Raw genomic sequence first — 115,343 nt, forward strand, 5'->3', positions numbered from 1 at the left:
ACAAACATTCTGCCTGGTACAGTACGGTTACCCTGATACGCCCGTTTTTCCGGGACCGCGATAAGGTTCGCGAGATTCTACAAGCGCTGGGCATGTCGGAAAAACTCTGGATGCCGACCGCTTCGCTCTCCGGAGGCCAACGTCAGCGGGTTGCCATTGCCCGTGCTCTTTATCGTAATGCGCCGGTGTTGCTTGCTGACGAGCCAATTTCCGCACTCGACGGCCCCATGGCTCATCTGGTAATGCAGCTACTCAGGCAACGATTCGCCACAAGTGTGATAGCCCTCCACGATGTCGAAATGGCCCTGAAATACTGCAACCGGATCGTCGGAATCCAGGACGGACAGGTGGCCCTGGATGAAGCCAGTGACCACCTGAAGGCAGCCGACATCATGTCTCTCTACTAGGGAAGCGGCCAGTTACATGCTTTCTTCGCCAACGGTTCGCACCAGCCTGATCTTCCTTGGCATCGCCCTGGTCGGACTGCTGTTTGCTGACATCGCCATTACGGCATCGAATCCCTGGCGGGACCTCGGCAACTTCTTTCTTGGCGTGATCACTCCGAATTTCTTCAGCAGCGAAGGCTTGATGACCGCGCTGCTGAGAACCGTTGCCTTTGCCTTTGTGGGGGTGGCGTTGGGTAGCGTTTGCGGATTTTTACTGTCGCTGGCCTACCACTTGCTGCCTGTCCGGATATTCTGTGCCTTTATCCGGGCCATCCACGAGCTTTTCTGGGCGCTCATTTTTCTTCAGTTTTTTGGATTTCACCCCCTTACCGGGGTGCTGGCGATAGCCATTCCCTACTCAGGGATTTTCGCCAAGGTCTATTCCGAGATCCTGGATGAGGCGGACCCGGAACCCGGGCGTCTGCTGCCGCCGCGCACCGGGGTTATCGCAGCGTTTCTCTACACCCGTATTCCCGAGTGCTGGGTGCAGTTGCGGACCTACACCGCCTACCGCCTGGAATGCGGCCTTCGTTCCAGCGCCATTCTCGGGTTCGTTGGCTTGCCCACGCTCGGCTTCTACCTGGAATCTTCCTTCTCCCAGGGGCTCTACTCCGATGCCGGGGCAATGCTGATCCTGTTTTACGTGTTGATTGCAACGATGCCCCTGTGGGTGAAACCAAAGCTCTTGCCGGTTTATGTTCTCGGTGCTCCATTCTTTCTGGGCGAAGGGCTGCCGATTGTCTGGGGCAATATGGAACGCTTTTTCACTAAGGACATCGTCCCCAGCCCGCTGCGGGATGGCGAGGGGCTGGCAGGCCTGCTGCCCTGGCTGAGCGACCTGATGATTAACGAGGCCCTGCCCGGCATCTGGAATACCCTGGTACTTACCCAGATCGCCCTTGTGGCTACCGGAATACTGACCCTTCTGGCTTTCCCGTTGATCTCCAATCATTTCGGCGGCCCGGTCCGGCGTACCTCCGGACATGTTTTCCTGGTGATTGCGCGTTCCACGCCGGAATACATCCTGGCCTATATTCTCCTGCAGCTCTGGGGACCGTCCATGCTGCCAGCGGTGGTGGCACTGGCGCTTCATAACGGCGGCATCATCGGCCACCTGATTGGCCGGCAGACCAACTCCATACACCTGCGCCCGGACGCGCCCACCGGTTTCAACCGTTACAGCTGGGAACTGGTTCCGCGGGTCTACCGGTCCTTCCTTGCGTTTCTTTTCTACCGGTGGGAAATCATCATGCGGGAAACCGCCATTCTCGGCATTCTTGGTATCTACACGCTGGGCTTCTATGTCGACAGTGCCATCCAGAACATCCGGTTTGATCGGGCCATGATCCTGATCCTGATCACCGCCCTTCTGAACATCGGCATTGATGCCCTGGGCCGTTACATTCGCAGGAAACTGGCCCTGCAGACCATGCCAACCTGCTGATCGGCCTGCTTTTCACGGAATGCCCGCTGCGATCCCTGTCACAGTTCCGTCATTTGAGTCAATTCTGAGCCAGGATATGGCGACAGGTTGGCGGTATTGGTCAGATACATACCGTTACAATGTAATCACCTTTTGCAACATTCCGGGTTCTGGTGACCATGGTTGACGGGTTGATTCTTCTTACTCAGGTGGGGCTGCTGGCGCTGCTTCTTTTACTGGCTTTCCGGATGTCGGCGCTGGTGCGCGCGGAACCCGTTAATTGCACGTCTCCTGTCTATGTCAGTGAGCCCCGCACCGCTGCCCGGGGAAGTTTCGGGCAGCATTCGTCCAGACCTGTTTCAGATCGGGCCCGGCTGATCACCCAGTTGCATATCCTTGCCGGCTTGCAGGAGCGGGATTGCAGGGTGAACGGCTTGGAACTGCCTGCGGCACCGGAAGTGGTGCGGGCGTATGCCGCGGCGTGGTTGTACGGTGCCGGATGCGCACTCAGCGAAAAATCCACCCGCCATTCCGGGGCGCTGGCCCGCGTGGTCGCCCAGATCGCCAGCCGTAAGACCGGCATCCCGCAACAGGAAGCCCTCCAGGCAATAAGCACATTAACCGGAAGCACCGTACTGCTGGCCTGCTTCCGGGCAGGGCTGGAAGGCGCGGAATTCTGGCGGGAAAGTCAGTACGTGCCGCCGGCGTCGAGCCTTTACGAGGCCATTACCGCCAACGCGTTTATCTAGTGGCCTGTCTCGGAGTGGTTTCAAGCACCCAGTCAGTGCCCAGGGCAACCGGTTCTGCGTGGTCCTGTTCGTCTGCCCGGGTACCGGTAATCTCTGGGTGTGTGAACCCGCCATCATCGGTATTGGCCATGCTGTCCACATCCACCGACCGCACCACGTAGGTGACGCCGCCGGCCAGCACTTTCGCCCGGTGGGTCAACCCGAAGACAAAACGGCAATAATCGAGTTTCAGCTGGATCAGATCCTGCTCGGCCTTGCGGATTTTCCTCAGCAGTACCTTCTGAACACTATCTCCGTAATCCATCACGTGCCCCCTGACATTGGCAATTTCGCCATTTTACACAATCCCGACCGCTTGTCAGCCAACCGATTCCCGGTTTGCGGCTCTCAGCGTGACTGGGCCTGAAATACCAGCTTTAGCGGAATATCACCGATCGGCTCCTGGCCCTGCTGCAGATCAATACGCCAGGTCATGGCGGAGTCCATAGTGCAGAAAGGCGCGGTAAAGCGTGCGGAATATTTGTTTTCAATGCGGTTGCCCAGAGGCACCGGATACTCCCCCATGTACATGGATTCGCCTCTCAGAACCGCCAGAAACCGCTCAGGTCGCTGCGGGGTGGTTACTGTGAGCTGGTATTCAATACCCGGCTCACCCTCCCCGGTTAATGTATCCAGAGTCGCCTCCCACTTGCCAGCGGGCGTCGTCCACTGGCAGGGCGCAGCGAGAAGATTGCACTCGGCCATGGGTTGGCCGCTCCCGCTTTGGTTAACGGCATCCCCCAGCATTCGCGGGCCGAAGACCACGGCAGCAATCAAACCCACGATCAATCCCACAACTGCTATTGCGCGTACCATAACCGCACCCTGAATTAACCAGCACGGTATTATGGTGGTTTCTCCTGCCAAGGCAAAGGTTTCTAAACTGGCGCCAGTCATGAGAAAATACGGCGCCTTCAATTGACCCATTCTGACCACAGGACACGCCCGTGCAGCCGGATATTTCCGTTAAGCACCTAAGCAAGGTTTATGATGACGGCTTCCAGGCCCTGAAAGACATCAACCTGGACATCAAGCGTGGCGAGATCTTCGCCCTGCTCGGCCCCAATGGCGCCGGCAAAACCACGCTGATCAGTATCATCTGCGGCATCGTCAACCTCTCTTCCGGCCAAGTACAAGCCGCCGGTTACGACATCGTCAAAGACTACCGCAAGGCCCGGGAAACCATTGGCCTGGTACCCCAGGAGCTGAATACCGATTCCTTCGAGACCGTCTGGAGCGCGGTGTCTTTCAGCCGTGGCCTGTTCGGCAAGCCACCGAAGCCGGCACACATCGAGAAGGTGCTGAAAGACCTGTCCCTGTGGGACAAACGCAACAATCGGATCATGTCCCTCTCGGGCGGCATGAAGCGCCGGGTGATGATTGCCAAGGCCCTGTCCCACGAGCCGCAGATCCTGTTCCTGGATGAGCCCACCGCCGGCGTTGACGTGGAATTGCGCCGGGACATGTGGGAAATGGTCCGCAAGCTCCGGGAAAACGGCGTCACCATCATCCTCACCACCCATTACATCGAAGAGGCCGAGGAAATGGCGGACCGCATCGGTGTGATCCGGGGTGGTGAGATCATCCTGGTGGAAGACAAAGCCCAGCTGATGACCAAACTGGGCAAAAAGGAACTCCGGCTCCAACTGCAGCAGAAGCTGGACAAGATGCCCGGCGAACTCATGCTGGAGCCCGTGGAACTGTCGGACGACGGTTACGAGCTGGTTTACACCTTCGATTCCCAGCAGGAACAAGCCGGCGTGGCCCGGCTGCTTCGCACACTCGGCGACCTTGGTATCGAGTACCGGGATCTGCAAACCCGGGAAAGTTCCCTCGAAGAGATTTTTGTCGGCCTGGTGCATGAATAAGCCCGCCGACCCATTGGAGAAAGGCATGAACCTTTACGGTATCCGCGCAATCTACAATTTTGAAATGGCCCGCATGAAGCGCACGGTGATGCAGAGCGTGCTTTCACCGGTGATCTCCACCTCCCTGTACTTTGTCGTTTTCGGCTCGGCCATTGGCTCACGCATGGGCGACATCAACAACATCGCCTACGGTGCCTATATCATTCCCGGCCTGGTGATGCTGTCCCTGCTGATGCAGAGCATTTCCAACGCCTCCTTCGGCATCTACATGCCCAAGTTCTCCGGCACCATCTATGAGGTGCTCTCGGCGCCGGTGTCCTACGTGGAAGTGGTGCTTGGCTACGTGGGTGCTGCGGCCACCAAGTCAGTCATCCTGGGGCTGATTATTCTGGCAACGGCGAAATTCTTTGTGGATTACGACGTGCTGCACCCCTTCTGGATGGTCTCCTTCCTGGTGCTCACCTCAATCACCTTCAGCCTGTTTGGATTCATCATCGGCATCTGGGCGGACGGGTTCGAGAAACTGCAGATTGTACCCATGATGATCGTAACGCCGCTGGTGTTCCTTGGCGGTACCTTTTACTCCATCGATATGCTGCCGGAAACCTGGCAAACCATCAGCCTGTTCAATCCTGTGGTATACCTGATCAGTGGCTTCCGCTGGGCGTTCTATGGCGTGTCCGACGTCCATGTGGGCATCAGCGTAGGCATGACCCTCGTGTTCCTGACCGCGTGCATGACAGGCATCTGGTGGATTTTCAAAACCGGCTACCGGTTGCGCTCGTGAACCCGGGAATCAGCCTGTTCCGCACGCTGAAGTACTGGGCGATACTTGCAGCCGGTCCCGCAGTGTATGGCTGCTCCCTGGGCGTAGCCGCGCCCCAGGAGGGCCTGCCGGTCATTGATGCTTGCTTTGTCTCAGAGGCAGGCTCCGTGCCCGTCCAACTGGAAGTGGCCAGCACCGCGGAACAGCGGCGAAAAGGATTGATGGGTCGAACCTCCCTGGCGCCCGATGCCGGCATGCTCTTCGAGTACCGGGAACCCAGAGACGCCGGTCACGGCTTCTGGATGTACAACACCCTGATTCCGCTGGACATCGCGTACCTGAACCGGGACGGGGTGATTGGCAGTATCCGCCAGATGGTGCCCTGCGTTTCAGCCAGTGGTTCCAGGTGCCCCAGCTACCCGGCCGGCGTGCCTTTCATCAAGGCAGTGGAGATGAACGCCGGGTTCTTCCGGAAACACCAGCTCCGGCAAGGTGATCGCCTGAACCTGAGAACGGAGAATTGCCCGGCACGTTAGCCGGGCAGGCCTCAGCTGTCCTTCCAGTCCGGCTTGCGTTTGTCCAGGAACGCACAGATACCTTCCTGGGCATCGTTCGCCATCATATTGTCCGCCATCACCTGAGAGGTGTACTCGTAGGCCTCGGCCAGTGGCATTTCCAACTGCCGGTAGAACGCCTCCTTGCCGATCTTCAGGGTATGGCCCGATTTTCCGGCAATGGTGCGGGCCAGCTTGTAGACGGCTTCATCCAAAATCTGCTCATCCACCACCTGGTTCACCAGCCCCAGGCGCTCTGCCTTCGGCGCGCTGATCAGCTCACCGGTCAGCAGCATTTCCATCGCATGCTTGCGCGACACATTCCGCGACAGCGCTACCATCGGCGTTGAACAGAACAGCCCGATATTCACCCCGGGCGTGGCAAACCGCGCGGTATCCGCCGCCACCGCAAGATCACAACTGGCCACCAGCTGACAGCCCGCCGCTGTTGCAACGCCCGCCACCCGGGCAATCACCGGCCGGGGCAGATTCACGATCTGCTGCATTACCTTGCTGCACTGGTTAAACAGTGCCAGCTGAAACTCGTGGCTATCGAACTGTTCCCGGACTTCCCGAAGATCGTGCCCGGCGCAGAACACGTTGCCATGGGCCGCCAGAACCACAACCCGGGTTTCAGAATCCGAGGCGATGGTCTCCAGCTCTTCGGACAATGCCTCCAGCATGGCCATCGAAAGGCTGTTTTTCTTACCGGGCTGGTTCAGCGTGAGTGTGGTAATGCCGTTTTCGCTGTACTTGTGGACCAGCGGTTCCGATTGTTCTGTCATGACTGCTCTCCTGTTCGAGCCCATATACGTGGCAGAGGCGGTCCGGAAGTTGTTCCCAAAATCGTGCGGAGCCAAGCGTACAGGGAAGTATTTACAGCGTATTTTGGGAACAACTTCCGACCGCCTTCTCCGAAGTCCAGGTTCCAGTATTGCCGAGACCGGCTATACTGTCGAAGCGACTTTTGTAGGGTCCACAGTTTTTCGGCTACAGGGTTGTTACAGGCCGCCGCTGCCCATAAAGTCCGTAGAGACGTCAAAAATGCCGACAGGAGCCACTCATGTGGAAATCGATCATTATCAAAGCCATCCTCGCCATTGCTATTATCGGCGGCGGCATCATGGTGATCATCAAGGACGATCCGGCAGTCCCAACCGGAGACATCAATAGGATCCAGCCACTGCCGGAGCAGAACGATCCGTAGACAGTGTTCCGACTGGTTAATTCGTCAACCTGCTGAGCCACTGGTGACTCCTTAGATGCCTTCATGTTCGCGATGTCTTGTCATTCAATAGTGTCTTTCATTGACAGGGGCGTCCACCGACAGAAACCGCACAGTGTTGATGCAAAGCTGATCGAGTGGGTCTGACATGGCCACTCCTTAACTGTGCAAATAGTGTGGCGCGCATCAATGCCCCGTCAGCGCCTGGTCGACGATGGTCTGCGCCTCGCTTAGCAGGGCACGCAGGTGGTCTTCGCCGCGAAAGCTCTCCGCGTAGATTTTGTAAATGTCCTCGGTGCCGGACGGCCGCGCGGCGAACCAGCCGCTGGCGCTGACCACCTTGATGCCGCCGATCGGGGCGTTGTTGCCAGGCGCGCGGTCGAGTATGCGGTCGATCTTCTCGCCGCCCAGTTGCGAGATCCGCACCTGTTGTGGCGAGAGTTTTGACAGCATCGCTTTTTGCGCCGGCGTGGCAGGCGCCTCGACCCGGTCATAGGCAGGTTCGCCGAACTCGCGCGTCAGCTCGCGGTAGATCTCGCCGGGATCGCGGCCCATGCGCGCGGTGATTTCCGCGGCGAGCAAAGCCGGAACGATGCCGTCTTTGTCCGTCGTCCAGACGCTGCCGTCACGACGCAGGAAGGATGCGCCCGCGCTCTCTTCGCCGCCGAAGCCGAGCAACCCGTCAAGCAGGCCATCCACAAACCATTTAAAACCGACCGGCACCTCGTAGAGCTGGCGGCCGAGCTTGGTCGTGACGCGATCAATCATCTGGCTGCTAACCACCGTCTTACCCACCGCCGCATCCTTGCTCCACTCCGGCCGATGCTGGAACAGGTAGAAAATGGAAACTGCCAGGTAATGGTTGGGCGGCAGCAAACCCGCGTTGCGGGTGACGATGCCGTGCCGGTCGTGGTCGGTGTCGCAGGCAAAAGCGATGTCGAAGCGATCCTTGAGGCCGATCAGGCTCTGCATCGCGTAGGCTGATGACGGGTCCATGCGGATCTGGCCGTCCCAGTCAACCGTCATGAAGCGGAAGGTCGGATCGACGGCTTCGTTCACCACCGTCAGATTCAAACCGTAGCGCTCGGCAATCGGTCCCCAGTAGTGAACGCCGGCGCCGCCGAGTGGATCCACGCCCATACTGATGTTCGCGCCGCGGATCGCCTCCATGTCGATCACGTTGCCGAGATCGCTCACGTAAGCGTTGAGGAAGTCGTGGCGGTGGGTGGTGGCGGCGTGCAGCGCCTTCTCCAAAGGCATTCTCTTCACGCCCTGGAGGCCGTTTTTCAGAAATCCGTTGGCTCTGGCTTCGATCCATCCGGTAACGTCCTTATCCGCCGGCCCGCCGTTGGGCGGGTTGTACTTGAAGCCGCCGCTGTCGGGCGGATTGTGCGACGGCGTGATGACAATGCCGTCCGCCAGTCCGCTAGCGCGTCCGCGGTTGTAAGAGAGAATGGCGTGAGAAATCACTGGCGTGGGCGTGTATTCGTCGTTCTCGGCAAGCATGACGTCCACCCCGTTGGCCGCCAGCACCTCGAGCGCGCTGGCGCAGGCGGGCTCGGACAGCGCATGTGTGTCGATACCCAGAAACAGTGGGCCATTGATGCCCTGCTGCACTCGGTAATCGCAAATGGCCTGACTGATGGCGAGCACATGCCCTTCGTTGAAGCTGTTTTCGAACGCGGAACCGCGATGCCCCGAGGTGCCGAACTTAACTCGCTGCTCCGGCACTGAAACATCTGGCACGTCCGAGTAATAGGCCGTAACAAGTTTAGACACATCGACCAGTACCGCTGGCGTGGCCGGCTTGCCTGCAAGGGGACTCGGCTTCATGATCGTCCGCTCCGCGGCAGGACGGTGTGCAGCACGGCGCGTTTTTCCGTCACGTTGATCGGCGGCTCTGCCAGGCGTTGCGCCGGCGCGGCCGAAACTGTGGTCAGCGTCGCGCCGCTCATGTCTGCCTGGCCTTGGTCAGCACTTCGATTTTTGAGGCGACGCGGTCCAGCAGATCGCGCGTGATGTTGTCTAGCAGCCTGTCCACGTCGAGCAGAAACACCACTTCGTTCGTCATTGTCATTTTCTCGCCTTCACCGGTATCGGGTTGTACCAGCTGCCGTCTGCCGCAATAAGCGCATCTGCTGCCTCTGGCCCCCAACTACCGGGTGGATACGCCAGAGCCCGGTGATGCGTGGTCAGAACCGGGTCAACGACCGCCCAGGCAGCCTCGAGACAATCTTCGTGGGCGAATAGCGCCCCATTACCGGCCATGGCGTCTCCCAAAAGCCGCTCATAGGGCGATTCATCTTCCGGCTGCTGATCCTGCAGGAAGAGCTCGTGCTGGTCGCCGGTGAAGTCCTTGCCTGCGCGCTTGATGCGGGCGGCCAGGGCGACGGTGGAGCCCGGGGACAGCCGGAAGCGCAGATAATTGGCCGACCCGGTCGCCGGCAGCGAATCGTCGAACAGCCGCTGCGGCGGCGGCTTCAACTCAACCAGGACCTCGGCCACCGTGGTGGGCAGACTCTTGCCCGCGCGCAGATACCACGGTACTCCCTGCCAGCGCCAGGAATCTATGAACAGCCGCAGAGCGCAGAAGGTCTCGACGTCGGACTCCTTCGCCACACCCGGCTCCTGGCGGTAACCGGCGTACTGGCCGCGCACCAGGTCGTCGGGCGCGAGCGGGCGCATGGCCCGGAACACTTTGTATTTTTCGGCGTGCACCGCGTCAAAACCCTGATAGCCCGGCGGCTCCATGGCCAGCAGTGCGAGGATCTGGAACAGGTGGTTCTGGACGACATCCCGAAGCGTGCCGGCGCTTTCGAAAAATGCGCCGCGCCCCTCCACACCGAAATCCTCGGCCAACGTGATCTGCACGCTGGCCACGTGGTCGCGGTTCCAGATCGGCTCGAGGAAGGAATTGGCGAAGCGGAAATAGAGGATATTCATGATCGCTTCCTTGCCGAGGTAGTGATCGATGCGGAAAATTGCATCTTCCGCAAACACCGAACGCAGCACGTGGTTGAGTGCCCGCGAGGAAGCCAGGTCGCGCCCGAACGGCTTTTCGACGATGACGCGGGCCTGCCCGGCCAGGTCCGCGGCACCGAGCCCCTGGGTGACTGTCTCGAACAAGGAAGGCGGGATAGCCAGGTAGTGCGCCGGTCGCCGGGCCTCGCCCAGCGCTTTCCTGAGTGCCGTGAACGTACCCGGGTCGTTGTAGTCGCCACTGACGTAGTCGAGCAGGGAGAGCAGTCTATCAAGGGCGGGTTTGTCATCGATCTTGCCGGACGCCTCGATGGCATCCCGGGCGCGCTGGCGCAGTTGCGCCGGGCTTAACCTGGAATTGGCGACGCCGACCACCGGGACGTTGAGGGTGCCGCGTTTGGCCATCGCGTAGAGCGCCGGAAAGATCTTCTTGCGGGCAAGATCACCGGTAATGCCGAACAGCACCAGTGCATCCGCCGGCGGTATGTGGTTGTGGCCGATATCCAACTCAGTGCTCCTTTTTCTTTTCATCGTGCCCGCCAAACTGCTTTCGCATCGCAGACAGCACCCGGTTGGCATAGTCGGCATCGCCACGCGAGCCAAAGCGCCCGAACAGCGCCGCGCTGATGACCGGCGCCGGCACGCCCTCGTCGATAGCCGCCAGTGCTGTCCAGCGCCCCTCACCGGAATCCGACACCCGCCCCGAGAAGCCGCGCAGATCGGCATCCTCCACCAGCGCCGCGGCCGTGAGATCGAGCAGCCATGACGCCACCACGCTGCCGCGCCGCCAGACTTCCGCGATCTCGGGCAGGTCCAGCTCGTACTGGTAATACTCGGGGTTGGGCATTGGCGCAGTCTCGGCATCACTATCATGCGCGCGCTTGCCGGCGTTGGCGTTGTGCAGGATGTTCAGGCCCTCGGCGTACGCCGCCATCAGACCGTATTCGATGCCGTTGTGGACCATCTTGACGAAGTGCCCGGCGCCGTGCGGACCGCAGTGCAGGTAGCCCTGTTCGGCGGTGCTGCCGGGCTTGTCCCGGCCAGGGGTGCGTGGCGCCGTGCCCATTCCCGGGGCCAGCGTGGCAAAAACCGGATCGAGGTGCCGGACGATGTCCTGCTCGCCACCAATCATCAGGCAAAAACCACGCTCCAGACCAGCGACGCCGCCACTGGTTCCCACATCCACATAATGCACCTCGTTCTGCTGCAGTTCGGCCGCGCGCCGGATATCGTCGCGGTAATAGGAATTGCCGCCATCGATGACGATGTCGCCCGCTTCGAGCAGCGGCGCCAGCCGTGCCAGCATCTCATCCACGACTGTCGCGGGCACCATCAGCCAGACCGCGCGCGGCGGGGTCATGCGGGCGACAAAATCCTCCAGCGACACCGAGCCGACGGCGCCTTCGTTGGCAAGTGCCTCGACGGCTTCGGGGCTACGGTTGTACACCACACATTCGTGCCCTCCCCGCAGCAGGCGCCGCACCATATTGCTGCCCATACGTCCCAGGCCTATCATTCCGATCTGCATCTTCAATCTCCTTTGTTCGGGTCTCACCCGCAGCGCATCATAATCCGCGGCATTCATTTTCGGCAGTGTCATCACAAACGCGACAATGTCCCACAGCTCCTGGTCGCTTCGGGACGGGCCCCAGGCGGGCATTCCGGTAAACCGGATGCCTTGTTTGGTCGCCCAGAACAGCTCGGCGGCGGTCATATCATTCTCTTCAAAGGTCGGCGCTTGCGGATTCAGGCCGATCGCGAACCAGCACGACCACGGTCCTGGCCGGAACGCGATAATGCATCGACGGCAACGGGCTTTCGGTGCCGGGTTCGAGAAAGTCGGACGGGCTGTCGAGGCTGGTATCGATCAGGCGCCGCCACGTGTTAGCTTCCCCCTCCTGTATCTCAAAGGTCAGTTCCTCCCACCAGGCGTTGATCATCACGTAGAGGTCGTCATCCTGCTGCGAGCCGCCGTACAGGGCAAAGGCGAGGCTGCGGGAATCACCGCCAAGGTCGGGATCCCGGCCAACCCCGTACCACTGGATATCCTCGCGCCAGAACCGGCTCCGCGCCAGCGACGGATGCGCCTTGCGAAACGCGATCATCAACTTGAAAAAACGGAAGATGTCCGGGTTGGCGTCCAGTCGGCGCCAATCGATCCAAGCCGTTTCGTTGTCCTGATTGTAAGGGTTGTTGTTGCCGGCCTGGGTGTGCATGAACTCATCCCCGGCACGGAACATGGGCGTGCCGTTCGACAGCAACAGCAGGCAGCAGAAATTCCTGATCTGTTGTTTGCGCAGTTTCATGACGTCCGGCGGCACGTCCTCATTGCCTTCCCAGCCGCAGTTCCAGCTGTGGTTTTCCGCCATGCCGTCGCTGTTGTCGTGGCCGTTAGCCCAGTTGTGCTTCTGGTTGTAGGCCACGAGGTCGTAAAGGGTGAAGCCGTCGTGCGAGGCGACGTAGTTGACACTCTGGTGGGGATGATAGGCATTCATCCGGTCATCGGGGAACAGATCGTCGCTGCCGTACAGACGACGCATCAGGGCTGGCACCATGCCGGGATCGCCCTTGACGAAGCGACGGAGATCGTCCCGGTATCTGCCGTTCCACTGGCAGGCCATGATGCCCGGGAACGCCCGGCCCAGCTGGTACACTCCGGCGGCGTCCCAGGGCTCGGCAATCAGGCGCAGCTGCGCCAGATCCGGGTCGGAGGCCATGTCGCTGAGCAGCGGCACGTCGTTGGCGTTGACCGAGCCGTCCGCTTTACGGGTAAAGAGGGACGCGAGGTCAAAGCGAAAGCCGTCGACATGCATCTCGTGGGCCCAGTGACGGGCGCTGTCCATGATCATCTTGCGGACGGCGCGGTTCGACGTATTGAGCGTGTTGCCGGTACCGGAAAAATTTTCGTAGGGTGCATCCGGCCGGTCCGCCATCAGATAGTAGGTGCTGTTGTCGATCCCCTTGTAGCTATAGACCGGGCCCATGTGATCGCCCTCGCCCGTATGATTGTAGACCACATCGAGTACCACCTCGATATTCGCCTGGTGCAGCGCCTTGATCATGTCGCGCAGCTCGTTGTGTTGCGCTTTGACCGTGTGGTTGCTGAGATAATCGTGGTGAGGGGAGAAAAAGTTCAGCGGCATGTAGCCCCAGTAGTTGCCGTCGGCGGGGTCGTACTGGAACACCGGCATCAACTCCACCACGGTGACCCCCAGATCCTTCAGGTACGGGATCTTCTCGACCAGGCCCGCATATGTTCCGCGCGCCTCGTCCCTGACGCGGGAGTTGGGGTTTTTGGTGAATCCTCCGACGTGCAGCTCGTAAATGACCGTGTCGGCCTCGTGCCGGGGGCGATGGTCGCCTTGCCAGTCGAAGCCCTCGCTGTCGCCGGCAAGCACGCCCAGCGGTGCCTTGCCGGCGTTCGAGCCAGGCCGGACGGCGGCGAGCCGGTCGAAGGCCGGGGGAAAGAACACCGACTTGGCATAGGGGTCGAGCAGGATCTTGTCGTGATCGAACGTGTGCCACTCGAAGCGGCCATCCGGTCTGGGTCCCCCGACACGATACGCGTAGTAGGCCGCGTCCTTCATTGACGTAAACGGGATACGACAATGCCAGACCCGGCCCGTTTTGTTCTTGAGGAAATCCAACCGGAATTCGAATACCGGATTGACCACATCGCTCTCGGTATAGAGTAACAACGTGACGCTCTCCGCATGTTTGGAGTAAAGCGCGAAGTTGCAGGCGCCCTCTTTTTCTATCCTGGTCGGGCCCAGGGGGAACGGAAGCCCTTCGGTCGCCGCCCACCGGGATGATGCTGTCTCCGGCGATGTCATGTTTCCCCCGATCTCACTTTCAACCCTGCATTACAAATGCGATACGCCACGTACTCAATGAGGGTCCGGCGCGCCAGCGACAATTGCCAGCACTTCTGCACGGTTTCGCCGCCCATTTCATGGTAGCTCTCGCCCGTCTTCGAGTCGAGATTCAGGAGTGGCAGTATGCCGCGCATGGGTTCATCAATGATGATCTTGGAGCGGAGGCCCGGCAAGACGCTTTGCAGGCATCAATCGCTCGAACCATAAAAATATGGTGCCCGGAGCCGGAATCGAACCGGCACAGCCTTGCGGCCGAGAGATTTTAAGTCTCTTGTGTCTACCAATTTCACCATCCGGGCATTCGGAGGGAGGTTTTGAGGGGCAGAATTGTATAAGGCTGCGTAGGGTAACGCAATTCGGATTCTGCCCTTGCTCTCTACTCCGCTGATCAGGCCTCTGCAGGCTTGATGGCCCTGCCCTTGTAGATGTAGCCGGCGATCTTCGGCGCCTTGGGAATATAGAGGTTTTCCAGCTCCAGGATTTCGAAGCCGGCGTGCCGGATCAGGTCGGCGATGTGGCGGTTCAGGTGGCAGCCGCCAGCGAGTTTCTTCCAGCCCGGGGTGATGCGGTGTTGCCATTTTCGGGTGCTGTCGTGGGGTGATTCGCCGTGCTCCAGGAACAGGAGTTCGCCGCCGGGCTTTAGCACCCGCTTCATTTGCTGGAGCGCGGTGTGCCAGTCCGGGATGGTGCACAGGGTAAAGGTGAGCAGAACGGTGTCCACGGAGTGGTCTTCCAGTGGGATTTTCTCTCCGGGCAGGTCCAGCCATTCTACCTTGACTGGAGAGCGGGCGAGATTGGTTTGGGCCTTGCGGCGCATGCCGTCTGAGGGCTCAAGGCCGTACACCATCTCTACCTGGTCGGGGTTATAGAATTCCAGGTTGATGGCGGAGCCCATACCCACTTCCAGCACCCGGCCCTTAGCGTGGGGTACTACCTGGCTGCGCAGTTTCATCACCTGGCCCATGGAACAAGCGCAGTCTATGATGTGTGGCAGTATCCGGTCCTCGTAAAAGCTCATTGGCTTGCCCTTACTTGTTTTATATCAAGGGGTGCGACAATCTGCCCTATCGGCTTTGTCGCCATGTTTAGTAGCATGACAACCATCTGCCGGTAATAACAACATAACAAAATGAGCCAAGGCAGCGGCTGAACGGGTTCGCTGGACCCGTTTATTTTGATGTGAACATTACCGGAGGGTTCCCATGGTACTTGATCCTCTCATCCTGTCGCGAATCCAGTTCGCGTTCGTGGTGTCATTTCACGCCATTTTTCCAGTGTTTACCATCGGCCTGACTTCCTGCATTGCGGTTCTCGAGGGCCTGGCCTGAATGAAGTGCCGGTTGCCATCGTCTTCTGGTCGTTTCGGATTATGATATCGTAATGCACGCTCTGGTGATCCCGGCCAGTCAGGGAGGTTGCTGATTATGGAACTGTCTGATCCGCCCCTTATCCGGGCCTTCATTACCGGCTTCGGCATCATCATTTATGTGCCATGGCAACGAGACCTGGCTGGTGCAGGGTGGTGCCGGCCTACACCGCCTGGACCGACTGGGTATTCCGGCCGCGAGGGCTACCACTAAGTGGCTGAGCCACGGGCTGACGGGGGCGGAGAGACAGCCGCCGCCAACCAGCAAGCCGTGAAGCAGTGGCTTGGGCAACTGGCCCGTGGCAACCGTCTCTGGATCCGGGGTACGGTTGCGGCGGGTGCGGTTGCCGGGCTGGCCACCATTGTCCAGATGTTCCTTCTCGCCCGGATTATTCATCTGGGTGTGACCGATAACGTTCCCGTTGCGGAACTGACTCCCCTCTTTCTTGGCCTGATTCTGGCCATCCTCATTCGCGCTATTGGCCAGGGCTTTCAGACCCGGCTTGCCGCCCGCTGCAGCGAGCAGGTGCGCCGGGATGCCCGGCGGCAGATTCACAAGCACTGGCAAGCCACTGGCCCGGTCGGGTTGGGCCAGTCTTCAGCCGGCACCCTCGCCCGGGAATGGATAGACCATGTTGAGGCCCTGCACGGCTACTTCGCCCGCTTCCTTCCGCAAATGAGCCTTTCGATGATTGTGCCTTTGCTGGTTCTGGCTCTGGTGTTCTGGCTGGATTGGCTGGCAGGGATCTTTCTTGTGCTCTCGGCCCCTTTGATTCCGGTTTTTATGGCCCTGGTGGGGATGGGCGCGGAAAAGCTGAACCAGCAGCATTTCGAGACCATCAGCCGGCTCTCCGGGCAGTTCCTGGACAAGGTTCGCGGGCTGACAACTCTTCAACTGTTTGGCCAGACCACCGGTGCCGCCGAGCTTATTCGCAAGCGGTCGGACTATTACCGGCGTATCACCATGAAAACCTTGCGGATCGCCTTCCTGTCGTCGGCGGTGCTGGAGTTCTTTGCCTCGGTTGCCATCGCGGTAATCGCGATCTATATCGGGTTTGGCCTGCTGGGTTACATCACCTATGGGCCTTCGGGGGAGCTGACGTTATTCTCGGGGCTGCTGATCCTGTTGCTGGCTCCGGAGTTCTTTCAGCCGCTGAGGACCCTCTCCCAGCACTACCATGACCGTGCCGCGGCTATGGGGGCCGGCGCGGAGATTCTTGAGCGCCTGAACAGAAAGGTGGATCGCCATCGGTCGGTTGAACTGGCGGACACAGCCGCCGCAATCGATGTGATTGAGCTGAATTCGGTGTCAAAGGTGTTCCGGGCTGACCATCAGGTTCTGAAGGAACTGTCGCTGACGATCCGGCAGGGCGACGTTATTGCCCTTACCGGTCCCTCCGGTGGCGGGAAATCCACCCTGTTGCACCTGCTGGCCGGCTTTATGGCACCGGACAGCGGTACCATCCAGCTGTTCGGCCAGACTCCCGGCAGTTTCCGGTTTGGCTGGCTGGGACAGAAAGGGTTTCTGGTTCAGGGCACATGGGCGGACAACCTTCGGCTGACCACGCCGGACGCCTCCGATATTGCCATTGCAGCTGCCCTGCGCAATGTTGGCCTGGGCCCCCTGCTGGACAGTCGGAAAGACGGAATTCACAGTACAGTGTCCGAAGACGGTCACGGCCTTTCTGGCGGGCAGGCGCGGCGCCTGAGTCTGGCCCGTATCTTCCTGGCCAATTACGATCTGATCCTGCTGGACGAGCCCACGGCGGGTCTGGACTGCGACAGTGAAGTGTTTGTGCTGGAGGCCCTGCACAAATTGGCGGTGGCTGGCAAAACCCTGATTTTTTCCACCCATCACCAGGCCTTGCTTACACTGGCCAACCGGGTGCTGCTGGTGTCCGGCGGGGAGGTTCGGGATGCGTGAACTGAAACCCTGGCTGGACCTGATCTGCAAACGCCCTGGCCGGCTTGTAATGGGTGGGTTCCTGATTCTGGCAACCCTGCTCTCCGGCATTGCCCTGCTCGCGATTTCCGGCTGGTTTATCACAGAAACGGCGCTGGTGGGACTTCTTCTGGCTGCCGGAGTTGCCGCTACCATCAATCTGTATGTGCCCGGCGGGGCCATCCGGCTCTTTGCGGTGTCCCGCACGGTGTTCCGGTATCTGGAGCGGGTGTACAACCACGATACGGTGTTGCGCTTGCTGACCGACATCCGGGTGGCGCTGTTCCGGGGACTATCTCTCGCGAGCCGGAGCCACAGGAGTGAGCTGACGGGGGCCCAATGGCTGTCAAGACTGACCAGCGATGTCGATTCCCTGGACACCCTGTATCTTCGGCTGATCGCACCAACCGCACTTGCTGCGCTGGTTTCCGTACTGGTCGTGATGCTGGCAGCGGTGCTCTTTGATTTACAGACAGCCATGCTGGTGGGCCTGGTACTGCTGGTGGCGTTCCTGATCGCTACCATCGGCGTTTATCTGCGAACCCGACACCTCTCAGCCGGGCAGAGTGACCGGCAGGAAGCCCTGCGAACCGCCGTGGTTGAACACATCGAGGGTTTTGCGGAGCTGACCGCGGCCGGAAGAACCGGAAAACATGCGGCCGGGTTGATGCGCCAGGCTCATCAGGTAACCTCAGAGCAGGCTAAGGCAGACGCCCGGATTGGCTGGCACCTGGCCGGTGCTCACCTGTTGATCAACCTTTCTGCCGTTTTCGCGCTCTGGGCCGGTTTTGCCCTGTATCAGGCCGGTACATTATCCGGGCCGGTGCTGGTTCTTTTGCCGATTGCCCTGCTCGGACTGGCAGAAGCCTACACCATGCTGCCGGATGCATTCGGCAAGCTGGGGGCGACCGTGGCCTCGGCTACACGCCTGAACCGGGATTGCCGGGCAAGTCAACCGGCTGTTCATTCCGGCGCTGTGGATCTGCCGGCGGATACCGCGCTTCTGGCAGAGAATATCACAGTAAAACATGCGGGTTACGCGCCATTGTTCAAACATTTCGAGCTTGAGGTTCAGGCCGGCGAGCGACTTGGAATCCTTGGCCATTCCGGTAGTGGCAAGTCTTCCCTGGCGGACACCTTCGCCGGGGTGCTGCCAGCACATGGCACATTCGCGTGCCAGGAACGGGTTTATCTGACCCAGAAAACCGTGCTGTTTGAGGATACTCTGAGAGCAAATCTGTTGCTGGGCTCCCCGGCGGCGAGCGATACCGACCTGTGGAGCATTCTGGAGCAGGTGGAGCTGGCGGAGCGGTTCGCTTCGGAACCGGACCAGCTTGATACCTGGCTGGGAAGCGCGGGCAGCCGGCTGTCTGGTGGTGAGGCTCGGCGGGTGGCGCTGGCGCGGGTATTGCTGAACCCTGCCCCGCTGGTGGTTCTGGATGAGCCGTTTACCGGCCTGGATGCTGAGACCCGGGCTCGAATAGCGAAACGGATGGATGGTCTTCTGGACGGGAAAACGGTAATCAGCCTGGCGCACGGGCCGGATGCCCTTCCGGGCACCGACCGCGTGATTTACCTGAGCCGCTAGCGGGTTTCAACCACCTCGAAGGTCAGGCCAGCCTTGCTGGTCAGACGTTCCATCAGTTTGCCGTCCAACAATGACGCCGGGGTCCAGAAACCGCCGGGCTGGTCTGCCGGAATATCAAAAGCCAGGCACATCCCCGCTTCGCCCAGCATCTTGCCGGTGGAACCGTAACCCGGGTCCCGATCGCCGGTCACCTTGGTGATGATGGTCTTGCCATCCTCGGTCCGGCCCACAAAGCGCAGATCGTAGAATCCGGATTTCTGGGCTTCCGGGCTTGGCCCTTCGCCGGGCTGAGGCACGAACTTCTCAACCAGCCAGCGGGTAGGCTTGATGGCAGAGGCGGTAAAGAACGCCGCCAGACCACCGATGATGGCGTAGGCAGCCAGTCGCCCCTTGGTGCCGCGGCCGGTCATCATTGCCTCGTCGTAGGTGAACTCCTTGCCGTATCGGGCATCCTGCAGCGCGTTCGAGCGATGCACCACCCGGGTATTGATGGCTCCCATCACAAACGGCGCCAGCCAGGCGTTAAAGGTTTTGTCGAACTCCGCGCCCTTCAGACTCGGCTGACGGGTTTCGGAGCGGTGCTCCGGCGGGCAGATGGAGAATGGGTTAGCCAGTTCCTTCCGCAGCTTGGGATCCGCCGCTGCTTCCTTCGCCACGTTCATCATGGAGGCCACAGTGCCACCGGAGAACTCGCCTTTGGCCGTCTTCACCCGCATGCGGACATCGCGACAGGGCTCACCAAAGACCTGCTCTGCCTGGTTCTGCAGGAACCAGACACCCATATCGGACGGAATGGAGTCGAAACCGCAACAGTGAACAATGCGGGCGCCGGAGGACCTGGCTTCCTCCTCGTAGCGCTCCACCATTTTACGGATCCACTGCACTTCGCCGGTCAGGTCGCAGTAATCGGTCCCGGTGCGTACGCAGGTCTGCACCAGCGGCTCACCGTACAGAGCGTAGGGGCCGACGGTGGAAATGATGACACGGGTCTGTTCGCACATGGCCTGAAGCGCCGCCTCATCAGAGGCATCGGCCAGAATCACCGGCAGATCTTTCGCGGTGTTACCCAGTTCGGATTTCAGGGTATTCAGTTTGCTCTCGGAGCGCCCGGCAATCGCCCATTTCACCGACTGACCCACTCCGTAGGTGTCGAGCAGGTAACGGGTAAGAATCTGGCCGACAAAACTGGTGGCACCAAACACCACCAGATCATGGGTCGTTTCTGCGGATTTAGTCATTGATCTTCCTTAGTCGAGACTGTTGATTGAATATTCATCGGAGGCCCGATGGCGCTTTTGCAGCCATCAGGCGCATGAACACGGCAACACCCAGGCCCCAGAAGCCGTTGAGAAGAAGCCCGCCCACCCAGGTCTGGGCGGACACATCAAGCCCTTTGAGGGGGAAAACCACCAGCATGGCGACTGCCGTGGGACCAATTGCCCCTACAATGACATGACCCAGCCAGAACCTCACCCCGGCCAGACGGCCAAGAATGAGCCATAACACCATACCCCATAGGCCGCCAAAGAACGCCAGCGATACAACGGCCGGAACACCCAGCGGTGGCACCGGGGACAGGTTGAAAGGTGCCTTGGGCACTACGTTACCAAGCCAGAACAGCGTGAGCAGGCCCTGATGGAACACCAGGGTCGCGAGAAAACCACTTACAAACGCTTTGAACCAAACCATGAGCAATCCTCCGTTAGCATGAATAGTCGACCTTAACTCATTGATTTAGCCTAGTTCACTGCACAACCCTAACCGATATTAGCAGGTTTGAGCGCCGTTCTATTTTCCCCGCCCCACCGGTAAATCCGTCGTCACGGCCAATCGTTTGTCACACTCTATCAGGCACACTGCCCAGGCACACTGCCAGGCAGTGAACAGAACGATTCCCGGAGGTCCGAATTGATCACCTTTCTTACGGTACTGAGCATTCTGCTTGCCCTGTTCAGCGGCTTTGTCTGCTGGCAGGTTCTGGAACAGCGTAAAGTGATCGCCCGAATGATGGAGAATGACAATATCGTGGAGTCAGCGCAGGAACCGGAGCTGGTTATTACGCTGCGGGTGCTGGATCCGATTGCCCTGGCCAAGCGGGAATCCCGCTCAGCCCGCGTGCTTGCGGACAAACTTCCGGTAATGGTTCGTAAAATGGTTTACCAGGAAGTGATGAAAGAGCTTGAAGAAGAGCTGACAGAGCGTGAAATTGATGTGGATATGCAGATCGAGTACCGATAGGAGCGCATTGTTGTGATCACTATAGTTATCGTGTCAGCTCTCCTTCTCCTGGCCTTCGCTGGGCTGTGCTACACGTATTGGCAACTGCTGCTTTGCCGGCGGCAGGCCCGGATCCTCAACTCCCATCGCCTGGCGGCAAACAGCGCCATCCAGAAGAGCAGAATGGACCTTCTTGAGGTTCGGAATCGCGCCAGACTCCTCGAGGATACCGTTTCAAACGGTGCCAGCGCGGTCGAAAAACTGCATAAGGCTATCTCTAATACAACATTTGGCCTGATCGATCTGTTTTCACGGGATGAAGACTTCCGGCAGACCGCGCGCAAGGCGCGGGAAACCCACGATGAGACCAGCCAACAGATTTATCGAACCGTGCGCACCACCAACAAGGCGCTGCACATTCTCGCGGACACCCTGATTATCGGGAAAGCCGAAAAACGTCTTGCCTCCCGCAAGTGTGGAACGACACCGGGTTCAGAAGATAGTCAGTGATTTCAGTCGTTACAACTTCTCGAAACGTTTCAGTATGACATCCACCGTCACATCCAGTGATTCAAGTGCCGCTGCCTTTTCAAGGCCTTCTGAGCTGGCCCGGTAAAGATGCGGGGTCATGGCCAGAAGGTCGGCAATGCTGTCCCGTTCTGGAAGGGTCAGCGGGAAACGTACCACGGTTGAATCCAGCTGCTGGAAACCCTCCGGGGCAAGGGTCTCATTGTCTCCGGGCGGTTTCAGTTCGGGATAAATGATTTCGCGCAGTTCCCGGAGGTGGTCCGCACCGGCATCCACCTGTATCAATTGCCCTCCGGACCTCAGTACCCTGAAAAATTCGCTGTAAACCGGAAACCCGAACAGGCAAAGCACCAGATCCACTGATTCCGGCAATACCGGCAGGTTTGCGTTGCTGCCGACCACCCATCGGGTCTGCTTATCCTGTTTTGCCGCTGCCAGGACCGCCCATTTCGAGATATCGACGCCAATCATGGCAAGGCTTCTGTCGCCAGCGACGCCTGCCAGGTGGCGCAGGTAATAGCCTTCTCCGGAACCGGCATCCAGCACCGAGCCAGTCCCCTCACTCGGAAGCGACTGCAGCGCGAGTTCGCTCACGGCGTCGGCGATTTGTTTGTAGAAGCCGGCATTCAGGAACCGTTGTCTGGCCGCGACCATTTCCTTACTGTCACCCGGGTCCAGGGTGCGTTTCTTCTGAACCGGTAACAGATGCACATAGCCCTGCTTCGCAACATCAAAGCTGTGCCCATTCTCGCACCGCCAGGTCTTTTCGCTGGGGATGAGCGGGCAACCGTCCAGTGGGCAGGCTAATGCATCAAACGGCATAGTGATCATGGTTCGTGTATCCAGTTCAACAGTCGGGGCCGGGTATCATGGCAGGTATTTTGGTCTTACCCAAAGAGAAAGGTACCCTCGGCCCACTGCCATCCCAAGCACTGAAATCTGGGTTTTTCAATCTTTAACTTACAGCAGTCGGACCAGCAAGAGAAAAAACTGATCAAAGGCAATTAGTTGACCTGGCACGTTGATACGACGGATAGTCAAACAGGGTAAGCGTCTTGCGGGCGCAATTCCCGGTACGCCTGCGTGGAGACCTTTCCCAAGCGTGGTGTCAGCCGGCAGGTACGTTTATCCCAGGGGTATTCCGCCTGACGCTTCAGCCATTCAGCGCCTTCGCCCTGTTTCCAGGCTTCCAGATCCAGGTCACGCCAGAACCGGGGATTACGCCCGGCTTGCTGGTCGTGCTCGGCTGTTACCGGATCCAGATGACGGAAGGGCTCCAGCCTTGGCACATCCGGCAGCGGCTGGGATACGTCCATGTACCGCTGAAGCATGTCCCACAGGGCCATGACCTCTTCTTTGCTTGGCTCAATCCGGCTCAGGGAGGTCTGGCTGAACTGCTTACCGGTGTAGCGATGAACAAACATCAGGCGGTAGAAGATGCCGCCATGCTGGACCACACGTTCCACGTAGGCGTCGAACTCTTCAAACGGAGCCGTCAGCTTCTTTCCACCCGGAAGGGCAAAACTCAGCTTGCCCGTCTCTCGGTTGAAGGCGCTTTCGCCTGAATCCAGGCCGCGGTCCAGGAGTTTGCCCAGTAATTTGTCGAATGGTCTCAATAGCAGGGCGAAACCGCCCATGACCCAAGGCATGGTTTTAATGAGGATATAAAATGAAACTGGCATCCAAACGAAAACTGCAAATAGAATCACTAGAACTCGAAGAAAATATGCCGTATCGGTTGTAGTAACTAGCAAATAGTACACTGCGGCAACGCCACCACCGCCAACTAAGGCGGTGCCCCATACAGATGGAATAAGCAGCAGCAAAACCGAAAGGCCAATAAATGCCTTACCATTGAGAAAACGAATTTGACGCTGATCCCACCACCACTCCCCAGATGTAAAGCCATCCGGGTCGCCCTGTTCCTGATGATGGACCGCAGCTACATCTTCACACACCAGGTAATAGGGCTCGATACCGGCGTAATCACCAAATGGCTGAAGGTCCTCACCAAGTCGTTCGCGTTTCTTTGGAGGCTCCGGCAATTCCGGAATCTGATCCGCTCGGAAACTGGTTTTCCCTTGGCTACTTGTGTGGCCATTCTCACTCACACGGCGACCTCTTTCACAATCCAGTAGGGTACTGGCTCATTGTCGAATGGGTTCAAAGCCTGGGGCCGTTTATCGGGCAACACACTGTGACGACTGATATCAAACGCCTCGTAATCATCAAGTACCGGCATAGGAACCCTAAATGGCGCTATTTCGCTCTCAATGCGCGCCTGCAAGACAACCCTCAGGCTGATGGTTCGCCTTTCACCATGACCAAACGCATGGGTTTCGCCACCGGCCAGGTTCCGTTCTATCAGAAAATGCACGGCGTGGTCTTCCGGTACGGGAACCCAAGTCGTCACCTTTCTTAAGGGCGTGTTTCGAGTCAAGTAATATTCATCGACTTGTCCGGCGGGGGTATCCATTACGCCGTGCGTATATTCCAGTTCCTGAACGCCCAGCCTCAAATCCGGCTTCCTGTCTTTGGCTTTACCTTCCGCTGGCTGGCCAAGTTTGAAGCGGCTGACCAAGGGAGAACGCACCGTCACCCTGTAGTCGTCCGGGGACGGGTTGTGGCACGCAAGCATCGCCTGTTCCTTACCGCTCAAGTCACCATACCGTTTGGCGGATACCGTTACCGGGGAAAGCTGGCTGAGCAACTGCGGATAATAGACAGCATCGTCAGCAGGCATTCCCTCGTGGGCCGGACCCAGGCCAAGGGGGCCCTGTTTCAGCACGCGCTCTATCTCACTGTCGGTAGCTATGGCTGCGAACACACTACCACCCAATACAACACCCAACCCAAGCAGTGCCCAGCCCCAACCGGGTACCGCCAGCAATCCGGTCAGTAGTGGCGACGCCAGGAAGACGCTGCCGCCGGCAACAGCCAAACCATGCCCAAGAGCAGCATCCATATCACCACGGCTGAGACTATTTCGATAGTCCCAGGCGCTGATACCTACCATAAAACCCCCGGTCATATAATTGACCAGCCCCATAGCCCGAACAATTGTGCCGGCCCCAACCTTTAAAAGTCGCTTCTGGATAAGGGGGCCAATCATTGGCACGGATTTAATCTCAAAAAGGGGCCTGAGTATGACCTTTGAGACCAGCTTGCTATCCGCCGGAGCGCTTACGACATGAAGCTTCATCAATGCTGTGGAGAGGTCTAAGACAGCCCCAATGAATTTAACAGCTGCAATTCCATATTCTTCAGGCTTTAACTGTCTCCAGGACCAAATCTCTGAAGCGAGATTATACGCCGCCAACCCAACCAACACCCGGGATAACCCCGGCCCATCAGCAAACGCTTTGGCCTTTTTCGCCCAGTCAATTTTCACGGCACTGAATGTCCGGGCTTCCGGGTGATCAACGGGCAGAACAAACACCCAGGTATGAGCCGCGGCCTTGACCAAGGTTTCGCTCCCTTCATCGATCAACCGGCTCGGGCTGGTGGACGCTATCCGTTTACCCGCTGCGTCTGTTCTGTCTGCAAACAGGTAATCATTGCGGCTTGTCAGGGCTTCGCTCTGGCGGTCTGCATCGGTTAGCCCGAAGGAGAGGCCCTTGCCGTGGACCCCCACGATGCTGTAGCGAGTAAGATCAACCTCCCCCCGATGCATTACCCGCAATTCCCCTCCAAGGTTGGGATCCGCGATATCGGCCGATTCTTTGACGGACGTGAACACGCGGTCCAGCTTGATGGCAGCCAGGTCGCCACTCTGGCGTAAACCTTCAACAGCCTTGAGTACAGCAGCGCTCCAGCCTCCCAAGGCTGTTTGAACCATTCCCGCTGCGGTGCCTGCTGCACCGCTGGGGACTGCGGACGAGCCATTGCCCGGATTGGAGTCACCTTCTTCCTGCTTTAGTTGCTGGGCCAACGCGCTGATGGACGAGAGGCCCGCTCCGGTCAGGCTGTCCTCCGTCAGCGTATTTTGATCGCCCGCGAGTTCCTTTAATCGCGCCAGCATGGGAGGAAGCTCACGGTCCGACTTTGCCCCCTCAGCGAGGGCGTCGATGAGCGGGTTCTTACCCAGGCCCTGTTTGAGCAGTCGTGACAAAATGCCCGGAGATTCCAGGCCGTGGGCATTCAGCACGCCGGGGAGTTGTTGTGTCAGGTTCAACAGATCGGCCTGGAGCGCAAACGCTTCGCAGGGCCCCAGCCCGTTGTGGTTGAGGTAATCATTACAGGCGGTGTCGAAGTCGCCGCTGTTGGCCAGTGTTTCCAGCGTCCCCAGATGGACAGAGATTTCCTCGAGCACCTTCTGGCGCTCGGAATGATCGAGAACCTTGTGGAGTTTATTCCGGTCCACTGCGGCTCGCAGGGTCTCAACTTGTTCACTTGGGGCTGACGCTTGTGGATCGAACAGCGCCTGGCGTATCAACGTGGCGGAATGAATCAACGGTCGGTTTTTCAGGGATAGGTCGATGGCATCGAGGTAATACAGGGCCAGGTGCAACTGCGCCAGGGCATGGCGCAGGCGGAACAGCGGGTCGGGAATGGCGACGCACACGATGGCACTGTGCGCCCTGGCTTCGGCCAGGGTATCGTCTGACGGGTCTGCCTTCAGGGTCAGGTCGGAAAGTTCAAAGCGATTCTGCAGAAAAACCGGCACCAGGAAGTCGGTCACGGGTTTGCCCACCGGTGAACGGCGGTCGGCTTTTTGCTGGCGGGCGGGTGTCAGGTCGACCTCGCTGAGGGTGCCCTCGGAACTGACTTCGAATTCCCGCCAGAGTGTCTGCCCCCGGAATACATAGAGGTAACCGGGGCGCAGTGTGGAAACAGCCCGCCCACCAAACACGGTCACGCCGCTGACCTTGATGGGGCGCTTGCGGTGAATTTCGGCCACCGGGCACACGCTCAGCAGGGTATTGCCGAGTTCGCCTTCTGGCTTTTCTTCCAGTGGTGTCCAGTCCTCCAGCACCGGCACGTTGAAGGTGTTCACCCTCCCGGGTTGGGATAGCCATCACCATCCCTGCTGGCTCACCGGTGTCGTTTTCGGCCCTCAGGCGGATTGTTTTTTCCAGTTTTTCAGGTTTGAGAGTGAAAGATTCGCTCATACCGTCTTGCTCTTCCCTGAGGTTGATGTACTTTTCAGCAGGTCCTGCTCACTGTCCCGGCCTCTGACGTCCGCAAGCCGGTCCTGCCCATCCTCCTCGCTGGCCGGGGCCACTTGAGTCGGGTTGCTCTCGGCTTGCCTGGCCCGGCCAGTGAGGGCCGTTGTTGCAGGCGCGGATTCCGGGTCGGCGTTGGCTCGGGTGCTGGTTTGCGCTAACGATCCCTGTGTAACCTTGGTGCCTGCCACCGGCCTTGAGGGTGACTTCCGCGCCCGCTTCGATCACGATTTTCATGCCGGCCTTGTGGTGGATTTCGCTGCCGGCTTCATGGCCGATTCTCGGAAGTGCGATGAACCCGTACTGTCCACCGGCCCAACCCTGGCTGACTCTGAGCCAGGCACTGCTGTGTTCATCATTTTCTGAATAGCGATCCCAGGGGAATCGGACTTTCACCCGGCCGTACTGGTCGCAATGGATTTCTTCGCCTTCCGGGCCGGTTACGATGGCGATCTGGGGGCCGTCCATCAAGGGGCGGTGTGTGACCTGTGGCCGCCAAGTGCGATCCGCGGGGATGGCGTTGAAGGCGTTGTGGTAGGTGGTAGAGCCACTGCCCCCACGGTAAAGTCGGGGCGGTTGCTCTGGCCATTGGCAGTGGCGGCGTCGTTCCTGAGGGCATCCAGGCGGCTCTCGGTGAAGGGCTGGCCGCTGGCGTCCTGTTTGAACCGGCCGGGGTAGTCGTAGTGCTGGTAGTCGTCCCGCTGGGCCGCCAGCCTGCCGGCCTGCTGTTCGTGAATCAGGGCGTAGGCGGGGTTCCTGAAGGTGTAGTCCTTCATGGCCACGGAGGCGGCCCTGATCCGTTCCCGGTAGCTGAACTGGAAGACGGCGCTCTGGCGGGTGCTGCCACCGGCCTTGCTGTTGTACGCCACCGGGTCGAGCCTGGGGGCGTCGCCGTGGTGGTCGGCGATGATCAGGGCGGGAGGCTCGTTTCCTTCTACCTCACCGTGACTATAGCGATAGTGCCAGCCTTCCTCGGCGGCCAGTCGTTCGACAAAGTCCAGGTCGCTTTCCCGGTGCTGGACACAGTACTCCCGTTCCTCGGGGGTGCGCTTGAGGTCAAAGACGGTATCAATGATGCCTCGCTCTTCGAGCAGGGTGTGCACGATGGCATCGGTGCTTTGGGTCTGGAAGATGCGGCTGTTGTGCATCAAGCCCAGGCGCCACAGCGGGGGTTGGACGATGACTTCGTAGCGGGTGCGGCGATGGCCGGAGTCGCTCCGGGCGAATTCGTTGACCACGCCGGTAAAGCGCCGAAGCGGTACACCGTCCTGCCAGACCACCAGTTCCACGGGCTGTTCCAAGACTTCCTCGGCTGAAATGTCCGGGGAGGTACTGGCCAGTTCCAGTTTGCAGTGGCAAAGCCTGGATAGGTGTTCGGTCAGTTCAAAACGGGCGACCACGAACAGGTCTTTGGGGAGTTGGCCAAGGGTGGCCGTGAACTGCAGTCCGGTTGCCTGAGGCATGATTCCATCCTTGATAAACTAAATCCATTTAGTTTCGCAAAGCCAGAAGCCCCGCTTCCTGCGGGTGCCCTGTCGGCTTTATACGGGAGGACAGTAGCAAAACAGAGGTTCTGAGTCCATGGTTCTTTAACAGGATTGCTCGATAATAGAAAAGGCACCCGAAGGTGCCTTTTCTCAAGCTGAACAGAAAGTTAAAGAACTTTCTTCAGCTCTTCTTCAAGTTGCGGAACCGCTTCGAACAGATCCGCTACCAGGCCATAATCGGCTACCTGGAAGATCGGCGCTTCTTCATCCTTGTTGATCGCAACGATCACCTTGGAATCGGACATACCGGCCAGGTGCTGGATGGCACCGGAAATACCAACGGCAACGTACAGCTGCGGGGCGACGATCTTACCGGTCTGGCCAACCTGCATGTCGTTCGGTACGAAACCGGCGTCGACAGCGGCACGGGATGCACCAACGGCGGCGCCCAGCAGATCAGCAACCTGCTCCAGCATCCTGAAGTTGTCGCCGTTCTGCATGCCGCGGCCACCGGAGATAACGATACCGGCACTGGCCAGGTCCGGACGGTCAGATTTGGCTTTCTCTTCGTTTACGAAGGAAGACAGACCAGCGTCCTTGACCACCTCCAGCTGCTCAACGGCGGCGGAGCCACCTTCGGCTGCAACCGGATCGAACGCGGTCGGACGAACAGTGATGACTTTGATGCTGTCGCTGGACTTCACTGTCGCGATCGCATTACCCGCGTAGATCGGACGAACGAAGGTGTCATCAGACTCAACACGCATGATGTCGGATACCTGGGCGACGTCCAGCAGCGCTGCAACGCGCGGCATGAAGTCTTTGCCAGTGGTACCGGCAGCAGCCAGGATGTGGCTGTAGCCCTTGCCCACTTCGGCAACCAGCTCGCCCAGGTTCTCGCCCAGGAAGTGACCATAAGCAGCGTTATCGGCAACCAGTACCTTGTTAACGCCTTCGGCCTTGGCTGCTGCTTCGGCAACGGCGCCACAGTTTTCACCGGCAACCAGTACGTCGATGTCTCCGCCGATGGCCTTGGCAGCCGCTACAACATTCAGGGTAGCCTGCTTCAGGCTGCTGTTGTCATGTTCAGCAATTACAAGGATGCTCATTCAGATCACCTTCGCTTCGTTCTTCAGTTTATCGACCAGCTCGGCAACGTCGGCCACTTTTACACCCGCCTGACGGGAGGCAGGCGCTTCAACCTTCAGAGTGGAAAGACGCGGTGTAATATCGACACCCAGATCGGCCGGGCTCATGGCGTCCAGCGGCTTCTTCTTAGCTTTCATGATGTTCGGCAGGGAAGCGTAACGCGGCTCGTTCAGACGCAGGTCCGTGGTGACAACCGCCGGCAGGTTCAGGGAAAGGGTCATCAGACCACCGTCTACCTCACGGGTTACGTTAACCTTGTCGCCTTCAACAACCACTTCGGATGCAAAGGTGCCCTGCCCCATTCCGGTCAGCGCGGCCAGCATCTGGCCAGTCTGGTTGTTATCGGAATCAATGGACTGCTTGCCGAGAATGACCAGCTTTGGCTCTTCCTTCTCAACAACAGCCTTCAGCAGCTTGGCCGCTTCGAGAGACTGAACCTCCTCGTCCGTTTCGACGTGGATACCACGGTCCGCACCCAGCGCCAGCGCAGTACGGATCTGCTCCTGGCAGGCTTTCGGGCCAATGGAAACCACCACGATTTCACTGGCAACACCCTTCTCTTTCAGGCGAACCGCTTCTTCTACCGCGATCTCGCAGAACGGGTTCATTGCCATCTTGACGTTGGCGAGATCAACACCGGTATTGTCCGGCTTGACGCGCACCTTTACGTTGTAGTCGATTACTCGTTTTACAGCGACCAGAACCTTCATAGATTCCTCGTTCTTCTACGATGGGTTTATGACTTGCAGTCCTCACGTGAAGCCTGCCGAAATTCGATGCGCACTAATAATGGAGGCAACGCTCAGCAGAATCAATAGCCTCAGACGACGCGTCAGGACAGATGTTTCAGCCAGTTTCCCGGTATTGACCGGGAATGGCGATGAGACGATACTAGATTTCGACTCAAAACACACGATGTTTCAGTGTGCTCATACAATGCCAAAGGACAGACCAAATTTCAAACAAACGTTTGTTTGATTCATCAAATACGGTATCCTTTGCTATAAACAAGTCGTTGAATTCGGCTTCTGGCAGTCGTCTATAGGCAGTTTTACCGGTATGATGACGACCCAGAAAAATTCGCCTGCGGGCACATAATATCCATTAAAGATGTTTGAGGAGACCAACGTGGAACGCGAATCGATGGAATTTGATGTTCTGATCGTCGGCGGTGGCCCGGCGGGCCTGTCGGCAGCTTGTCGTGTCATGCAACTGGCACAGGAAGCTGGCGAGGAACTCACCGTATGCGTGGTAGAGAAAGGTTCTGAGATCGGCGCCCACATTCTGGCCGGTACCGTATTCGAGCCCACCGCCCTCAACGAACTCTTCCCGGACTGGAAAGAGAAAGGTGCCCCGCTCAACACGCCGGTTACCCGTGACGACATTTTCCTGCTGAAGAACCAGGAAAACGCCACCAGGATCCCTAATGCGTTTGTGCCCAAAAACATGCACAACCATGGCAACTATATTATCAGCCTGGGCAACCTGTGCCGCTGGCTCGCCGAGCAGGCCGAAGGCCTGGGCGTTGAAGTTTATCCGGGCTTCGCGGCCGCCGAGACCATCATCGAAGACGGCCAGGTAAAAGGCATCATCACCGGTGACATGGGCGTTGCCCGTGACGGTTCCGAGAAAGACGGCTACATGCCGGGCATGGAACTGCGCGCCAAGTACACCCTGTTTACTGAAGGCTGCCGTGGGCACCTGGGCAAACGCCTGATCAACGATTTCAAGCTTGATGAAGGCAAGGATCCGCAGCATTACGGGATCGGCATCAAGGAGCTGTGGGACATTGATCCTGCCAAACACGAGCCGGGCCTGGTTGTACATACCACGGGCTGGCCGCTGAACGAAACCGGTTCCACTGGTGGCTCTTTCCTGTACCACCTGGAAAACGGCCAGGTTTACGTGGGGCTGATCACCGATCTTTCCTACAGCAACCCGCACCTGAGCCCGTTTGAAGAATTCCAGCGCCTGAAGCTGCACCCGGAAGTGAAAAAATACCTGGAAGGCGGCAAGCGTGTCGCCTACGGCGCCCGAGCTATTACCAAAGGCGGTTTCAACTCCCTGCCGAAGATGAGCTTCCCTGGCGGCCTGCTGCTCGGTTGTGATGCTGGCACCCTGAACTTTTCCAAGATCAAGGGCTCCCATACCGCCATGAAGTCCGGTCTGCTTGGCGCAGACGCGGTGTTTGAAGCGCTGAAAGAAGGCAGGAATGGCGAGGAAATCACCAGCTTCCAGAAGCGGTATGAAGACAGCTGGCTTTACAAGGAGCTGTACGCAGAGCGTAACTTCGGCCCGGCCATGCACAAGTTCGGCAACGTGATTGGCGGCGCGATCGCCTTCTTCGAGCAGAACATCCTGCATCGCAGCCTTCCGTTCACTTTCCACGACACCACGCCGGATTACGCCACCATGAAGCCGGCCTCTGAGTGCAAGAAAGTGAGCTATCCGAAGCCGGATAACACCCTGACCTTCGACCGTCTGTCGTCGGTATTCATTTCCAACACCAACCATGAGGAAGATCAGCCGGTTCACCTGAAGCTGACCGATCCGGAGCTTCCGATCCGGGACAACCTGCCAAAATACGACGAGCCCGCGCAGCGCTATTGTCCGGCAGGCGTGTACGAAGTGGTCGAAAAAGACGACGGCAGCGGCAAGCGCTTTCAGATCAACGCCCAGAACTGCGTTCACTGCAAGACCTGTGACATCAAGGACCCGGCCCAGAATATTACCTGGGTGACGCCGGAGGGGGGCGGTGGCCCGAACTATCCGAACATGTGAACCTGGGGTCAGATGAAGGTTTTCATCTGACCCCGTTTTCTCGATCTGCCGGATAGCCGGTGAACTCGGGGTCAGATGAACTTTTCATCTGACCCCTTTTTCGTTCGCTAGCGCTTAAGAAAAGCTTAGTGGGCGTGACCGTGCTCTTGCTCTTCGTCAGTCGCTTCGCGGGCCTCTACCACTTCCACATCGAAGTGCAGAGTCTGTCCGGCGAGCGGATGGTTGGCATCGATGGTAACGGTCTCGTCGCCAACTTCAACTACACGAACAACCTGGGGGCCGCCCGGAGTCTGTGCCTGGAACTGCATGCCCGGCTCGATCGTATCGACACCTTCAAATGCAGAACGCGGAACAGGCTGAACCAGCTCTTCGTTAACTTCGCCGTAGCCTTCAGTAGGTTCTACAGAAACCTTCACCTGATCGCCTGGGTTCTTTTCGTTCAGTGCACTTTCCAGTCCACCGATAATGTTCTGTGCACCTTCCAGATAAGACAGGGGCTCGCGACCTTCTACACGGGAGGAATCAAGCTGCTCTCCCTGATCGTTAGTGAGCGTGTAATGGATGGTGACAACACGAGGTTGGGCCATGTGATCTCCTTGCGTGTCGCAATGACTGTTTAATTGATTTAGGCAATCGAAAGTGATCGTGAACAGCCAGACTGCACAGAGGGACTAACGACCACCGGGCCTCGTTAGAGAGCCAGGCTCGTAACAAGTACGAAAACACAGTTTAACAAGTGACAGAGTGCGTTTTCTACCGTCATTTCTGGGGGCATGGTACGGGTTTTCAACCAACCTGCCCGATTTTGTAGAAAATTCCGTGACTAAACACGCCCAGAACCGGGTGGCCGTCTTCGTTTCGCTCGACCACATGTTCCGCCAGGTCGTAGTAGGCGGCGGTCACCAACCGGGCCTCCACACCGTGCCGCACCGCCACAACCGGTCTTGGCTCCTCTGAGCGGGGATAGGTGCCAACCTCCAGCGGATGCTGCTGCCCGACTTCCAGGGTTTCGCCGACGTTGGTGATCAGAGAAATCACCTGGCAGTCACCCTCACCGGTGACCTGCAGGGAATGTGCGAGCAGCGGCGTGTCCTCCACCTGAATCCGCCATTTTTCCACCGGCGTGACCAGGTAATATTCGCCATCTTCTTCCCTGCGCAGGATGGTTGAGAACAGCCGCACGATGGCCTCACGAGCCAGTGGCTCACCCTTGAAGATCCACTGACCATCCCGGCTGACTCGCAGATCCATGTCGCCCGACAGCTCGGGGTGCCACTGATCAAGGGGCGGATTTCCGGGATTTTTCACGGTTTCCTCTACCTGCTTTGCAAGACTTTCCGGATTCGTGTGCATAACGGTGGCTCCCGGTTCAGTGATTCGGAGTATCAGGGCAGAAACTGTGCTTTCAAGTCTGCGCAGCCGGGCCCCACTACAGGCATGTCGAGCATAACCGCCTGGGAGGTCATGAAGGGTATGCCCCGGCGATGGGCATCCACCAGCAGTGTAGCGAGGCTGCCAACCAGCGGCATGTGGGAAACAATCATCAGTGGTGATTGATCCTGCTCGATCAACGCATCAAGGCATTCCCCGGGATCGTCGTCCGGGGTAATGAACATTTTCTCTTCCACCGGGCAATTGAGGATTTCGGAGACAATCGCGGCGGTTTGCCGGGCCCTTACCAAGGGGCTGCTCCAGATCAGTTTCGGGCGCCAGGGGGATTCGGCGATCCGTGCTGCCACCTCCGCAGCGCCCAGACGGCCCGATTCGGTCAGCTCCCGCTCCTGATCCAGTGTGTGCCAGCCGGCTTCACCGTGGCGCATGATGAGCAATTGCAAAGGCAACCTCCGCTAAGTGGCCGGCTACTGGGTTATGGTGCGGGGTAGTATGAATTCCACGTCGGAATTCTGGACCGACATCATCAGGCTGTTGATGACTGCCTTGATGGATGCAGAGCGATACAGAATCTCATAAAGGCCGCGCACCAGTGGCATATAAATGCCGATTGCCTCAGCCTTTTCTTTCACCAGCTTCAGGGTATAGATACCCTCAGCCACCTGCCCCAGTTCCGCCACGGCGTCATCCAGCTTCTGGCCCTGCCCCACGGCGTAGCCGACCCGGTAGTTCCGGCTTTTGGAGGACGTGCAGGTCACGATCAGGTCACCGACGCCGGCCAGCCCCATGAAGGTCATAGGGTTGGCACCAAGGCTTACGGCGAACCGGCTCATTTCAGCAAGGCCTCGGGTGATCAGCATGGCCTTGGCATTCTCACCCATCTCCAGAGCGGAAGCGAGGCCCGCGACAATGGCATAGATGTTCTTGAGGGCGCCGGCAAGTTCCACGCCGTAAATGTCCACGTTGGCATAGACGCGGAAATACTCGCAGCCCAACAGATCCTGAACGGCCCGGCGTACGTCCGGGTCCTTGGCGGCAATGACGGTGGCGGTGAGGTCGCGGTTCACGATTTCAGCTGCCAGGTTCGGCCCGCTGAGTACGCCGATACGGCAGCGCGGAATCTCTTCCTGGAGAATCTCGCTCATCAGTTTGAAGCCGTGTTCCTCAATGCCCTTGGTCAGGCTGACGACGATCTGGTCATCGCGGAATTTGTCGCAGTTTTCCCGGATAACGGGCCGAAAAGCCTTGCTGGGAATGGCAACCAGCACGATTTCTGCCTTGCTGACGGCGTCGGCAAGGTCGGTGGTTGGCCGAATATCGCCAGTCAGTTCGATTCCCGGCATATACCGGCTGTTGATGCGGCTGCTGCGGATTTCCCTGGCCTGGGCCTCACCACGCATCCAGAAATGAACGCGATGGCCGTTCTCCCCAAGCACTTTGGCCATGGCGGTGCCAAAACTGCCGCCGCCGAGAACCGCTACGTCATGCACCGGCCCTGTTGCCCCATTTTTTTGAGGCGTCGTTTTTTCAGACATAGTTCTTCCGTTTTTTCAGATCAGGTGTGAAACCGGTGTCGCCAGGCGCAGCAGGCGGGTGGCGTTAACCGGGCTCTTCACATTCCAGAGCGCGCACCAGATTCCTGAACTCTTCCCTGTTGCGATTGTTCAGGCCCATCAGCACCTTGTGGGCATCGAGAACCTTATCCCGAACCTGCTGTTCGCTGGCCCTGAGAACAGGAATTTCTTCAAGTTCTTCAATACGGGACGCGGGTTCACGGACAATGATAAAGATCTTGTCGAACCCCATGGATGTGATAATGCGGGTAATGTCAGGATTGGTGGAAATCAGCGTGGGCAGGAAATGACTTTGCTTCTGAGCCGCCATGGCGATCTTGGCCAGCAGACCGAGTGTGGTGCTGTCGATGATCTCCGTTTCGGTGAGATCAATCACCACGGTCTTGAACTGGGGATCCTGAGTGATGGACTCAACCAGATTGTCCAGCGTCGAACACAGGTTCAGCCGGATTTCCCCGATAAACTTCAGGACGTAAATGCCCTGTTTTTCAGCTTGCAGGATCTTGTAACCAGCCATGTTTCACGCTGCCACTATTTCGACGAGGTGTTGTCTGACCCATCCATAGTATCAGTAACCGACACAATAGCGATATCGTCCGGCAACTCTGTGATCTCCTCGAGATTCAGAGCTTCGCTAAGAGCTGCGATAGTGTGACGGCCTCCTGACACGAGTTCAAGTAGTGTCCGTTCCTTTTCATCAAGACTTTTTTCCCGGATAACTTCCAGAATTCCATCCGAAAACAGGGTCAGGTGGAACGGTTTGTCCAATGGCACCTCGTATACTTCCCATTTCGGCGTCTCGAAAAGCCCCACCGGCAGCCCACTTCCCTCCAGGAAAGCGGTTTCACCACCTTCAAAGGAAAGGATAGGCATCGGGAAATGCGCACCTACTGCATACTGTAATCTACGTTCGCTGACAGAAATGATGCCAACAAAGACGGTGACGTGTTTACCGAGACCGGTATCCAGCAATTCCGAGTTAATCCGTTCAAGGAAGCGCTCAGGGAACAGAATGTCGTCACTCGATCCACGGCGGAGGTTGCGTTGCAACCGGTTCGTAAGGTTCTTCAGCAACACGGTAACGAACGCGGAACTGGCTCCGTGGCCGGATACATCGGCAATGTAGACCAGAACCTTGTCGTCGGAAATCCGGAAGTAATCCAGAAAATCACCGCTCAGGTACAGTGACGGTTTGATCAGGTGGTCTATATGCAAGCCACTCATGACCTGCTCACGTTCCGGCAGCATCCGCAACTGAACCTTGCGGCCGGCGCGCTGGTCGGCCCGCAGCTCGGCGATACCGTCACGCAGATCCCGGTTGGCCTCTTCCAGTTCGTGGCGGTAAAGCTGGTTCAGGCGATTGACCCGAACCCGGTCAAACAGTTTGCCGATAACATCGTCCAGCGCTCCCTTGTCGTCGTTGCAGGGCTTCAGAACAAAATCTGCGGCCCCGGCCCGCAGCGCACTGACGACATCAGCGCTGGAGTCACTGGTCGAACAGGCAACGATGGGTGTGAAGGTTTCGGCTTCTTCAAGCCGGTTGGCCAGGTCCCGGATAGCCTCCGGGGACAGGTCTGCAAAGATGACGTCGGGGATGTTATCGTTGAACAGTGCCTTGGCGGCAGCGAGGCCCGGATAGCCGGTAACATAAAAGCCCCTCGCTTCCAGGTAACGGGCAAGATCCGTACGAGCCTTTTCATCGGCGTCAATAATCAGTATGCGCTCGGTGCGCGAAGCCATGGCGACTGCCCTAAACTACCAGCGATAAACGATAAATTGGCTTGAATAAGCCTATTCTGGCACGCCCCTGTGATATAACAAGGCCAGTTTTATGAAATTGGGAGATTCCTGCCAATGAGACGTGCCGTTAATGATCTTCTCGGAGCCTATGACAAGCTGATCATGGATCCGGTTCACGGTGGTATTCCACTTTACCGGCACGAGATCCAGGTTATTGACCATCCGCTGTTCCAGCGGCTGCGGAACATCTGCCAGAACGACATCCTGAGCCTGGTATTCCCCGGCGCCACCCACTCCCGCTTCCTGCACAGTATTGGCGTAATGCATGTGGGAACCCGTATGTTCCGCTCGATGATCGACGCCTACCTTCGGGAGCGCCAGCTGAGCGAGCAGACCGACCTGAGCCTGAGCCAGCTGGACGCCATTGACTACCTGGCGAAAACCATTCGGCTTGGCTGCCTGCTCCACGACAGCGGCCATTCCAGCTTTTCCCACCAGTTCACGCAGGCGCGACAGATCCGGGAGTTGATGTCCCGGCCCGGGCGATTCCGGGATCTCTGGCGGGGAGTGGATTATTCAGCCTACCACCCGGAAGAGCCCGATGAGCTGGAACACGAACATTATTCAGTGCGTGTCGCCCACGACGTTCTTTCTGCGACAGACCTGGAAAGTGCCGGTCTTCATGCCCGGGATGTGATCGGGATTATGGAGACCACGGACGTGAGGCCCAGCGAGACCTTTTGCCGGCACGCCAGAACCTTCTGGGCGTTTATTGCCGGTGAAGACGCCGCGGCAGGCACACCCCTGAGCGATAACATTCCCGGCCTGGTAATGGACCTGTTGTCATCAATCGTTTCCGGCGAGATTGATGCTGACCGGGCCGATTACATGCTGCGGGACGGCTTCCATTCTTCAGTGACTATCGGCGGCTTCAACCTGGATCACCTGTTAAGCAACCTGCGTTTTGGCTGGGATGTGTCTGAACCCTGGCTTGGGTTGGCGATCACCCAGAAAGGGCTGGGGGCGCTTGAGGATTTTGTTTACAGCCGCCACCAGATGTATCGCAAGGTCTACGCCCACAAGACGGCCCTGGGCTTTGACTGGCTCTTACGAGAGGCCATAAACGAGGTATTGGATGATCCGGAGAATTTTCAGTGGGTGGATACCTGTTTAAGCGACATGACCTACTTTGCGGAGCTCACCGACAACTTCTTCTGGGAGGCGTTCCGGAAAGTAGCCCGCAAACACCCGAAAAGTTTCTCCTTCTGCATTGTGAACCGGGTAAAACTGAACCATCTTGATACCCGGGAGGACCTTTCGGCCAGGGGCATTGAGCGGCACAGCGCCTGGCTGGCCGGGGAACTTGCCCTCAACCCTGCCCAGGTGGTGACCTGTTCAATGCGGGCGCGGTTCTCCAACATCCAGGACAATTTCAATGGCATCAAGGTTCTGGTTCGGGAACCCATTCGCCGTACTCGGTCGCTGAAGAAGATCACCGATGTCAGCGCCTTCTTCAGCAAGTTCAGTGACGGCACCATCACCCACTTTTACACCCGCCCGGACGTAACCACCGGCAGCCAGGATTCTTTTACTGAGTAGTGGGCACCGCGTTCATTTCGACGACCAGTCCACAGGCGCTGTCAAACGCGCCCTCAACGCGGCCGCCACTGAGCCAGTCGCCTGCCAGGCCAATATAGTGGTCCGCAAACCAGGGGTGACCCGGCTGCTCTCCGCCCCGGTTATCGGAGACCGACCACGCCTGGTCCTTCCGGGCCAACCTGCCGACCCGAGGGTCTGGAAACCAAACCGCCTTTGCCATGGGCCAAAGCATTCGTTGTCGGCGAATTTTCGAAGATCGCCGCTGTCAGCCCGGCCAGCCCTGAACCAACAATCGCGGTACGGCGAATAACAGGCGAATCAAAGGTTTGATTAAACATGGTTTATGGTGCATCCAATTCCTGTAGTGAGATCGTACAACCCCTCATGAAACAGAATCAGCCACCGGGCTGATCGTGCGATCAAGGTTCCATTTAAGAGAAAGGGCAATCAGGGTATGACCCGAGTGCAGCATTGGCTTACAAACATTCTGAGATGGTTCGATTCCGAGGCAGGTTCGGATCACATCGACACCACGTCCAGATCGTTCAACTTCTTACGTGTTGTTCCGTTCATAGCGCTTCATATGGCCTGCTTGCTGGCCTTTTATGCCGGGGCTAGCGCCTTCGCCATCGGATTTGCGATTGCCTTCTTCCTGGTGCGCATGTTTGCGATTACCGGGTTCTACCACCGTTATTTCGCCCACAAGACCTTTAAAACCAGCCGCCCTGCCCAGTTCGTATTCGCCGTTCTTGGCACCAGTGCCGCCCAGCGCGGGCCGCTCTGGTGGGCCGCTCACCATCGCCATCACCACCAGCATTCCGATGAAGCGCAGGATCTTCACTCCCCCCATCATGGTGGCTTCTGGTGGTCGCACATGGGCTGGTTTACCTGTGACGCAGGATTCGCGACCGATGAACGGCGAATCCGGGACTGGCTGAAGTTTCCTGAGCTCAAGTTGATCAATCGGTTTGACTCCCTGGTGCCCGCCCTGGCCGCTGCCGGTATCTACGTCCTCGGTGAGGCCCTGGCCGCCTGGGCGCCTGGCCTGGGAACCAATGGTCTGCAGCTGTTGGTATGGGGATTCTTTATTTCCACCGTAGCGTTATTCCACGCCACGGTCTCGATCAACTCACTGTCCCATGTCTGGGGCAAGCGCCGGTTCGAGACACCGGACGACAGCCGGAACAACTTCTGGCTGGCTCTGCTCACCCTGGGTGAGGGCTGGCACAACAACCATCACCGTTGGCCCCAGTCTGTGCGCCAGGGATTCCGGTGGTATGAAATCGACATCACATGGTATGGCCTCTGGCTGATGTCAAAGCTGGGCATAATCTGGGAGCTCAACCCGATACCCCAGCATATTCAGGAAGAGACAACCGAGCTGGATAAGATGAGGATGAGAAGGCAATGACAACCGCCTCAAAGATCGAAGTAGGTACGCGTAACTCGGCGGTGCCGGCAACGCTCGACAACTTCCGGGCGCTGTTCAACGAACTCGACAAGGGCGACCTGAACAAACTCGCCCGTGTTTACAGTGAAGAGATTCGGTTTCAGGACCCACTGGGCACGGTTCAAGGGCTCGATGAGCTCACCCGTTATTTCGCCGGGGCCTACGCCAACGTCATCTCCTGTCGCTTCGAGTTTGGTGAAGCCGTTGTCCAGGGTGAGTTTGCAGCGGTTCCGTGGGTGATGTACCTGCGCCACAAGCGCATTCGCAAAGGCCGGGAAGTGCTGGTTCAGGGCATGAGCCACCTGGAAATCCGGGACAACATGGTGTGCTACCACCGCGATTACTTTGACGTAGGAGAAATGCTCTACGAAAACCTGCCGGTGGTTGGCGGGGTTATTCGCTGGATCAAGGACCAGGCAGGATGAGTGACCGACTTCAGGAAACCTCAAATATCTGGATTACTGGCGCCAGCTCCGGCATTGGCGAATCCGTAACCCGGGCCCTGGCCCGCGGTGGGCATCGTTTGGTCATCACCGGCAGACGAAAGGGCGCGCTCGAAGAGCTTGCCTCCGCCGCCCCTGAACGGATCATTACGGCTGCGGCAGACACTACCGGCAAAGAAGATCTCCAGTCGGTGGCCGGCTCTCTTGAGATGCACGGCGACCTGAACATGGTGATCCTCAACGCCGGCACCTGTGAATACCTGGAAATCGGCAATTACAGCAGTGATGTGATCGAGAAGAACATTCACACCAACGTGATTGGCACCGCCCGCTGCCTGGACATCGCCCTGCCCGCTCTGCGCCGCAGCCGGGCAAAGGGAAAGCCGGCCACTCTGGTGATCGTCAGTTCCTCTGCCTGGTGGTTTCCCTTTGGCCGGGCCGAGGGCTATGGCGCGTCCAAGGCAGCCCTTACCTACTTTGCCCGCTCCCTGAGAGCAGACCTGGACGCAGAAGGTATCGATGTGGTGGTGGTTTCGCCAGGCTTCGTGAAAACACCGCTGACCGACCGCAACAATTTCCCGATGCCGTTTCTGGTTTCTGCAGAAGACGCTGCCGAACGAATCGTCAGCGGCCTGGCCCGTGGCCACAATGAAATCGCCTTCCCCAAGCGTTTTACCTGGATGCTGAGAGCACTCAGCGCCCTTCCCCGGCCTCTGGTTGACCGCATGGCGGCCTCCATGGCCCGTAAAAGCAACACCGCACAGGAAAACAATAGATGAGTAGTGAACGTCAGCGAGTTGCTGTCATCGGTGCCGGCGTTTCCGGCCTCACGGCTGCCTGGCTTCTGGCCGAGAAGCACGAGGTTCAGATTTTCGAGGCGGCCGGTTACGCCGGCGGCCACACCAACACGGAACAGATTGAGGCCGGTGGCCGTGCCTGGCCAGTCAATACCGGTTTCATTGTGTTCAATGACTGGACCTACCCGAATTTCATCCGCCTGATGGACCGGCTGGGCATCGCCTCGGAAGTCAGCGATATGAGTTTCAGCGTTGACTGCGGCACGAGCGGCCTGCAGTACAACGGTACCAGCCTGAACACTCTGTTTGCCCAGCGCCGTAACCTGATCAACTTGCCGTTCCTGAAGATGGTGCGGGAGATTCTCCGGTTCAACAAGGAATCCCGGGCAGATCTCCAGTCCGGGAGCATCAGCAATGAGGAAACTCTGGGCGAATACCTGAACAGGAATGGTTACTCACGGTATTTCAGGAATTACTACATTGTGCCCATGGGCGCTGCCATCTGGTCCGCCCCGGAGATTGTGCTGGAGCAGTTCCCGATTCGCTTTTTCCTGCAGTTTTTCAATAACCACGGCATGTTGTCAGTAGACGACCGCCCGACCTGGCGAGTGATTTCCGGGGGCTCAGCCCAGTATGTGACAAAAATGATGGAACGCCTCGGCGACTCAACCCACCTGAACAGCCCGGTAGACAAGGTGGTCCGGGATGAAACCGGCGTGACCGTCTGCGTCGGAGGACAGGAGCACCGCTTCGATCAGGTTATTTTTGGCTGCCATAGCGACCAGGCCCTTGCCATGCTTGTGGACCCGACTGACAAGGAGCTGGATATCCTCGGCGCCATGGGATACCAGAAAAACGATGTTGTGCTTCACACCGACAGCAATGTGTTGCCGGACAACCGGCGCGCCTGGGCGGCCTGGAACTATTTTATTCCTGCCCACAGCACGGAGCCCGTGTCGGTCACCTACAACATGAACGTTCTGCAGAATTTCCACGATGCGCCGGAAACCTTCTGCGTAACCCTGAACCGAAGCCACGATATAGCCCCGGACAAGGTAATCAAGCGCTTCGAGTACGCCCATCCTGTGTTCACACTGGATGCGGTGGCCGCCCAGGAGCGATATGACGAGATCGGTAACCGGAACCGCACTCACTTCTGCGGGGCCTACTGGTTTAACGGCTTCCACGAGGACGGGGTTCGCAGCGCACTCCGGGTAACCCGGGCATTCGGGGTGGAGTTTTGACCGTGAACAGCCAGTGGCTGGAGGGTACTGTCCGGCACAGGCGGAAGTACCCTGTGCACCATGAATTCAGCTACGGCACCGGCATGCTTGCTCTGGACACCGATGAGTGGCGTAGCATCGCCGATGTCAGTCCGCTGTTTTCTCTGGAACATTTTAACTGGATTTCCCTGAAACGGAAGGACTACTTCCGGCCGGAGGCAGGGGACCTGTCGGCGGCTGTACGGGATCATGTGGAACAAGCGACGGGCTGGCGCCCTGAGGGCGAAGTGGAGCTGATTACCCACCCCCGCTATTTCGGCCAGGTGTTCAATCCGGTCAGTTTCTACTTTTGCTACGGTGCCGGAGACCGGTCCGCCGAAGGCGCTGTGCCCAGGGTTATTGTTGCTCAGATTACCAACACACCCTGGCAGGACCGCCATGTCTATTGCCTGGAAACCACGGGTTCAGAACCCAACAAGACAGGCTGGCGCACCGAGCAGTTCGGTTTCAGCAAGCGCTTTCACGTTTCCCCGTTTAATGGCATGAACCAGCACTATGAATGGAGTTTCAGTTTCCGGGGCCCGGAGCTGAGAATCCACATGAATGTTCTGGAACAAGGCCGCAAGCATTTTGATGCCACCCTGGTAGTCCAACGTACCCCTGTCACTCGTAGAAATGTCCACAGAAGTCTTCGGAAATTTCCGGTTGAAGCATTCAAGGTGGTGGCAGGCATCTACTGGCATGCCCTCCGGCTTAAGCTCAAGGGTGCACCTTTCTATACCCACCCGGACAAACTTCCGGCAGGCGATATCGCCCATCGCCGTGGGCATGATGATTCAGGGCTGGACGTGACCAGTGCTGAAACCAACGACAAGACTCGTGGAAGGGTAAACTCATGGAGAACCTGAATACTTCGGTTGAAACCACCTCATCCGGCTCAGCCAGTGTGCCAATGCTTAGTCGGTTTGCGAGAAACCTGGTGATTCAGCAGCTCCGGTTACTGGGGGAAGGTCAACTGACGGTTCGTGAAACCGGATTTGAGGACCTGGTATTTGGTGATGGCAATACCCGCTACCAGCCAGCCGAGCTAGTCGTCCACGATCACAGCACCTGGCGGGACCTGCTGACCGGCGGTAGTGTTGGTGCCGCCGAGGCGTTCGTGGCCGGAGACTGGACCACCCCGGATCTGGTCGCTCTGCTCCGCTTCTTCACCCGTAACGTCGACCGCATGAACCAATTCGAGGACCGTTTCAGCTGGGTAACAAAGCCTGTGCTGAAAGGCCTTCACTGGCTGAACCGTAACACCAGGGAAGGTTCCCGGAAAAACATCAGCGCTCACTATGACCTGGGTAACGAGCTGTTTGAGACCTTCCTGGACCCGACCATGATGTACTCCTCGGCTATCTATCCGAGCGCCGGATCGACTCTGGAAGAAGCCGCGGTGCACAAGCTGGACACCATATGTCGCAAACTGGATCTTCAGCCCGGCGACAAGGTGATGGAAATTGGGACCGGCTGGGGTGGTTTTGCCATTCACGCTGCCAAAAACTACGGTTGCCACGTAACAACCACCACGATTTCAAAGGAACAACTGGAGCTGGCGAAAGAGCGGGTTCAACAGGAAGGTCTGGCAGACAGAATGACTCTGCTGTTTGATGACTACCGTGATCTGGAAGGCCAGTTCGACAAACTGGTGTCCATCGAGATGATCGAGGCAGTCGGCCCCCAGTTTCTGGACAGCTATTTCTCCCGGATAAACGCATTGCTGAAGCCGGATGGTCTGGCGCTGGTCCAGGCTATCAATATGCCAGAGCAGCGTTATCAGCGGGCATTGAAGAATGTGGATTTTATCCAGCGATTCATTTTCCCGGGCAGTTTCATACCGTCCTTCGGTGCCATCCTTGAATCGGTCCGCAAAGAAAGCAATATGGTACTGACACACGCCGAAGATACCGGTTTCCATTACGCCCGCACCTTGCATGACTGGTATGAGCGATTCATCGCCAAACGGGATCAACTGGATGCCATGGGTTACGACCAGGCTTTCCGTCGGCTGTGGCACTTCTACTTCGCGTACTGCGAAGCAGGGTTCAGCGAGCGCGCCATTGGTGTGGCCCAAATGGTGTTCGCAAAGCCGGGCAATAAACGTGAGAACATCCTGAGCCTGTGATTGCGTCAGAAACGGGTCGTAATGTACTGAACTTCCTGCTTTTCCAGGCCGGGTGGTTCGCTTGCGTATTCTATCCCGGTCCTGTGGGAGCCGGTATCGTTGTTCTGTTCCTGATCCTTCATTTTGTACTGGTGAGTCAGAACAGGATCACAGAACTGCAATTCGTTGTACTCGGAACGGTAGCGGGCTCTGTTCTTGATGGCATCTGGTTTCGCACCGGCATCCTGGACGATGGAAGCGGGGCGATTCTGTTAACCCCTCCCTGGCTGGTGGCTATCTGGGCCATTTTCATGACCACGCTGAGCCATTCACTGAACTGGATGAGCCGAAAACCCTGGTTGCCTTTCGTCTTCGCCCCCATCGCCGGGCCGTTTACCTATTGGTCCGCCAGTCAGATCGGGGCGGTGGAATTGCCGGACCTCATACCCTCACTGATAGCCCTCGGTTTTGGCTGGCTGGTCATTTTCCCCCTGCTTCTTTTCGCCCGTAAAACGCTTTACCCGGAGCTGGCCCGATGAAAACGGCCGCCTGGATTGTTTCGTCTGCCCTCCTGATAATAACCACACCGGCAATCGCGAACGATTTCCGGTTTACCGGAGAGGCCACCGCCCCCGACGGCCAGGTGCTCTATCAAGAGCGCCACAGTGTCGATGGCACCTGCCAGGAGGGCGTATTTCGTCCCCAGCAGCACAGTGTGGATTACCACAAACCGGACGGGAACGAGCCTTTCGCCCGGAAAGCCCTTGAATACGATCTCTCCGTCATTCGACCGGCTGTGAACTTCGTTCAGCCAGATTTCAGCGAGGCCATGGAAATTGTCTACCCCCAACCGGATATCCTGGTCATCAACTGGGACACGCCCACCGGCGATTCGAAACGGTTCGAGGTGGAGTATCCGGACAGCACTGTAGTGGATGCCGGGTTCGACAACCTTGTGCGTCAGAACTGGCAAAGCGTGGTGGCTGGTGAGTCAGTCGATTTCCGGTTTCTCGGCCCGACGCGGGGCGAACACTATGGCTTTGTGCTCGAACCGATCAGTAGCGATAAGGTCGACGCTGACCACGTGGTCCAGATACGCCCGACGGGCATGGTTCTGAGATTCCTGGTGGATCCGATTGTGCTCGGTTACAACGATAACGGTGCCCTCACGGATTACCATGGCCTGACCAACATCCGCAAGAATCAGGACAGCAATTATACCGCCCACATCCGTTATTCAGTCGATACCTACCCGGATTGTGAACTGACTCCCTGAAACTGTCGTCCCTGCCAGGGCAGCACCCGGGGGTCAGTGTGCTAAACTCCGGCGGGAACTAACGCCGGAGAGTTTTCGCAATGATGTTCGTGTCTTTCAACGTCAACAGTATCCGTACCCGCCTGCACCAGCTCGACGCTGTGATTGATGCCCTCGCCCCGGACTTTATCGGGCTTCAGGAAACCAAGGTCCAGGACGACGACTTCCCAACAGACGCCATTCGCGAGCTGGGTTACCACGTGCATTTCCACGGCCAGAAAACCCATTACGGCGTTGCCCTGCTCTCAAAGGCGGAGCCGGAGCAGGTTATCAAAGGCTATCCCTGGGACGGGGAAGATTCCCAGCGCCGCCTGATTACCGGCCAGTTTACGGTGAACGGCGAAAAGCTCTCGGTGGTTAACGGCTATTTTCCCCAGGGAGAAAGCCGGGACCACCCGGTGAAGTTCCCGGCAAAGGAAAAGTTTTATGCCGACCTCATGCGGTACCTCGACGACCTCAACAAGGCCGGTGGCCATGTGGTGGTGATGGGTGACATGAACATTTCGCCCACCGACAAGGACATCGGCATCGGCGCCGATAACGCCAAACGGTGGCTCCGCACCGGCAAGTGCTCTTTCCTGCCGGAGGAGCGGGAATGGCTGGGCCAGGTGGAAGCCCGTGGTTATACCGATGTATTCCGCCACCTTCATCCGGAGGAGGCCGACACCTTCAGCTGGTTTGATTACCGCAGCAAGGGCTTTGAGCGGGATCCGAAACGGGGCCTGCGAATTGATCTGATCATGGCCAGCGACAGCCTGCTCCCGAAAGCCCGGGAGGCGGGTGTTTCCTACGGCATTCGCGCCATGGACCGGCCGTCAGACCATTGCCCGGTCTGGGCGAGCTTCGAGCTCTAGGGTCTGGCACGGCGCGATATGAAAAAAATCAAAACCCGCGACCGCATCCTGCAAACCAGCCTGGCGCTGTTTAACAGCGTCGGCGAGCCCAATGTTACGACCTTGCTGATTTCCGACGAAATGGACATCAGCCCGGGCAATCTGTACTACCACTTCAAGAGCAAGGGTGACATCGTCGAGGAACTGTTCGACCAGTACGAGCTGGACATGCTGGATCTGTTGACGGTTCCTGAAGATGCTGATATCTCTCTGGACCAGCAGGGATTCTTTCTGCACCTGCTGTTTGAGACGGTGGCGCGTTACCGGTTTCTTTACCAGGATCTGGTGAATGTGCTGTCCCGGTACGACCAGTTGCGGGTGCGGTTCAAGCGGATTCAGAAGAAGAAAACGTCGGCATTCAGAGCGATCTGCGAAAGCTTCCGTCGGCAAGGCACCCTGATAATTGATCAGGAAGAGCTTGATTCCCTGTGTGAGCAGTTAACGCTAACCGCTTGTTACTGGAGCGCTTTCGATACACTTTCCCACCTGGACGACCGGGAGTCGGTAGACCCCGGCCGGGGCGTTTACCATATGATGCACCTGGTAATTCCCTACCTGGCACCAGCCGACCGGGAAGAAGCCCGGCTGATGAGCCGGGACTATCTTTAAAGACAACCCTTTAAAGACAACCGGCTCTGACGACAGCTGGCGTTATTCTTCCTCGTCGTCTCCGGCCTGATCACGCAGCCGTGCCAGTTCCCTTTCAAGCACTTCGACCCGGCGCGCCAGGGAGTCAATTTCTTCCCGGCGATGGATGCCAAGTCTTCTGAGGGCACCCGACACCCGCTCATCGAACATGTGCTCAAGGCGGTCCCAGGTGCCCGTCGCCCTCTCGCGAACGCCTTCAACCCGGTCTTCAACGGATTTGATCTGCTTTTCAACGACACCCCGGGTTCTGTTCTCGAGTTGCTCGCCTTCCTGAACCAGCCGGTCAAAGAAACGACCGGTATCTTCCTCGGCCTTGGTGTAGGCACCCAGCCCCGCCAACCAGATCTGGCGCGCGGAACCCTTGATTTTTGCGGCCAGTTGCGCATCATTCTCCGGCTTATCGTCGTTCTGTTCAGACATGTAACAACCTCGGGGTGCGGATATTTCTCTTGAAAGCCTATTGTATTACAGCTTGGGCGGGATTTCAGTCGGCCTGAAAACCGCTCAGTGAAAGGGCGCAGTATAAAGACCTATCCGATATGAAAAAATGTTTTCAAACGAAAGTGGCTCTCGCTTGAAGTGTTCAAAATATAGTCAATACTTCCCTATACCGGTGTCCCTGCTGATGCCGGTTTGTCTGGAAGTCTTTCATGGATACTACTCGCACGCCTCTGCCCGGCATACTTTGCCGGGCTTTTTTTTGGTAAAATCGCCTATGGGTATATGCTCACCCCCCACCCATCCCGGAGGCGACCCCCCCCCCATGGATTTCAGAAAGATTGATGACAACATCTCGGTAGCTCCGCAGATTTCCGTTGAAGACGTGGCAGAGGCCGCAAAGCTGGGATTCAGAACCCTGGTAGCCAATCGCCCTGATCAGGAGGAACCCGGGCAACCTTCCATGGCTGATATCGAAGCAGCAGCCCGTGAGCATGGCCTGGCCTGGGTGTTCATGCCGGTGGCGTCCGGAAATATCACCGACGACGATGTAAGCCGGTTCGCGCCAATGATCCAGGACGCTGAAAAACCCGTACTGGCATTCTGCCGTTCCGGGACCCGTTGCACTGTGCTCTGGGCATTGAGTTCGGCCCGAAACACGTCAGCCGACGAAATCGTCACCAAGGCCCGCAACGCCGGTTACGACATTTCCGGTCTGGCACCACGTATGGCTCAGCAGGCCAGAGAGAAAGGCTGACCTTTTCATAACGCAAAACCAACGTTCAGGATCGACCGCATGCAATTCAAAGGTTCAGAGAATTTCAGCCACGCCCAGCCTGACAGGCTGGGCGTGCTGATAACCAACCTGGGTACCCCGGATGCCCCCACGACCTCCGCACTCCGCCGGTACCTCGCTGAATTTCTCTCGGACCCAAGGGTGGTGGAACTGGCCCGGCCATTGTGGTGGCTGATCCTGCACGGAGTTATTCTGCGGATTCGCCCCAGGCGCAGTGCAGAGGCCTACGCCAGTGTCTGGCAGCCAGAGGGCTCACCCCTGCTGCTACACACTGCAAAGCAAGCTGAGGGCATCCGGGAAGCGCTCAAACGCAAATATGGGCCCAACGTGGTGGTTGGTTTTGCCATGCGTTACGGCAACCCCTCCATCTCCCGGGTTCTGGATGAAATGCAGCAGCAGGGGGTGCGGAAACTGCTGGTACTGCCACTCTACCCCCAGTATTCCGCATCGACTTCTGCCTCAACCTTTGATGCCATTGCCAGCGATTTTGCCAGGCGCAGGTGGTTACCGGATCTCCGGTTCGTCTCCCATTACCCGGATTACCCACCCTACATAGAAGCCATGGCGCGGCATATCGAGGCGCACTGGGCCAATCACGGGCGCAATCAGAAGCTGGTGCTCTCCTATCACGGGGTTCCCCTGAAATACCTGACCAAAGGCGACCCTTACCATTGTGAATGCCAGAAAACCTCGCGGCTGTTGGCCAAACGGCTTGGTTTGAGCAAAGAAGATTACCTGACCACCTTCCAGTCCCGGTTTGGCAAGGAAGAGTGGCTAAAGCCCTACACGGACGAGACGCTCAAATCACTGCCTGGCACAGGCGTTAAATCCATCGACGTATTCTGCCCGGGATTCTCATCCGATTGCCTTGAGACCATTGAGGAAATCGATGAGGAGAACCGTGAATACTTTATGGAAGCCGGTGGCGAGGGTTTCAGTTACATAACCGCGTTGAACGCAACGCCGGGCCACATTGAAGCCCTGGTCAAGCTGATTGAGGAGAATCTGCTGGGCTGGCAGGTGCCGGGGAATGAGCCAGAAGCTCTGGCTGCGCGGCAGAAACGGGCGGACGAACAAAAAGAGACGGCCTATCCGGGCCGCGATCTCTGATCGGAGCTTTCAATCGGAGCTTTCAATTGTTCCCGGAGCGGTATCAGCCGCTCCGTACTTCTACCTCGTCCCCTCATCCGAAAGATCCGGCACCGATTGGCAGAAGGTGCACTCCTCCGTATCAACCGCAGCACCGCCAGCTTCAACGTACCGGATCTTGTGGCTGGCCCTGCCCCGATTTGCTGACACAGAAAACTTCCGGTCACGACGATCCGGTGACTCGACTGCGGATTGGTGGGTATTTTGTGAGTCGGTCATAATGAGCCCTCGCGATATCAATACGCTGATGATGAGGGTAACCTGGCATTAAACCAAGTAGGGAAAACCACCGGAAAAGTGAACAGCGATCGGGTGTCTCCGGGAAAGAAGAGAAAGGAAAAATGGCGGTGGGCCAGGGATTCGAACCCCGGGAAGGCTATTAACCTTCGGCGGTTTTCAAGACCGCTGCATTCAGCCACTCTGCCAGCCCACCGTTTCCCATTGCTGCCATTGCGACAGCGGTGAGCATGATACCGGAATTGCCTGTGCTGTCAACGCCCTGCATAAAACCCGTCGCATTTTTCAATATTAACGGTTTTTAATGGAATCCAGGAGCCAGTTTCATGTCGTAAATGATTGAAAGTTACGTATCTGACACTATGATGAGACACAGTATCCAGTCGTTATAAAACGGAGATGACAATGGAAGACAAACGTTTCGGCGTTCAAAACTCTCAGGGAGCCTATTCTGCTCCCCAGACCGAGCGCGCGACCACAGGAATCAGCGCTGACGCGATGAATGTGTTGCGCAACACTTACATGCTTCTGGGCATGACCCTCGCCTTCTCGGCGCTTACCGCTTTCCTGAACATGAACGGAACCCATCCGGGTTTTCTGATCACCATTGTGGGATACATCGGTCTGCTGTTCGCGACCTATAAGCTGAAAAACAGCCCCTGGGGGATCGTGACCACCTTCGCCCTGACCGGCTTCATGGGTTACACCCTTGGTCCGATCATTGGTGCGTTCGTTGCCGCCGGTGCCTCTCAGATCGTTGCTCAAGCGCTGACGCTGACTGCAATCGCCTTTGTAGGTTTGTCCGCTACGGCGATCATTACCAAGAAAGACTTCAGCTTCATGTCCAGCTTCCTGACCGCTGGCGCGTTTGTGCTGATCGGCGCCATGCTGCTGGCCTTCCTGATGGAGAGCTCCGCTCTGCAACTGGCGGTATCCGCAGGCTTCACCATTTTCGCGTCCGTTATGATCCTGTTTGAGACCAGCCAGATCATCAAGGGCGGCGAGCGCAATTACGTCATTGCGACGGTCGGCCTGTACGTTTCAATCTACAACCTGTTCCTCAGCCTGCTGCACCTGCTGTCCGCTTTCAGCGGTGACAACTGATGCCGGGCTGAAATAGCCGATTTTGAAACCCCGGCAGTTGCCGGGGTTTTTGCTTTAGCTACACTGAAAATCCCAGCGTCCATAACCACAAACGAACCGGAATCATGGCCGATACCTCATCTGAAACCTTCACCCTGGTCATTACTGGCGCGCCTTATTCCTCCCAGGCGCCCCAGACGGCTCTGGGTTTCGCCAGGGCTGCCACAGACGCAGGCCACCGCATCGCCCGCGTCTTCCTGTATGGTGACGGCGTGCATCTTGCCTCGGCACTGTGCACCCCCCCCTCTGACGAGACGCACTGGCCGAAGGAATGGGCGAGCTTTCTCGAACACCACGGCATCCCCGGGATAGCCTGCATTGCTTCAGCGTTGCGCCGGGGTCTGGTGAACGAAGCTGAGCGGAAGCGCTACGCGTTGCCCGGCTCCAACCTGCTTCACCCTTTCGAAATCGCCGGCCTTGGCGAATGGGTCGAAGGCCGGAGGACGTCTGCACGAACACTCTATTTCCACGCCGGAGGCTGACCATGAGCACACTGATCATGATTGACCAGGCATCCTATGGCACCTGGAGCGGGCGAGAAGCACTGGATATGGCATTCTCCCTCGCAGCGTTCGACCAGCCGGCATCGCTGCTGTTTACCGGTGCGGGAGTCACCTGGCTGAAGCGGGCACAGGATACGGCCGGCATAGCCCAGAAGTCGGTGGAGAAAAACCTTTCGGCGGCGCCCATATTCGGCATTGAGGCGATCCTTGCAGACCGTTCAGCCTGCCAGAAGTATGGGCTGGATGAGACCTCGCTTATTACCGGCGTGACTCTGGTGGATGCCAACAGAACCCTGCTCGATCAATACGACCACACCGCGTTTGCAGGTTAACCGGACATGAGCTCATTCGATACTCTGCATATTCTGAATAAATCCCCGGAGCACCCAAGGGCAGCGCAGTGCCTTGACTTGCTATCCGAGGGGGATGCCCTGTTGCTGACCGAAAACGGCGTTCTGTTACTCTCTGCGGGGAGTCTGCCGGCTATCGGCAAGGTATTCGCACTTTCGCCGGATGTTTCCGCGCGTGGCGTCGGTAATATGGTTGGTAATGCGACATTGGTGGGGTTTGGCGATATGGTGTCATTGTCGCTTCAGGCCCGACGGGTAATCAGTTGGTAAGCCATGACCAGTAGCACGATGCCGGAACGCAATAACGAAGGATTTCTTGAGGATGCCCACGCCTGGACGGAAGGCGTCGCGACCACGATTGCTGCTGAGGATGACATTCATCTAAGTGAAAATCATTGGGAAATCATCATGTTTCTTCGTTATTTTTACAAAGAACATGAAATATCGCCACCCTCAAACAGGTTGTTCGTGAAGGCCGTGAAGGAGGCCCTTGGAGAGAACAAGGGCAACAGCATCTATCTGATGCAGCTGTTTCCCGGTACACCCGCAAAAACCGCCTGCCGGATTGCCGGGCTGCCCCGGCCTACTAACTGTCTGTAGGGCGCTCGAAGGGCTTGCCGGGGTTTTCCCGCTTATTCCGTTCAAGGTCTGCCGCAGTCCCAAGGAAGCTGCTCAGCCCGTTTTCAAACAGCCCGGAGCCGAATTTCAGAAACTGGCGGGTCGATTCCTTGACGGTGCCGTCCAGGGCACTCTCGGGCAGCGCTCGCAGAGTGTCTGTCACACCCTTTTTCACTCCCCGCGTAACCGCAGGCTCAATTTCCCGGGAGACCTCAATCAGCTCCGAGACTTTCTTGTCCAGGTAGGGACGCACGACAAAACGCCAGAAACCCCAGAGTGTGAGAAGCACGGCGGCAACCGTCACAAAAAACTGAACTGTAAGTGATACCCAGAGAGGCATGGCCTTCCTCCTTGTGCGCCCTCAAAGGAACAGAGCGTACTTTGCCTAGAATGTCATGTATGTGAGGGACAGGAACTGCAGCAGTCCCGCCAGGCCGCCGAACATACCGCCGACGATCATCAGCTGGATTTCCTCCTCCCGGAAAGCCGGGCGAAGAATGTCCTGGAATTCGGAGGGTTTCAGGGCTTTCATCTGGCCTGACAGGACCTCCGCCACGACCGGCGCCCGCTCGCGGTTAAAGGCGGGATCACTGAACACATCATGAGTGGCCAGCACCGCCTTCTGGTTCATGGCCTTTTTCAGTTCCGTGTAACCCGTCATGCCCACGGTTACCTGCGCCGTCAGTTTCATAATGACAGAGTTGTCCAGCAAAGGCCGCAGGTGTTTCTGGATGATGGCCCGGGTTCGGTCGCCATGCTTGCCGTTGATCATGGCATCGGCCACTTTTTCCACGGTCATCAGCTCTTCGGCCACCAGCTTCGCCCAGACATCACTGATCTCGGGTTGGCGACGCAGGAACAGACCCTGGATTTTCCAGAACAGAACCCGCCGGGGGTTTAACGGTGCAAAAATCAGATTGATGGCAATCCAGTTGGTGACAAAGCCAATCACAAAGCCACCGAGCGGCAGCAGCCAGGGCTCCGGATACCTGGACCACACCGGCACCAGAACCGCACCCAGAATACCGCCGATAATGGCGCCCCGGTTGATCACCGACCTGAGTTCAACCGCCCCCGCCTGCCTGAAGATCCGGTTCATCAGGTCCGGATGGGTTGCCAGTTCCCGGCTGAGCAGTGCCTTGAGGTCCACCAGTTCATCCAGGTCGTCGCCGAAATCCTCCACCAGATCCTCAATCCGGGACGGTAACCGCTCCCTCGCCCACTGGTAAATCCGGTTTTTCAGAAATACGGGGAGGTTATCCCAGAGCACCGGCTGGATTTCGTACATGACTTCATCAATATACTCGTCCATCCGGGGCGTGACCTGGGAAATGACCTGCTCGACAATGCGTTGAGGTTCAAGCTTCCGGTAGACGGCGTTCAGGTCGCCAAATTGCTGCAAGGTTCTGTCGAGGCAGATATGAGCCATCTTCTCGGCTTTGCGGGGAATAACGCCCTGCCAGCCGACAATCCCTACGCCTATGAACTGAACGGGGAAAAAAGACATCTGGATGGCAAGCCAGTTGGTGAACCAGCCAACCACAGCCGCCATGAGCGGCAAGGACAGAAGTGCAACGTCGAACAAGTTTGACCCCGGTTTGAGTGTGTAGTCTGGTTAAGCCGGCAATATATCCGTTAACGAACACACACGATAATACCTGTGTGCTGTTTCTGTTTGTGCGACGAATGATGGAGCAACCGAGTTGTCACAACATTGGCCGTGTAGCCTTTGTGAACTCGGTATTGCGGCAGCCTGGAGGCAGGTACCGCAGCCCGGAAGCTACGGTACCTCAAGGTGAGGATCGCGGATCGCTTACTGGTAGTAGGCGTTTTCTGTGTAGGAGTGGTCGGTGACATCCCGCACGGCGGTGATTTCCGGCACCCGCTCCTTCAACGTGGATTCAACCCCCTGTTTCAGGGTCAGGCTGACCGCGGAGCAACCCTGGCAGCCACCGCCAAAGCGAAGAACAGCCACGGACTCATCGACGATTTCCACCAGAGACACCTCGCCGCCGTGGGACGCCAGATTCGGGTTGATCTCGGAGGCCAGAACATAGTTGACGCGATCCGGCAAGGGGGCGTCGTCGTCGATCTTGGGCACCTTGGCATTCGGAGCCTTGATGGTGAGCTGCCCCCCCATCTGGTCTTTTGAATAATCGACGTACGCTTCCTCCAGGAAAGGCACGGAGGTGTGATCCAGGTACAGGGTGAACTTCTCAAGGTCTACCTGCTCGTCCGTTGGCACCACTTCATTGGGCGGGCAGTAGGCCAGACAGGTTTCGGCATTCCTGGTGCCGGGCTGGGTCACGAAGATCCGTACGCCCATGCCTTCCACGTCCTGTTTTTCAATAAGTTGTGCGAGGTAGTCCCGTGCGGGATCTGTCACAGTAACCAAAGCCATGTTTTCAACCCGTTTGAAAGTTTGACTTCATTTTAAGGCAGTTCGCGGGAACATGAAAGACCAAGTAAAATAGTCGGGCTTTACCGGGGTAATGAATTTCCCGTATGCAAGCTCATTTCAGGAAGGTAATTGATAATGGTCATTCGCACTAAGACGGGCTCAGGCATTTTTGCTATGATCCCGCGCTATTGACTTCAATACAGCGCTAATAACGACACCCGGAAGTAATCCTATGACCGATCGCAACACCCGTCTCGACCAGCTCCACAAGGCCCTGCAGGAACGCATTGTGATCCTTGATGGCGGCATGGGGACCATGATCCAGAATCTGAAACTGGACGAGCAGGCCTTCCGGGGCGACCGGTTTGCCGATTTCGAGCGGGAAGTTCAGGGCAACAATGATCTGCTGAACCTTACCCAGCCTGCCCTGCTCCGTAACATTCACGCGGATTACCTGGATGCTGGCGCGGATATCATCGAGACCAACACCTTCAACTCCACACGCCTGTCCCAGGCGGATTACGGCCTGGAGGAAATTGCCAAAGAGCTGAACGTGTCGGCGGCCCGGCTGGCCCGGCAGGTCGCGGATGAATACACCGTGAAGGACCCGGCCAAACCGCGGTTTGTGGCAGGCGCGGTTGGTCCCACGTCCCGAACGGCGTCGATCTCACCGGATGTGAACAACCCGGGATACCGGAATGTCGATTTCCAGACCCTGGTTGATAACTATTACGAGGCGGTAGAAGGTCTTGTTGAAGGCGGTTGTGATCTGATTCTGATCGAGACCATCTTCGATACACTGAACGCCAAGGCCGCGATTTACGCGACCCAGCAATATTTTGAAGACAGCGGCGTCACCCTGCCGATCATGATCTCAGGCACCATTACGGATGCCTCCGGCCGCACACTCTCGGGCCAGACGACCGAAGCTTTCTGGAACTCCGTGGCTCACGCCAGACCGATTTCAGTAGGCCTGAACTGTGCCCTCGGTGCCGACGCCCTGCGCCCCTATGTGGAGGAACTCTCCGCCAAGGCCGAAACCTACGTCAGCGCCCACCCCAACGCCGGTCTTCCGAACGAGTTTGGCGAATACGACCAGACCCCGGAGGAAATGGCCGAGATTATCGAAGGTTTTGCCCGGGACGGTTTCCTGAACATCATTGGCGGCTGCTGCGGCTCCCGCCCGGACCACATCGAAGCCGTCGCCCAGGCTGTTGCCAAGTACCCGCCCCGCAAGATTCCGGAGCGTCCGAAGGCCCTGCGCCTGTCTGGCCTCGAGCCGTTCACCGGCGATGAAAATACTCTGTTCATCAACGTGGGTGAGCGTACCAACGTCACCGGCTCCAAACGTTTCCTGCGACTGATCAAGGAAGAACAGTACGAAGAAGCCCTGAGCGTTGCCCGGGACCAGGTGGAAAATGGCGCCCAGATCATCGACATCAACATGGATGAGGGCATGCTGGAGTCGAAGGAGGTGATGGTTACCTTCCTGAATCTGGTGGCCTCCGAGCCGGATATCTCCCGGGTTCCCATCATGATCGATTCGTCCAAGTGGGATGTCATCGAAGCGGGCCTGCGCTGCATCCAGGGCAAGGCCGTGGTGAACTCCATCAGCCTCAAGGAAGGCGAAGAGGAGTTTATCAGGCGCGCCAGGGACTGTATGCGCTATGGCGCCGCCGTTGTGGTTATGGCGTTCGATGAGCAGGGCCAGGCAGACACCTACGAGCGCAAGACCCAGATCTGCAAACGCTCCTACGATGTTCTGACCGGCATCGGCTTCAACCCGGGCGATATCATTTTCGACCCGAATATCTTTGCCATTGCCACCGGTATCGAGGAACACAACAACTACGCGGTGGACTTTATCAATGCCACCCACTGGATTCGCAAGAACCTGCCCTACGCCTCAATCTCCGGCGGTGTGAGTAACGTGTCCTTCTCGTTCCGGGGCAACGACGTGGTGCGTGAAGCCATTCATTCCGTGTTCCTATACCACGCCATCAAGGCCGGCATGAACATGGGCATCGTGAATCCCGGGCAACTGGTCATTTACGATGAGATCGACCCGGAACTGAAAGAACTGGTGGAAGACGTTGTTCTGAACCGCCGCGATGATGCCACCGACCGCCTGCTTGAAATCGCCGAGCGCTATAAGGGCAAAGGCGGCAAAACCCAGGAAGAGGATCTGGCCTGGCGTGAGTGGCCGGTAGAAAAGCGACTGGAACATGCTCTGGTAAAGGGTATTACCAGCCACATCGTGGATGACACGGAAGCCTGTCGCCAGAGAGCCAGCCATCCCATTGAGGTCATTGAAGGGCCGCTGATGGACGGCATGAACGTGGTCGGTGACCTGTTCGGCGACGGCAAGATGTTCCTGCCCCAGGTGGTCAAAAGCGCCCGGGTCATGAAGCAGGCCGTGGCGCACCTGATACCCTACATCGAGGCCGAAAAAACCGAAGACCAGAAAGCCAAGGGCAGGATCCTGATGGCCACGGTCAAAGGTGATGTCCACGATATCGGCAAGAACATCGTGGGCGTGGTGCTTCAGTGCAACAACTACGAGGTGATCGATCTGGGCGTTATGGTGCCCTGTGACAAGATCCTGGACGCCGCAAAAAAGCATGACGTCGATATTATCGGCCTCAGCGGCCTGATCACACCGTCCCTGGATGAGATGGTCCACGTCGCCCGGGAAATGCAGCGGCTGGATTTCGACATTCCGCTGATGATTGGTGGTGCTACCACGTCCAGGGCCCACACCGCCGTCAAGATCGAGCCCCAGTACAAGAACGATATCGCTCTGTACGTGTCGGACGCCTCCCGCTGTGTGAATGTGGCTTCGCAGCTGCTCAGCAAGACCGCCAAACCAGACCTGGTGGGCGCCGCTCGTACCGAATACGACCAGATCCGCGAACGCCGCAAGAACCGGGGCGACCGCACCAAGCTGGTATCCCTGAAGGAAGCCCGGGATCGCGCGCCGGACATCAGCTTTGAGGGTTACCAGCCGCCAAAACCGGCCTTCACCGGGATCCGGGTGTTTGAGGAATATGATCTTAACGAGCTGATCGATTACATCGACTGGACACCGTTTTTTGTGTCCTGGGATATTTCCGGAAAGTACCCGGCCATATTTGATGACCCGAAGCGTGGCGAGGCTGCGCGGCACCTGTTTGACGACGCCCAGACGATTCTCCACCGGATGATCGATGAAAACCGGGTATCCGCCCGTGGCGCCATCGGTTTCTGGCCGGCGAACCGGCGCGGAGACGACATTGTATTGTACACGGATGAGTCCCGCTCTGAAGAGCTGACCACCCTGCACCATCTTCGCCAGCAAGACGAGAAGGCGCCAGGCAAACCGATGCTGGCCCTTTCCGATTTTGTGGCCCCCGAAGGGTCGGACACCTGTGATTATGTGGGCGGTTTCGCGGTAACCACGGGCGTGGGTGCCGAGGAATTCTCGGTGGAGTTCAAGGACGCCAATGACGATTACAACGCCATCATGGTCAAGGCCCTGGCCGACCGGCTGGCTGAAGCGTTTGCCGAGCGCATGCATGAGCGGGTCCGGAAGGAATTCTGGGGCTACGCCGCCGACGAGCAGCTGGGCAGTGCCGATCTGATCAAGGAGCGGTATCGGGGCATTCGCCCTGCGCCGGGTTATCCCGCCTGCCCGGATCACACTGAGAAGGCCACGCTGTTCAATCTGCTGGATGCCACCAACAAGGCCGGTATCGAACTGACCGAGCACTTTGCCATGTTCCCGGCGGCGGCGGTGTCTGGCTGGTACTTTGCCCATCCGGAATCCAAATACTTTGCGGTCGGGAAAATTGGCGCGGATCAGGTTGAGGACTATGCTGCACGCAAAGGTATTTCCAAGGCTGAAGCGGAACGCTGGCTGGCGCCAAGCCTGGCATACGATCCGGCGGAGTAAGCTTCAGATACGGCTGATAACAGGGGCGGCTTTATGACGGAATCCTCCGGGGCGGAAAACAAGGATCAACAAAAACCAAAGGGACCCGGCGTTCTGAAAGTCATGCAAAGCATTCTGGCCGGCGCTTTCGGGGTTCAGTCCGACAAGCGCCGGGAAGAGGATTTTTCAAGCCACAGCCCCTGGCCCTACATTATTGCCGGCGTGTTATTCACCGCCAGTTTTGTGGTGGGGCTGATTGTGATCGTGAACCTGGTCCTGGCCAGCCAGTAAGGTTATTGGCTGGAGACCCAGACCACCGCAAATGCGACGGCCAGGATGACCAGCAGAACGGCGGCAACGGCATCAGCCTGGCTATCTGAGCGCACGGTCTTCTTCATGTCTTTTCCTCTTTCCGGGTTCAATGTCGCGTTCTTGTTATCAAGGTAACAGCGAAGTGCAACTGCTCCGCTGACGCTTTTAAGTTAAGCAGGAAATTGATATTCGTCCAGTCCGTTGTTCCGCCCGCTTATCGCCTGAATCGATAAACATATTTTGAAATAATCATTTTAAGAATAAAAACCCGCTGTTATCCTTTCCCGCAGATATAAGGCCGTCGGCCCGGATATGACGCTTTCAAGCAGGATCTTCCTACTATGTACGTATACGATGAACACGATCGTCAGTTAGCTGCCGAAAGGGTTGCCCAGTTCCGTGACCAGACCGAGAGGGCCCTGGCCGGCGAACTGGCTGAAGATGAGTTCCTTCCCCTGCGCCTGCAGAATGGCCTGTACATTCAGCGTCTTGCCCCGATGCTCAGGATCTGTGTTCCCTACGGCATGATGCGTTCTGACCAGTTGCGCAGGCTGGCACGCGTCACCCGTGACTATGACAAAGGCTATGCCCATTTCACAACTCGTCAGAACGTGCAGCTGAACTGGCCGGCGCTTGAGGATGTTCCTGACATTCTGGCAGAACTGGCCGAAGTGGAGATGCACGCCAACCAGACCAGCGGTAACTGCATCCGGAACACCACCACGGACCAGTTCTCCGGGGTTCAGTCTGACGAAATTGCAGACCCGAGGCCCTATTGCGAAATCATTCGCCAATGGTCTACTTTCCACCCGGAATTTGCGTTCCTGCCGCGCAAATTCAAGGTTGCTGTGAATGCGTCGGAACAGACAGACCGTGCGGCCATTCAGGTGCACGATATCGGCCTGCAGATGGTCCGCAACGATGCCGGTGAACTGGGCTTCCGGGTTCATGTTGGCGGTGGCCTTGGCCGCACGCCGATGGTCGGGCCGGTGATTCGTGGATTTCTTCCCGAGCTGGATCTGCTCACCTATCTGGAAGCCGTGCTCCGGGTTTATAACCGGTACGGTCGCCGGGATAACAAGTTCAAGGCCCGTATCAAGATTCTGGTCAAGGCACTGACGCCGGAAGGGTTTGCCGAAAAGGTCGAAGCCGAGTGGGCCCACATCAAGGATTCCCCGACGCGCCTGACCCGCGAGGCCATTGAGCGCATCCAGGGCTACTTCACCGAGCCGGATTATGCTGCACTTGAGAATGCCACGGACTTACTGGCTAGCCAGCGTTTCGAGCACAGAGGCTTTGACCAGTGGCTGACTCATAACGTGGACAGCCACAAAAAACCGGGTTATGCCATTGTTAACCTGACCATGAAGAAGACAGGGACGCCTCCGGGTGATGTTACTGACCGGCAACTTGAACAGATCGCGGATCTGGCCGATGAATACAGTTTTGGCGAAATCCGGGTAACCCACCACCAGAACGTGGTACTTGCGGATGTTCGCCAGGATCGGCTGCTGGAACTTTGGCAGGCCATCACGCCCATGGGGTTTGGCACCGCGAACCTGAACACCCTGACGGATGTGATCTGCTGCCCCGGTGGTGATTTCTGCGCCCTGGCCAACGCCAAATCGATCCCCGTAGCCGAAGCCATCCAGCGAAAGTTCGATGATCTCGATTACCTGTACGACCTGGGCAACATTGATCTGAACATCTCCGGCTGTATGAATGCCTGTGGTCACCACCATGTTGGCAATATCGGAGTTCTCGGGGTCGACAAGAAGGGTGAGGAGTTCTATCAGATCAGTCTGGGCGGTTCATCCCACCATGATGCCTCAATTGGCAAGATTCTGGGGCCGTCGTTTGCACGGAACGAGATGCCCGAGGTAATCGCCAAAATCATTGATGTGTTCGTGGATAAGCGCACGGAGGAAGAAACCTTCCTGGACACTTATCGCCGTGTTGGAATTGAGCCTTTCAAGGAGCGGGTTTATGCCTAACGTTATTTCCCGGGATGGCAGCATCCGTCACGACAACTGGGTTGTGGTGCCCCGCCCGGCCGAAGGTGAATCGCTGGATATCCCGGCAGACCAGCCGGCGTTGATTCCGGCCGATCTGTGGCTGGCCGGCCATGAGCATTTTGCTGGCCGCCAGGACATCGGCGTGTGGTTCGACAGCCACGATGAGCCGGAGATTCTGGATGGCCGGGTGAATGAGTTGCCGGTGATTGCGGTGAATTTTCCGAAGTTCAGTGATGGCCGCGGTTACAGTATTGCGCGGTTGCTGCGGGAACGTTTCGGCTATGTGAATGAGCTGCGGGCCATCGGGGATGTGTTGCTGGATCAGCTTCAGTTCATGAAGCGGTGCGGGTTCGATGCTTATGTGCTTCGACCTGACAAGGATATTACCAAGGCGGAGAGGTGTCTGAACTTCTTCAGCTTTGGGTATCAGGCGGCTACCGATACCGACATTCCCCTATTCCGGCGCCGGGCCTCTTAATAGGACTGGGAGTACGAAGAGAGGGAACTTGGTTTCCAAAACACGCTCCTTGCGGCACATCCCTGTGACGCTTGGGCTCCGCACAGTTTTGGAAACCAAGTTCCCTCTCTACTATATCAGCTACTCGACCAGCTACTCGGTTGGTTCCAGGGAATTCTTTTTCCTGGCTTTCCCGGTACCTGCAGGTCGGATCAGGCGAAGCCGTAATCCGACAAACCAGGAAGCCTCTTCCTCAATCTTGCTTCTTACTTCGAGTGATCAAGAACAATCTTCCCGGAAGACTCACCCTTCAAGAACGCCTTCAACGCCCTATCCAGCTCACCTCGCCCGATATCACGGGCCGAAGCTTCAGTCTTCGGGCAGGCCCATTCACCCGCGAACTTCTTCCAGACCGCTTCTTTCTCCGCCAGCGGGATTTCAACCGAATCCACACCCAGCAGGTTGACGCCACGCAGGATGAACGGCAGCACGGTTGTCTGCAGCCCAGGTCCTGCAACGAGGCCGCAGCATGAAACGGAGCCACCGGGCAGGATCTGTTTGAGCAGTTCGGCCAGTGGGCCGCCGCCGACGGTGTCTACCGCGTTGGCGAAGACTGGTTTAACCATGGGTTTCTTTTCTTCGGCCAGGGTTTCGCGGCCCACGACTTCTTTGGCGCCCAGGGCTTTGAGGTCGTCGGCGTGGTCGGCTTTGCCGCTGATGGCGACGACATCGAACCCGAGTTTCGAGAGCAGTTCAACGGCGACGGAACCAACTGCGCCGGAGGCACCGGAAACGGCGACTTTTCCCTGTTCGGGTTTCGCGCCCATGGTCAGGAGTTTCTGAACGCAGAGGCCGGCGGTAAGACCGGCGGTGCCATAGATCATGGCGGTTCTGGCATTCCAGCCGGAAGGCATGGGCACGCACCAGCCAGCGGGTACACGGATATATTCGCCAAAACCGCCATCGGTGTTCATGCCCAGATCGTAACCGGTGACAATAACCGGGCTGCCCGTTGATGGGGTGCCGGTGGCCGACTCCACAACCTCGCCGGCGGCGTCAATGCCGGGGGTGTGAGGGAAGGAACGGGTAACCCCTTTGTTACCGGAAGCCGACAGTGCATCCTTATAATTCAGAGAAGAGTGAGCAACCCGGATGAGTACGTCACCTTCTGGAAGGTCTGAGGTACTGAGGGTTTTTTCTGCCCCGACGTATTCTCCACCCTGTTCTTCAACGCGCCATGCTTTGAATTCGGTGTTGTTTGTCATGATTGTTCCCCGCTTTCTGTAGGCTACTGGATTTTCTGGTTGCGAAACGCGCTCAGTATTTTCCAGACGGTGTGTTCAAGCGCTGTACTGGTGGCCAACCCGAGTTTTTCCGGGAGCGTCCGTTTGCGCTGATAGGCCACTGAGACTACATCTGCCCTGTCGCAGGCTTCAATGAGATATTCGTCGGAGGTCTTGATCTCATCGATCAGTTTCACCTCCAGTGCCCGCTTTCCAAACCAGATATCGCCGTTGGCCACGGCGGTGATATCCAGTTCCGGCCGACGTTCGCTGACATATTCCTTGAACAGAACATGGGTATCTTCAAGATCTTCGAGGAATTTCTGGCGGCCTTTATCGGTGTTCTCACCAAAAATCGTCATGGTCCGCTTGTGCTCGCCAGCTGTCAGAACTTCGAAATCGACATTGTTTTTCTGGAGGAAGCGATGGAAATTGGGAAGCTGGGCAACAACACCGATAGACCCCAGAATGGCAAAGGGTGACGCAACGATTTTGTCTGCAACACAGGCCATCATGTAACCGCCACTGGCCGCGACCTTGTCGACACAGGCGGTCAGGCGGACACCTTTGGTGCGGATACGATCCAGCTGAGCGGCGGCAAGACCGTAGGAGTGAACCAGCCCGCCACCGCTCTCAAGGCGAATGACGACTTCGTCCTTTTCCGGGTCGGCTACGCTCAGTACGGCAGTGATGGCCCTGCGCAGAGGATCAGTGTCGCTGGCTTTGATGTCGCCGTCAAAATCAAGCACGTAGACGCGCCCGCGGCTCTCTTCCTTGGCATCATTCTCCTGCTTTTTCACCTTGGCAGCTTTTTTCTCGGCTTTCTGTTCTTTCTTCCGGGCCTTTTCGAACGCCTTGCGTTCGTGGTCAGACATCAGCCTGGCCTGAATGACCTCCCGCAATTTGCGGTATTTTTCATTGAGTTTCCGGATTTTGAGCTCTCCCTCGCCCTCATGATCGCCCCGGTCCTTCTGGGCTGCCGACATGATGACAGAGATCACGACCAGCGCCGCCACTACCAAGGTTACGATCTTGGCCAAAAACAAACCGTATTCTGTCAGGAACTCCAAAGTGCTTCTCCAACTGAGTGTGCAAAGGCAAGAGTGTAACTTACCGAATTTGCGGTGATAAGGAGAGCAAAAAAATTAAAACAAGCGTTCGATCGACCTTGACAGAACCGACCACTCGCCATAAAGTCGGATTGCGAGGCCGGCTCCACCCAGGCACCCGAAAAGGCTCGTAAAGCCAGGGACATCAAGCCGCCGTCATGACAAGACAAGACAACCATCAAAAAGGGTAAAACAATGTCTGTAGCTCAGGTATTTGAAAAGCTCGAACAGAATTTCAACGCAGACGCAGCGCAGGGCCTGGACCTGGTTTTCCAGTTCGACATCGAAGACGACAAAACCTACCACCTGGTCATCACCGATGGCACCTGCAAGATGCACGAGGGCGCCCATGACGACCCGTCCGTTACCCTGATCATGAACTCCGAAACCCTGCAGGGCATTGTTTCCGGGGAAACTGACGGCATGCAGGCGTTCATGGCCGGCCAGCTGCGCGCCGAGGGCGACATGATGCTGGCAACCAAGCTGGGCGAGCTGTTCAAGATGGGCTGACTGCCCTGACTGAGCAATCAGAAAAACCTGCGTTTTGCGCGGGTTTTTTTATGCCCGGAATCAATTACTGGCCTCAGAACCGGACCGCTGCCCTCGCCTGCTCAAAGCCCTACATCGTCCAGCGACGATTCAGCGAGTTTAAGCAGGTCAAGGTTGTGGTCTTCGCTCTTGCCGATGCTTTCTATGTAGTATTCCAGGGACGTCAGGGCATCCGCCAGTGCCTCCAGCACCTGTTCGGCCGGGGCCTCTTTGGCATCCAGCAGGCGCTCCTGAATTGACGCTGCAACCCGCTCAAGAACACTGGCAGAGGCGGGGTCGTTCACCATTTGTAAACCGCCCCAGATGCTGTGGAGTGTTGCCGGCAGGTTGGCGAGGTGGAGTTTGTCGTAGTCGGATTCAATAAAGGCGGTTATCGCCCGTTTTGCCAGGGTCAGGGCACTGCGGGCTTCATCGGCAACCACGTAAAGGGCTTCCCTCAGATACACGGACTCTTCCCGCTTTCTTTCGCCGCTGGCCAGAGCATCGGTCTCCGAGGTAATACCACGGGTTACAATCTGCATGACTGCGTCTTCGATACCGAGAACCGAGTCGGCAAGGCGATAGAGTTCGTCGTCACCCGGCAGGCGGGATTCTTCTTCCCAGCCACGCAGTTTGCCGGCCTCCTCTCTTGAAACAGCCGCCAGCTTATTCAGATCAAGCATAACCAGGGTGTTGGCCAGGCGCTCCAGCGCGTCCGCAATGGAAGACAGCTCCGCAAGATCTGGCTCAATTCCGCGCTCGATGATGTCCAGTTTGTCTTTAAGCTGGTTCAGTTCATCCTGCAGGGCTTCCGACAGGGATTTGAGCACGTCGGTGCCCGGGCCATACAGGCGACGGGCATGGGCTTCGAGCATGGCATCCGAGTAGTCGGCCGGAGCGAGATGGTAGGCAGAAAGAACCTGGATGACTTCCGGATTGGCGGAACCGCTCCGGTAAAGCAGATAGACCAGATCACGGATCAGCGAATCCGGTGCGTCCTTGGTTGTTGCTATCTTGCCGACATAAACCACTTCCCGGGCGTACTTTTCAATCCGCATGAACATGCGCTTGCGGGCTTTGGTAATCATCATGGCCCGATCAAGCATGGTCTCAGCCACAATACCCACCAGACACCACATCTGGCCCATGGGTGCGCCCCGGCATAGACGGGCGAAACCTCGCGCCGCGCGGCCGATCAGTTTTTTGTTCACCGCATCGTTACGCTCACGGAGCATTCCCAGAAGTGCAACCTGGAAAGTAAGACGCATGCGCCGGGCCAGTATTTCGTACCCGGCCTCGTCACCCTCGAAAGACTGAACGGAAAAACCGGCACAGAAATCCGGCCGCTCCTTGACGTCAACATCAAAAAAACAGGATTCGGGATAGGGTTTTTCCCTGCGGGCTTCCCGGAGATCGTTGATAACCGGCAAAAGAAGTTCGGGATGATCTTCCCGTTGCTGGTGGTAGTACTCCACGTAACGGCGAAGGATAAACAGTGCGCTGTTCAGTGTGGTCAGGAGGATGTTTTTATCATCATTGGCGCCAACGGGTACGTCGTTGGCCATGGTCACCGCTTCCTGGCAAAGCAGGGTGCCGCCCCGCAACTCCACGAGAATGAAAATGCCCCGAAGCTGATTGATGAAATCAACACAATTCTGGAGATCCTCACCCCTTTCGCGGTTTTCCTGAAAGCGTTCAAGGCTGGATTCTGCCTGCTTGATGGTCTGTTCTATTTCACTCTTGACCAGATCAAACGACTGCGATTTCGTCGCGAGAGACGACTGAACCATAAACGCTTCCCGTTAACTTTGCGGAGACTACCGCATCCTCTTTGGTGGACATTGGCCCGGCAATGGCGGACCAGGCCTTTTTGTTGTGAGCCGGTCGAACCCTTTTCCGGCCAAAGAAAGTTCGCAAAAAACTGGCGAACTTATCATTACTTATAACATAAAACTCAAGTAGCTCAAGAAAGGCGGAATGTAACATTTGGTACAGGCTGACCCAGTTCTCATTCCGTGCTCCGGAGTTTGCCCCACACGGTTTCGCCGGCCTGTTTTTCAAGGAGGGACATGAATTCTTTGTGGGCGTTACTTTCCGCTTCGGAAGCCCGGACCACGGGCAGCGGTCCCCTGTCTGACGACAGTCTGCGGATACCGCTGGCACCGCCGCCATTATCCGCGCTGGCATCCAGAGACAGGGCGGTCTGGCCGCCCGTCAGCAGCAAATAGACATCGGCCAGGATCTCGGCGTCCAGCAACGCTCCGTGAAGCTCCCGGTTACTGTTATCAACACCGTAACGCTTGCACAGGGCATCCAGGTTGTTTTTCTGGCCCGGATGCCGTGCCCGGGCAATGGCAAGGGAATCCACAACGCCACAATGATCAGCGGTTTTTCGCACCGGTTTCAGGCGTGCGAATTCGGCATCCATGAAGCCCACATCAAACGCGGCATTATGGATGACCAGCTCGGCCCCCTTGATAAACCCGAAGAACTCGTCGGCAATTTCGGCAAACTTTGGCTTGTCGACAAGAAATTCGTTGGTAATGCCGTGAATGGTGATGGCTTCGGCCTCAACCTCACGCTCCGGATTAATGTATACATGGTAGTTGCGCCCTGTGAGCTGGCGCTCCATTAATTCAACACAGCCAATCTCGATGATCCGGTGGCCTTCTGCCGGGTCGATGCCCGTGGTTTCTGTATCCAGTACAATCTGTCTCATTACCTGTACCCGGTTATCTGCAGTCTGTTCATCGGGGAATCAAGCATTGGCGAGCTCTTCAACCCCGCGGTTGGCGAGCTCGTCCGCCAGTTCGTTGTCAGGAACGCCGGAATGCCCCTTGACCCAGTGCCAGTTAACGGTGTGTCTTGCCACTTCGGCGTCCAGCTCACGCCAGAGATCTTCGTTCTTTACCGGCTTTTTGGCAGACGTTTTCCAGCCGTTGCGCTTCCACCCGGCCATCCATTCAGTGATGCCTTTGCGGACATACTGCGAGTCAGTGAACAGCTCCACCTCACAGGGGCGCTTGAGAGCTGCCAGCCCCCGGATAGCGGCCATAAGCTCCATTCGGTTGTTGGTGGTCCCGGCCTCGCCGCCGTGCAGCGTTTTTCGGCTGTCGCCGTAACGCAATACAACGCCCCAGCCTCCAGGGCCCGGATTGCCCTTACAGGCACCATCGGTGTAAAGGATTACCTTGCCAGCCATTCACTCTCCTGAATCAGTCAATCGATGTGTCATTCCGCTCTGTGCACCGGTGTTCTGTTTCGCCGGCACCCCCTTGAGGCACCGACCGCTCCGGTGCCTGGCAGGCTGATCGCCTTGCTCTGGCGCCAGACAGGTCGCCTGGGAAGCCGGGCATGCACGCGCTTCTTGGCAAGGATACAGTAATAGGCACCCACTGGCAGGAACCTGTTCCCGGATAGCCGATTGTCAATCCGGCTGACGGCCTTCCGGCCACTTCTTTGGAACGGTGATCTGAAAAAACGCGTAACAGATGCCTCAACGTTGAAGCCCAGCAGGCGAAGCCAGTCTTCCATGCGCCCCCGCAGAAGGAAACGACCGCCCCAGGGACCCTCATTGCTCCGGGATATGAGTTTCCGCACACCCCAGAGACTGAGGGGATTGAAACCGATCAGGGCCATGGTGCCCTCCCCCCTGAGCACCCGCGCGGCCTCCCGGATAACCTGGTGAGGATAGGGTGAAAAATCCGCGGTGTGATGCAGCACCACCAGATCCATGGAATCACCGGGAAATGCCAGCTCGTCGGCGTCACAAATGGCAACGCCATCGGGTATCTGAGGATTCCACCGGGGGGTTGTCATGATTCGCTGGGCAAAATCGGTGCCGGTGGCCAGAGGAAGCCGGTGGCTCACGCCAACCTGAAGCTGCCTCGCCCCGGTCAGGTGCTGCAACTCCGCATCGACAAATCGCCGCTGATCGGCGAGCAGCGCCCTTCCCAGGGGGGTCTGGAACCAGCGCTCGAAACTTTCATGCCTGGCCGAAAAATCAACTGCGTCGGAATCACTCACCGTTGCGCCACTCCGTGAAGGCCGAACCCGTGGTTGGGGCCTTGTATTTAATGCTCTATCATATCAGTCACATTCGATAAGCACATGTGGGGCCCTATGCTGACCATCTCCGCGATACCTGCGTTCAGTGACAACTATATCTGGTGTCTGTCTGACACCCCCAATGGCAAAGCCCTGATCGTGGACCCCGGGCAGGCGCAACCGGTTCTGGACCACCTGGCTGAACAGCATCTGACTCTGGACACCATTCTGGTCACCCATCACCATCCGGACCATGTGGGAGGCGTTAAGGAACTCCGATCCGCCTTTCCTGACTGCCGGGTGACCGGTCCGGCGGACTCTCCGTTCCAGGGCAGCACCAACAAGGTGCACCCGGGAGATGAGGTGATCTGGGAAGACATTACCTTCCAGGTCCTCGGTGTTCCGGGCCATACCCTCGATCACATTGCCTACTTTTCCGATGTGGAGGTTGCAGGCCGGCCGGTTCTGTTCTGCGGCGACACCCTGTTTGTATGCGGTTGTGGTCGTTTGTTTGAGGGCTCGCCGGAGCAGATGCGCCAATCCCTGCAGACCCTTCGGGCTTTGCCCGGAAAGACCGCCGTCTATTGCGCTCATGAATACACCCTGGCGAACCTTCGCTTCGCCCGTAGCTGGCTACCCCAGGACGACGCATTGAAAGATTTTGAGGAACAGTGCCGGACGGCGCGGGACGCCGGCAAAGCGACAGTGCCTTCAGTTCTGGCAGATGAAAAGCGCCTCAACCCGTTTCTGCGCTGGGACGATCCTGCGGTGGTCGATGCCGCCCGGTCCTACTGTACCAGGCAGGGGCTGCCGGCCGATTCGGACAACGCCATATTTGCCGCCATCCGACATGGCAAGGACAACTTCTGACGCCGGGGTATACGCGATTAACAAATCCTCTCATCGACGTAACGAGAGGTTTCTTGACCCCTTGAAAAGCGGTCCCATAGAATCGTTGCAACTTTGTGACCGTAAATTATTCAATATGCCGGATTTTCAGACGTGGGACCCGGCTTCAACCTGGAACCGGATGTCTCTTATGTCGGTCAGACAATTGTCGTTTTTGTTTCTCACCGGAGCCCTCGTCAGCGGGTGCAGTATTCTGGATGGACAGGCTCAGGATAATCCCCTGAACTCCGAAAAAGTCACTGTAGCAGCGGGCGACGACGGCCTTAAACAGTCCGTTGTATCCGGAGAGAACCGAGATGCTGCCCGTAATGAGCCGCTGGATGAAGCCATAGCGCCCGAGCTCAAGGCTGCGGCGAGGGATGCCCGTGACAAGCTCGATAATCCTGTCCAGGAATCCCCTGAGGCGGCAGTTGTTGAGAAAGATCTTTGGGCAAAACTCCGTTCCGGGTTTGTCCTGAATCATGACGTGGACAACGAGCGTGTTCGTGACCAACTGAACTGGTATGCGAGTCACCCGGGCTACATCGACCGGGTGGTCGAGCGGGGAAGCCGTTACCTGTATTACATTCTGAACCAGACGGAAAAGCGCGGGCTTCCAGCGGAATACGCCCTTTTACCCGTTGTGGAAAGCGCCTTCGATCCCTTCGCCTACTCCCATGGTCGCGCAGCCGGCCTCTGGCAGTTCATTCCCTCAACCGGGAAACATTTCGGTCTGAGACAGAGCTGGTGGCACGATGAACGGCGCGACGTTGTGGCTGCCACCGATGCGGCTCTTACCTATCTTGAACGGCTGGCAAACCGGTTCGATGGCGACCATACGCTGGCGCTGGCCGCCTATAACAGCGGTGGCGGCACGGTGTCCAGCGCCATGCGCCGTAATCGCAACAGCAACAGACCCACCGATTTCTGGTCACTTCAGTTGCCGCGGGAAACCCGCCACTATGTACCGAAACTGATCGCGCTGGCAAAGATCTTTGACGATCCCGAGGCCTATGGCATTGAACTGCCCGCGCTGAAGGACGAACCCTATTTCGAGATCGTCGAAACCGGATCCCAACTGGATCTTGCGCAGGCGGCGGAAATGGCCGGCGTGGACATTGATGAAATCTACCTGCTCAACCCTTCTTACAACCGCTGGGCAACCACTCCTGAAGGCCCGCACCGTTTGCTGGTGCCGGTTGAAAATGCGGAAACCTTCCGGTCGGCACTGGCGCAGATACCGGCCAAAAACCGGGTTTCCTGGCGCAATTATGTGGTGAAATCCGGCGATAGCCTGAACTCCATCTCCCGCAACTTTTCGACCACACCGTCGGTGCTTCAGCAGGTCAATAACCTGAACAGTGACCTGATCCGGATTGGCCAACGCCTGCTTATTCCCTCTGCCTCCAAGGGCAGTGACGCCTATGTACTCAGTGCTTCCCAGCGCCTTAACCGCAAACAGTCCCGGGAGCGGGACGGCAGCAAGATTCGGTACACTGTTCGCAAGGGCGATACCTTCTGGGACATTGCCCGGGAGCACCGGGTGTCAGTTCGCGAGGTTGCAGCCTGGAACGGCATGGCACCGGGAGACCCCCTGATGCCCGGCAAGGAGCTGGTTATCTGGTCGAAGACCAGCCAACCGACGGTATTGGCAGCCAACAGCGCACGAGGCGAGGCGATGGTTCGGAAGGTGGGCTACCGTGTCCGCAAAGGCGACTCCCTGGCCCGTATTGCCAGCCGTTTTTCCGTGAATGTGCAGGACATCGCAAGCTGGAACGACCTGAAGATGTCACGTTATCTGCAACCCGGACAAAGTCTGGTACTCTACGTTGATATCCGAAACAGTCCCTGACGCGCGAGACTCATGACAAGAACACGGAAAGCCTCAACCCTTACGTCACTCTTTTCCGTACTGGCGTTCGTCGCCATACCCGTTTTCTCCCCGGTTTCTGCCGCTGGAACGGCTGAACCGAAGCATGGCATCGCCATGCACGGCGAGCCGAAATACCCGGCCGGATTCAGCCACTTCGACTATGTGAATGCAAAAGCGCCTAAAGGCGGTACCCTGAAGATGGCCGTGGTTGCCAACGGGTTTGATTCCTTCAACCCCTTCGATATCCGGGGCGTGGCCGCTGCGGGCATCAGCACCTACCTTTACGACACCCTCCTGGAATCCTCCGATGATGAGCCGTTTTCAGCCTATGGCCTGATTGCGGAATCCCTGGAAACACCGGAAGACCGCAGTTACGTGGTGTTCAACCTCCGGGAACAGGCAAGATTTCAGGATGGCGAACCGATCACCGCCAAAGATGTGAAGTTTTCCTTTGAGACCCTTACCACCAAGGGCCACCCCTTTTTCAGAAACTATTACGCGGATGTCAGCAAGGTCACCATTGAAGGCTCCCACCGTGTCCGCTTTGATTTCAGCGGCACCAGTAACCGGGAACTGCCACTGATTCTGGGGCAGATGCCGATACTTCCGGCCCATTACTGGGAAGACCGGGAGTTTGGAGAGAACGGCCTTACTCCGCCGGTTGGCAGTGGCCCTTACCGCATCGGCAGCTTTGAGGCCGGGCGCTCGATCACCTATCAGAGGATGGATAACTACTGGGCCCGGGACCTGGGTGTACGCAAAGGCCGGTTCAACTTCGACCAGATTACCTACGACTACTATACCGACGACACCGTCGCCCTGGAGGGCTTCAAGGCCGGCAGCTTTGACTTCCGCCTCGAGTCCTCCGCCAAGAACTGGGCCACCGCCTATACCGGTGAAAAATTCGAAAACGGCACGATCGTAAAAGAGGCCATTGAGCATCATCGCCCGACCGGCATGCAGGGTTTTGCCTTCAATACCCGCAGAGACGTGTTTTCCGACCCTTTGGTCCGTGAAGCCCTTGCCTATGGATTCGACTTTGAGTGGACCAACAAAAACCTGTTCTTCGGCCAGTACTCCCGCACGGACAGCTATTTCGAAAACAGTGAACTGGCATCGACAGGCCTTCCACAGGGCCGGGAACTGGAAATACTGGAACCTTTCCGGGATCAGCTCGATGACGATGTCTTTACCGAAGAATACACACCACCAGAGACAGACGGTCAGTCTGGCTTGCGGCAGAACCTGAAAACCGCGCTGGAGCTTCTCAGGAAAGCGGGGTATGAAATCCGGGACGGCAAGATGGCACATGGCAAAACCGGAGAACCACTGGCTTTCGAGATCCTGTTGTTCCAGAAAAGCTTTGAACGGGTTGTCCTGCCCTTCAAGAACAATCTTGCCCGCCTTGGTATTGATGTAACTGTTCGCCTGGTGGACAGCAACCAGTACATTCAGCGTCTCCGTGAGTTCGATTACGACATGATCACCCAGGTCTTCGGTCAGTCTGACTCACCGGGTAACGAGCAGCGGGAGTACTGGCATTCCTCAACGGTAGACGCGAAGGGATCCAGGAATTACATGGGCGTGAGTGATCCCGTTGTCGACGAGCTGGTCAATATGGTCATTCAGGCACCAGACCGGGAAGAGCTGGTACATCGTGTAAGGGCCCTTGACCGGGTCCTGCTGAACGGCCATTACGTGATTCCTCACTGGCACCTGACCCGGGACCGGGTGGCCTACTGGAATTTCCTCCAGCGTCCCGCAGAGACCCCGAAAAACGGCGTTGATCTGAACAACTGGTGGGCGAAGCCCTGAGGAATCCGCCGATAAATGGGCATCTACATACTCAGGCGTCTGGCGCTGATCATCCCCACGCTGATCGGGATCATGCTGCTCAATTTTGTCATCGTGCAGGCCGCGCCGGGCGGCCCGATTGAGCAGCTCATTGCGGAAATGGAAGGCCACGGCGGCAGCGCCCTGGCCAGAGCGTCCGGCGGTGGCAGCGGCGGTGAGGTAGCGGACTCCTCCGGCGACAGCCGCAGCTCCCGTGGCATCCCCGATGAGCTTCTGAAAGAAATCGAAGTGATGTACGGCTTCGACAAGCCGGCCCACGAGCGCTTTTTCAAGATGCTTGGAGATTACGCCACTTTCAACTTCGGAGACTCCTTCTTTCGGGAAAGAAGTGTTATCGATCTGATCCTGGACAAAATACCCGTGTCCATATCCCTCGGCCTCTGGTCAACCCTGATTATCTATTTCATTTCCATTCCCCTGGGCATCCGCAAGGCCGTCAGCGACGGCTCCCGGTTCGATGTATGGACCAGCTCGGCCATCGTGGTCGGCTATGCCATTCCGGGTTTCCTGTTCGCCATCCTGCTGATTGTCCTGTTTGCCGGCGGCAGCTATTTCGACTGGTTCCCCCTGCGGGGCCTCACGTCCTCGAATTTCGAGGAGCTGGCCTGGTACCAGAAGGTCGGTGATTACTTCTGGCATCTGGCACTGCCGGTTACGGCTAACGTTATCGGTGGTTTCGCCACGCTGACTTTGCTCACCAAAAACTCCTTCCTTGATGAAATCGGAAAACAGTATGTGGTGACTGCCCGGGCCAAGGGGCTTGGTGAAAAAGAAGTGCTATACGGGCACGTGTTCCGTAACGCCATGCTGATCGTTATCGCCAGCCTGCCCGGTGTGCTTGTTGCCCTGTTCTTCACGGGCTCGCTACTTATCGAAGTCATTTTTTCCCTGGATGGTCTGGGGCTCCTGGGCTTCGAAGCCGCCCTGAACCGGGACTATCCGGTGATTTTCGGTACCCTGTACATATTCACACTGATGGGCCTGATACTGAAACTGATCAGCGACATCACCTACGTACTGGTGGACCCGCGAATCGACTTTGAAAGCCGGGAGGGTGCGTGAGCTTCCGGTCTCTGACACCTGTTCAGCAAAGACGACTGAGAAACTTCCGGAACAACCGACGGGGGTTCTGGTCTCTCTGGCTTTTCCTCGCTCTCTTCGGCCTTTCCCTGGTGGCTGAGCTGATCGCCAACGACTCCCCTCTCATTGTTTCCTACAAGGGAGAGTTCTATTTTCCGGTTGTTGAATCGGTGCCGGAGGAAACGTATGGCGGCTTCCTGCCTACCGAGGCCAATTACCGGGACCCTTTTATTGCCGGCGAGATCAAGGCCAATGGCTGGATGCTCTGGCCACCCATCCGGTTCAGTTACAACACGATCAATTACGATCTTGAGGTCCCCTCACCGGCGCCGCCCAGCGCGGAGAACTGGCTGGGAACCGATGACCAGGGGCGGGATGTCGCTGCCAGGGTAATCTATGGCTTCCGGATTTCTGTGCTCTTTGGTCTGACACTGACCATCGCCAGTTGCATTGTCGGAGTCATTGTCGGCGCCGTTCAGGGCTTTTACGGTGGCAAAATCGACCTGCTGGGTCAGCGCTTTATTGAGATCTGGTCCGGCCTGCCAGTGCTGTATCTGTTAATCATTCTTTCCAGTATTGTTCAGCCAAATTTCTGGTGGCTGCTTGGGATCATGCTGCTTTTCAGCTGGATGGGGCTGGTGGATGTGGTACGTGCAGAGTTCCTGCGGGCCCGTAATTTCGAATATGTGAAGGCTGCCCGGGCCCTGGGGCTGGACAACGGCAAGATCATGTTCCGGCATATCCTGCCCAATGCCATGGTGGCCACCCTCACCTTTTTACCGTTTATCCTGACCGGGGCGATTACCGGTCTGACCTCCCTGGATTTTCTGGGCTTTGGCCTGCCCTCGGGCTCGCCATCCCTCGGCGAACTGATCGCCCAGGGCAAAGCCAATCTCCATGCACCCTGGCTCGGGATTTCCGCGTTCGTGTCCCTGTCACTGATGCTCACCCTGCTGGTGTTTGTCGGCGAAGCCGTTCGTGATGCCTTTGATCCGAGAAAGAGCTGATATGAACCACCTGCTTCAGATTTCCGATCTTTCTATCCGGTTCGATCAGGGCCCGACAGCGGTCGATTCACTGTCACTGGCCATTCATGAAGGCGAAACGCTGGCGCTGGTGGGTGAAAGTGGCTCCGGGAAATCCATCTCGGCGCTCTCGATACTGCGGCTGCTGGATGAGCGGCACGCCAGTTATCCAGGCGGCAAAATCCTGTACCGGGGTGAGAACCTGCTTACTGCTAACGTGAAACGGATTCGCCAGATCCGCGGGCGGGAGATCGGAATGATCTTTCAGGAGCCGATGACTTCCCTGAATCCGCTGCATACGGTGGAAAAGCAGATTGGAGAGGCACTCGAACTCCATAAAGGCATGCGAGGGCCCCGGGCCAGAGAGCGCTCTCTGGAGCTGCTGGAGCTCGTCGGTATCCAGAACCCGGAAAGCAAACTGGGCGCCTACCCGCATCAGTTGTCCGGCGGCCAGAAACAACGGGTGATGATTGCCATGGCCCTGGCCAACGAGCCGGATCTTCTGATTGCGGACGAACCGACGACGGCGCTGGACGTAACCGTGCAAAAACAGGTGCTGGAGCTGCTCCGGGATCTACAGAAAAAGCTGGGCATGGCGATTCTGTTGATTACCCACGATCTGTCCATCGTGCACCGCTACGCGGATCGGGTTGCGGTGATGGAACACGGCAAACTGGTGGAGGAAGCAGATACAATAGACCTGTTTTCGTCCCCCCGGCATGCCTACACCAAAAAGCTTCTGGATGCGGAACCACCAGAAGCGCCGTTGGCATTGGGGCAGAATGCCGAGGCACTGCTTACTGTTGACCAGCTGGACGTTCGCTTTGCTATCCGGAAAACCCTGTTTGGCAAGGTAAAAGAGTCGTTTCATGCCGTACAGAGCGCCGGATTTGAACTGAACCGCGGTGAAACCCTCGGCATTGTCGGTGAAAGCGGCAGTGGCAAAACGACCATTGGTCACGCCCTGCTCAAGCTCACCGCCAGCACCGGCAGCATCCGCCTGGCGGGAGAAGAACTGGCGTTTCTCAACCAGAAAGAGTTCCGCCCCTGGCGCCGCCGGGTTCAGATCGTGTTCCAGGATCCGTTTGGAAGCCTCAGCCCGAGGATGTCGATTGCCGAAATTGTCCGTGAGGGCCTGGAAATTCATGATCGGGAAAACGCCAGTGAACATGACCGGAAAGTGATCCGGGCGCTCACCGATGTTGGCCTGGATCCGGAGGCGCGGCACCGCTACCCCCATGAATTCTCCGGGGGCCAACGCCAGCGGATTGCCATTGCCCGGGCGCTGGTGCTGCAACCGGATCTGATTATTCTCGACGAACCTACCTCGGCCCTGGACCGCACCGTCCAGAAGCAGGTAATTGAGCTGTTGCGGGATATCCAGGCCCGTTATGGTCTAAGCTATATCTTTATCAGCCACGATCTGGCCGTTGTGCGTGCCCTCAGCCATAAACTGCTGGTGCTGCAGCATGGCCGGATTGTTGAATACGGAAACGCGGCCGACATCTTCCGCTCACCCCGCGCGGACTATACTCGCGAGCTGCTGAATGCCGCGTTCTTTTACCAGAACACAACTACGACTATTTGAGCGTTACCCTGGCCAGACCACATCAGGGATAATGCACCAAAATCAGGAACACAGGGAGAACGACCCATGGGAATCCTCAGTGGCAAGAAAGCACTGATCGTTGGCGTAGCCAGCAAACTGTCCATCGCTTACGGCATTGCCGAGGCCTTCGCCCGGGAAGGCGCCGAACTGGCGTTTACCTACCAGAATGAAAAGCTGCAGCCACGGGTTGAAAAATTCGCGGAGCAATGGGGCAGCAAGCTGACCTTCCCCTGCGATGTCGCCAGCGACGACGAAATCGAAAATGTCTTCAGGGAGCTCGGCAAACACTGGGACAACATCGACATCATCGTGCACGCGGTTGGCTATGCCCCGGGCCACGAGCTTGATGGCAACTATGTTGACGTGACCACCCGCGAAGGCTTCCGAATCGCCCACGACATCAGCTCCTACAGTTTTGTCGCCCTGGCCAAGGGCGCCCGCGGCATGATGCATGAAGGCAGCTCCCTGATCACCCTGAGCTACCTGGGGGCTGAAAAGGTTCTGCAGAATTACAACGTCATGGGCCTTGCCAAGGCATCCCTTGAAGCAAACGTTCGCTACATGGCTGCCAGCCTCGGCCGGGATGGCATCCGCGTGAACGGCATTTCCGCGGGCCCGATCAAGACTCTGGCCGCTTCCGGCATCAAGAGCTTCCGGAAAATGCTGGCTGAAAATGCCAGGCGCGCACCGCTTCGTCGCAATGTAACCATTGATGAAGTGGGTAACGCCGCCGCGTTTCTGGGATCGGACATGGCCAGTGGCGTTACCGGCGAGATCATGTACGTCGACGCCGGTTTCAACATCACCGGTATGGGCGAACTGGAAGAATAGGTTTTCCCTCCCCGCTGAATCAGCGAAAGGGCCGGCTTGATGCCGGCTTTTTTCGTCTGACGGATTGTAACCTTGACTGGCTGCACTCTCCCTCAGCCCCGCCGTCAGCCCTCGGACATGGCCCTGGCCACCGCCTCCACCCACTCAATGTATGCGGTTTCGTCGGACTCGATAATCCGCACCCCCACCAAAAAGGCAGACTCGTGGGGCCGGCACCAGACCACTTCCACCATCAACCGGAAGGGCTGGTCGTGATTGCCCAGAAACACCATCGCCGGTAGCAGTGCATCCAGTGAGACCGGCTCGGCAGAAAACAGGCAAAGCCCGCCGGCTGAAATATCGCGAATACCACATACCAGTTCCTTGCCAGCAGGCCCGGCATCTTCCAACGATCCCGGAGGACCGGATTCGAGCGCCAGAATAGCCCGGGCCCGGGCAGTCAGCCGGTAATCCGCCCGGTTATCCTGATCAATACGGGGTTCGTGCTGCGTTCCGAAGCTGTAATCGTTATCTGTCATTGTTGTTATTCCTGCATCAGCGATCAATTTCGGCCTACCCGGATACGGCCAACTACCCTGCTGAGGGTGTCATCGAATTCTGCGGAAGTTCCGAGAACCCGGATCCGCCCCTCAACAATACCCCCTACCAGCTCGTCTTCAATAAACTCGCGCCGGTTGAGTCCCAGCCGGTCTACAAACACCAGTTTTCTGGAGGCGTTGATTCGTACTGCCAGTTTCAGCCTTGCCGGCTCTTCCGAAGCGTCGTCTGGCTGCACGACAATCCAGCCACCCAGTTTGATGCCGTCGACCTGCTTCTCGGCCAGAAGCGTTTTCTCCATTCGGATTCGTTCCTGCCCGGCCTTCTCGTCAGCTATACGCTGCTCTTCCACTGCCTGCCGTTGGCGTTCAAGTTCCGCTTCCCTTGCCGCCTCCAGCTCCCTGCGGCGTTCCTGGGCAGCCTCTTTCTCGCGCCGGAGTTCTTCCGCCCGCACTCTGGCAGCCTCGGCGGCCTGTTCCCGTAGCCGGCGTTGCTTGTTACACACGCGGGCCAACAGCTCCACGGTCTCCGCAAGCACCTTGCCAAAAGTCGTGAGTGTCGGCAGTGTCCGGAGTTGCTGCTTACCCAAAGCCTGCTGGAAGTCACCCCAGGGCTGAAGCCCCAATTTTACGCCGGCACCGTTTGTCCAGAGAATTTCTGCCGATTCGCCCAGAAACGCATAGAAAAAGCGGCGTTGCTCGCCCAAACCTTCACCTTCGACAAACCACTGGCCCTCAAAGGATTCGAATGCTTCTTTCGGCGGCGTTTCGAACCCCAGCCAGGCCGGATCCCATTGAAAGCTGCCGGCCGCCGGAAGGGCATCAACCAGGTCCGGCACCTCACCCCGAAGCCGGGACACCATAACGGCCTCAATGCCGGACAGCGCATCTGCCGGTAAGGGCCTGTTGTGCACCCTGCCCCAGACGTCGAAAATCCGGTCTCCGATTTGCTCCCCCACATGATAGAGCCGGTTCCGGTCTTTATCCGAGAGCGAAGGGTCGCCAATCCAGACCAGCCATTCAAGGAGCTTGCTGGCGTGCCGGAAGGTTTCACCCTCCAGGCCGGAATCCCATACCGACTGTTTCAGCAGGCCCTGCCAGTAATCCAGGATAAACCGGACGATGGACACAGGCACCCGGCGCCCCTGTAATGCGCGCCCGATCAGCGCCCTTGAAACCTGGTCTGCCTTGCGTTGTCTGGCCGCCCCGTGCTCCGTCTCCAGCAGCCGCTGCCTGAGTTTTCCGGCCTGGGCATTTCGTTTGGCCGCATCTTCCTGCCACTGTTGGCAAAAGGCTTCCAGGGATTCCACGCTGCCGGATTCGAAACTTGCCGACACGGCAATTACAAGGGCATCAAGCTGATCAAGCAGAACCTTGCCGGAACGACCTCCGGAATCGTTCCAGCCACGCCACTCCTGCAAACTGTCCAGCCACGCCAGCAGGGTTTCGCTGAATGTTTTTTTACCATCAAGGTTCATTCGCCAGGCGAAGTAAAACCTGAGCCGTGCAATCCTGCGGGCGAGGCCCGGGTGCAAGCCGCTGGTTTTGAGGAAAACATCCATGATGCGATCGGCAACATAGGCAGCGTTGATCTGGCGGGCCGACCACTCCAAGTGTACGGAGCGGATAACCTGGGTAACGCGTTCATCCCGTTGTTCAGACCAGCAGGAGAGCAGCAATGGGCGCCAGTCGCTTATGGCATCCGGTGCAAGCTTTCCGGCAGGGTACGGAAGATCAGGAACCCGGATACCGGCCAGGACGTCGTCTATTTTGCCCGAAACCGCCCGTCGGGAAGGCACATCCTGCGGTCTCTGCCTGTATCGTGACATCCGTTCCCCGTACTTAAGAAGCGTTGAAAAGACCCTGTAAATGACGCAGTATAACCAACTCGCCGGGGTTTACCGCAACATTGCACCGGTGTTATTCGCGTCAATCTGTAACTCTGCCGGCACCGTCGATCGCACATCAGGGTTGCAAGGATCAGAATCGGGGAAACAGAACAACATGTCGGGCAACAAGCTAGAGAATCTGAATGTGGCGAGCCAGGAAACACTGATCACTCCTGAAGCGCTGAAAAAGGAGATGCCACTCTCCGAGAAGGCCGCTGAGACCGTATCCAAGGGTCGCCAGGCTATCTACGACATTATGGACGGCAAAGACCACCGGCTGTTCGTGGTCGTTGGCCCCTGCTCCATTCACGACGTTGAAGCCGCCCGGGATTATGCCACGCGACTGAAGAAACTGGCCGACGAAGTCAGTGACACCCTGCTGATCGTAATGCGCGTCTATTTTGAAAAGCCCCGTACTACCGTTGGCTGGAAAGGCCTGATCAACGATCCGCACCTGAACGACACTTTTGATATTGAGCAGGGGCTGCATATCGGCCGCCGTTTGCTGCTGGACATCAATGAGCTTGGACTGCCGGCGGCCACCGAGGCACTCGATCCGATCTCCCCCCAGTATCTCCAGGACACCATCGCCTGGTCCGCCATCGGCGCACGTACTACGGAATCCCAGACGCACCGGGAAATGAGCAGTGGCCTGTCCATGGCGATCGGCTTCAAGAACGGCACCGATGGCAGCCTCGATGTGGCGGTCAACGCCATGAAGTCTGTCTCACACCCCCACAGTTTCCTGGGCATTGACCAGCAAGGCCAGGTGGCCATCATCCGAACCAGGGGTAATAACTATGGCCACGTTGTTCTGCGTGGCGGTGGCGGCAAGCCCAACTACGATTCCGTCAGTGTGGCCCTGTGCGAGCAGGCACTGGACAAGGCCGGCCTGCGCAAGTCCGTGATGATCGATTGCAGTCACGCCAATTCCAGCAAGGACCCGGCTATCCAGCCGCTGGTTATGCAGGATGTGACCCACCAGATTCTTGAGGGTAACTCCTCAATCCAGAGCCTGATGGTTGAGAGCAACATCAACTGGGGCAACCAGCCTCTTCCCGGCAATCTGGCCGACCTGAAATACGGCGTCTCCGTGACCGACGCCTGTATTGACTGGCCAACCACGGAGAAAGCTGTCCGGGATATGCGCGAGAAGCTGAAGGATGTGCTGCCGAAACGCAAGATCGGCTAGGCGCCATCAGTATCAGAACGGGGAGCCTCAGCTCCCCGTCACACCACCTACCCAGTCCAGCCGGTCCCTTAACGTCACAACCTGGCCGATAATCACCAGGGTCGGCGCCTGAACCGCGTCCGCCTCCACCCTGTCTACAATGTTGCAGAGATTGCCCGTCACCACACGCTGCTCTTTCGTGGTTCCCCTTGATACCAGCGCCACAGGCATGTCTTCAGACATACCATGGTCGATCAGCTGCCGGCAGATGATGGGCAGACCCACCAGACCCATGTAGAACACCAGAGTCTGGTTGTTCTGGACAAAGTCCTTCCAGGGCAGGTCGCAGGTATCGTTCTTGAGGTGGCCGGTAACGAACCGGACCGACTGGGCATGATCCCGATGGGTCAGTGGTATGCCGGCATAGGCGGCGCAGCCGGAGGCCGCGGTAATACCCGGCACTACCTGGAAGCGCACCCCCGCCTCCGCCAGGGTTTCGATCTCTTCCCCACCCCGGCCGAAAATGAACGGATCACCGCCCTTCAGGCGAACCACTTTGCGGCCCTGCCTGGCCAGATCCACCAGACGCTGGTTAATCTGATCCTGGGGCAAGGTGTGGTTGGCCCGTTGCTTCCCGACGTGGATCATCTCTGCCGATTCGGGAATCAAAGCCAGTATTTCCGGTGAGACCAGGCGGTCGTAGAGTACCACCTCCGCCGAGGTGATCAGCCGCCAGGCCTTGAGAGTCAGCAGCTCAGGGTCACCAGGGCCGGCCCCGACAAGGGCCACCTCACCTGCGGATGTGTTCGGATTCGAGGTAACCGGATTAACCCTGTACCGGACCGGTGCAGGGCGTGCACCAACGCCCGTTCCTGGTGCGCTTTCTGGTTGATCACTCATTGGATTTGGTCAATGCCTCCCATGTACGGCTTCAGAACTTCCGGAACCAGAATGCTGCCATCGGCCTGCTGATAGTTCTCCATAACCGCAATAAGGGCACGGCCAACAGCAAGGCCGGAACCGTTCAGGGTATGAACAGGTTCAGGCTTCCCGGTTTCCGGGTTTCGCCAACGTGCATGCATGCGCCGTGCCTGAAAATCGCGGGTGTTGGAACAGGAGGAGATCTCACGGAACTTGTCCTGCCCCGGCAGCCAGACTTCCAGATCATAGGTCTTGGCGGCGGAAAAGCCCATATCGCCGCCACACAGCGCGACGACGCGATAAGGCAGCTCCAGCAACTGAAGCACCTTTTCGGCATGGCCGGTCAGCGTTTCCAGGGCGGCTTCGGAGTCTTCGGGGCGCACCACCTGGACGAGCTCTACCTTATCGAACTGGTGCTGGCGGATCATGCCGCGGGTGTCACGGCCGTAGGAACCGGCTTCGCTGCGGAAGCACGGGGTATGGCAGACCATCTTCAGGGGCAGCTCTTTGGCGTCCAGAATGCTGTCAGACACCAGGTTTGTGGCCGGCACTTCGGCGGTCGGGATCAGGTAAAGTGGATTTTCCCCTTCTGTCTTGAAAAGGTCTTCCTCGAATTTCGGCAGCTGGCCGGTTCCATACAGCGTATCGGCATTCACCAGATAGGGAACGTAGGTCTCCAGATAACCGTGCTCACGGGTGTGCAGATCCAGCATGAACTGGGCCAGAGCACGATGAAGACGGGCCACAGGGCCACGCATCACTGCAAACCGGGAATGGGCAAGACGGGTCGCGGTCTCGAAGTCGAGGCCGTTCAGGCTCTCACCCAGGGCGACGTGGTCTTTGGGCTCGAAATCGAAGTGCTTCGGAGTGCCCCAGGTACGGACCTCAAGGTTATCCTCTTCGCTCTCGCCGGCGGGAACGTCTTCATCCGGAAGATTGGGAATGCCGGCCAGGAAAGCGTTCAGCTCTTCCTGAAGTGCGCGCAGCTCATCTTCCGCCCCGGATTTCTTCGTCTTCAGGTTTTCCACTTCGTCCAGCAACGGCTGGATGTCCTCACCGGCGGCCTTGGCCTTGCCGATCGATCTGGACCGTTTGTTCTGCTCGCTCTGCAGAGTTTCCGTGCGTACCTGCAGGGCACGACGGCGCTCCTCAAGCTGCTCGAAGGTGGCGGTATCGAATTCGAAATTCTTGATGGCCAGCCGACGGGCGATCTCTTCTGTCTGGGTACGGACACGTTTGGGATCGAGCATGATTATCCTGAGTCTTCCGGTTAGCGATGTAATGATTGACTGGCCATTATACCTGCACTGGCGCTGGTGGCTACCGCAGTGAAAGGCTCAGCGGTAGCGTTTACGGGGACTTTCAGTGTTGCGGGAATCAAGCCGCTGGCGTTTCTCGGCCAGCTTGATTTCCAGGCCGCGATTGACAGGCTGATAATACCGGCGCTGATGGATGGCTTCTGGAAGGTAGGACTCCCCGGCTGCAAACCCCTCGGGTTCGTCGTGGGCATACCGGTAGGAATCACCGTGGCCCATGCTTTTCAGAAGCTTGGTGGGTGCGTTCCGAAGGTGAACCGGCACCTCGTAGTCCGGGTCCTGTCTTATGTCTGCCATGCACTGGTTAAAGGCCTTGTAGACGGCATTACTCTTGGGCGCCAGCGCCAGATAGGTAACGGCCTGGGCAAGAGCCAGTTCACCCTCCGGTGAGCCGAGCCTCTCCAGCGCATCCCAGGCTTCCATGCTCAATTGCAAGGCGCGGGGGTCGGCATTGCCGATGTCTTCACTGGCAATACGAACCAGTCGCCGGGCCACATACAGCGGATCACAGCCACCATCCAGCATCCGGCACAGCCAGTACAGTGAGCCATCCGGGTCGGAACCGCGAACCGACTTATGCAGGGCGGAAATCTGATCGTAGAACACATCACCGCCTTTATCGAACCGGCGCAGGCTGGTCTGCATGACCTGCTCAAGCTGATCCGCCGTTATCCGGTCGTTTCCTGCCTCGTCCGGCTCGGCAAGATCGGCAGCCACTTCCAGAATATTCAGCGCACGACGCGCATCTCCGCCGGAGGCTGAAGCCATCAGGGTTAACACGTCGTCTTCGACCATCAGGCGGCCGCCAAACCCCTCCCCGACTACCAGCGCACGTCGCAACAGCCGGAGAATGTCCTCTTCCCCGAGATTCCTGAGTACGTAGACACGTGTGCGCGACAGCAGTGCGCTGTTCAGCTCAAAGGACGGGTTTTCGGTGGTGGCACCCACAAAAATGAAAGTGCCGTCTTCGATGTGCGGCAGGAAGGCATCCTGCTGGCTCTTGTTGAACCGGTGGACCTCGTCCACGAACAACAGAGTGTCCCGCCCCTGGGACTGCTTTCGGTTGCGGGCCCGCTCGACGACAGCGCGAATCTCTTTCACGCCGCTCAGAACGGCTGAAACCGTCTCGAAACTCAGGTCACCGACATTGGCCAGCAATTGGGCAAAGGTGGTTTTACCAACACCGGGAGGCCCCCAGAGGATCATCGAGTGGAGTTGCCCCTGCTCCACCGCACGCCTGAGAGGCTTGCCCTGGCCGACCAGGTGGGCCTGCCCGACATAGTCGTCGAGGGTTGCCGGCCGCATTCTCGCAGCAAGAGGCCGGAAGCCCCCGGCTTCCGTGAACAGGCTGTCCTGCATCAGGCCCCGTCCCGGATAATATCAACGCCCTCCGGGTATTCGAGGGTAAAGGCGCTGGCTTCAACCGGCTCGTTCAGCCTGATCCGGTCAAAGCTCAGAATGCTGATCTGGGACAGGGAGTCCTGCATTCGCATTTCCTGCAACTCCCCCTTGAAAAAGGTCAGCCTCAGGGATATGAACAGGGAATCCGGGCTTCGTGGCTCCAGGGTAAACTCACGGGTATGGTCACCAATCCGGCGGCCGGACACCCGGTAGGTTTCTTCCAGGTTATCCACTTCACCGCTGAGCAGCAGCGCCGGCGTGGATTGCACCCGGTCGTCCAGATTATAAATCGTCACCTGCTCCAGGTCCGGATCGTAGACTTCAACGGTGTCACCGTTGCTCACGATAAATTGGGAAAGTGGCGCACTGGTTTCCCAGTAGAACAGGCCCGGACGCTTGGCTTTCAGGGAACCGCGGGTTTCCTGCACCTTGTTGCCGTTTCCGTTGACCACGATCTGGATAAAATCCGCCTGGTAGGATTCGTAGCTTTCCAGCAGGGAGGCCAGTTCACCGGCCCCGGCGCTGGAATTGGTTTCGCCAGCCACGGCAACACTGGTGAAGACGCCAATAAACGCCAGCGTTAGCAGGCGGTTCAGGAATGACTGTCGCATTACAACTTACTCCTAATCTCTTGGTGGAGGCGGAGCCAGAACTTCGCGGGCGCCATTGTGGCCCGCGGCGCTCACCACGCCCGATGCTTCCATGGCATCAACCAGGTTTGCAGCCCGGTTGTACCCGATCTTGAACTTCCGCTGCACGGACGAAATCGAGACACGGCGACCTTCGGTGACGAAGGCAACTGCCTCGTCAAACAGGGCGTCTCCCTCGCTGTCGCCGCCTTCGGACAGGTTCGGCACGCCCGGCAGGCTCTCACCCTCGGCACCGCTCAGCACATCGTCCACGTACACTGGTTCGCCCCGGGCCTTCCAGGCACTGACCACACGATGAACCTCGTCATCATCCACAAACGCCCCGTGCACCCTGACCGGCAACCCAGAGCCCGGAGGCAGGTAAAGCATGTCACCGTGGCCCAGCAGCTGTTCAGCGCCGCCCTGATCCAGCACGGTCCGGGAATCGATCTTGGACGAGACCTGGAAGGACATCCGGGTTGGAATATTGGCCTTGATCAGACCTGTGATCACGTCAACGGACGGGCGCTGTGTCGCCAGAATAAGGTGAATACCGGCCGCCCTTGCCTTTTGCGCAATCCGGGCAATCAGCTCCTCAACCTTTTTGCCAACGATCATCATCATGTCGGCAAATTCGTCGATCACCACCACAATGAACGGCAGCGTTTCGAGTTCCGGCCGTTCCTGCTCATCATTGGCAAGGTATTCGTCCGGCTTCCAGAACGGATCCAGCAGCGGCTCACCCGCCGCCACCGCATCCTTTACCTTGCGGTTGTAACCGGCGAGGTTACGAACCCCGAGGCTGGCCATCAGCCTGTACCGCCGCTCCATTTCGGCAACGCACCAGCGCAGGGCATTGGCCGCTTCCTTCATGTCGGTGACCACCGGCGCCAGCAAGTGGGGAATGCCATCGTAGATGCTCAGCTCGAGCATCTTCGGGTCAACCATGATAAAGCGGACATCTTCGGGGCCGGCCTTGAGCAGCATACTCAGCAGCATGGCGTTAACGCCAACGGATTTACCGGAACCGGTGGTGCCGGCTACCAGCAGGTGCGGCATCTTTGCCAGGTTGGCCACCATGGGATTGCCGCCGATGTCGTTACCCAGCGCCAGGGTCAGCGGTGAGCTGGACTCCTGGAATACCCGCGCGCCCAACACTTCACTGAGACGGACCATTTCCCGCTCTTCATTGGGAATCTCGATACCAACCACGGATTTGCCGGGAATAACCTCAACAACCCGAACGCTCAGTACCGCCAGTGACCGGGCCAGATCCTTGGCAAGATTAGAGATTTTGCTGACCTTCACCCCGGCCGCAGGCTTGATTTCAAATCGGGTGATAACGGGGCCGGGATTAACCTCGACCACTTCCACGGAAACCCCGAAGTCAGCCAGCTTCTCTTCCAGCAATCGGGACATATGCTCGAGGGATTCTTCCGAATAGCCCTTCTCCTGATGCTCCTCGGGGGGATCAAGCAGGGAAATGGGCGGGATCGGGCTTTCAATATCTTCCAGCAACGATGGCTGTTTGTTGCTCTTGTCGTTTGACCGGGACGGCTGTTCGTCCTTCTTGAACGGTGAAATCTTCAGAGAACGGCCTGCCGGCTGAGGGGCCGCTGCGTTTTGCGATTTTTCAGGCTTGATGGCACTGGCAGGCGCCTCGTCCCGCGAGCTGAAGCTCTCGAGCCGCGCCGGCTCCGGATCAACAGTCGCAGACAATCCGTCCAGACCCGGTTCAACACGATCCCCGGAGGGCTTCGTAGCTGCCTTGGGCTTTTTCGGTTTTTTCGGACCGAAGCCAGGGATGTGCTGCCACCATCGCCGGCCCGTCGCCTTGTCTCTAGTTCCGGGTTTTTCGGTCGGGGGTATTCGATCCTTGATAACCGGCGGTTCCGCCTTCGGTGCAGGCCCTGGTGCAGGCCCTTCCCGGGAATCCGGTCTGGCCGTGGCCGGTTTGCGGCCACCGCTGAACAAACCCTTGATCGCCAACCCGGTTTTCAGGGTCAGGCTACCCACCTGATCCATCAGCCAGAACCAGGACAATCCCGTAGTAACGGTCAGGGCAAACAGAAAAATAGCAATCAGAAGCAGAGTGGTTGCCGGCAGGTTGAAGAAGCGCACCATGGCATCCGCCACCGTCGTTCCAAGCACTCCACCGGACGATACGCCAAGGCCGAACACCGAGTACAGCGACAAAAGGCTGGTTGCCGAGAGCAGAATCAGCAAAAACCCGCCAAAGCGCATCAGAAACAGCGGCCAGTGCAGATCCAGGGAATCATTGCGGCGACGGATGAGCATCAGGGCGTAGCCTGCAATCATCAGGGGGAACAGGTAAGCCACATGGCCAAAGAAATCCATGAACAGACTGGCCAGCCAGGCGCCGGTGCGACCGGCGTAGTTCTGGACGCTGGTGTCGTGGCCGATACTGGCCCAGCCCGGGTCTGAAGGGCTGAAGGTCACCAGTGCCATGGACAGGTAGATGCAGAGAGAAATTAACGCAATCACAGCGCCTTCACGGGCGCCCTGTGCAACCAGTCGGCGAAAGCGCAGCTGCTTCTCTGTCAGTTCCTGTGGTGCTCTTTTCGCTTTTGCGGATTCGGCCATGAATGCTCAGACGTTGTCGGTGCTTGCGTTCCGAAGCGCCTGAAAGCCCCTTGCAAGGTCGGTTTTCAGGTCTTCAACTGCTTCAATCCCAACGGAAATACGAATCAGGTTTTCCGTGATCCCGGCACGTTCCTTGTCCTCCGGCGACAATCGCCCGTGAGTCGTGGTAGCCGGGTGGGTAATGGTGGTTTTGACATCACCCAGGTTCGCGGTGATGGAAATCATCCGGGTAGCGTCAATGAATCCCCACGCCTCTTCACGGGCGCCTTTGAGCCGGAACGACAACACCCCCCCGAAACCCTTCTGCTGTTTTTTCGCCAGGTCGTGCTGGGGGTGGCTCTCAAGCCCGGCATAGAACACACATTCCACCGCCGGTTGCTGTTCCAGCCACAAGGCCAACTCTAACGCATTGTCACAATGGGCGCGCATACGAATTGGTAAGGTTTCCAGGCCCTTCTGGAAAACCCAGGCATTGAAAGGGCTCATGGTCGGGCCCGCGGACCGCAGGAAGCCGTAGACCTCTTCCATCATCTTTTCAGAGCCCACCACCACGCCGCCGACGCACCGGCCCTGGCCGTCCAGATATTTGGTGGCGGAATGGATCACGATATCCGCCCCCTGCTCCAATGGCCTCTGGAGGACCGGAGTGCAGAAACAGTTATCCACCACGAACAGTGCATCGCTGTCGCGGGCCAGCTGAGCCAGCCCGGCCATATCCGCTACTTCGCACAACGGATTGGACGGAGTCTCAATGAACAGCATGCGGGTTTCCGGGCGCACCGATGCGCTCCATTCTTCCATGTCCGTCAGGCTGACAAACGAGGTTTCCACCCCAAACCTTGCCATGTACTTCTGGAACAGCACATTGGTGGTTCCGAATACGCCCCGCGAGCAGACAACATGATCGCCACTTTGCAGCAGCGCCATGCAGGTGCTCAGGATTGCGGCCATGCCGGAGGCGGTTGCCACCGCCCGCTCGCCACCTTCCATGGCCGCAATCCGGGCTTCGAAGGCCTGAACCGTCGGATTGGTGAAGCGGGAGTAGATGTTGCCCGGCTCATCTCCGCCAAAACGGGCAGCCGCCTGGGCGGCGCTGCCGTAGACAAAGCTGGACGTGGGAAATATGGCGTCGCTGTGCTCAAGCTGGCCGGTGCGGATCTGCCCCGCCCTCACCGCCAGGGTATCAACGGACATACCCTCAAGATCCGATTCCGGAATCCAGACAGCTTCTTCGCGGCGTAAGGTCATCAACGTCTCCTGCCTGATACGGCGGCTTCAGTCTTCGTCGTTGTACAAATCAATAATACCGTTATCACTGGATGTGGCTCCGGTACTCTCGAAACGTTTGTCGTCGTTGCGCAGTTCTTCGAGCCGGTTAAGGTAGGCCGCATCGACATCTCCGGTCACATACTTACCGGTGAAGACCGAGCACTCCCAGCCCTCAATATCGTCATTCACGTCACTGACGCAGGTTACCAGATCATCCAGGTCCTGATAGAGCAGCCAGTCCGCGCCAATCAGCTCCCGGATCTCTTCAACGGTGCAGTCGTGAGCAATCAGCTCGCTGGCAGAGGGCATGTCGATCCCGTACACGTTCGGGTAGCGAACGGGGGGCGCTGCCGACGCAAAATAGACTTTGCGGGCACCCGCATCCCGCGCCATCTGGACAATCTCCTTACAGGTGGTGCCGCGCACGATCGAGTCGTCCACCAGCATCACATTCTTGCCCCGGAACTCAAGATCGATCGGGTTCAGCTTCTGGCGAACGGACTTCTTCCGCATTTTCTGGCCAGGCATGATGAACGTCCGGCCGATGTAGCGGTTCTTGATAAAGCCTTCCCGGAATTTGACCCCAAGGCGATGGGCCATCTGCATGGCGGAGGTCCGGCTGGTGTCCGGAATCGGTATCACCACATCGATATCATGGTCCGGGCACTCTCGCAGAACTTTCTCGGCCAGGGTCTCCCCCATCCGCAGGCGCGCCTTGTAGACCGACACCTTGTCAAGGATGGAGTCCGGGCGGGCGAAATACACATGCTCGAAAATACACGGGAAAAGATGCGGATCTTCGGCGCACTGACGGGTGTAGAGGGTGCCGTCGGTTTCGATATAGACGGCCTCGCCCGGCGCAATATCACGAACCAGGGTATAACCCGCGGCACTCAGAGCCACGCTTTCCGAGGCGATCATGTATTCCTTCCGGCCATCCTCAGCGGTTCGCTCGCCGTAGCAGGCCGGCCGGATTCCGTTCGGGTCCCGGAAGCCGACAATGCCGTAACCGGTAATCATCGCAATCACGGCATAGGCACCCCGGCAGCGTTTGTGCACGGCGCTTACCGCTGAAAAAATTTCGTCCTTGGTGGGATCGAGCTTACCCAGCTTCTGCAGTTCATGGGCGAACACGTTCAACAGCACTTCCGAATCCGAATTGGTGTTGATGTGGCGAAGATCGGTCCGGAACAGGTCCTTGCTGAGATCATCGGCATTGGTCAGGTTGCCGTTATGGGCCAGGGTAATGCCGTAGGGGCTGTTTACATAGAACGGCTGGGCTTCGGCGGAACTGGAACTGCCGGCTGTCGGGTAACGCACATGCCCGATACCCACGTTACCGACCAGGCGGCGCATATGCCGGGTGTGAAACACGTCCCGCACCAGCCCGTTATCCTTGCGAAGGTAAAAACGATCATCCTGAAAAGTAACAATGCCCGCCGCGTCCTGGCCCCGGTGCTGAAGTACAGTCAGCGCATCATAGAGCGACTGATTGACGTTGGAAGTACTGACGATGCCGACAATGCCACACATGGATAAGGTGTTCTCCGAGTGTTAAAACTGAATGTTAGCGGGACGCAGACGCGGGTTCCACGCCTTCCTGCAGTGTACCGGGTTCCGGTTCTCGCGCACCCTCGGGCGCAGGCCCCAGAAAACGCGCAAATTCATCGCCCAGGGTCCGCCGGGACCAGTCTTCAACCACCGCAAGGCGATCGATGATAATGGACGTTCGCCACCAGGTATCCTGTGCCAGTGGGGTATATCGGGTGAAGGCGATGGCGACAATCACGACCACAACACCTCGCAAGAGCCCGAACCCCATGCCAAGTACCCGATCCGTGGCTGAAAGCCCTGTGACCCTGATCAGGTGACCAATCATGTTGTTAATGATGGCTCCGACAATGAGCGTTCCAAAGAAGAGTATGGCGAAGGCGGCAATGAGCCTGACCAGGGGCGTTTCTACCGTGCTTTCCAGCAGGCTTTGCATTTGTGGATGGAAGGTTCTGGCAAGGATGAACGCGCCAACCCAGGTCACCAGAGACAGAGCTTCTTTTACGAAACCCCGCTTCAGACTGATGAGCGTGGAAACTGTAATCAGGGCGATAATGACCCAGTCAATCCAGATCAGCGCTTCCATGGAAAACCCGGTGGAGAAAAGGAAGCGCGAATTCTATCAGGAAACCCCGGTTCGCCAAACCGCCTTACCCACATAAAACCGCTTGAGCGTGGCTATTTTTCGCCGGACGTGATCAGGCTGTTCACGCCAAACGCATCATCCACGGCTCGTTTTGCTGCTTCGGCTTCCGACCTGGTGGCAAACGGACCGCTGAAAACCCGGGTAAGCGTGGTATCTCCACGGACTACGGCCTGGAGGTGAGAGCCATAGCCCTTTTCCCGAACCTTGTCCCGCAACCGGCGGGCATTGTCTTCGTTGCCAAAACTTCCCAGCTGGACCACCCAGGCGCCCTCAAGGGAGCGCTCGTACTCGGCCGTTTCCGGCTCAGCGGGCTCCCTGACCTCAGGAACGGGCGCGGAGGCAACGGGCGCGGAATCGGAGCCTTCTTCAAGAATCCGGTACGCGGGCGAGTCCTTGCTCTCCCCTGCCCCAGGTTCAGGCACATCAGGTGCGTTCTCGCTGAGCTCATAGGAAGGCGCCGGTGCCACTTCGGTTTCAGGCGCCTCAACTTCAGGGAAAGGGGGTTCTTCCGGAATTTTGATAGTTGTGGAACTGCGTTCCGAGTGAGGCTCGTCAAAAAGCATGGGAACAAAGATAACCGCCAGGGAAACGAGTACCAACGCCCCGATTATTCTCTGTTTCAATCCATCCACGTTACCAGGCTCCCATCTGTTGTGACTGCGCTGTTGTGACTGCGCCGCGAGAGACGCCTACCCGCAGATACTAACCGTCCGGCAGCCGGAACTCAAAGGCAGACCCGCTGCCATGGACAAAGTTTAAGGCAGTCAGGTCAGCCCCGGGGCTCGCTTTTGTGACGCAGAGTGAAGCAGAATTTCCCGAGCCTGGGCGACGGTATGGAACGAACCGAAAACAACCACCAGATCATCCGCTGATGCATTCGACAATGCGGTATTCAGTGCCTGCAGGACGGTTTCGGAGGCGCTCACAGCCGTCAGCCCGGCGGCCCACAGCCTGTCTTTCAGGACTGCCCCGGAAAGCCCCCTGGGAGCATCAAGCCCCGCCAGGTACCAGTGATCCACTACTCCGGCCATGGCTCTGCCAACGCCTTCAACATCCTTGTCGGCCAGCGCCGCATAAACGGCGTGAACCTCTTTACCCGGCGTTTTCAGGCTCTCCAACTGGCCAGACAACCAGCCCGCAGCATGAGGGTTGTGGCCCACATCCACAAAGATATCCGGACGCTTTCCAAGCAACTCGAATCGACCGGGGACACTCAAGCTGGAAAGGGTCTGTTCGATCGCAGCACTATCCAGCTCCGGCTCAAGATTGCGGATGGCCACGACTGCCGCAGCGACACTTTTCAGCGGCAACGGCCCGGCCGGCAAGCGAATCAACTGGCCCCCATATTCCAGAGCCGGACCGGAATTCGAATCTCTGCCGCCTTCACGCGGTGACAGGTGATAATCACGCTCCAGCAGTGCCAGATCAACTTTCTGCGCCGCAACCTGCTGAAGCACGGAACGGGGCGGATCATTGTCGGCATAGACCGCGGGGATACCCGGCCTCAGCACGCCGGCCTTTTCAAAGCCGATAACCTCCCGGTTATCGCCAAGAAAGGCAACGTGATCGATGTCCACCGATGTCAGTATGGCGAAATCGGCATCCAGAACATTCACTGCATCCAGCCGCCCGCCCAGACCAACCTCCAGAATCCAGTGATTGACGCCCGCATTGGCGAAGGCCACGAACGCCGCCAGTGTACCAAATTCGAAATAGGTCAAAGAGACCTTTCCCCGGGCTGCCTCAACCACCTCAAACGCCTTTACCAGTTCTGCATCCGAGATATCGGTACCGTCCAGGCGAACACGCTCGTTGTAGCTCTGGAGATGAGGCGAAGTGTAGGCTCCGGTGCGGCGCCCCGCAGCCCGCAACAGAGCCTCAACCGCTGCAACCGCACTACCCTTGCCGTTGGTACCGGCGACAGTGATGATGCGTGCTTCCGGTTTGCGACGGAAGAGCCGACGAAACACTATCAGGACCCGATCAAGCCCCAGGTCAATCTCGGTCGGGTGTATCGCTTCGAGGTAGGCAAGCCACCGGTCAACTGTGGCACCAGCCCCCGGAGAAACCGGGGGCCGGACAGAGCGGCTACTCGGTGGGGGCATCGATTTCGGGCTTTTCTGACACATCAAACTCGATAGGCTCTTCCGTGCCCGGACGTTCCTGACCAGTGAACTTGGCCAGAACGTGGGCAATCCGCTCCCGCATCTGGTGGCGGTGAAGGATCATATCAATCGCCCCGTGCTCCAGCAGGAACTCACTGCGCTGGAACCCTTCAGGAAGCTTTTCACGAACCGTCTGCTCGATGACCCGTGGCCCGGCAAAACCGATCAGCGCATTTGGCTCGGCGATATTCAGGTCGCCCAGCATTGCCAGACTGGCCGAAACGCCGCCGAAGACCGGGTCCGTCATGACCGAAATATAGGGAATTCCTTCCTGTTTCATACGCTCCAGAACAGCAGCGGTTTTGGACATCTGCATCAATGACAGAATCGCTTCCTGCATTCGCGCACCGCCACTGGCCGAGAAACAGACGAGGGGAATGCGGTGCTCCAGAGCGACGTTGGCGGCCTGAACGAATTTCTCGCCGACCACCTGACCCATGGAACCGCCGAGGAAGTTGAACTCGAAGGAGCAGGCAACGAGTGGAACACCCAGAGTCGTCCCCCTCATTGCAATCAGGGCGTCCTTCTCTCCTGTCGCCTTCTGGGCTTGGGACAGACGGTCTTTGTAGCGCTTGGTATCCTTGAACTTCAGGCGATCCCATGGCTCAAGCTCAGCCGAAATCTCTTCCCGGCCGTCCTCGTCAAGGAATACATCCAGGCGCCGACGGGCATTAACCCTGAGATGGTGGTTGCATTTCGGGCAAACATCGAGATTTTTCTCAAGCTCCGGCTTGTAGAGAAAGGCGCCGCATTTGGGGCATTTCTTCCACAGCCCCTCCGGCACACCGGTTCTCTGCTTGGATTCCGAGCGAATCTTGCTCGGCATGATCTTGTCCAGCCAGTTACTCATGGTTTCATCCTGTCCTTTGATGCCTGTTTGCCCTCACCCCTGATAAATCAGGAGGCCAGGCTGTCCAGCGCTTCACGCATCGGGTGGAGCAGATCCGTCAATGCTCGTTTGAGCTGGCCGGTATCTGCCTGATTTCTGGCTATTGTATCGACCAGGACACTGCCAACAATTACACCATCGGATACCCGGCCGACTGCAGCAGCCGTTTCCGCATCCCGGATACCGAAGCCGACGCCCACGGGAAGCGCTGTCAGTTCGTGAATGTGGTTCACTTTTGCGGCAACCTCTTCCACGTTGATTGTGGCAGAGCCTGTCACACCCTTGATTGAAACATAGTACACATAACCGGAAGAGTGCTCACTGATTGCACGGATCCGGTCATCAGTCGTGGTCGGTGCCAGCAAAAAGATGGCATCCAGATTGCGCTCGGTAAACAGAGGAGCCACCTCGTCGGCCTCTTCCGGCGGCAGATCGACCGTCAGGATGCCATCCACACCCGCGTCTTTGGCCGCATCCGCGAATTTTTCATAGCCCATCGCCTCCATGGGGTTCAGATACCCCATCAGAACCACCGGCGTGCTGTCGTTGGTCGTGCGGAACTCCTTGACCATGCCGATAACCTGCCGGAGGGAGGTTCCATGGACCAGCGCCCGCTCGCAGGCCAGCTGAATGACGGGACCGTCCGCCATCGGATCCGAGAATGGCACCCCCAGTTCAATAATGTCAGCGCCGGCCGCCACCAGGGTATGCATCAGATCTACCGTCACATCGGGATGCGGGTCTCCGGCGGTAATGTAGGGGATAAGTGCCTTGCGACCTTGTCCTTTAAGGGTATTGAGAACCCCTTCGATTCGGCTCATGCCTGCTCCTGTTGATTCTTCAGATCTCGATGCCTTCAAGCTTGGCAACGGTGTTTATGTCCTTGTCGCCGCGGCCGGAGACATTGATGACCACGGTCTGGTCTTTGTCCATGGTTGCCGCCAGTTTGATGGCGTAAGCCACCGCGTGCGCGGTTTCCAGGGCGGGCATGATGCCTTCAACGCGGGTCAATTTGCGGAAACCTTCCATAGCTTCATCGTCGGTGACCGATACATAGTGGGCCCGGCCAATGTCCTTCAGCCAGCTGTGCTCCGGCCCGACACCCGGGTAGTCCAGGCCGGCACTGACAGAATGAGTGTCGGCAATCTGGCCATTCTCATCTTCCATCAGGTAGGTCCGGTTACCGTGCAGCACGCCCGGCCGACCGGCGCAGAGAGGTGCCGCGTGTTTTCCGGTTTCAATGCCCAGGCCACCGGCTTCAACCCCATACAGCTCCACGGATTCGTCCGCGAGGAACGGATAGAACATACCTATCGCATTTGAACCGCCGCCGACACAGGCCACCAGTGCATCTGGCAATTTACCGGTCTTCTCAAGGCACTGACGACGGGTTTCACGACCGATTACCGACTGGAAATCCCGAACCAGCATCGGATACGGGTGTGGCCCCGCCACAGTGCCAATGATGTAAAAGGTGTTATCAACGTGCGCCACCCAGTCCCGCATGGCATCGTTCATGGCATCCTTCAGCGTTTTAGAGCCACTCTGCACGGCATGGACCTGAGCGCCCAGCAGCTTCATACGGAAGACGTTCAGAGACTGGCGCTGAACGTCCTCGGCACCCATGAACACATGACACTCAAGCCCCAGACGGGCGCAGACCGTTGCCGTCGCAACACCGTGCTGGCCGGCACCGGTCTCTGCAATAATCCGTTTCTTCCCCAGGAAACTGGCGAGCAGTGCCTGGCCAATCGTGTTGTTCACCTTGTGGGCGCCGGTGTGGCAAAGATCTTCACGCTTGAGCCAGATCTGCGCACCGCCGGTCTCCCGGGTCAGGCGCTCGGCAAAGTAAAGAGGCGTGGGCCGGCCCACGTAATCCGCCAGTTCCTTGTCGAACCGCGCCTGAAATTCCGGGTCTTTCCTGAGGCGGTTATATTCTTTCTCGAGTGTCATCAGGGAATCCATCAGAGTCTCGGAAACAAACCGCCCACCGAAGGCCCCGAAGTGACCCCGCGCGTCCGGCAGTGCGCTCAGCATTTCTTCAGTCAGTTTTACAGACACGGTGAACCTCTTTGATAAAATGAGAAATTTTCTGGATATCCTTGATGCCTTTGCCTTGTTCAACACCGCCGCTGACATCCACCGCCCACGGTTTCACCTGGTTTACCGCGGCAAATACGTTAGCAGATGACAACCCGCCGGCCAATATGAGCGGCAGTGGCCGGTCCTCCGGTATCAGCTCCCAGTTGAAGCCCTTCCCGGTACCGCCGTATTTTTCCGGATCCCAGGCATCTACCAGCAAACCGGCAGAGTCCCGGAACTCTTCAAACGCACGCTCGATCTGACCGGATTCCCGAACCCGGACGGCCTTGATCCAGCGGCGCCCGAAGCCTGAGCAGAAAGCGGCAGTTTCGTCGCCATGAAACTGCAGAAGATCCAGCGGGACCTTGTCGAGCACTGTCTCGAGTTCCTGCCGAGAGGGATTCACAAACAGGCCGACAACGGACACAAACGCAGGGATGCGGCGAACCAGAGCCGCGGCCTGATCCGCATTGACTGACCGCGGGCTTGGCCCATAGAAGACGAACCCCAGAGCGTCCGCGCCGCATTCAACCGCCGCATCAACGTCCTCAGGGCGAGTCAGGCCGCATATTTTTACGCGTGCGCTCATTGGCTCAGAACCCGTTGCTTGAGATGGATATGTGTGGGCGTCAGGGGGCGGTTTTCCGCCCGACTGTACCACGGCCTCACAAAGCCGGGGCCACACTCGGCAGCAGGCAAACCGAACTCACCGGGATAACCCACATCAACCAGATACAGACCATGGGGAGGCGCGGTAACACCGGCCACTGTCCGGTCTCTGGCAGCCAGTATCTCATGAATCCACTCTACTGGCTGCTTCCCTGAACCCACCGCCATCAACGCCCCGGCAATATTCCGCACCATGTGATGCAAAAATGCGTTGGCCTGCACATCAATTACGACAAAGTTACGTTTCCGGGTTACCGAGATCCTTTCCAGGAAACGGATCGGCGTTCGGGACTGGCAGCCGGCTGCGCGGAAGGACGAGAAATCGTGCTCACCTGTCAGCGCCTGTGCTGCCTCATGCATTCGCTCGGCATCGAGAGGGCGGAATGTCCAGCTCACCTGCCCCCGCTGGATACCGGGCCGCACCGGGTGGTTGCAGATGATGTAGCGGTAGCGGCGGTACGTGGCTGAAAAACGGGCATGGAAATCGCCCTCGCCATTCCCGGCCCAGTGCACGGAAATATCATCAGGCAATGCGGTATTGATGCCCATCACCCAGGATCGGAGGTTCCGCACCGAAGGGGTATCGAAATGGGCAACCTGGTAACTCGCGTGAACACCGGCGTCTGTGCGCCCTGCACAAACCAGATCCACGGGGTGATCGGCGACCTTTGCGACCGCTTTGGTAAGTTCGGCTTCGACCGACCGGACGCCGGATTTCTGGAGCTGCCAGCCGTGGAAACTGCGGCCATCGTACTCAAACGCAAGCGCGACGCGCCCTGCACCGATGGCGTTATCCGTGGTGAGTTGCTGGGTTTCAAGAAACAAGTGCGAATCCGGAAAGTATGTTTCTGTAAAAACAAAGCGCCGGCTTGATGCCGGGAGTCAACCCGGCAGCCGGCGCTTGCTGCCTGTCAGACCCGATTATAACGGATCAGGACAGATTTTTAAGGAGATCTTGTGCCTCCGCTTTCTGATCTTCGCTGCCTTCCAGGGCGACTTCTTCGAGGATGTCCCTGGCGCCATCAGCGTCACCCATCTCGATGTAGGCCCGCGCAAGATCAAGCTTGGTGGCAGCCTCATCGGTACCGGCGAGGAAATCGAAGTCGTCGTCATCCCCAAGATCGTTCTCGTCAATATCAGCAACAGACGAACGGGAAAACTCCCCGGCCACCTCATCGGATGCAACGGGCAAGTCCAGATCTTCATCTGAAGCCTCATCGACGTCAGCCGGGAGGTCCTGGTCATCAAGGCCATCTGCAGCGCCCTGCTGCTCAAGCTCCTCGGCCCCCTCAACGGTCTCTTCAGGACCGGCTTCCTCGGCATCGCCCAGAACATCGCCTTCTGCGAGGGTGTCTTCAAGGCCCAGTTCCTCATCCAGGGAAGCGGGCTCTTCCTCATCGTGATTCGCCGAATCCGCGGAATCGGAGAACTCTTCCATCAGCGCCAGGTCTTCATCTGACACATCCAGCTCAAGATCATCCAGAGAGGATTCTTCCATCTCGCTACCGCCCAGCTCGTCCTCTTCTTCACCGGCTACCTTGTCGAGCTCGGCATCAAGTTCATCAAGAAAGGACTCGTCCAGAGAATCGATATCAGCTTCAGAGTCTTCTTCAGACAGACTGACCTCATCGGCAGCCTCACCCGACTCACCCGCTGGCGTCTCTTCCCCCAGATCACTCTCGTCGAGCTCCAGACCCAGATCTTCTTCGACCTCATCGGGCTTTGTTTCAGGGTCGGCGGATTCATCAAGATCCATCCCGAACTCTGAGGACATATCCCACTCACCGGACTCCCCAGGCTCAGGAGTTTTTTCTTCTCCGGACTCGAGTTCAATGCCCGAGAGGTCGTATTCGATCAGGTCATCCTTGCTTTCTTCTTTCTGGTCTTCCGATCCAGAAGCTTCCGGTTCTTCAAACTCATTCAGATCAAAGTCTGAAAGATCGGAATCGAAGTCACCAAATTCGTTCTCGGCCGGCTCTTCCTGCTCCGAATCGAACCGATCCGCCAAGAGCTCTTCAGATGCAGGTTTGTCTTCACCAGGAACCGAGTCTTCACCAGGAACCGAGTCGTCACCCGCCCCCTTTTCGGAATCGTAAGAGGCCGCGAAGGAGTCTGAGCGAAGCTGTGATTCAAGGTCATCGATGCTAGGCATGGACTCCGCTTCTTCCAGTCTCGCCCGCAACTCGTTCGCTGTCGTCAGGGCTTCCTCGTCATCCAGTGCCTGGATTTCACCAAACTGCCTTTCAAAGGATTCACGATCCTGGATATCGGCATATACACCCAACAGCTTCAGACGCAGATCAGTGCGGCTTGGTTCGCGGGAGATTGCTGTTTCCAGCGTTTGTGCTGCCTGATCGTGACGACCATAGGCTATGTACGTGTCTGCTTCTTCGAGGGCGTCACTGGCGACTGATTCCTGATCGCCCTCATCCAGATTCAGATCAAAGGAATCTGTACCTTCCTCCGTTTCGCTGTTCAGCTGTTCGTAAAACGCCTTTTCCCGGTTCGCATTGCGACGGGCAAGGAGCAGGAGCAGCAACAGAAGAATGATCAGGCCACCCCCAAGGGCAATCTGGTACATCGGGTTGTTGGTGATCGCATCAATAACATTAGCCGGAAAGCCCTTCTCTGCAGCAGGAGCCTGAGGTGCCGGCTTTGGTTCGGGCTCTGCAGCCTGCGAAGGCTGAGAGGCCGCAGGGGCTGGCCCGGTAACGTCTTCGCTCATGTCTTCAGAAGTCGCGTCGGTACCGGCACCAGCCTCCGCCATGACCTGTTCATCAGATGGCGAGGCAGCATCGGCGGCCGCGCCTTCCGGTGCATCTTCAGCCCCCGCCAGTTCAGCGGTTTCCGATCCGGGTTCGGCCTGCTCACCGGACACGGCGGGCTCAACCTCTCCGGTGGCCTTCTCATCCGCAACGGCGGTTTCTTCCTGAGGTGTCACGTCCTCAGCCGCCGCAGTACCGGCAGCCTCGCTCTCACCAGGGGCAGCCTGCTCTGGAGAGTCAGCCCCGGTTGCCTGTTGAATCTCGGCAAGCTGGGTATTTTTCAGTTCAAGCAGACGCTGGAGTGTCTGAACCTGATCCTGAAGATCTTCTACCCGACTGTTCAGCTCTGTATTTTCACGTCGTGCGCTTTCCAGCTCTTCCATCGCAACAGCAGTGCCGGCGTCAACGCCACCAGGCAGCTGGCCATCCCCGCCGGCCGAGCCGCCTTCGGACGTATCGCGACCGGATTCCCCGGAGACAACCAGCTTCAGCTCATCACCACCCGCCGCCGGCTCCTGGACCACAGGCTGCTGCCGCTGGCTCGCAGTTGCATCAACGGTACGCCGGGGCGACTGAAATTCCTGATTCTGCTGGCTGACGATGCGGATTGCCTGAGCACGCGTCCGGCTCTGTATCTGGTCAATGGAGGGTACACGGAGCACTTCGCCGCGCTTCAGGCGATTGATGTTATTGTTGATGAATGCATCCGGATTCAGGTCCTGTATTGCAAGCATGACCTGCTGCATGGAAACGTTGTCATTGGGGCGTACGCGGGAAGCAATAGTCCACAAGGTATCGGATGACCCGGTTGGCCCGAAGGTATCCGCCTGATATCCCGCGCCCAGTGACCGCTCGGCCTGCGACTGACGGCGCAAAGACTCCTGGCTGCGGGTTGCTGCTGGCTGGCGGGCCGTTTCCGTGGAAGCCGCCGCAGGTACATTAACCTGCTCCTGTATCCCCGAGTCCTCTGCGTATACAGGCGGATCAACGAGAACGGCGTATTCACGCATCAATCGACCGCTCGGCCAGGTCATTTCCAGCAGGAAATTGAGGTACGGTTCCCTCAGGGGCTCGCGCGAGGAAACGTTAACAGCGAGACTGCCATCGTTACGGGTAACCACCTGGAACCTGAGCTTGCTGAGAAACTGGTTGCGATCCAGCCCCACCCGTTCGTATGCCTGTTCCGAAGCAATGTTGACGAATACATCCCCTGGATCAACGCCACGGCTCTGGGGCAGAACAATCTCCGCATCCAGTGGCTCATTCAGATAGGACTGAAGTTCAATTTCACCCAGCCCAAGGGCCTGTGCGACGCCGGACCCAAGCCCTCCCGCCAGAGCCAGGGCAACCGCAAGCTTGCGTACCTTCATGCTTTTTCCTTTCCAGTCTCCGTTATTCGTTACTGCTTTTTTCAAACAGAATCGGACGAGGTTGGATGACTTCCGTCTGGATAATTCTCGTTATTATGTGTTCTTTTTAATATTCAGCCCGGCAAGTATTGTTGATAAAACCTCTTTTATCAATCAATCAGCCGCAATCCTTGCACCATTTTTTTATCAATCGCGCGGAACTGCCTAGCGCTCCTGAAAATAACAGGGGCGGAGGCTGAAATCAGCCTCCGCCCCCTTACCGGTTTACTGAAACCGGACACAGTTGGCATTTATTGCCTCTGCGTAACAATTCTTAACGCTCCTGAAGGATCCGGAGCATACGACGCAGCGGTTCGGCAGCACCCCAGAGCAACTGATCACCCACGGTGAACGCGGAAATATACTCCGGCCCCATGGCCAGCTTGCGGATGCGGCCAATCGGCACACTCAGGGTACCGGTAACCTTCGCCGGAGTCAGTTCCTCAATAGTCGCATCACGATCATTGGGGATAACCTTTACCCAGTCATTGGCCTTCGCCAGGATCGACTCAATTTCTGAAACCGGCAGGTCCTTCTTCAGCTTGATGGTCAGTGCCTGACTGTGGGAGCGCATGGCGCCAATCCGCACGCAGATACCATCAATTGGAATCGGGTTGTCCGAACGACCCAGAATCTTGTTGGTCTCTACACCGGCTTTCCACTCTTCCTTGCTCATACCGTTATCGAGCTGCTTGTCGATAAACGGAATCAGGCTACCGGCCAGCGGTACCTGGAAGTGCTCGGTGGGGAACCCATCGGACCGCATGGTTTCGGTCACCTTCCGGTCAATCTCGAGGATTGCGGAAGACGGATCGTCCAGCTCGGCTTTCACACTGTTGTTGAGCTCACCCATCTGGTTCAGCAATTCACGCATGTTCTGCGCGCCGGAGCCAGAAGCCGCCTGATAGGTCATGGGCGATACCCACTCGATCAGGTCCTGCTCAAGCAGGCCGCCCAGGGCCAGCATCATCAGGCTTACGGTGCAGTTACCGCCAATGTAATCCTTGACGCCCTTGTCCAGCGCAGCATCAATAACATTGCGGTTGACCGGATCCAGAACAATAACCGAGTGGTCAACCATCCGGAGCGTGGATGCAGCATCAATCCAGTAGCCTTCCCAGCCCGCGTCGCGGAGCTTCTGGTAAACCGCACCGGTGTAATCGCCACCCTGACAGGTCACGATCACATCCAGGGTTTTCAGAATCTCAACGTCGAACGCGTCCTGGAGTGCAGGAACGCCCTCCTTGCCTACATCCGGTGCTGGCTTGCCAGCCTGGGACGTGGTGAAAAAGACCGGTTCGATATCGGCGAAATCGTTTTCTTCACGCATGCGCTGCATGAGGACCGAGCCCACCATGCCACGCCAACCTACAAGTCCAACTCGCTTCATGTGCGATCTTTGAACCTCGTTTTATGCCCGCCCACTGCCTTTATCGCTGGCAGGGACAGGATGGATGATCCCGCGGCAACTGCATCCCGTTACCGTCGGGTCTCGAATACACTGACTTCAGAAGCGCTGATTATAACGCAGTGAGCACTGCCTCGCCCATCTCCCGGGTGGAGACCCTGGTTGCGCCTTCAGACATGATATCTGCCGTTCGCAGCCCCTGATCCAGAACCTTGCTGACCGCAGCTTCAATCGCTTCAGCGGCTTTTTCCTCGTTGAGACTGTACCGCAACATCATTGCAGCACTGAGGATAGTGGCCAGCGGATTGGCAATACCCTTGCCGGCAATATCCGGCGCCGAACCGTGACAGGGCTCATACATACCCTGCTTTTCGGAGTTCAGCGACGCCGACGGCAACATGCCAATGGAGCCGGTGAGCATAGCCGCTTCGTCCGAAAGAATATCACCAAACATGTTGCCAGTCACAATCACATCGAACTGCTTGGGTGCCCGCACCAACTGCATGGCGGCGTTATCCACGTACATGTGGGACAGCTCCACATCCGGGTATTCCCGGCGCAGATCGTTCATGATTTCCCGCCACAGAACAGTCACTTCCAGCACATTCGCCTTGTCAACGGAACACAGCTTCCTGCCCCGCTGCTGAGCCGCTTCAAACGCGACCCGACCTATACGACGAATTTCCGATTCTGTATAGGCGTAGGTGTTGTAGCCCTGACGCTCTCCGCTTTCCAGTTCGCGAACGCCGCGCGGCTGGCCAAAATAGATGCCGCCGGTCAGTTCCCGGACAATCAGGATGTCCAGGCCGGATACCACTTCAGGCTTCAGCGACGACGCGGAGGCCAGCTGCGGATACAGGATGGCCGGGCGCAGGTTGGCAAACAGCTCAAGATTGGATCGCAACCCCAGCAATCCCTTCTCGGGGCGCCTGGCCATCGGGAGACTGTCCCATTGCGGGCCGCCAACGGCACCCAGCAGGATGGCATCGGCTTTAGTGGCTTTTTCCAGGGTTTCATCCGGAAGCGGGCTATCCGTTGCATCGATTGCCGCGCCGCCGACCAGGCCGGACTCGAAGCTCAGGCCAAGACTGAACTGTTCGTTGATCTTGTGGAGTACCTTTTCCGCTTCGGCAACAATTTCCGGGCCAATGCCATCGCCGGGGAGCATTAAGACTGTTCTGGACATAGTTTTTCCTTCCGAGATTCTTTTTTTGGATTTAGCTACCGGCGCCAAACAGCCAGGGCGCGGTTTTACGACGGCTGTCTTCATACGATTTGATGGCATCCGCATCTTCCAGCGTGACACCGATATCGTCCAGGCCGTTAAGCAGGCAATGACGGCGGAAGTCATCCACCTCGAAACTGAATGTCTCACCAGAAGGCGTGGTCACCGTCCTGGCCTCAAGATCCACAGACAGCTGATAGCCTTCGCTCTGCTCCACTTCCTGGAACAGCTGGCCTACCACTTCTTCCGGAAGAACAATAGGTAACAACCCATTTTTAAAGCAGTTGTTATAAAAGATATCGGCAAAACTCGGGGCAATAATCACCCGGAAACCGAAATCTTCCAGCGCCCAGGGCGCGTGTTCGCGGCTGGAACCGCAGCCAAAATTGCGGCGTGCCAAGAGCACACTGGCATTCTTGTATCTGTCCTGATTCAGAACAAAATCGGGATTGATCGGGCGTTTGGCGCAATCCTGATCCGGCTTGCCTTCATCCAGGTACCGCAGTTCATCAAACAGATTCGGCCCGAAGCCGGTGCGCTTGATGGACTTCAGAAACTGCTTTGGAATAATCATGTCCGTATCCACATTGGAACGGTCCATGGGGGCGACAACGCCCTGATGTTGCGTAAATGCGCGCATGGTTCTCTCCTGTGGATCAGTTCATCAACTCACGGACATCAACAAAATGGCCAGTCACCGCAGCGGCTGCCGCCATGGCCGGGCTCACCAGGTGAGTTCGTCCGCCAAAGCCCTGACGACCTTCGAAGTTCCGGTTTGAGGTGGAGGCACAGTGCTCGCCCTGGCCCAGCTTGTCAGCGTTCATGGCCAGACACATGGAGCAGCCCGGATCACGCCATTCCAGCCCGGCTTCAATGAAAATCCTGTCCAGACCTTCCTGCTCCGCCTGAACTTTCACCAGCCCGGAACCCGGTACCACCATGGCCTGCTTCAGCGTCGGCGACACTTTCCGCCCTTTCACCACGGCCGCGGCCTCGCGCAGATCCTCGATCCGGCTGTTGGTGCAGGAGCCGATAAACACCCGGTCAAGCTGGATATCCGTGATCGGCATATTCGGTTTCAAACCCATGTATTTAAGGGCGCGCACGATGCCTTCGCGCTTGATCGGGTCTTCTTCTTTCTCGGGATCCGGCACGCTGCCTTCAACGCCCACAACCATTTCCGGAGAGGTACCCCAGCTCACCTGGGGCTGGATTTCCGAGCCTTCCAGCTCAACGACCTTGTCGAACACCGCGTCATCTTCGCTGTGCAGGGTGCGCCAGTAGTCAACCGCCGCGTCCCATTGCTCGCCCTTCGGCGCAAACGGACGGCCACGCACGTAGTCAATGGTGGTGTCGTCAACAGCCACCATGCCAACCCGGGCACCCGCCTCAATCGACATGTTGCAGATGGTCATACGGCCTTCCATGCTCAAACCACGGATAGCCTCGCCGCCAAACTCAATGGCATGGCCGGTACCACCAGCGGTACCGATCTTGCTGATGATGGCCAGAACCACATCCTTGCCGGTCACGCCCGGACCCAGCTTGCCATTCACCTTCACCAGCATGTTCTTCATTTTCTGCTGAACCAGGCACTGGGTAGCCAGCACATGCTCAACTTCACTGGTGCCGATACCATGGGCCAGACAGCCAAAGGCGCCGTGGGTAGAGGTGTGGGAGTCGCCACAGACAACGCTCATACCCGGCAAGGTCGCACCCTGCTCTGGCCCGATAACATGAACGATACCCTGGCGCTGATCCTTGATCTTGAACTCAAGGATTCCGAACTCATCGCAGTTCTTGTCGAGGGTTTCCACCTGTATCCGGGATACGGGATCCACAATGCCTTCCACGCCCCGGGCACGGTCGGTGGTGGGCACGTTGTGGTCCGGAGTCGCAATATTGGCATCAATCCGCCACGGCTTCCGCCCGGCCAGACGCAGCCCTTCAAAGGCTTGAGGCGAGGTAACTTCGTGCAGTAACTGACGATCGATATAAATCAGCGCGGAGCCGTCGTCCCGCTGCTTGACGAGATGATCGTCCCACAATTTGTCGTATAAGGTCTTGCCCGCCATGGTTCTCTCTCACTCTCTGGGGGTTTCTGGTTATCACGTTCGATTGCTCTATGTTACCGTTTACTCATAGATAACCTCAATTCATGTTTTTCATCCATCGCATTCCAATTGGTTATTCTATAGAATTTGGGTGAAGGTCCCGGGTTGGGCCAGCACTTTCAAAACACGCCTACAAGCACATCCCTGTGGGCTCGTTTCGGGCCATCCCTGGCCCTCTACGGTTTTGAAAGTGCTGGCCCAACCCGCTCCCCAAACCTTTGAGCGGGCACCCGATATGTATGGGGCATATGGAGGGGAGAGTCTCCCAAAACCGTGGAGCGCCAGGGATGGCGCGACCGAGCCCTACAGGGACGTATTCACGGGCGTGTTTTGGGAGACTCTCCCCTCCATATGCCTTCCACCAATAGCCGAAAATCTGGATAAGAGGCATGGACTCAAACGCACTGAAGGCTTTCCTGACAATCGTAGATCAGGGCTCATTCTCAGAGGCAGCCGAAACCCTGCACCTGACACAGCCGGCGATCTCCAAACGCCTCGCGTCCCTGGAAAACCAGCTCGGTACCACCCTGCTCGACCGCAGCCACCGCCAGATCCGCCTGACAGACGCCGGCAGCCGTCTACTCCCCCATGCCCGCCGGATCCTGGACGAAATCCACAATGCCCGGATTGCCCTTTCCCCGGATTCGGGACAGGTGGAAGGCGAGCTTCAGATCATTGCCAGCCATCACATCGGTCTTCACCACCTGCCTAACTGGCTGCGGCGGTTCAAGCGGGAATACCCTCAGGTGTCCATTAACCTGCAATTCATGGAATCCGATGCGGCTTATGAACAGATGCGCAAAAGAAATGCGGAGCTGGCATTTGTCACCCTGAGCGACAGCATGGCGCCCAGCTTCACGGTATTCGCGCAGTGGCCAGACCCGATGGTGTTTGTGGCAGGAGCCGGGCATCCGCTCGCTTCACTGAGTCAACCGGCGCTTTCAGACCTCGCAGATCATCCTGCGCTGCTGCCGGACACGACAACAGCAACATACCGGGTTGTCAGCCGCTTGTTCCTGGAGGCCAACCTTCACCTGAACCCGCAGATGCCAACCAATTACCTGGAAACGCTGAAAATGATGACCAGTGTCGGCCTTGGCTGGAGTGTTCTGCCCTCGCGGATGGTCGATGACAGCCTCCGCGTGCTGGAGGTAGGCCGCCCGGTTTCCCGGGTCCTGGGCGGAATCGGCCTCACCGGCCGGCAGCTGGGCAATGCTTCGAAGGCCCTTCTGGCGATTGTTCAGCAAGAGGAAGGCGCCTGACTTTCAGACCTCGCCATGAACCGGCGGTGGCCGAAGGCCCCGCCAGGTAATCACGATTGCAATGGCCATGGCAGCCGCACCGCCCCAGAACGCCGCTGAGGTACTGAAACCATCCACCAGAAAGCCTGACAACCAGGCGCCCAGCGCGCCACCGGCACCAAACGTCAGCCCGCTATACAACGCCTGCCCCTGGCCGTGATGGTGCTGCCCGAAGAAACCCTGGATGTACTGAACCGAAATGGCGTGAAGCGCCCCGTAAGACGCCGCATGCAGCAACTGCGCAAACAGGAGAATCGCCAGAACATCCGTCATCTCGGCTATCAGGATCCAGCGAATCATTGTCAGTGTGAGTGCGCCGATAGCAATCTGCCGAACGGTAAAGTTCCGGGTCAGCCGGTGCATAACCAGAAAAAGCGCAATTTCCGCAAAAACGCCCAGAGACCACAGCAGCCCGATCGAGAGCTTGCCGTAACCATATTGCGCCAGGTGAATGCTGAAGAAGGTGTAATAGGCACCGTGGGACACCTGGAGCAGAAAATTCATCAGGAAAAACGTCACCACCGCCGGGTGGCTGACAATCGCTTTCAGACTGCCCTTCGGTGCCGGCGGTTTCCGCTCCCCCTGCTCGGACGGCACCAGAAAAGCAGACACCGCAATCCCGGCGAACACCGGCAACAACAACCAGGGCAGGTTCTGGATCGGAACCAGCTCCAGCAAACCACCCACCAGCGCCACCGCCCCGATAAACCCGACCGAACCCCAGAGGCGGACCTTGCCGTACTTCTCCCGGTTCTTGCCCAGGGTGCGAAGCGTGATCACCTCATACAGGGGCAGAATCGCGTTCCAGAAAAAGGTGAACGCCAGCATCACCAGAAGCAGCCCGTAGAACCCTGGCTCCAGGAACACCCCGGCAAAAAACAACGAACCGGTAATCGCCCCGAACCGCACCAGGCGCACCCGCTGGCCAGTCCTGTCCCCGAGCCAGCCCCAGACACTGGGTGCAACAATCTTGGTCAGCTGAATCGTCGCCATCAAGGTGGCAATCTGAAGGTAGGAAAACCCCTGGCCCTCCAGGTAGAGGGACCAATAAGGCAGGAGTCCGCCTAAAAGGGCAAAAAACCAGAAATATAGATTGGAAAGTCGAAAGTAAATGGCAAAACCTCTTCCAGACTATCGAAAAGCCAGGGCGGAGCCGGGGGTGTGGGCCGTTCAAAAATGTGGAGCGCCATGGATGGCGCGACCAAGCCCTACAGGGACGTATTTACGGGCGTTTTTTGAACGGCCCACACCCCCGGATTCGCTACACCATCAGTTAGATCCTAGAGCTGGCCAATAACGGGCGTAGCGACCGAAACATCCCCATTCTGCCCCCGATGCCGCAAATAATGATCCATCAGAACAATGGCCATCATCGCCTCGGCAATCGGCGTCGCCCGAATCCCGACACAGGGATCGTGCCGGCCGGTCGTAATCACCTCAACCGGATTGCCGTGCACATCAATGCTCCGGCCCGGCAAACGCAGACTCGATGTGGGCTTCAGGGCAATACTCGCCACAATCGGCTGACCGGAAGAAATACCACCCAGCACACCACCGGCGTTGTTGGAAAGGAACCCCTCAGGGGTCATCTCATCCCGATGTTCGGTGCCCTTCTGCGCGATGCAGTCAAAGCCGGCACCAATCTCCACACCCTTCACCGCATTGATGCTCATCAGGGCATGGGCCAGGTCCGCATCCAGGCGATCAAAGATCGGCTCACCCAGGCCCGGAGGCACACCCTCGGCGACCACATTAATCCGGGCGCCAATGGAATCGCCTTCCTTGCGGAGGGCGTCCATGTAGGCTTCCATCTCGGCAACCTTGTCCGGATCCGGGCAGAAGAACGGGTTCTGGTGCACCTGATCCCAGTCCAGTTTTTCGGCCCTGATCGGCCCCAACTGAGACAGGTAACCGCGAATACGGATACCCAGTCGCTGCTCGAGATACTTGCGCGCCACCGCACCGGCAGCCACCCGCATCGCGGTTTCCCGGGCCGAGGAGCGGCCACCGCCCCGGTAGTCCCGGACACCGTACTTGTGCATATAGGTGTAATCGGCATGGGCGGGGCGGAACTGCCCGGCAATTTTCGAGTAATCCTTCGAACGCTGGTCGGTATTTTCAATCAACAATCCGATGGGCGTGCCGGTGGTTTTGCCTTCGAAAACCCCGGAGAGAATTTTTACCTCATCCGCTTCCCGGCGCTGGGTCGTGTGACGGGATGTGCCCGGCTTGCGGCGATCCAGATCGCGCTGCATATCGGCTTCGGAGAGCTCAAGCCCCGGAGGACAGCCGTCAATAATGCAGCCCAGAGCAGCCCCGTGGCTTTCGCCGAATGAAGTGACCGCAAACAGCTTTCCAAAAGTATTTCCAGACATAATTCAGTATCTTACTAGGATTTTATAAGAAATAAGGTTAACTGGAAGTCTGCCACTGGCGCAGGTCCTGCTCGTTAATTACAAACACCCCATCACCGCCATTCTCGAAATCCAGCCAGGTAAACGGCAGATCCGGACAGGCTTCGTCCAGGGCCACCCAGCTGTTGCCAACCTCGACAATCAGAAGACCTCCCGGCGTAAGATGATTCGCAGCGCCGGCGATAATCCGGTGCGCAATATCCAGCCCGTCCTGCCCGGCGGCCAGACCCAGCTCTGGCTCATGGCGGTATTCGTCCGGCATGCTGGCGAGGTCTCCAGCGTCCACATAGGGCGGATTGCTTACAATGACATCATAGCGCCCGTCGATGTTTTCAAAGACATCCGATTGTACGGTGCGAACCCGGTCCCGGACTCCGTGAAGCCCGATGTTCGATTCAGCCACCGCCAGAGCATCGGCGGAAATATCGGAAAGGTCCACCTCCGCCTCGGTGAAAACAGACGCCGCACCAATACCAATACAGCCGCTACCGGTGCAAAGATCAAGAATGCGCTCAACCGATTTGCCACCCAACCAGGGCTGAAAGCCGTTCCCAATCAGTTCACCAATCGGTGAACGGGGCACCAGCACCCGCTCATCGACGTGAAACGGCATCCCCATAAACCAGGCTTCGCCTAAAAGGTAAGCCAGAGGAACGCGCTCATCCACACGCCGCCGAATCCGCTCCAGAATCAACTCCCGCTCTTGCCGGGTAAGCCGGGCATCCAGGAACAGGGTGTTGTTTTCCAACGGCAGATGCAGGCTGCGCATAACCAGTTGAACCGCCTCGTCCCAGACATTGTCGGTGCCATGGCCGAAAAACAGGGGCGAGGCGGCAAACTCTGAGGAGGCGTAGCGGAGGTAATCCCGAACGCTGTGGAGATCATCGATAGGGCTGGTCACAAACGTAAATCCTGTGCGAGAGCGTGTCAGCGCCGGATTATACGCTGTTTATCGATCTGACTGCAGCCTTGCGGACAGAGCCGGCAAGGATTGCCTTAAACCGCGAGCGGGCCGGAACTGTTGCGGCTTTCCTCGAACCGGTCCAGAGCCGCCGCCATACGCTCCCTGCCTAGCTGAATCAACTCCGGGGCTTTATGGTAATCGTAAGTCCTACAGGCGTTTTTAGGGACATTCACCAACAGGTCTGGCGGATAACCAGCAATCTTGTATTGCACCAAGGCATTCTGCATGGTCTCTATGGTCAGATTCATCACATCGAACCTGCCAATCCCCAGCTTGTCCCAGTCAACGGTTTCGTGGTCTTCGTGGCTTTTCCTGTCAGTCGTCTTCCTTTCAACCTGCTTTTGGTGCTCTTTCTTACGAATCTCCCGGGTGATTTTATCCTCCGGGCTGTCGTCGTGGTCTTGTTTGCGCGCCGCCAGCGATTTCAGCGCATCCCAGTCAAACCAGCGGGAGGCTTTCTCCCGGATCGTATCCATCCACTCGTCCATGTCTGCGCTTTCGTTTTCCGCCCCGGAAAAGGCCGCATCGGGGATTCGGCGACTCCGGTCATCCTCACCACTGAGGTTGACCGCCACAATGATATCGGCATGGGAGGAAATTGTCGGGATAATCGGCAACGGGTTGAGCAGGGCCCCATCCACCAGAACCCGACCATTGAGCACCAGGGGCGTAACCACGCTCGGGATCGCCACGGAGGCGCGGATAGCCTGTTCCAGCGGGCCCTCCTGGAACCAGATTTCCTTGTGGGCGAGCAAATCCGTTGCCACGGCGGTAAAGGCAATGGGCAGATCCTCGATTCGGGTTTCCCCCAACATTTCCCGCACAACCGAAAAGATTTTTTCGCCCCGGATGGCTCCGGCAGAATTAAAGGTTACGTCAAGCAGTTTCAGCACATCGAACTGACCGAGCCCGGTTACCCAGTCCTTGTAATCCTGCATCTTTCCCGCTGCATACATACCACCAATCAGTGCCCCCATGGAGCAGCCGGAAATGGCAACAATCTCGTAACCACGCTCTGCCAGAATTTCAATGGCGCCGATGTGAGCGTAGCCTCTCGCCCCGCCGCTCCCCAAAGTGAGGGCAACCGTCGTCCGGGGCTTGCGCCTGCGTTCTACCGTATCCGGATTTGCCGGCGCATCGGTAGCCGACACATCTGAACTTTGTAAAAGCCTGGAGACATTATCCCGGGGCGCGTCCTCCGAGGGCGGGCCTTTGCCGCCCTGATCGTCGTCCTTTGCGTTGCCCATTGTGTTTACCTCGAGATCATGACCACTTCTACCCGGTTACCCTGTCGGTCCGGTTCGCTGAATACCACGGCAGGACCTGCCACGATGATTTCCTGTTGGTCGCGGGAAACACCGGTCTTTGAGAGAACCTCCGAAAGCGATTCCGCCGCCCTGCGTGCGCGCTCCATGGCATCACTGAAGGATTCATCGGCTTCCAATACAGAATAGCTCACCAGCGCAACGATGGTGCCCTCATCCCGGGCCAGATCGGTTACACGCTGCCGGTCTCCTGCCTGCCAGTTAAAACGGTAGGTTACTCCACCTTGCCACGGGACGATAACCGGCCCTTCAACCCGCCTGGCCAGATTCCCGAACCCGGGAATGGAAGCACCGGGCGCCACGCGCAGATGCTCAACCCAAACGTACTCCCGCAAGTTGCCCCGGGTGACGGTGTAAACCAGTGTCAGCCACCGGGTTCCATCTTCAGAGGCAGTGCCCGCTACCAGATAGTCCTGGGTAGCATCGGCTCCATACAGAACCGCTTGATTGAATATCTGGTTCGCCCAGACGTTACTTCTGCCACAACGGACGCCGGAGCAATCAAACAGAATCTCGGCGTTTCTCTGGCCCAGCAGCCGCAGATAATGGGCCCGCGCCCGTTCCCGGCTTGAATCGCGGGCAATCTGGTAAAGACGCCCCTCCCCGCTTACGGGGAGCCTTGCCAAACTATCGGACCGGATTTCATTATTCACTTCCCGTACCGCACTGAAAAGAACCAGGTGGCTTGAAGATTCGATGTTAACCGTGGTTTCCAGGGTTGACTGCGGGAAGGCTGCGGGACTATCTCCGGTCGCAGCCATAACAAGACCTGGCAGGGCCAGCGCACAAAAAGTGGCTGTAAGAAAACGGATGAACAGTAGTTTCAGCAAGCGATTACTCATTTTCCAGAAATTGTCTGACGGCATCTACAACGTAACCGGTTTCCCCATCAAGATGGCAGTGGTGTCCACCCGGCACGTTCGATACCTGAAGATTCGGGATGGCGCTGGCGCGTTCATCCAGATCGTTTCTGTACGACAGAAGCCCCTGATCGGCTCTGACAAAGAGCGCCCGGCTTTCCAGGGCACCCAGGGACGCCATCACCTGCTCTTCGGTCATCATCAGCGGTGACGGGTGCCGGAGACGCGGGTCAGTCCGCCACACGAACCCGTTTTCCTCCGGCTTCATGTTCCTGGGTATGAGCGTCAATGCGGCTTCCGGACTCAGCGGGCTCAGTCCGCCCTCCCTCGCTTTGGCCGCGGTTTCAATATCCGGGTACAGCACTTGCCGGCCGGACCCCGCAATACGCTTCTTGATGGCCTTTCTCAGCTGGGGAATTGTGTCGCTAACCGGTCGGCTGATCGCACCGAGGCTGTCAATCATCACCAGGTTGCGTACCCGTTCAGGAAAGGCGGCGGCGTAGAGGGCACCGACAATGCCCCCCAGGGAATGGCCAACCAGATTGATTCGCCCGTCAGAGGTTTCCTGAAAATAGCGCTCCACAAGTTCAGCGAGGTCTGCCACGTAATCCATTAAAAGGTAGCCCTGCCCCTCCGGCCGGTGACCGGAATGACCATGACCGGCCATATCCAGTGCGTAGACAGGACCAAGGCCTGTCAGTTCCGGAGCCAGCTTTACAAAGGTAAGACTGTTATCAAGCCAACCATGCAGCATCAGTACCGGGGTGTTTTCGTGAACACCTTCATCCGCCTGCCAGCTAAGCCCGGCAAGCGCTATATGCCGGAGTTTCCACTCGGATTCACGGAAGCCCCGCGCACTTTCCCCATTCACGTCACCTCCCGCCAGACCATCAACAGCTCCCGGAGGTATAGCAATATCGTTCATGCAGGCTCCGCCTTCACATGGTGTGTGTTGGCCGATCGGAACTCAGTGAGCCTGCCAGGTAGGATTCGATTTTGGTGCGTGCGGTTTCATCATCACCGTTGAACTGAACCCCGATTCCCGCAGCGCGGTTGCCCTGGGCACCCTTCGGTGTAATCCAGATAACCTTGCCGGCCACGGGAATTTTCTCAGGCTCGTCCATCAGGTTCAGCAGCAGGAACACCTCATCCCCCAACTGGTACTGTTTCTGGGTCGGGATAAACAGACCGCCCTGGCGAATGTATGGCATATAGGCCGCGTACAATACGGCCTTGTCTTTTATCGTCAGGGTGAGAATGCCACTGCGCGCACCGAATCCGGGCCCCATAACTGACACCTTTGTGTAAGATCGTTTTTAACATTTGGCGGGATACAAAAATCCCTTTCATTCCGGAATCATAGCAGCTGTTGGGCCTGAAGGCGCAATCCTAGTCCCGCCGGGCCGGGCGCTTGACAGGCATCAGCTTCTGCCAGGCTATCAGCAGTCGGCTGGCTTCCAGTTCCGGACTGACATTGTAAACACCGGCGGCTCTCGATTCTTTTACCATATCCAGCAATTCGTGAGCTCGCCAGGGCGGATTCGTTTTTGCCAGGAATCCGAGCATATCGGCCGCATCGGTGTCCTGTGGTGTGCCCCCGGCGATAAGCCGGGCCAGATCCGCCGCCCAGGTTTCGAACAGCCAGAGCGTATCTTCCAGCCCCAGGGCCTTGAACGCCTTGGCGGCCTCCCCCACGGCAATTCGTGACTTCATGAATTCCTTGAACCGCTCCAGGGCCGCATCCCGCAGACCAATGAAGTCCCCGGTTGCATAGTCAAAAGCCAGTCTGGGCGCGTTACCGGACAGCATAAGGGCCCTGGCCAGCACATCGGCAGATGGCCTCGCGTCTTCGGCAAGTTCCTGAACCCGGCTGGTCAGCCAGTGGTTCGCATCCTCGTTACCGGGCACCGGAATGGTCAGTATCTGGCAGCGGGAGCGAATTGTGGGAATGACCGGGCGGCCGGTCTCCTGCAAAAGGATCAGGGTGACGTCGG

General features: G+C 57.8%; 107 protein-coding genes, 2 tRNA genes and 3 pseudogenes (2 of these 112 cut by a window edge). 45 read left to right on the forward strand and 67 right to left on the reverse strand.

Going from position 1 to position 115,343, the window contains the following annotated elements:
• The 3 genes from D0851_RS02165 to D0851_RS02175 form a co-directional block, all read left to right on the forward strand.
• On the forward strand, window positions 1–407 hold the 3' portion of the coding sequence (locus tag D0851_RS02165; RefSeq protein ID WP_117617146.1) for a phosphonate ABC transporter ATP-binding protein. Its footprint begins 244 nt before the window's first position; only the last 407 of its 651 coding nucleotides appear in the window; its start codon lies beyond the left edge, outside the window; the stop codon is at window positions 405–407.
• Between the two features lie 16 nt (window positions 408–423).
• The gene (locus D0851_RS02170) at window positions 424–1,890 is read left to right on the forward strand and encodes a PhnE/PtxC family ABC transporter permease (protein WP_117617147.1); all 1,467 of its coding nucleotides are present in this window, start codon (window positions 424–426) and stop codon (window positions 1,888–1,890) included.
• Between the two features lie 158 nt (window positions 1,891–2,048).
• Window positions 2,049–2,618 carry a hypothetical protein gene (locus D0851_RS02175; RefSeq protein ID WP_117617148.1) on the forward strand — a complete coding sequence of 190 codons (570 nt, stop codon included), beginning with the start codon at window positions 2,049–2,051 and terminating at the stop codon, window positions 2,616–2,618.
• Here D0851_RS02175 and D0851_RS02180 read toward each other — a convergent pair.
• Together D0851_RS02180 and D0851_RS02185 are read right to left on the reverse strand one after the other, a co-directional pair.
• The gene (locus D0851_RS02180; RefSeq protein WP_117617149.1) at window positions 2,611–2,922 is read right to left on the reverse strand and encodes a hypothetical protein; all 312 of its coding nucleotides are present in this window, start codon (window positions 2,920–2,922) and stop codon (window positions 2,611–2,613) included. The genes D0851_RS02175 and D0851_RS02180 overlap by 8 nt on opposite strands.
• Window positions 2,923–3,005: 83 nt before the next feature.
• Window positions 3,006–3,473 carry a hypothetical protein gene (locus tag D0851_RS02185; RefSeq protein ID WP_117620243.1) on the reverse strand — a complete coding sequence of 156 codons (468 nt, stop codon included), beginning with the start codon at window positions 3,471–3,473 and terminating at the stop codon, window positions 3,006–3,008.
• Window positions 3,474–3,604: 131 nt separating this feature from the next.
• Between D0851_RS02185 and D0851_RS02190 the strand changes: the two genes are divergently transcribed.
• The 3 genes from D0851_RS02190 to D0851_RS02200 are packed head-to-tail and all read left to right on the forward strand — an operon-like array spanning window position 3,605 to window position 5,827.
• Complete coding sequence (locus D0851_RS02190) at window positions 3,605–4,525, forward strand: ABC transporter ATP-binding protein (RefSeq protein WP_117617150.1); 921 nt, start codon at window positions 3,605–3,607, stop codon at window positions 4,523–4,525.
• Between the two features lie 25 nt (window positions 4,526–4,550).
• Window positions 4,551–5,312: an ABC transporter permease gene (locus tag D0851_RS02195; protein ID WP_117620244.1), complete on the forward strand. Its 762-nt coding sequence runs from the start codon at window positions 4,551–4,553 to the stop codon at window positions 5,310–5,312.
• Window positions 5,276–5,827: a DUF192 domain-containing protein gene (locus D0851_RS02200; protein ID WP_227539414.1), complete on the forward strand. Its 552-nt coding sequence runs from the start codon at window positions 5,276–5,278 to the stop codon at window positions 5,825–5,827. The genes D0851_RS02195 and D0851_RS02200 overlap by 37 nt, the downstream gene beginning before the upstream one ends.
• Before the next feature lie 11 nt (window positions 5,828–5,838).
• Here D0851_RS02200 and D0851_RS02205 read toward each other — a convergent pair whose 3' ends face one another.
• Window positions 5,839–6,630: an enoyl-CoA hydratase gene (locus D0851_RS02205; protein ID WP_117617151.1), complete on the reverse strand. Its 792-nt coding sequence runs from the start codon at window positions 6,628–6,630 to the stop codon at window positions 5,839–5,841.
• A 278-nt stretch (window positions 6,631–6,908) separates the two neighbouring features.
• Between D0851_RS02205 and D0851_RS20145 the strand changes: the two genes are divergently transcribed.
• The gene (locus tag D0851_RS20145; protein ID WP_162893668.1) at window positions 6,909–7,052 is read left to right on the forward strand and encodes a hypothetical protein; all 144 of its coding nucleotides are present in this window, start codon (window positions 6,909–6,911) and stop codon (window positions 7,050–7,052) included.
• A 204-nt stretch (window positions 7,053–7,256) separates the two neighbouring features.
• On the opposite strand, the gene pgm is transcribed toward D0851_RS20145, so the two are convergent.
• The 8 genes from pgm to D0851_RS02240 all read right to left on the reverse strand — a co-directional run bounded on the left by pgm (window position 7,257) and on the right by D0851_RS02240 (window position 14,942).
• Window positions 7,257–8,903: a phosphoglucomutase (alpha-D-glucose-1,6-bisphosphate-dependent) gene (gene pgm, locus D0851_RS02210; protein WP_117617152.1), complete on the reverse strand. Its 1,647-nt coding sequence runs from the start codon at window positions 8,901–8,903 to the stop codon at window positions 7,257–7,259.
• Window positions 8,900–9,025, reverse strand: coding sequence for a hypothetical protein (locus D0851_RS20770; protein WP_264756462.1), 126 nt, complete (start codon window positions 9,023–9,025; stop codon window positions 8,900–8,902). The genes pgm and D0851_RS20770 overlap by 4 nt, the downstream gene beginning before the upstream one ends.
• Window positions 9,022–9,147 carry a hypothetical protein gene (locus D0851_RS20775; RefSeq protein ID WP_264756463.1) on the reverse strand — a complete coding sequence of 42 codons (126 nt, stop codon included), beginning with the start codon at window positions 9,145–9,147 and terminating at the stop codon, window positions 9,022–9,024. Before D0851_RS20775 ends, D0851_RS20770 begins: the two co-directional genes overlap by 4 nt.
• Complete coding sequence (gene zwf / locus D0851_RS02215) at window positions 9,144–10,556, reverse strand: glucose-6-phosphate dehydrogenase (RefSeq protein ID WP_205422256.1); 1,413 nt, start codon at window positions 10,554–10,556, stop codon at window positions 9,144–9,146. Before zwf ends, D0851_RS20775 begins: the two co-directional genes overlap by 4 nt.
• A 1-nt stretch (window position 10,557) precedes the next feature.
• Entirely contained in the window at window positions 10,558–11,763 is a 1,206-nt protein-coding gene (gene gnd / locus D0851_RS02220; protein WP_117617154.1) for a phosphogluconate dehydrogenase (NAD(+)-dependent, decarboxylating), read from the reverse strand.
• Window positions 11,764–11,773: 10 nt separating this feature from the next.
• Window positions 11,774–13,882: a glycogen debranching protein gene (locus D0851_RS02225; protein ID WP_117617155.1), complete on the reverse strand. Its 2,109-nt coding sequence runs from the start codon at window positions 13,880–13,882 to the stop codon at window positions 11,774–11,776.
• A 254-nt stretch (window positions 13,883–14,136) separates the two neighbouring features.
• Window positions 14,137–14,223 (reverse strand) — tRNA-Leu (locus D0851_RS02235).
• 89 nt (window positions 14,224–14,312) lie between these two features.
• On the reverse strand, window positions 14,313–14,942 hold the full coding sequence (locus D0851_RS02240) for a class I SAM-dependent methyltransferase (protein WP_117617157.1): 630 nt from the start codon (window positions 14,940–14,942) through the stop codon (window positions 14,313–14,315).
• A gap of 184 nt (window positions 14,943–15,126) precedes the next feature.
• Between D0851_RS02240 and D0851_RS02245 the strand changes: the two are divergent.
• The 3 genes and pseudogenes from D0851_RS02245 to cydC form a co-directional block, all read left to right on the forward strand.
• A pseudogene (locus tag D0851_RS02245) lies at window positions 15,127–15,249 on the forward strand (cytochrome ubiquinol oxidase subunit I); the annotation flags it as partial.
• A 255-nt stretch (window positions 15,250–15,504) separates the two neighbouring features.
• Window positions 15,505–17,214: a thiol reductant ABC exporter subunit CydD gene (cydD, locus tag D0851_RS02250; RefSeq protein ID WP_117617158.1), complete on the forward strand. Its 1,710-nt coding sequence runs from the start codon at window positions 15,505–15,507 to the stop codon at window positions 17,212–17,214.
• Window positions 17,207–18,820: a thiol reductant ABC exporter subunit CydC gene (cydC, locus tag D0851_RS02255; RefSeq protein WP_117617159.1), complete on the forward strand. Its 1,614-nt coding sequence runs from the start codon at window positions 17,207–17,209 to the stop codon at window positions 18,818–18,820. The genes cydD and cydC overlap by 8 nt, the downstream gene beginning before the upstream one ends.
• On the opposite strand, the gene D0851_RS02260 is transcribed toward cydC, so the two are convergent.
• Entirely contained in the window at window positions 18,817–20,058 is a 1,242-nt protein-coding gene (locus D0851_RS02260) for a saccharopine dehydrogenase family protein (RefSeq protein WP_117617160.1), read from the reverse strand. The two genes, cydC and D0851_RS02260, sit on opposite strands and share 4 nt — an antisense overlap.
• Before the next feature lie 34 nt (window positions 20,059–20,092).
• A complete protein-coding gene (locus D0851_RS02265) occupies window positions 20,093–20,509 on the reverse strand; it encodes a hypothetical protein (protein ID WP_117617161.1) in 417 nt (138 codons plus the stop codon).
• Window positions 20,510–20,728: 219 nt separating this feature from the next.
• On the opposite strand from D0851_RS02265, the gene D0851_RS02270 reads away from it, so the two are divergent.
• Together D0851_RS02270 and D0851_RS02275 are read left to right on the forward strand one after the other, a co-directional pair.
• On the forward strand, window positions 20,729–21,058 hold the full coding sequence (locus D0851_RS02270; protein WP_117617162.1) for a hypothetical protein: 330 nt from the start codon (window positions 20,729–20,731) through the stop codon (window positions 21,056–21,058).
• Window positions 21,059–21,070: 12 nt separating this feature from the next.
• A complete protein-coding gene (locus tag D0851_RS02275; protein ID WP_227539415.1) occupies window positions 21,071–21,547 on the forward strand; it encodes a hypothetical protein in 477 nt (158 codons plus the stop codon).
• 9 nt (window positions 21,548–21,556) lie between these two features.
• On the opposite strand, the gene D0851_RS02280 is transcribed toward D0851_RS02275, so the two are convergent.
• The 6 genes and pseudogenes from D0851_RS02280 to D0851_RS02310 form a co-directional block, all read right to left on the reverse strand.
• Window positions 21,557–22,396, reverse strand: a complete 840-nt coding sequence (locus D0851_RS02280) for a putative RNA methyltransferase (RefSeq protein ID WP_117617163.1) — start codon at window positions 22,394–22,396, stop codon at window positions 21,557–21,559.
• Between the two features lie 206 nt (window positions 22,397–22,602).
• Window positions 22,603–23,676 carry a hypothetical protein gene (locus D0851_RS02285; RefSeq protein ID WP_117617164.1) on the reverse strand — a complete coding sequence of 358 codons (1,074 nt, stop codon included), beginning with the start codon at window positions 23,674–23,676 and terminating at the stop codon, window positions 22,603–22,605.
• A complete protein-coding gene (locus D0851_RS02290) occupies window positions 23,673–26,561 on the reverse strand; it encodes a hypothetical protein (RefSeq protein WP_117617165.1) in 2,889 nt (962 codons plus the stop codon). The genes D0851_RS02285 and D0851_RS02290 overlap by 4 nt, the downstream gene beginning before the upstream one ends.
• A gap of 436 nt (window positions 26,562–26,997) precedes the next feature.
• A pseudogene (tssI, locus tag D0851_RS02295) lies at window positions 26,998–28,193 on the reverse strand (type VI secretion system tip protein TssI/VgrG); the annotation flags it as partial.
• Window positions 28,194–28,384: 191 nt separating this feature from the next.
• Window positions 28,385–29,326: an electron transfer flavoprotein subunit alpha/FixB family protein gene (locus tag D0851_RS02305; protein ID WP_117617166.1), complete on the reverse strand. Its 942-nt coding sequence runs from the start codon at window positions 29,324–29,326 to the stop codon at window positions 28,385–28,387.
• Window positions 29,327–30,076, reverse strand: a complete 750-nt coding sequence (locus D0851_RS02310) for an electron transfer flavoprotein subunit beta/FixA family protein (protein ID WP_117617167.1) — start codon at window positions 30,074–30,076, stop codon at window positions 29,327–29,329.
• Window positions 30,077–30,494: 418 nt separating this feature from the next.
• On the opposite strand from D0851_RS02310, the gene D0851_RS02315 reads away from it, so the two are divergent.
• Window positions 30,495–32,147, forward strand: coding sequence for an electron transfer flavoprotein-ubiquinone oxidoreductase (locus D0851_RS02315; protein WP_117620247.1), 1,653 nt, complete (start codon window positions 30,495–30,497; stop codon window positions 32,145–32,147).
• A 125-nt stretch (window positions 32,148–32,272) separates the two neighbouring features.
• Here the strand turns inward: D0851_RS02315 and D0851_RS02320 are convergent, their stop codons facing one another.
• The 6 genes from D0851_RS02320 to D0851_RS02345 all read right to left on the reverse strand — a co-directional run bounded on the left by D0851_RS02320 (window position 32,273) and on the right by D0851_RS02345 (window position 36,853).
• The gene (locus D0851_RS02320; protein ID WP_117617168.1) at window positions 32,273–32,734 is read right to left on the reverse strand and encodes an FKBP-type peptidyl-prolyl cis-trans isomerase; all 462 of its coding nucleotides are present in this window, start codon (window positions 32,732–32,734) and stop codon (window positions 32,273–32,275) included.
• A 199-nt stretch (window positions 32,735–32,933) separates the two neighbouring features.
• Window positions 32,934–33,500: a DUF1285 domain-containing protein gene (locus tag D0851_RS02325; RefSeq protein ID WP_117617169.1), complete on the reverse strand. Its 567-nt coding sequence runs from the start codon at window positions 33,498–33,500 to the stop codon at window positions 32,934–32,936.
• A gap of 32 nt (window positions 33,501–33,532) precedes the next feature.
• Window positions 33,533–33,982, reverse strand: coding sequence for a SixA phosphatase family protein (locus D0851_RS02330; protein WP_117617170.1), 450 nt, complete (start codon window positions 33,980–33,982; stop codon window positions 33,533–33,535).
• A gap of 24 nt (window positions 33,983–34,006) precedes the next feature.
• Window positions 34,007–35,074, reverse strand: coding sequence for an NAD(P)H-dependent glycerol-3-phosphate dehydrogenase (locus tag D0851_RS02335; RefSeq protein ID WP_117617171.1), 1,068 nt, complete (start codon window positions 35,072–35,074; stop codon window positions 34,007–34,009).
• A gap of 64 nt (window positions 35,075–35,138) precedes the next feature.
• A complete protein-coding gene (locus tag D0851_RS02340) occupies window positions 35,139–35,630 on the reverse strand; it encodes an STAS domain-containing protein (RefSeq protein ID WP_117617172.1) in 492 nt (163 codons plus the stop codon).
• 14 nt (window positions 35,631–35,644) lie between these two features.
• Window positions 35,645–36,853: a PP2C family protein-serine/threonine phosphatase gene (locus tag D0851_RS02345; RefSeq protein WP_117617173.1), complete on the reverse strand. Its 1,209-nt coding sequence runs from the start codon at window positions 36,851–36,853 to the stop codon at window positions 35,645–35,647.
• A gap of 114 nt (window positions 36,854–36,967) precedes the next feature.
• On the opposite strand from D0851_RS02345, the gene D0851_RS02350 reads away from it, so the two are divergent.
• Window positions 36,968–38,452 (forward strand): HD domain-containing protein, encoded by a 1,485-nt coding sequence (locus D0851_RS02350; RefSeq protein ID WP_117617174.1) that lies wholly within the window; start codon window positions 36,968–36,970, stop codon window positions 38,450–38,452.
• Here the strand turns inward: D0851_RS02350 and D0851_RS20425 are convergent.
• Window positions 38,442–38,672: a hypothetical protein gene (locus D0851_RS20425; RefSeq protein ID WP_227539417.1), complete on the reverse strand. Its 231-nt coding sequence runs from the start codon at window positions 38,670–38,672 to the stop codon at window positions 38,442–38,444. The two genes, D0851_RS02350 and D0851_RS20425, sit on opposite strands and share 11 nt — an antisense overlap.
• A 234-nt stretch (window positions 38,673–38,906) precedes the next feature.
• Here D0851_RS20425 and D0851_RS02360 point away from each other — a divergent pair, with 234 nt between their 5' ends.
• From D0851_RS02360 to D0851_RS02405, 10 genes and pseudogenes are all read left to right on the forward strand, one after another.
• Window positions 38,907–39,863 (forward strand): acyl-CoA desaturase, encoded by a 957-nt coding sequence (locus D0851_RS02360; protein ID WP_117617175.1) that lies wholly within the window; start codon window positions 38,907–38,909, stop codon window positions 39,861–39,863.
• A pseudogene (locus tag D0851_RS02365) lies at window positions 39,860–40,225 on the forward strand (nuclear transport factor 2 family protein); the annotation flags it as partial. The gene D0851_RS02360 and the pseudogene D0851_RS02365, both read left to right, overlap by 4 nt.
• 98 nt (window positions 40,226–40,323) lie before the next feature.
• The gene (locus tag D0851_RS02370) at window positions 40,324–41,124 is read left to right on the forward strand and encodes an SDR family NAD(P)-dependent oxidoreductase (RefSeq protein WP_117617177.1); all 801 of its coding nucleotides are present in this window, start codon (window positions 40,324–40,326) and stop codon (window positions 41,122–41,124) included.
• Window positions 41,121–42,386 carry an NAD(P)/FAD-dependent oxidoreductase gene (locus tag D0851_RS02375; protein ID WP_117617178.1) on the forward strand — a complete coding sequence of 422 codons (1,266 nt, stop codon included), beginning with the start codon at window positions 41,121–41,123 and terminating at the stop codon, window positions 42,384–42,386. Before D0851_RS02370 ends, D0851_RS02375 begins: the two co-directional genes overlap by 4 nt.
• 2 nt (window positions 42,387–42,388) lie before the next feature.
• Window positions 42,389–43,273 carry a DUF1365 domain-containing protein gene (locus D0851_RS02380; protein ID WP_117617179.1) on the forward strand — a complete coding sequence of 295 codons (885 nt, stop codon included), beginning with the start codon at window positions 42,389–42,391 and terminating at the stop codon, window positions 43,271–43,273.
• Entirely contained in the window at window positions 43,261–44,535 is a 1,275-nt protein-coding gene (locus D0851_RS02385; RefSeq protein WP_117617180.1) for an SAM-dependent methyltransferase, read from the forward strand. Before D0851_RS02380 ends, D0851_RS02385 begins: the two co-directional genes overlap by 13 nt.
• Window positions 44,532–45,053, forward strand: coding sequence for a DUF2878 domain-containing protein (locus D0851_RS02390; RefSeq protein WP_117617181.1), 522 nt, complete (start codon window positions 44,532–44,534; stop codon window positions 45,051–45,053). The genes D0851_RS02385 and D0851_RS02390 overlap by 4 nt, the downstream gene beginning before the upstream one ends.
• A complete protein-coding gene (locus tag D0851_RS02395) occupies window positions 45,050–45,790 on the forward strand; it encodes a hypothetical protein (RefSeq protein WP_117617182.1) in 741 nt (246 codons plus the stop codon). The genes D0851_RS02390 and D0851_RS02395 overlap by 4 nt, the downstream gene beginning before the upstream one ends.
• An 80-nt stretch (window positions 45,791–45,870) precedes the next feature.
• Window positions 45,871–46,683, forward strand: coding sequence for an exodeoxyribonuclease III (gene xthA, locus D0851_RS02400; protein ID WP_117617183.1), 813 nt, complete (start codon window positions 45,871–45,873; stop codon window positions 46,681–46,683).
• 18 nt (window positions 46,684–46,701) lie between these two features.
• Window positions 46,702–47,331 carry a TetR/AcrR family transcriptional regulator gene (locus D0851_RS02405; protein WP_117617184.1) on the forward strand — a complete coding sequence of 210 codons (630 nt, stop codon included), beginning with the start codon at window positions 46,702–46,704 and terminating at the stop codon, window positions 47,329–47,331.
• A 42-nt stretch (window positions 47,332–47,373) separates the two neighbouring features.
• Here D0851_RS02405 and D0851_RS02410 read toward each other — a convergent pair whose 3' ends face one another.
• Window positions 47,374–47,790, reverse strand: a complete 417-nt coding sequence (locus tag D0851_RS02410) for a phasin family protein (RefSeq protein ID WP_117617185.1) — start codon at window positions 47,788–47,790, stop codon at window positions 47,374–47,376.
• A 343-nt stretch (window positions 47,791–48,133) separates the two neighbouring features.
• Here D0851_RS02410 and D0851_RS02415 point away from each other — a divergent pair, with 343 nt between their 5' ends.
• The gene (locus tag D0851_RS02415; RefSeq protein ID WP_117617186.1) at window positions 48,134–48,565 is read left to right on the forward strand and encodes a TIGR01244 family sulfur transferase; all 432 of its coding nucleotides are present in this window, start codon (window positions 48,134–48,136) and stop codon (window positions 48,563–48,565) included.
• Between the two features lie 39 nt (window positions 48,566–48,604).
• On the forward strand, window positions 48,605–49,714 hold the full coding sequence (gene hemH / locus D0851_RS02420; RefSeq protein ID WP_117617187.1) for a ferrochelatase: 1,110 nt from the start codon (window positions 48,605–48,607) through the stop codon (window positions 49,712–49,714).
• Between the two features lie 381 nt (window positions 49,715–50,095).
• Here the strand turns inward: hemH and D0851_RS02430 are convergent.
• Window positions 50,096–50,186, reverse strand: a tRNA-Ser gene (locus D0851_RS02430).
• A gap of 209 nt (window positions 50,187–50,395) precedes the next feature.
• Here D0851_RS02430 and D0851_RS02435 point away from each other — a divergent pair.
• The 5 genes from D0851_RS02435 (at window position 50,396) to D0851_RS02455 (ending at window position 52,586) form a co-directional block, all read left to right on the forward strand.
• Complete coding sequence (locus tag D0851_RS02435; RefSeq protein WP_117617189.1) at window positions 50,396–51,094, forward strand: Bax inhibitor-1/YccA family protein; 699 nt, start codon at window positions 50,396–50,398, stop codon at window positions 51,092–51,094.
• Between the two features lie 104 nt (window positions 51,095–51,198).
• Window positions 51,199–51,615 (forward strand): sulfurtransferase complex subunit TusD, encoded by a 417-nt coding sequence (tusD, locus tag D0851_RS02440; protein ID WP_117617190.1) that lies wholly within the window; start codon window positions 51,199–51,201, stop codon window positions 51,613–51,615.
• Between the two features lie 2 nt (window positions 51,616–51,617).
• Window positions 51,618–51,968: a DsrE family protein gene (locus tag D0851_RS02445; RefSeq protein ID WP_117617191.1), complete on the forward strand. Its 351-nt coding sequence runs from the start codon at window positions 51,618–51,620 to the stop codon at window positions 51,966–51,968.
• A gap of 6 nt (window positions 51,969–51,974) precedes the next feature.
• On the forward strand, window positions 51,975–52,256 hold the full coding sequence (gene tusB, locus D0851_RS02450; RefSeq protein ID WP_117617192.1) for a sulfurtransferase complex subunit TusB: 282 nt from the start codon (window positions 51,975–51,977) through the stop codon (window positions 52,254–52,256).
• Between the two features lie 3 nt (window positions 52,257–52,259).
• The gene (locus D0851_RS02455; RefSeq protein ID WP_117617193.1) at window positions 52,260–52,586 is read left to right on the forward strand and encodes a TusE/DsrC/DsvC family sulfur relay protein; all 327 of its coding nucleotides are present in this window, start codon (window positions 52,260–52,262) and stop codon (window positions 52,584–52,586) included.
• Here the strand turns inward: D0851_RS02455 and D0851_RS02460 are convergent.
• From D0851_RS02460 to nfuA, 3 genes are all read right to left on the reverse strand, one after another.
• Entirely contained in the window at window positions 52,573–52,944 is a 372-nt protein-coding gene (locus D0851_RS02460; RefSeq protein ID WP_117617194.1) for a hypothetical protein, read from the reverse strand. The genes D0851_RS02455 and D0851_RS02460 overlap by 14 nt on opposite strands.
• A 45-nt stretch (window positions 52,945–52,989) precedes the next feature.
• The gene (locus D0851_RS02465) at window positions 52,990–54,189 is read right to left on the reverse strand and encodes a hypothetical protein (RefSeq protein WP_205422257.1); all 1,200 of its coding nucleotides are present in this window, start codon (window positions 54,187–54,189) and stop codon (window positions 52,990–52,992) included.
• Window positions 54,190–54,417: 228 nt separating this feature from the next.
• Window positions 54,418–55,005, reverse strand: a complete 588-nt coding sequence (nfuA, locus tag D0851_RS02470; protein WP_117617195.1) for a Fe-S biogenesis protein NfuA — start codon at window positions 55,003–55,005, stop codon at window positions 54,418–54,420.
• A 232-nt stretch (window positions 55,006–55,237) separates the two neighbouring features.
• Between nfuA and metH the strand changes: the two genes are divergently transcribed.
• The 4 genes from metH (at window position 55,238) to D0851_RS02490 (ending at window position 61,720) form a co-directional block, all read left to right on the forward strand.
• The gene (gene metH, locus D0851_RS02475) at window positions 55,238–58,936 is read left to right on the forward strand and encodes a methionine synthase (RefSeq protein WP_117617196.1); all 3,699 of its coding nucleotides are present in this window, start codon (window positions 55,238–55,240) and stop codon (window positions 58,934–58,936) included.
• A 33-nt stretch (window positions 58,937–58,969) separates the two neighbouring features.
• Window positions 58,970–59,206: a DUF2970 domain-containing protein gene (locus tag D0851_RS02480; protein WP_117617197.1), complete on the forward strand. Its 237-nt coding sequence runs from the start codon at window positions 58,970–58,972 to the stop codon at window positions 59,204–59,206.
• A 362-nt stretch (window positions 59,207–59,568) separates the two neighbouring features.
• Complete coding sequence (locus D0851_RS02485; protein WP_117617198.1) at window positions 59,569–61,221, forward strand: nitrite/sulfite reductase; 1,653 nt, start codon at window positions 59,569–59,571, stop codon at window positions 61,219–61,221.
• Window positions 61,214–61,720 (forward strand): DUF934 domain-containing protein, encoded by a 507-nt coding sequence (locus D0851_RS02490; protein WP_117617199.1) that lies wholly within the window; start codon window positions 61,214–61,216, stop codon window positions 61,718–61,720. Before D0851_RS02485 ends, D0851_RS02490 begins: the two co-directional genes overlap by 8 nt.
• 245 nt (window positions 61,721–61,965) lie before the next feature.
• On the opposite strand, the gene D0851_RS02495 is transcribed toward D0851_RS02490, so the two are convergent.
• Both D0851_RS02495 and sohB read right to left on the reverse strand, forming a co-directional pair.
• Window positions 61,966–62,964, reverse strand: a complete 999-nt coding sequence (locus tag D0851_RS02495) for a YhdH/YhfP family quinone oxidoreductase (protein WP_117617200.1) — start codon at window positions 62,962–62,964, stop codon at window positions 61,966–61,968.
• A 23-nt stretch (window positions 62,965–62,987) separates the two neighbouring features.
• Window positions 62,988–64,052: a protease SohB gene (sohB, locus tag D0851_RS02500; protein WP_117617201.1), complete on the reverse strand. Its 1,065-nt coding sequence runs from the start codon at window positions 64,050–64,052 to the stop codon at window positions 62,988–62,990.
• A gap of 234 nt (window positions 64,053–64,286) precedes the next feature.
• On the opposite strand from sohB, the gene D0851_RS02505 reads away from it, so the two are divergent.
• Window positions 64,287–64,601, forward strand: coding sequence for an SCP2 sterol-binding domain-containing protein (locus D0851_RS02505; protein ID WP_117617202.1), 315 nt, complete (start codon window positions 64,287–64,289; stop codon window positions 64,599–64,601).
• Window positions 64,602–64,702: 101 nt separating this feature from the next.
• Here D0851_RS02505 and D0851_RS02510 read toward each other — a convergent pair whose 3' ends face one another.
• From D0851_RS02510 to D0851_RS02525, 4 genes are all read right to left on the reverse strand, one after another.
• Entirely contained in the window at window positions 64,703–66,409 is a 1,707-nt protein-coding gene (locus D0851_RS02510; protein ID WP_117617203.1) for a chemotaxis protein, read from the reverse strand.
• Between the two features lie 218 nt (window positions 66,410–66,627).
• Window positions 66,628–67,338: a DNA polymerase III subunit epsilon gene (gene dnaQ / locus D0851_RS02515; RefSeq protein WP_117617204.1), complete on the reverse strand. Its 711-nt coding sequence runs from the start codon at window positions 67,336–67,338 to the stop codon at window positions 66,628–66,630.
• 39 nt (window positions 67,339–67,377) lie between these two features.
• Window positions 67,378–67,821 carry a ribonuclease HI gene (gene rnhA, locus D0851_RS02520; protein ID WP_117617205.1) on the reverse strand — a complete coding sequence of 148 codons (444 nt, stop codon included), beginning with the start codon at window positions 67,819–67,821 and terminating at the stop codon, window positions 67,378–67,380.
• 29 nt (window positions 67,822–67,850) lie between these two features.
• A complete protein-coding gene (locus D0851_RS02525) occupies window positions 67,851–68,645 on the reverse strand; it encodes a class I SAM-dependent methyltransferase (protein ID WP_117617206.1) in 795 nt (264 codons plus the stop codon).
• Between the two features lie 96 nt (window positions 68,646–68,741).
• On the opposite strand from D0851_RS02525, the gene gloB reads away from it, so the two are divergent.
• From gloB to D0851_RS02560, 7 genes are all read left to right on the forward strand, one after another.
• Window positions 68,742–69,536 carry a hydroxyacylglutathione hydrolase gene (gene gloB, locus D0851_RS02530; protein WP_117617207.1) on the forward strand — a complete coding sequence of 265 codons (795 nt, stop codon included), beginning with the start codon at window positions 68,742–68,744 and terminating at the stop codon, window positions 69,534–69,536.
• 169 nt (window positions 69,537–69,705) lie between these two features.
• Window positions 69,706–71,406 (forward strand): LysM peptidoglycan-binding domain-containing protein, encoded by a 1,701-nt coding sequence (locus D0851_RS02535; RefSeq protein ID WP_117617208.1) that lies wholly within the window; start codon window positions 69,706–69,708, stop codon window positions 71,404–71,406.
• A gap of 12 nt (window positions 71,407–71,418) precedes the next feature.
• Window positions 71,419–73,242 (forward strand): extracellular solute-binding protein, encoded by a 1,824-nt coding sequence (locus D0851_RS02540; protein ID WP_117617209.1) that lies wholly within the window; start codon window positions 71,419–71,421, stop codon window positions 73,240–73,242.
• Window positions 73,243–73,257: 15 nt separating this feature from the next.
• Window positions 73,258–74,343 (forward strand): microcin C ABC transporter permease YejB, encoded by a 1,086-nt coding sequence (locus D0851_RS02545; RefSeq protein WP_117617210.1) that lies wholly within the window; start codon window positions 73,258–73,260, stop codon window positions 74,341–74,343.
• Window positions 74,340–75,368: an ABC transporter permease gene (locus D0851_RS02550; RefSeq protein ID WP_117617211.1), complete on the forward strand. Its 1,029-nt coding sequence runs from the start codon at window positions 74,340–74,342 to the stop codon at window positions 75,366–75,368. The genes D0851_RS02545 and D0851_RS02550 overlap by 4 nt, the downstream gene beginning before the upstream one ends.
• Before the next feature lies 1 nt (window position 75,369).
• Window positions 75,370–76,974: an ABC transporter ATP-binding protein gene (locus tag D0851_RS02555; protein WP_117617212.1), complete on the forward strand. Its 1,605-nt coding sequence runs from the start codon at window positions 75,370–75,372 to the stop codon at window positions 76,972–76,974.
• Window positions 76,975–77,040: 66 nt separating this feature from the next.
• Complete coding sequence (locus D0851_RS02560) at window positions 77,041–77,826, forward strand: enoyl-ACP reductase (RefSeq protein WP_117617213.1); 786 nt, start codon at window positions 77,041–77,043, stop codon at window positions 77,824–77,826.
• A gap of 104 nt (window positions 77,827–77,930) precedes the next feature.
• Here the strand turns inward: D0851_RS02560 and D0851_RS02565 are convergent, their stop codons facing one another.
• On the reverse strand, window positions 77,931–78,344 hold the full coding sequence (locus D0851_RS02565) for a PilZ domain-containing protein (RefSeq protein WP_117617214.1): 414 nt from the start codon (window positions 78,342–78,344) through the stop codon (window positions 77,931–77,933).
• A 23-nt stretch (window positions 78,345–78,367) separates the two neighbouring features.
• Complete coding sequence (locus tag D0851_RS02570; protein ID WP_117617215.1) at window positions 78,368–80,191, reverse strand: DUF1631 family protein; 1,824 nt, start codon at window positions 80,189–80,191, stop codon at window positions 78,368–78,370.
• Window positions 80,192–80,366: 175 nt separating this feature from the next.
• Between D0851_RS02570 and D0851_RS02575 the strand changes: the two genes are divergently transcribed.
• Window positions 80,367–81,443: a 3-deoxy-7-phosphoheptulonate synthase gene (locus tag D0851_RS02575; protein ID WP_117617216.1), complete on the forward strand. Its 1,077-nt coding sequence runs from the start codon at window positions 80,367–80,369 to the stop codon at window positions 81,441–81,443.
• A gap of 27 nt (window positions 81,444–81,470) precedes the next feature.
• Here D0851_RS02575 and cobA read toward each other — a convergent pair whose 3' ends face one another.
• The 20 genes from cobA to leuC form a co-directional block, all read right to left on the reverse strand.
• Window positions 81,471–82,322, reverse strand: a complete 852-nt coding sequence (gene cobA / locus D0851_RS02580; protein ID WP_117617217.1) for a uroporphyrinogen-III C-methyltransferase — start codon at window positions 82,320–82,322, stop codon at window positions 81,471–81,473.
• Window positions 82,319–83,593 (reverse strand): serine--tRNA ligase, encoded by a 1,275-nt coding sequence (gene serS / locus D0851_RS02585; RefSeq protein ID WP_117617218.1) that lies wholly within the window; start codon window positions 83,591–83,593, stop codon window positions 82,319–82,321. The genes cobA and serS overlap by 4 nt, the downstream gene beginning before the upstream one ends.
• Window positions 83,594–83,680: 87 nt before the next feature.
• Window positions 83,681–85,018, reverse strand: coding sequence for a replication-associated recombination protein A (locus D0851_RS02590; RefSeq protein ID WP_117617219.1), 1,338 nt, complete (start codon window positions 85,016–85,018; stop codon window positions 83,681–83,683).
• Window positions 85,018–85,671, reverse strand: a complete 654-nt coding sequence (lolA, locus tag D0851_RS02595; RefSeq protein WP_117617220.1) for an outer membrane lipoprotein chaperone LolA — start codon at window positions 85,669–85,671, stop codon at window positions 85,018–85,020. Before lolA ends, D0851_RS02590 begins: the two co-directional genes overlap by 1 nt.
• Before the next feature lie 12 nt (window positions 85,672–85,683).
• Entirely contained in the window at window positions 85,684–88,293 is a 2,610-nt protein-coding gene (locus D0851_RS02600; protein WP_117617221.1) for a DNA translocase FtsK, read from the reverse strand.
• Between the two features lie 6 nt (window positions 88,294–88,299).
• Entirely contained in the window at window positions 88,300–89,541 is a 1,242-nt protein-coding gene (locus D0851_RS02605; protein ID WP_117617222.1) for an O-succinylhomoserine sulfhydrylase, read from the reverse strand.
• Between the two features lie 27 nt (window positions 89,542–89,568).
• The gene (gene purF / locus D0851_RS02610) at window positions 89,569–91,095 is read right to left on the reverse strand and encodes an amidophosphoribosyltransferase (protein ID WP_117617223.1); all 1,527 of its coding nucleotides are present in this window, start codon (window positions 91,093–91,095) and stop codon (window positions 89,569–89,571) included.
• A gap of 34 nt (window positions 91,096–91,129) precedes the next feature.
• Window positions 91,130–91,699, reverse strand: a complete 570-nt coding sequence (locus tag D0851_RS02615) for a CvpA family protein (protein ID WP_117617224.1) — start codon at window positions 91,697–91,699, stop codon at window positions 91,130–91,132.
• A gap of 92 nt (window positions 91,700–91,791) precedes the next feature.
• The gene (locus tag D0851_RS02620; protein WP_117617225.1) at window positions 91,792–92,391 is read right to left on the reverse strand and encodes an SPOR domain-containing protein; all 600 of its coding nucleotides are present in this window, start codon (window positions 92,389–92,391) and stop codon (window positions 91,792–91,794) included.
• A gap of 132 nt (window positions 92,392–92,523) precedes the next feature.
• Window positions 92,524–93,864: a bifunctional tetrahydrofolate synthase/dihydrofolate synthase gene (gene folC / locus D0851_RS02625; RefSeq protein ID WP_117617226.1), complete on the reverse strand. Its 1,341-nt coding sequence runs from the start codon at window positions 93,862–93,864 to the stop codon at window positions 92,524–92,526.
• Window positions 93,848–94,774, reverse strand: coding sequence for an acetyl-CoA carboxylase, carboxyltransferase subunit beta (gene accD / locus D0851_RS02630; protein WP_117617227.1), 927 nt, complete (start codon window positions 94,772–94,774; stop codon window positions 93,848–93,850). Before accD ends, folC begins: the two co-directional genes overlap by 17 nt.
• 47 nt (window positions 94,775–94,821) lie before the next feature.
• Window positions 94,822–95,634, reverse strand: coding sequence for a tryptophan synthase subunit alpha (gene trpA, locus D0851_RS02635; protein WP_117617228.1), 813 nt, complete (start codon window positions 95,632–95,634; stop codon window positions 94,822–94,824).
• Between the two features lie 19 nt (window positions 95,635–95,653).
• Window positions 95,654–96,862 (reverse strand): tryptophan synthase subunit beta, encoded by a 1,209-nt coding sequence (trpB, locus tag D0851_RS02640; protein ID WP_413773551.1) that lies wholly within the window; start codon window positions 96,860–96,862, stop codon window positions 95,654–95,656.
• Complete coding sequence (locus tag D0851_RS02645; protein ID WP_117617230.1) at window positions 96,855–97,484, reverse strand: phosphoribosylanthranilate isomerase; 630 nt, start codon at window positions 97,482–97,484, stop codon at window positions 96,855–96,857. The genes trpB and D0851_RS02645 overlap by 8 nt, the downstream gene beginning before the upstream one ends.
• The gene (gene truA / locus D0851_RS02650; protein ID WP_117617231.1) at window positions 97,481–98,389 is read right to left on the reverse strand and encodes a tRNA pseudouridine(38-40) synthase TruA; all 909 of its coding nucleotides are present in this window, start codon (window positions 98,387–98,389) and stop codon (window positions 97,481–97,483) included. Before truA ends, D0851_RS02645 begins: the two co-directional genes overlap by 4 nt.
• A 106-nt stretch (window positions 98,390–98,495) precedes the next feature.
• A complete protein-coding gene (locus tag D0851_RS02655; protein ID WP_117617232.1) occupies window positions 98,496–101,699 on the reverse strand; it encodes a FimV/HubP family polar landmark protein in 3,204 nt (1,067 codons plus the stop codon).
• Window positions 101,700–102,012: 313 nt separating this feature from the next.
• The gene (gene asd, locus D0851_RS02660) at window positions 102,013–103,128 is read right to left on the reverse strand and encodes an aspartate-semialdehyde dehydrogenase (protein ID WP_117617233.1); all 1,116 of its coding nucleotides are present in this window, start codon (window positions 103,126–103,128) and stop codon (window positions 102,013–102,015) included.
• 130 nt (window positions 103,129–103,258) lie between these two features.
• Window positions 103,259–104,332: a 3-isopropylmalate dehydrogenase gene (gene leuB / locus D0851_RS02665; RefSeq protein ID WP_117617234.1), complete on the reverse strand. Its 1,074-nt coding sequence runs from the start codon at window positions 104,330–104,332 to the stop codon at window positions 103,259–103,261.
• 31 nt (window positions 104,333–104,363) lie between these two features.
• Window positions 104,364–105,011 (reverse strand): 3-isopropylmalate dehydratase small subunit, encoded by a 648-nt coding sequence (leuD, locus tag D0851_RS02670; RefSeq protein WP_117617235.1) that lies wholly within the window; start codon window positions 105,009–105,011, stop codon window positions 104,364–104,366.
• A 16-nt stretch (window positions 105,012–105,027) separates the two neighbouring features.
• Window positions 105,028–106,446 carry a 3-isopropylmalate dehydratase large subunit gene (leuC, locus tag D0851_RS02675; protein ID WP_117617236.1) on the reverse strand — a complete coding sequence of 473 codons (1,419 nt, stop codon included), beginning with the start codon at window positions 106,444–106,446 and terminating at the stop codon, window positions 105,028–105,030.
• 428 nt (window positions 106,447–106,874) lie between these two features.
• Here leuC and D0851_RS02680 point away from each other — a divergent pair, with 428 nt between their 5' ends.
• Complete coding sequence (locus tag D0851_RS02680; protein WP_117617237.1) at window positions 106,875–107,747, forward strand: LysR family transcriptional regulator; 873 nt, start codon at window positions 106,875–106,877, stop codon at window positions 107,745–107,747.
• Between the two features lie 3 nt (window positions 107,748–107,750).
• Here D0851_RS02680 and D0851_RS02685 read toward each other — a convergent pair whose 3' ends face one another.
• The 8 genes from D0851_RS02685 to D0851_RS02720 all read right to left on the reverse strand — a co-directional run.
• Window positions 107,751–108,899 (reverse strand): MFS transporter, encoded by a 1,149-nt coding sequence (locus D0851_RS02685; protein WP_117617238.1) that lies wholly within the window; start codon window positions 108,897–108,899, stop codon window positions 107,751–107,753.
• Between the two features lie 167 nt (window positions 108,900–109,066).
• Window positions 109,067–110,161 (reverse strand): chorismate synthase, encoded by a 1,095-nt coding sequence (gene aroC / locus D0851_RS02690; RefSeq protein ID WP_117617239.1) that lies wholly within the window; start codon window positions 110,159–110,161, stop codon window positions 109,067–109,069.
• A 37-nt stretch (window positions 110,162–110,198) separates the two neighbouring features.
• Window positions 110,199–111,101 (reverse strand): 50S ribosomal protein L3 N(5)-glutamine methyltransferase, encoded by a 903-nt coding sequence (gene prmB, locus D0851_RS02695; protein WP_117617240.1) that lies wholly within the window; start codon window positions 111,099–111,101, stop codon window positions 110,199–110,201.
• A 95-nt stretch (window positions 111,102–111,196) separates the two neighbouring features.
• Window positions 111,197–112,411, reverse strand: coding sequence for a patatin-like phospholipase family protein (locus D0851_RS02700; RefSeq protein ID WP_117617241.1), 1,215 nt, complete (start codon window positions 112,409–112,411; stop codon window positions 111,197–111,199).
• A gap of 5 nt (window positions 112,412–112,416) precedes the next feature.
• Window positions 112,417–113,250 (reverse strand): DUF4892 domain-containing protein, encoded by an 834-nt coding sequence (locus D0851_RS02705; RefSeq protein ID WP_227539418.1) that lies wholly within the window; start codon window positions 113,248–113,250, stop codon window positions 112,417–112,419.
• 73 nt (window positions 113,251–113,323) lie between these two features.
• Window positions 113,324–114,274 carry an alpha/beta fold hydrolase gene (locus D0851_RS02710; protein ID WP_117617243.1) on the reverse strand — a complete coding sequence of 317 codons (951 nt, stop codon included), beginning with the start codon at window positions 114,272–114,274 and terminating at the stop codon, window positions 113,324–113,326.
• 13 nt (window positions 114,275–114,287) lie between these two features.
• Window positions 114,288–114,638, reverse strand: a complete 351-nt coding sequence (locus tag D0851_RS02715) for a PilZ domain-containing protein (RefSeq protein WP_008171779.1) — start codon at window positions 114,636–114,638, stop codon at window positions 114,288–114,290.
• A 100-nt stretch (window positions 114,639–114,738) separates the two neighbouring features.
• Window positions 114,739–115,343, reverse strand: partial view of a DNA polymerase III subunit delta' gene (locus tag D0851_RS02720; RefSeq protein ID WP_117617244.1) — the 3' portion only. Its footprint extends 433 nt past the window's final position; only the last 605 of its 1,038 coding nucleotides appear in the window; the start codon falls outside the window, past its right edge; it ends in the stop codon at window positions 114,739–114,741.

It is taken from the genome of Marinobacter sp. Arc7-DN-1 (genome assembly GCF_003441595.1).
In the GTDB taxonomy this organism is placed as follows: Bacteria; Pseudomonadota; Gammaproteobacteria; order Pseudomonadales; family Oleiphilaceae; genus Marinobacter; species Marinobacter metalliresistant.

Excerpts from the sequence above, each read along its gene's own strand:
- tusB (WP_117617192.1), top strand. The coding sequence starts at position 51,975 with ATGAGCTCATTCGATACTCTGCATATTCTGAATAAATCCCCGGAGCAC.
- D0851_RS02180 (WP_117617149.1), bottom strand. The coding sequence starts at position 2,922 with ATGGATTACGGAGATAGTGTTCAGAAGGTACTGCTGAGGAAAATCCGC.
- D0851_RS02385 (WP_117617180.1), top strand. The coding sequence starts at position 43,261 with ATGGAGAACCTGAATACTTCGGTTGAAACCACCTCATCCGGCTCAGCC.
- D0851_RS02340 (WP_117617172.1), bottom strand. The coding sequence starts at position 35,630 with ATGGCTGGTTACAAGATCCTGCAAGCTGAAAAACAGGGCATTTACGTC.
- gloB (WP_117617207.1), top strand. The coding sequence starts at position 68,742 with ATGCTGACCATCTCCGCGATACCTGCGTTCAGTGACAACTATATCTGG.
- D0851_RS02265 (WP_117617161.1), bottom strand. The coding sequence starts at position 20,509 with ATGGTTTGGTTCAAAGCGTTTGTAAGTGGTTTTCTCGCGACCCTGGTG.
- D0851_RS02495 (WP_117617200.1), bottom strand. The coding sequence starts at position 62,964 with ATGACAAACAACACCGAATTCAAAGCATGGCGCGTTGAAGAACAGGGT.
- D0851_RS02360 (WP_117617175.1), top strand. The coding sequence starts at position 38,907 with ATGACCCGAGTGCAGCATTGGCTTACAAACATTCTGAGATGGTTCGAT.
- D0851_RS02170 (WP_117617147.1), top strand. The coding sequence starts at position 424 with ATGCTTTCTTCGCCAACGGTTCGCACCAGCCTGATCTTCCTTGGCATC.
- D0851_RS02575 (WP_117617216.1), top strand. The coding sequence starts at position 80,367 with ATGTCGGGCAACAAGCTAGAGAATCTGAATGTGGCGAGCCAGGAAACA.
- cobA (WP_117617217.1), bottom strand. The coding sequence starts at position 82,322 with ATGAGTGATCAACCAGAAAGCGCACCAGGAACGGGCGTTGGTGCACGC.
- leuB (WP_117617234.1), bottom strand. The coding sequence starts at position 104,332 with ATGTCCAGAACAGTCTTAATGCTCCCCGGCGATGGCATTGGCCCGGAA.
- D0851_RS02195 (WP_117620244.1), top strand. The coding sequence starts at position 4,551 with ATGAACCTTTACGGTATCCGCGCAATCTACAATTTTGAAATGGCCCGC.
- D0851_RS02710 (WP_117617243.1), bottom strand. The coding sequence starts at position 114,274 with ATGAACGATATTGCTATACCTCCGGGAGCTGTTGATGGTCTGGCGGGA.
- purF (WP_117617223.1), bottom strand. The coding sequence starts at position 91,095 with ATGTGTGGCATTGTCGGCATCGTCAGTACTTCCAACGTCAATCAGTCG.
- pgm (WP_117617152.1), bottom strand. The coding sequence starts at position 8,903 with ATGAAGCCGAGTCCCCTTGCAGGCAAGCCGGCCACGCCAGCGGTACTG.
- D0851_RS02555 (WP_117617212.1), top strand. The coding sequence starts at position 75,370 with ATGAACCACCTGCTTCAGATTTCCGATCTTTCTATCCGGTTCGATCAG.
- trpA (WP_117617228.1), bottom strand. The coding sequence starts at position 95,634 with ATGAGCCGAATCGAAGGGGTTCTCAATACCCTTAAAGGACAAGGTCGC.
- D0851_RS02615 (WP_117617224.1), bottom strand. The coding sequence starts at position 91,699 with ATGGAAGCGCTGATCTGGATTGACTGGGTCATTATCGCCCTGATTACA.
- D0851_RS02545 (WP_117617210.1), top strand. The coding sequence starts at position 73,258 with ATGGGCATCTACATACTCAGGCGTCTGGCGCTGATCATCCCCACGCTG.
- D0851_RS02260 (WP_117617160.1), bottom strand. The coding sequence starts at position 20,058 with ATGACTAAATCCGCAGAAACGACCCATGATCTGGTGGTGTTTGGTGCC.
- hemH (WP_117617187.1), top strand. The coding sequence starts at position 48,605 with ATGCAATTCAAAGGTTCAGAGAATTTCAGCCACGCCCAGCCTGACAGG.
- D0851_RS02560 (WP_117617213.1), top strand. The coding sequence starts at position 77,041 with ATGGGAATCCTCAGTGGCAAGAAAGCACTGATCGTTGGCGTAGCCAGC.
- D0851_RS02375 (WP_117617178.1), top strand. The coding sequence starts at position 41,121 with ATGAGTAGTGAACGTCAGCGAGTTGCTGTCATCGGTGCCGGCGTTTCC.
- leuC (WP_117617236.1), bottom strand. The coding sequence starts at position 106,446 with ATGGCGGGCAAGACCTTATACGACAAATTGTGGGACGATCATCTCGTC.
- D0851_RS02240 (WP_117617157.1), bottom strand. The coding sequence starts at position 14,942 with ATGAGCTTTTACGAGGACCGGATACTGCCACACATCATAGACTGCGCT.
- D0851_RS02405 (WP_117617184.1), top strand. The coding sequence starts at position 46,702 with ATGAAAAAAATCAAAACCCGCGACCGCATCCTGCAAACCAGCCTGGCG.
- D0851_RS02310 (WP_117617167.1), bottom strand. The coding sequence starts at position 30,076 with ATGAAGGTTCTGGTCGCTGTAAAACGAGTAATCGACTACAACGTAAAG.
- D0851_RS02205 (WP_117617151.1), bottom strand. The coding sequence starts at position 6,630 with ATGACAGAACAATCGGAACCGCTGGTCCACAAGTACAGCGAAAACGGC.
- D0851_RS20145 (WP_162893668.1), top strand. The coding sequence starts at position 6,909 with ATGTGGAAATCGATCATTATCAAAGCCATCCTCGCCATTGCTATTATC.
- D0851_RS02605 (WP_117617222.1), bottom strand. The coding sequence starts at position 89,541 with ATGACCTTACGCCGCGAAGAAGCTGTCTGGATTCCGGAATCGGATCTT.
- D0851_RS02705 (WP_227539418.1), bottom strand. The coding sequence starts at position 113,250 with ATGGCTGCGACCGGAGATAGTCCCGCAGCCTTCCCGCAGTCAACCCTG.
- D0851_RS02600 (WP_117617221.1), bottom strand. The coding sequence starts at position 88,293 with ATGGCCGAATCCGCAAAAGCGAAAAGAGCACCACAGGAACTGACAGAG.
- lolA (WP_117617220.1), bottom strand. The coding sequence starts at position 85,671 with ATGCGACAGTCATTCCTGAACCGCCTGCTAACGCTGGCGTTTATTGGC.
- folC (WP_117617226.1), bottom strand. The coding sequence starts at position 93,864 with ATGCCCCCACCGAGTAGCCGCTCTGTCCGGCCCCCGGTTTCTCCGGGG.
- D0851_RS02225 (WP_117617155.1), bottom strand. The coding sequence starts at position 13,882 with ATGACATCGCCGGAGACAGCATCATCCCGGTGGGCGGCGACCGAAGGG.
- D0851_RS02715 (WP_008171779.1), bottom strand. The coding sequence starts at position 114,638 with ATGGGGCCCGGATTCGGTGCGCGCAGTGGCATTCTCACCCTGACGATA.
- aroC (WP_117617239.1), bottom strand. The coding sequence starts at position 110,161 with ATGTCTGGAAATACTTTTGGAAAGCTGTTTGCGGTCACTTCATTCGGC.
- cydC (WP_117617159.1), top strand. The coding sequence starts at position 17,207 with ATGCGTGAACTGAAACCCTGGCTGGACCTGATCTGCAAACGCCCTGGC.
- D0851_RS02345 (WP_117617173.1), bottom strand. The coding sequence starts at position 36,853 with ATGGCTTCGCGCACCGAGCGCATACTGATTATTGACGCCGATGAAAAG.
- dnaQ (WP_117617204.1), bottom strand. The coding sequence starts at position 67,338 with ATGAGACAGATTGTACTGGATACAGAAACCACGGGCATCGACCCGGCA.
- nfuA (WP_117617195.1), bottom strand. The coding sequence starts at position 55,005 with ATGGCTTTGGTTACTGTGACAGATCCCGCACGGGACTACCTCGCACAA.
- D0851_RS02590 (WP_117617219.1), bottom strand. The coding sequence starts at position 85,018 with ATGCAGGACAGCCTGTTCACGGAAGCCGGGGGCTTCCGGCCTCTTGCT.
- D0851_RS02395 (WP_117617182.1), top strand. The coding sequence starts at position 45,050 with ATGAAAACGGCCGCCTGGATTGTTTCGTCTGCCCTCCTGATAATAACC.
- leuD (WP_117617235.1), bottom strand. The coding sequence starts at position 105,011 with ATGCGCGCATTTACGCAACATCAGGGCGTTGTCGCCCCCATGGACCGT.
- metH (WP_117617196.1), top strand. The coding sequence starts at position 55,238 with ATGACCGATCGCAACACCCGTCTCGACCAGCTCCACAAGGCCCTGCAG.
- serS (WP_117617218.1), bottom strand. The coding sequence starts at position 83,593 with ATGCTCGATCCCAAACGTGTCCGTACCCAGACAGAAGAGATCGCCCGT.
- D0851_RS02570 (WP_117617215.1), bottom strand. The coding sequence starts at position 80,191 with ATGTCACGATACAGGCAGAGACCGCAGGATGTGCCTTCCCGACGGGCG.
- D0851_RS02335 (WP_117617171.1), bottom strand. The coding sequence starts at position 35,074 with ATGTCTGAAAAAACGACGCCTCAAAAAAATGGGGCAACAGGGCCGGTG.
- D0851_RS02540 (WP_117617209.1), top strand. The coding sequence starts at position 71,419 with ATGACAAGAACACGGAAAGCCTCAACCCTTACGTCACTCTTTTCCGTA.
- D0851_RS02185 (WP_117620243.1), bottom strand. The coding sequence starts at position 3,473 with ATGGTACGCGCAATAGCAGTTGTGGGATTGATCGTGGGTTTGATTGCT.
- D0851_RS02700 (WP_117617241.1), bottom strand. The coding sequence starts at position 112,411 with ATGGGCAACGCAAAGGACGACGATCAGGGCGGCAAAGGCCCGCCCTCG.
- gnd (WP_117617154.1), bottom strand. The coding sequence starts at position 11,763 with ATGACCGCCGCCGAGCTGTTCTGGGCGACCAAACAAGGCATCCGGTTT.
- D0851_RS20425 (WP_227539417.1), bottom strand. The coding sequence starts at position 38,672 with ATGGCAAAGGCGGTTTGGTTTCCAGACCCTCGGGTCGGCAGGTTGGCC.
- D0851_RS02655 (WP_117617232.1), bottom strand. The coding sequence starts at position 101,699 with ATGAAGGTACGCAAGCTTGCGGTTGCCCTGGCTCTGGCGGGAGGGCTT.
- D0851_RS02305 (WP_117617166.1), bottom strand. The coding sequence starts at position 29,326 with ATGAGCATCCTTGTAATTGCTGAACATGACAACAGCAGCCTGAAGCAG.
- D0851_RS02680 (WP_117617237.1), top strand. The coding sequence starts at position 106,875 with ATGGACTCAAACGCACTGAAGGCTTTCCTGACAATCGTAGATCAGGGC.
- D0851_RS02480 (WP_117617197.1), top strand. The coding sequence starts at position 58,970 with ATGACGGAATCCTCCGGGGCGGAAAACAAGGATCAACAAAAACCAAAG.
- D0851_RS20775 (WP_264756463.1), bottom strand. The coding sequence starts at position 9,147 with ATGACAATGACGAACGAAGTGGTGTTTCTGCTCGACGTGGACAGGCTG.
- D0851_RS02485 (WP_117617198.1), top strand. The coding sequence starts at position 59,569 with ATGTACGTATACGATGAACACGATCGTCAGTTAGCTGCCGAAAGGGTT.
- D0851_RS02565 (WP_117617214.1), bottom strand. The coding sequence starts at position 78,344 with ATGACAGATAACGATTACAGCTTCGGAACGCAGCACGAACCCCGTATT.
- D0851_RS02510 (WP_117617203.1), bottom strand. The coding sequence starts at position 66,409 with ATGGTTCAGTCGTCTCTCGCGACGAAATCGCAGTCGTTTGATCTGGTC.
- D0851_RS02350 (WP_117617174.1), top strand. The coding sequence starts at position 36,968 with ATGAGACGTGCCGTTAATGATCTTCTCGGAGCCTATGACAAGCTGATC.
- D0851_RS02460 (WP_117617194.1), bottom strand. The coding sequence starts at position 52,944 with ATGCCTCTCTGGGTATCACTTACAGTTCAGTTTTTTGTGACGGTTGCC.
- D0851_RS02505 (WP_117617202.1), top strand. The coding sequence starts at position 64,287 with ATGTCTGTAGCTCAGGTATTTGAAAAGCTCGAACAGAATTTCAACGCA.
- D0851_RS02645 (WP_117617230.1), bottom strand. The coding sequence starts at position 97,484 with ATGAGCGCACGCGTAAAAATATGCGGCCTGACTCGCCCTGAGGACGTT.
- D0851_RS02435 (WP_117617189.1), top strand. The coding sequence starts at position 50,396 with ATGGAAGACAAACGTTTCGGCGTTCAAAACTCTCAGGGAGCCTATTCT.
- tusD (WP_117617190.1), top strand. The coding sequence starts at position 51,199 with ATGGCCGATACCTCATCTGAAACCTTCACCCTGGTCATTACTGGCGCG.
- D0851_RS02445 (WP_117617191.1), top strand. The coding sequence starts at position 51,618 with ATGAGCACACTGATCATGATTGACCAGGCATCCTATGGCACCTGGAGC.
- D0851_RS02370 (WP_117617177.1), top strand. The coding sequence starts at position 40,324 with ATGAGTGACCGACTTCAGGAAACCTCAAATATCTGGATTACTGGCGCC.
- xthA (WP_117617183.1), top strand. The coding sequence starts at position 45,871 with ATGATGTTCGTGTCTTTCAACGTCAACAGTATCCGTACCCGCCTGCAC.
- D0851_RS02320 (WP_117617168.1), bottom strand. The coding sequence starts at position 32,734 with ATGGCCCAACCTCGTGTTGTCACCATCCATTACACGCTCACTAACGAT.
- accD (WP_117617227.1), bottom strand. The coding sequence starts at position 94,774 with ATGAGTAACTGGCTGGACAAGATCATGCCGAGCAAGATTCGCTCGGAA.
- D0851_RS02175 (WP_117617148.1), top strand. The coding sequence starts at position 2,049 with ATGGTTGACGGGTTGATTCTTCTTACTCAGGTGGGGCTGCTGGCGCTG.
- D0851_RS02490 (WP_117617199.1), top strand. The coding sequence starts at position 61,214 with ATGCCTAACGTTATTTCCCGGGATGGCAGCATCCGTCACGACAACTGG.
- D0851_RS02410 (WP_117617185.1), bottom strand. The coding sequence starts at position 47,790 with ATGTCTGAACAGAACGACGATAAGCCGGAGAATGATGCGCAACTGGCC.
- D0851_RS02280 (WP_117617163.1), bottom strand. The coding sequence starts at position 22,396 with ATGATCACTATGCCGTTTGATGCATTAGCCTGCCCACTGGACGGTTGC.
- D0851_RS02415 (WP_117617186.1), top strand. The coding sequence starts at position 48,134 with ATGGATTTCAGAAAGATTGATGACAACATCTCGGTAGCTCCGCAGATT.
- asd (WP_117617233.1), bottom strand. The coding sequence starts at position 103,128 with ATGAAGCGAGTTGGACTTGTAGGTTGGCGTGGCATGGTGGGCTCGGTC.
- D0851_RS02455 (WP_117617193.1), top strand. The coding sequence starts at position 52,260 with ATGACCAGTAGCACGATGCCGGAACGCAATAACGAAGGATTTCTTGAG.
- rnhA (WP_117617205.1), bottom strand. The coding sequence starts at position 67,821 with ATGGCTGGCAAGGTAATCCTTTACACCGATGGTGCCTGTAAGGGCAAT.
- D0851_RS20770 (WP_264756462.1), bottom strand. The coding sequence starts at position 9,025 with ATGAGCGGCGCGACGCTGACCACAGTTTCGGCCGCGCCGGCGCAACGC.
- D0851_RS02535 (WP_117617208.1), top strand. The coding sequence starts at position 69,706 with ATGTCGGTCAGACAATTGTCGTTTTTGTTTCTCACCGGAGCCCTCGTC.
- D0851_RS02325 (WP_117617169.1), bottom strand. The coding sequence starts at position 33,500 with ATGCACACGAATCCGGAAAGTCTTGCAAAGCAGGTAGAGGAAACCGTG.